This window comes from Microbacterium sp. IO18 (assembly GCF_049099505.1).
Lineage (GTDB): Bacteria > Actinomycetota > Actinomycetes > Actinomycetales > Microbacteriaceae > Microbacterium > Microbacterium aurugineum.
This window is the reverse complement of record NZ_JBMJAF010000002.1, coordinates 778,807-891,227: the sequence shown is the minus strand read 5'-3', so window position 1 is coordinate 891,227 and position 112,421 is coordinate 778,807. Positions and strand designations below refer to the sequence as shown.

Annotated in this window: 106 protein-coding genes, 1 pseudogene and 1 riboswitch (2 of these 108 only partly in view); of the genes and pseudogenes, 67 read left to right on the top strand and 40 right to left on the bottom strand. The window is 69.1% G+C overall.

Going from position 1 to position 112,421, the window contains the following annotated elements:
• The 6 genes from ACLF6J_RS16035 to ACLF6J_RS16010 all read left to right on the top strand — a co-directional run.
• Positions 1–138, top strand: the 3' portion of a protein-coding gene (locus ACLF6J_RS16035) for an NAD-dependent epimerase/dehydratase family protein (protein ID WP_134352381.1). Its footprint begins 933 nt before the window's first position; the window shows 138 of its 1,071 coding nt (coding positions 934–1,071); its start codon lies beyond the left edge, outside the window; it ends in the stop codon at positions 136–138.
• Complete coding sequence (locus tag ACLF6J_RS16030; protein WP_134352380.1) at positions 138–1,517, top strand: hypothetical protein; 1,380 nt, start codon at positions 138–140, stop codon at positions 1,515–1,517. The genes ACLF6J_RS16035 and ACLF6J_RS16030 overlap by 1 nt, the downstream gene beginning before the upstream one ends.
• Before the next feature lie 55 nt (positions 1,518–1,572).
• Positions 1,573–3,537 (top strand): M13 family metallopeptidase, encoded by a 1,965-nt coding sequence (locus tag ACLF6J_RS16025; protein WP_134352379.1) that lies wholly within the window; start codon positions 1,573–1,575, stop codon positions 3,535–3,537.
• A 111-nt stretch (positions 3,538–3,648) separates the two neighbouring features.
• Positions 3,649–4,611: a serine hydrolase gene (locus ACLF6J_RS16020; protein WP_134352378.1), complete on the top strand. Its 963-nt coding sequence runs from the start codon at positions 3,649–3,651 to the stop codon at positions 4,609–4,611.
• 29 nt (positions 4,612–4,640) lie between these two features.
• Positions 4,641–5,042, top strand: coding sequence for a hypothetical protein (locus tag ACLF6J_RS16015; RefSeq protein WP_134352377.1), 402 nt, complete (start codon positions 4,641–4,643; stop codon positions 5,040–5,042).
• 57 nt (positions 5,043–5,099) lie between these two features.
• Positions 5,100–5,693, top strand: a complete 594-nt coding sequence (locus ACLF6J_RS16010) for a dihydrofolate reductase family protein (protein ID WP_134352376.1) — start codon at positions 5,100–5,102, stop codon at positions 5,691–5,693.
• Positions 5,694–5,731: 38 nt separating this feature from the next.
• On the opposite strand, the gene ACLF6J_RS16005 is transcribed toward ACLF6J_RS16010, so the two are convergent.
• The gene (locus tag ACLF6J_RS16005) at positions 5,732–7,174 is read right to left on the bottom strand and encodes an MFS transporter (RefSeq protein ID WP_134352375.1); all 1,443 of its coding nucleotides are present in this window, start codon (positions 7,172–7,174) and stop codon (positions 5,732–5,734) included.
• Positions 7,175–7,235: 61 nt separating this feature from the next.
• Here ACLF6J_RS16005 and ACLF6J_RS16000 point away from each other — a divergent pair, with 61 nt between their 5' ends.
• Genes ACLF6J_RS16000 through ACLF6J_RS15990 form a run of 3 tightly spaced genes read left to right on the top strand, consistent with a single transcriptional unit; the run spans position 7,236 to position 9,954 of the window.
• Positions 7,236–8,561, top strand: a complete 1,326-nt coding sequence (locus ACLF6J_RS16000; RefSeq protein WP_134352374.1) for an alpha-hydroxy-acid oxidizing protein — start codon at positions 7,236–7,238, stop codon at positions 8,559–8,561.
• 32 nt (positions 8,562–8,593) lie between these two features.
• Positions 8,594–9,214 carry a hypothetical protein gene (locus ACLF6J_RS15995; protein ID WP_134352373.1) on the top strand — a complete coding sequence of 207 codons (621 nt, stop codon included), beginning with the start codon at positions 8,594–8,596 and terminating at the stop codon, positions 9,212–9,214.
• 50 nt (positions 9,215–9,264) lie between these two features.
• Complete coding sequence (locus ACLF6J_RS15990; RefSeq protein ID WP_134352372.1) at positions 9,265–9,954, top strand: GNAT family N-acetyltransferase; 690 nt, start codon at positions 9,265–9,267, stop codon at positions 9,952–9,954.
• Positions 9,955–9,975: 21 nt separating this feature from the next.
• Here the strand turns inward: ACLF6J_RS15990 and ACLF6J_RS15985 are convergent, their stop codons facing one another.
• A complete protein-coding gene (locus ACLF6J_RS15985) occupies positions 9,976–11,445 on the bottom strand; it encodes a peptide MFS transporter (protein ID WP_047521023.1) in 1,470 nt (489 codons plus the stop codon).
• A 113-nt stretch (positions 11,446–11,558) separates the two neighbouring features.
• Between ACLF6J_RS15985 and ACLF6J_RS15980 the strand changes: the two genes are divergently transcribed.
• Positions 11,559–12,944 carry a glycine--tRNA ligase gene (locus tag ACLF6J_RS15980; RefSeq protein WP_134352371.1) on the top strand — a complete coding sequence of 462 codons (1,386 nt, stop codon included), beginning with the start codon at positions 11,559–11,561 and terminating at the stop codon, positions 12,942–12,944.
• Between the two features lie 136 nt (positions 12,945–13,080).
• Here ACLF6J_RS15980 and ACLF6J_RS15975 read toward each other — a convergent pair whose 3' ends face one another.
• On the bottom strand, positions 13,081–14,037 hold the full coding sequence (locus tag ACLF6J_RS15975) for a helix-turn-helix transcriptional regulator (protein WP_134352370.1): 957 nt from the start codon (positions 14,035–14,037) through the stop codon (positions 13,081–13,083).
• Between the two features lie 68 nt (positions 14,038–14,105).
• On the opposite strand from ACLF6J_RS15975, the gene ACLF6J_RS15970 reads away from it, so the two are divergent.
• Positions 14,106–15,254 (top strand): epoxide hydrolase family protein, encoded by a 1,149-nt coding sequence (locus tag ACLF6J_RS15970; RefSeq protein ID WP_134352369.1) that lies wholly within the window; start codon positions 14,106–14,108, stop codon positions 15,252–15,254.
• A gap of 224 nt (positions 15,255–15,478) precedes the next feature.
• Here ACLF6J_RS15970 and ACLF6J_RS15965 read toward each other — a convergent pair whose 3' ends face one another.
• The 3 genes from ACLF6J_RS15965 to ACLF6J_RS15955 are packed head-to-tail and all read right to left on the bottom strand — an operon-like array spanning position 15,479 to position 17,807.
• Positions 15,479–15,904 (bottom strand): DUF1801 domain-containing protein, encoded by a 426-nt coding sequence (locus ACLF6J_RS15965; protein WP_134352368.1) that lies wholly within the window; start codon positions 15,902–15,904, stop codon positions 15,479–15,481.
• Entirely contained in the window at positions 15,901–16,473 is a 573-nt protein-coding gene (locus tag ACLF6J_RS15960; RefSeq protein ID WP_134352367.1) for an HhH-GPD-type base excision DNA repair protein, read from the bottom strand. Before ACLF6J_RS15960 ends, ACLF6J_RS15965 begins: the two co-directional genes overlap by 4 nt.
• A gap of 32 nt (positions 16,474–16,505) precedes the next feature.
• On the bottom strand, positions 16,506–17,807 hold the full coding sequence (locus tag ACLF6J_RS15955; RefSeq protein WP_134352366.1) for a glutamyl-tRNA reductase: 1,302 nt from the start codon (positions 17,805–17,807) through the stop codon (positions 16,506–16,508).
• Between the two features lie 86 nt (positions 17,808–17,893).
• Here ACLF6J_RS15955 and hemE point away from each other — a divergent pair, with 86 nt between their 5' ends.
• Entirely contained in the window at positions 17,894–18,916 is a 1,023-nt protein-coding gene (gene hemE / locus ACLF6J_RS15950) for a uroporphyrinogen decarboxylase (RefSeq protein WP_134352365.1), read from the top strand.
• A gap of 15 nt (positions 18,917–18,931) precedes the next feature.
• Here hemE and ACLF6J_RS15945 read toward each other — a convergent pair whose 3' ends face one another.
• A complete protein-coding gene (locus ACLF6J_RS15945; protein ID WP_421076918.1) occupies positions 18,932–19,843 on the bottom strand; it encodes an NAD(P)H-binding protein in 912 nt (303 codons plus the stop codon).
• A gap of 67 nt (positions 19,844–19,910) precedes the next feature.
• Here ACLF6J_RS15945 and ACLF6J_RS15940 point away from each other — a divergent pair, with 67 nt between their 5' ends.
• The 11 genes from ACLF6J_RS15940 to ACLF6J_RS15890 all read left to right on the top strand — a co-directional run bounded on the left by ACLF6J_RS15940 (position 19,911) and on the right by ACLF6J_RS15890 (position 28,568).
• The gene (locus ACLF6J_RS15940; RefSeq protein WP_131493328.1) at positions 19,911–20,243 is read left to right on the top strand and encodes a metalloregulator ArsR/SmtB family transcription factor; all 333 of its coding nucleotides are present in this window, start codon (positions 19,911–19,913) and stop codon (positions 20,241–20,243) included.
• 26 nt (positions 20,244–20,269) lie between these two features.
• A complete protein-coding gene (locus ACLF6J_RS15935) occupies positions 20,270–21,847 on the top strand; it encodes a protoporphyrinogen/coproporphyrinogen oxidase (protein WP_134352363.1) in 1,578 nt (525 codons plus the stop codon).
• A gap of 148 nt (positions 21,848–21,995) precedes the next feature.
• Entirely contained in the window at positions 21,996–22,427 is a 432-nt protein-coding gene (locus ACLF6J_RS15930) for a hypothetical protein (protein ID WP_047521004.1), read from the top strand.
• Between the two features lies 1 nt (position 22,428).
• Complete coding sequence (locus ACLF6J_RS15925) at positions 22,429–22,836, top strand: phage holin family protein (RefSeq protein ID WP_021198266.1); 408 nt, start codon at positions 22,429–22,431, stop codon at positions 22,834–22,836.
• Positions 22,823–23,095, top strand: coding sequence for a hypothetical protein (locus ACLF6J_RS15920; RefSeq protein ID WP_047521001.1), 273 nt, complete (start codon positions 22,823–22,825; stop codon positions 23,093–23,095). Before ACLF6J_RS15925 ends, ACLF6J_RS15920 begins: the two co-directional genes overlap by 14 nt.
• A gap of 77 nt (positions 23,096–23,172) precedes the next feature.
• Entirely contained in the window at positions 23,173–23,853 is a 681-nt protein-coding gene (hemQ, locus tag ACLF6J_RS15915) for a hydrogen peroxide-dependent heme synthase (protein ID WP_047520999.1), read from the top strand.
• A gap of 5 nt (positions 23,854–23,858) precedes the next feature.
• A complete protein-coding gene (hemC, locus tag ACLF6J_RS15910) occupies positions 23,859–24,854 on the top strand; it encodes a hydroxymethylbilane synthase (protein ID WP_134352362.1) in 996 nt (331 codons plus the stop codon).
• Positions 24,851–25,651: a uroporphyrinogen-III synthase gene (locus ACLF6J_RS15905; RefSeq protein WP_047520995.1), complete on the top strand. Its 801-nt coding sequence runs from the start codon at positions 24,851–24,853 to the stop codon at positions 25,649–25,651. The genes hemC and ACLF6J_RS15905 overlap by 4 nt, the downstream gene beginning before the upstream one ends.
• Positions 25,648–26,625, top strand: a complete 978-nt coding sequence (gene hemB / locus ACLF6J_RS15900) for a porphobilinogen synthase (protein ID WP_134352361.1) — start codon at positions 25,648–25,650, stop codon at positions 26,623–26,625. Before ACLF6J_RS15905 ends, hemB begins: the two co-directional genes overlap by 4 nt.
• Before the next feature lie 75 nt (positions 26,626–26,700).
• Complete coding sequence (hemL, locus tag ACLF6J_RS15895) at positions 26,701–28,023, top strand: glutamate-1-semialdehyde 2,1-aminomutase (RefSeq protein ID WP_134352360.1); 1,323 nt, start codon at positions 26,701–26,703, stop codon at positions 28,021–28,023.
• A gap of 95 nt (positions 28,024–28,118) precedes the next feature.
• Positions 28,119–28,568 carry a hypothetical protein gene (locus ACLF6J_RS15890; protein ID WP_131493338.1) on the top strand — a complete coding sequence of 150 codons (450 nt, stop codon included), beginning with the start codon at positions 28,119–28,121 and terminating at the stop codon, positions 28,566–28,568.
• 97 nt (positions 28,569–28,665) lie between these two features.
• Here ACLF6J_RS15890 and ACLF6J_RS15885 read toward each other — a convergent pair whose 3' ends face one another.
• Entirely contained in the window at positions 28,666–30,702 is a 2,037-nt protein-coding gene (locus ACLF6J_RS15885) for an ATP-binding cassette domain-containing protein (RefSeq protein WP_208526485.1), read from the bottom strand.
• A 112-nt stretch (positions 30,703–30,814) separates the two neighbouring features.
• On the opposite strand from ACLF6J_RS15885, the gene ACLF6J_RS15880 reads away from it, so the two are divergent.
• Entirely contained in the window at positions 30,815–31,876 is a 1,062-nt protein-coding gene (locus tag ACLF6J_RS15880; RefSeq protein WP_134352359.1) for an enoyl-CoA hydratase/isomerase family protein, read from the top strand.
• 171 nt (positions 31,877–32,047) lie between these two features.
• On the opposite strand, the gene ACLF6J_RS15875 is transcribed toward ACLF6J_RS15880, so the two are convergent.
• Both ACLF6J_RS15875 and ACLF6J_RS15870 read right to left on the bottom strand, forming a co-directional pair.
• A complete protein-coding gene (locus ACLF6J_RS15875) occupies positions 32,048–32,437 on the bottom strand; it encodes a GntR family transcriptional regulator (protein ID WP_047520986.1) in 390 nt (129 codons plus the stop codon).
• Positions 32,437–33,498, bottom strand: coding sequence for a hypothetical protein (locus tag ACLF6J_RS15870; RefSeq protein ID WP_134352358.1), 1,062 nt, complete (start codon positions 33,496–33,498; stop codon positions 32,437–32,439). The genes ACLF6J_RS15875 and ACLF6J_RS15870 overlap by 1 nt, the downstream gene beginning before the upstream one ends.
• A 232-nt stretch (positions 33,499–33,730) precedes the next feature.
• On the opposite strand from ACLF6J_RS15870, the gene ACLF6J_RS15865 reads away from it, so the two are divergent.
• Both ACLF6J_RS15865 and ACLF6J_RS15860 read left to right on the top strand, forming a co-directional pair.
• Positions 33,731–35,458, top strand: coding sequence for an ABC transporter ATP-binding protein (locus ACLF6J_RS15865; RefSeq protein WP_134352357.1), 1,728 nt, complete (start codon positions 33,731–33,733; stop codon positions 35,456–35,458).
• Positions 35,455–37,707, top strand: coding sequence for an ABC transporter ATP-binding protein (locus ACLF6J_RS15860; RefSeq protein WP_134352356.1), 2,253 nt, complete (start codon positions 35,455–35,457; stop codon positions 37,705–37,707). Before ACLF6J_RS15865 ends, ACLF6J_RS15860 begins: the two co-directional genes overlap by 4 nt.
• A gap of 72 nt (positions 37,708–37,779) precedes the next feature.
• Here the strand turns inward: ACLF6J_RS15860 and ACLF6J_RS15855 are convergent, their stop codons facing one another.
• Complete coding sequence (locus ACLF6J_RS15855) at positions 37,780–39,636, bottom strand: D-alanyl-D-alanine carboxypeptidase (RefSeq protein WP_134352355.1); 1,857 nt, start codon at positions 39,634–39,636, stop codon at positions 37,780–37,782.
• 82 nt (positions 39,637–39,718) lie between these two features.
• A riboswitch (TPP riboswitch) is annotated at positions 39,719–39,830 on the top strand.
• Between ACLF6J_RS15855 and ACLF6J_RS15850 the strand changes: the two genes are divergently transcribed.
• From ACLF6J_RS15850 to ACLF6J_RS15835, 4 genes are all read left to right on the top strand, one after another.
• The gene (locus ACLF6J_RS15850; RefSeq protein ID WP_208526484.1) at positions 39,821–40,474 is read left to right on the top strand and encodes an ECF transporter S component; all 654 of its coding nucleotides are present in this window, start codon (positions 39,821–39,823) and stop codon (positions 40,472–40,474) included. (Overlaps the previous riboswitch by 10 nt.)
• Complete coding sequence (locus ACLF6J_RS15845) at positions 40,471–41,928, top strand: ABC transporter ATP-binding protein (protein WP_208526572.1); 1,458 nt, start codon at positions 40,471–40,473, stop codon at positions 41,926–41,928. The genes ACLF6J_RS15850 and ACLF6J_RS15845 overlap by 4 nt, the downstream gene beginning before the upstream one ends.
• Positions 41,925–42,704, top strand: coding sequence for an energy-coupling factor transporter transmembrane component T family protein (locus ACLF6J_RS15840; protein WP_134352353.1), 780 nt, complete (start codon positions 41,925–41,927; stop codon positions 42,702–42,704). The genes ACLF6J_RS15845 and ACLF6J_RS15840 overlap by 4 nt, the downstream gene beginning before the upstream one ends.
• Positions 42,705–42,793: 89 nt before the next feature.
• Positions 42,794–44,167: a glutamate decarboxylase gene (locus ACLF6J_RS15835; RefSeq protein ID WP_134352352.1), complete on the top strand. Its 1,374-nt coding sequence runs from the start codon at positions 42,794–42,796 to the stop codon at positions 44,165–44,167.
• 6 nt (positions 44,168–44,173) lie between these two features.
• On the opposite strand, the gene ACLF6J_RS15830 is transcribed toward ACLF6J_RS15835, so the two are convergent.
• Positions 44,174–44,908, bottom strand: coding sequence for an aminoglycoside 3'-phosphotransferase (locus tag ACLF6J_RS15830; RefSeq protein WP_134352351.1), 735 nt, complete (start codon positions 44,906–44,908; stop codon positions 44,174–44,176).
• Between the two features lie 151 nt (positions 44,909–45,059).
• Here ACLF6J_RS15830 and ACLF6J_RS15825 point away from each other — a divergent pair, with 151 nt between their 5' ends.
• Together ACLF6J_RS15825 and ACLF6J_RS15820 are read left to right on the top strand one after the other, a co-directional pair.
• Positions 45,060–45,818: an SDR family NAD(P)-dependent oxidoreductase gene (locus ACLF6J_RS15825; RefSeq protein ID WP_047520971.1), complete on the top strand. Its 759-nt coding sequence runs from the start codon at positions 45,060–45,062 to the stop codon at positions 45,816–45,818.
• A gap of 40 nt (positions 45,819–45,858) precedes the next feature.
• Positions 45,859–46,689 carry an SDR family oxidoreductase gene (locus ACLF6J_RS15820; protein ID WP_047520969.1) on the top strand — a complete coding sequence of 277 codons (831 nt, stop codon included), beginning with the start codon at positions 45,859–45,861 and terminating at the stop codon, positions 46,687–46,689.
• Between the two features lie 62 nt (positions 46,690–46,751).
• On the opposite strand, the gene ACLF6J_RS15815 is transcribed toward ACLF6J_RS15820, so the two are convergent.
• The 4 genes from ACLF6J_RS15815 to ACLF6J_RS15800 all read right to left on the bottom strand — a co-directional run bounded on the left by ACLF6J_RS15815 (position 46,752) and on the right by ACLF6J_RS15800 (position 49,607).
• Positions 46,752–47,504 carry a sulfite exporter TauE/SafE family protein gene (locus ACLF6J_RS15815; protein ID WP_047521131.1) on the bottom strand — a complete coding sequence of 251 codons (753 nt, stop codon included), beginning with the start codon at positions 47,502–47,504 and terminating at the stop codon, positions 46,752–46,754.
• A gap of 13 nt (positions 47,505–47,517) precedes the next feature.
• On the bottom strand, positions 47,518–48,105 hold the full coding sequence (locus tag ACLF6J_RS15810; protein ID WP_134352350.1) for an ankyrin repeat domain-containing protein: 588 nt from the start codon (positions 48,103–48,105) through the stop codon (positions 47,518–47,520).
• Positions 48,106–48,119: 14 nt separating this feature from the next.
• A complete protein-coding gene (locus tag ACLF6J_RS15805) occupies positions 48,120–48,758 on the bottom strand; it encodes a bifunctional 4-hydroxy-2-oxoglutarate aldolase/2-dehydro-3-deoxy-phosphogluconate aldolase (protein ID WP_134352349.1) in 639 nt (212 codons plus the stop codon).
• An 87-nt stretch (positions 48,759–48,845) separates the two neighbouring features.
• Entirely contained in the window at positions 48,846–49,607 is a 762-nt protein-coding gene (locus ACLF6J_RS15800) for a GntR family transcriptional regulator (RefSeq protein WP_131493363.1), read from the bottom strand.
• Between the two features lie 170 nt (positions 49,608–49,777).
• Between ACLF6J_RS15800 and ACLF6J_RS15795 the strand changes: the two genes are divergently transcribed.
• The 14 genes from ACLF6J_RS15795 to rlmN all read left to right on the top strand — a co-directional run bounded on the left by ACLF6J_RS15795 (position 49,778) and on the right by rlmN (position 68,672).
• Positions 49,778–50,479, top strand: a complete 702-nt coding sequence (locus tag ACLF6J_RS15795; RefSeq protein WP_134352348.1) for an MgtC/SapB family protein — start codon at positions 49,778–49,780, stop codon at positions 50,477–50,479.
• Positions 50,480–50,550: 71 nt separating this feature from the next.
• Positions 50,551–51,459, top strand: a complete 909-nt coding sequence (locus tag ACLF6J_RS15790; protein WP_244093522.1) for a sugar phosphate isomerase/epimerase family protein — start codon at positions 50,551–50,553, stop codon at positions 51,457–51,459.
• The gene (locus ACLF6J_RS15785) at positions 51,456–52,619 is read left to right on the top strand and encodes a Gfo/Idh/MocA family protein (protein WP_166804663.1); all 1,164 of its coding nucleotides are present in this window, start codon (positions 51,456–51,458) and stop codon (positions 52,617–52,619) included. Before ACLF6J_RS15790 ends, ACLF6J_RS15785 begins: the two co-directional genes overlap by 4 nt.
• A gap of 61 nt (positions 52,620–52,680) precedes the next feature.
• Complete coding sequence (locus ACLF6J_RS15780) at positions 52,681–54,090, top strand: sugar ABC transporter substrate-binding protein (RefSeq protein WP_134352345.1); 1,410 nt, start codon at positions 52,681–52,683, stop codon at positions 54,088–54,090.
• A gap of 2 nt (positions 54,091–54,092) precedes the next feature.
• Entirely contained in the window at positions 54,093–55,037 is a 945-nt protein-coding gene (locus tag ACLF6J_RS15775) for a carbohydrate ABC transporter permease (RefSeq protein WP_134352344.1), read from the top strand.
• Positions 55,034–57,016: an ATP-binding cassette domain-containing protein gene (locus ACLF6J_RS15770; protein ID WP_421076917.1), complete on the top strand. Its 1,983-nt coding sequence runs from the start codon at positions 55,034–55,036 to the stop codon at positions 57,014–57,016. The genes ACLF6J_RS15775 and ACLF6J_RS15770 overlap by 4 nt, the downstream gene beginning before the upstream one ends.
• On the top strand, positions 57,016–58,272 hold the full coding sequence (locus tag ACLF6J_RS15765; protein ID WP_134352342.1) for a CehA/McbA family metallohydrolase: 1,257 nt from the start codon (positions 57,016–57,018) through the stop codon (positions 58,270–58,272). Before ACLF6J_RS15770 ends, ACLF6J_RS15765 begins: the two co-directional genes overlap by 1 nt.
• A gap of 43 nt (positions 58,273–58,315) precedes the next feature.
• Entirely contained in the window at positions 58,316–61,000 is a 2,685-nt protein-coding gene (locus ACLF6J_RS15760) for an alpha-mannosidase (RefSeq protein ID WP_166804662.1), read from the top strand.
• A 57-nt stretch (positions 61,001–61,057) separates the two neighbouring features.
• Positions 61,058–62,014 (top strand): 5-dehydro-2-deoxygluconokinase, encoded by a 957-nt coding sequence (gene iolC / locus ACLF6J_RS15755; RefSeq protein WP_134352340.1) that lies wholly within the window; start codon positions 61,058–61,060, stop codon positions 62,012–62,014.
• 1 nt (position 62,015) lies between these two features.
• Positions 62,016–62,915 carry a Cgl0159 family (beta/alpha)8-fold protein gene (locus ACLF6J_RS15750; RefSeq protein ID WP_134352339.1) on the top strand — a complete coding sequence of 300 codons (900 nt, stop codon included), beginning with the start codon at positions 62,016–62,018 and terminating at the stop codon, positions 62,913–62,915.
• A 42-nt stretch (positions 62,916–62,957) separates the two neighbouring features.
• Positions 62,958–64,481, top strand: coding sequence for a CoA-acylating methylmalonate-semialdehyde dehydrogenase (locus ACLF6J_RS15745; RefSeq protein ID WP_134352338.1), 1,524 nt, complete (start codon positions 62,958–62,960; stop codon positions 64,479–64,481).
• 24 nt (positions 64,482–64,505) lie between these two features.
• Positions 64,506–65,414 carry a 5-deoxy-glucuronate isomerase gene (gene iolB, locus ACLF6J_RS15740; protein ID WP_134352337.1) on the top strand — a complete coding sequence of 303 codons (909 nt, stop codon included), beginning with the start codon at positions 64,506–64,508 and terminating at the stop codon, positions 65,412–65,414.
• Positions 65,414–67,324 (top strand): 3D-(3,5/4)-trihydroxycyclohexane-1,2-dione acylhydrolase (decyclizing), encoded by a 1,911-nt coding sequence (iolD, locus tag ACLF6J_RS15735; protein ID WP_421076916.1) that lies wholly within the window; start codon positions 65,414–65,416, stop codon positions 67,322–67,324. Before iolB ends, iolD begins: the two co-directional genes overlap by 1 nt.
• Positions 67,325–67,382: 58 nt before the next feature.
• Positions 67,383–68,672: a 23S rRNA (adenine(2503)-C(2))-methyltransferase RlmN gene (gene rlmN, locus ACLF6J_RS15730; protein ID WP_208526481.1), complete on the top strand. Its 1,290-nt coding sequence runs from the start codon at positions 67,383–67,385 to the stop codon at positions 68,670–68,672.
• Here rlmN and ACLF6J_RS15725 read toward each other — a convergent pair.
• Complete coding sequence (locus ACLF6J_RS15725; RefSeq protein ID WP_134352336.1) at positions 68,621–69,247, bottom strand: NAD(P)H-dependent oxidoreductase; 627 nt, start codon at positions 69,245–69,247, stop codon at positions 68,621–68,623. The two genes, rlmN and ACLF6J_RS15725, sit on opposite strands and share 52 nt — an antisense overlap.
• Positions 69,248–69,312: 65 nt before the next feature.
• On the opposite strand from ACLF6J_RS15725, the gene ACLF6J_RS15720 reads away from it, so the two are divergent.
• Complete coding sequence (locus ACLF6J_RS15720) at positions 69,313–69,885, top strand: TetR/AcrR family transcriptional regulator (protein ID WP_134352335.1); 573 nt, start codon at positions 69,313–69,315, stop codon at positions 69,883–69,885.
• A gap of 193 nt (positions 69,886–70,078) precedes the next feature.
• Positions 70,079–71,704 (top strand): DUF4407 domain-containing protein, encoded by a 1,626-nt coding sequence (locus ACLF6J_RS15715; RefSeq protein ID WP_134352334.1) that lies wholly within the window; start codon positions 70,079–70,081, stop codon positions 71,702–71,704.
• 40 nt (positions 71,705–71,744) lie between these two features.
• Here the strand turns inward: ACLF6J_RS15715 and ACLF6J_RS15710 are convergent, their stop codons facing one another.
• Positions 71,745–72,053 (bottom strand): hypothetical protein, encoded by a 309-nt coding sequence (locus ACLF6J_RS15710; RefSeq protein WP_134352333.1) that lies wholly within the window; start codon positions 72,051–72,053, stop codon positions 71,745–71,747.
• Between the two features lie 52 nt (positions 72,054–72,105).
• Between ACLF6J_RS15710 and ACLF6J_RS15705 the strand changes: the two genes are divergently transcribed.
• The 4 genes from ACLF6J_RS15705 to ACLF6J_RS15690 are packed head-to-tail and all read left to right on the top strand — an operon-like array spanning position 72,106 to position 75,115.
• Complete coding sequence (locus tag ACLF6J_RS15705) at positions 72,106–73,242, top strand: PLP-dependent aminotransferase family protein (protein ID WP_421076915.1); 1,137 nt, start codon at positions 72,106–72,108, stop codon at positions 73,240–73,242.
• A 58-nt stretch (positions 73,243–73,300) separates the two neighbouring features.
• Entirely contained in the window at positions 73,301–73,576 is a 276-nt protein-coding gene (locus ACLF6J_RS15700) for a hypothetical protein (protein ID WP_421076914.1), read from the top strand.
• Between the two features lie 10 nt (positions 73,577–73,586).
• Positions 73,587–74,078 (top strand): hypothetical protein, encoded by a 492-nt coding sequence (locus ACLF6J_RS15695; RefSeq protein WP_134352332.1) that lies wholly within the window; start codon positions 73,587–73,589, stop codon positions 74,076–74,078.
• A gap of 23 nt (positions 74,079–74,101) precedes the next feature.
• Entirely contained in the window at positions 74,102–75,115 is a 1,014-nt protein-coding gene (locus ACLF6J_RS15690) for an aldo/keto reductase family protein (protein ID WP_134352331.1), read from the top strand.
• A 264-nt stretch (positions 75,116–75,379) separates the two neighbouring features.
• Here the strand turns inward: ACLF6J_RS15690 and ACLF6J_RS15685 are convergent, their stop codons facing one another.
• Genes ACLF6J_RS15685 through ACLF6J_RS15670 form a run of 4 tightly spaced genes read right to left on the bottom strand, consistent with a single transcriptional unit; the run spans position 75,380 to position 79,868 of the window.
• The gene (locus tag ACLF6J_RS15685) at positions 75,380–76,300 is read right to left on the bottom strand and encodes a carbohydrate ABC transporter permease (protein ID WP_205802365.1); all 921 of its coding nucleotides are present in this window, start codon (positions 76,298–76,300) and stop codon (positions 75,380–75,382) included.
• Positions 76,297–77,262 carry a carbohydrate ABC transporter permease gene (locus ACLF6J_RS15680; RefSeq protein ID WP_047522105.1) on the bottom strand — a complete coding sequence of 322 codons (966 nt, stop codon included), beginning with the start codon at positions 77,260–77,262 and terminating at the stop codon, positions 76,297–76,299. Before ACLF6J_RS15680 ends, ACLF6J_RS15685 begins: the two co-directional genes overlap by 4 nt.
• A gap of 3 nt (positions 77,263–77,265) precedes the next feature.
• Positions 77,266–78,576 carry an ABC transporter substrate-binding protein gene (locus ACLF6J_RS15675; RefSeq protein ID WP_047522103.1) on the bottom strand — a complete coding sequence of 437 codons (1,311 nt, stop codon included), beginning with the start codon at positions 78,574–78,576 and terminating at the stop codon, positions 77,266–77,268.
• 56 nt (positions 78,577–78,632) lie between these two features.
• Positions 78,633–79,868 (bottom strand): aminotransferase class V-fold PLP-dependent enzyme, encoded by a 1,236-nt coding sequence (locus ACLF6J_RS15670; protein WP_134352330.1) that lies wholly within the window; start codon positions 79,866–79,868, stop codon positions 78,633–78,635.
• 166 nt (positions 79,869–80,034) lie between these two features.
• Here ACLF6J_RS15670 and ACLF6J_RS15665 point away from each other — a divergent pair, with 166 nt between their 5' ends.
• Complete coding sequence (locus ACLF6J_RS15665; RefSeq protein WP_134352329.1) at positions 80,035–80,718, top strand: FadR/GntR family transcriptional regulator; 684 nt, start codon at positions 80,035–80,037, stop codon at positions 80,716–80,718.
• A gap of 109 nt (positions 80,719–80,827) precedes the next feature.
• On the opposite strand, the gene ACLF6J_RS15660 is transcribed toward ACLF6J_RS15665, so the two are convergent.
• Entirely contained in the window at positions 80,828–81,343 is a 516-nt protein-coding gene (locus ACLF6J_RS15660) for a glycine cleavage system protein R (RefSeq protein WP_134352328.1), read from the bottom strand.
• 109 nt (positions 81,344–81,452) lie between these two features.
• On the opposite strand from ACLF6J_RS15660, the gene ACLF6J_RS15655 reads away from it, so the two are divergent.
• Positions 81,453–81,977 (top strand): DUF1992 domain-containing protein, encoded by a 525-nt coding sequence (locus ACLF6J_RS15655; RefSeq protein WP_134352327.1) that lies wholly within the window; start codon positions 81,453–81,455, stop codon positions 81,975–81,977.
• Positions 81,978–81,981: 4 nt separating this feature from the next.
• Here the strand turns inward: ACLF6J_RS15655 and ACLF6J_RS15650 are convergent.
• The 4 genes and pseudogenes from ACLF6J_RS15650 to ACLF6J_RS15635 all read right to left on the bottom strand — a co-directional run bounded on the left by ACLF6J_RS15650 (position 81,982) and on the right by ACLF6J_RS15635 (position 85,279).
• Positions 81,982–83,040: pseudogene (locus ACLF6J_RS15650) on the bottom strand (PLP-dependent cysteine synthase family protein).
• A 22-nt stretch (positions 83,041–83,062) separates the two neighbouring features.
• Positions 83,063–83,875, bottom strand: coding sequence for a GntR family transcriptional regulator (locus ACLF6J_RS15645; protein ID WP_047522094.1), 813 nt, complete (start codon positions 83,873–83,875; stop codon positions 83,063–83,065).
• Positions 83,875–84,279, bottom strand: coding sequence for a D-ribose pyranase (rbsD, locus tag ACLF6J_RS15640; protein ID WP_047522092.1), 405 nt, complete (start codon positions 84,277–84,279; stop codon positions 83,875–83,877). The genes ACLF6J_RS15645 and rbsD overlap by 1 nt, the downstream gene beginning before the upstream one ends.
• A 37-nt stretch (positions 84,280–84,316) precedes the next feature.
• Positions 84,317–85,279 carry a ribokinase gene (locus tag ACLF6J_RS15635; protein ID WP_131493405.1) on the bottom strand — a complete coding sequence of 321 codons (963 nt, stop codon included), beginning with the start codon at positions 85,277–85,279 and terminating at the stop codon, positions 84,317–84,319.
• 118 nt (positions 85,280–85,397) lie between these two features.
• On the opposite strand from ACLF6J_RS15635, the gene ACLF6J_RS15630 reads away from it, so the two are divergent.
• Positions 85,398–86,060, top strand: a complete 663-nt coding sequence (locus ACLF6J_RS15630; protein WP_421076913.1) for a transaldolase family protein — start codon at positions 85,398–85,400, stop codon at positions 86,058–86,060.
• A 19-nt stretch (positions 86,061–86,079) separates the two neighbouring features.
• On the opposite strand, the gene ACLF6J_RS15625 is transcribed toward ACLF6J_RS15630, so the two are convergent.
• Positions 86,080–86,757 carry a FadR/GntR family transcriptional regulator gene (locus ACLF6J_RS15625; protein WP_134352324.1) on the bottom strand — a complete coding sequence of 226 codons (678 nt, stop codon included), beginning with the start codon at positions 86,755–86,757 and terminating at the stop codon, positions 86,080–86,082.
• A 47-nt stretch (positions 86,758–86,804) separates the two neighbouring features.
• Here ACLF6J_RS15625 and ACLF6J_RS15620 point away from each other — a divergent pair, with 47 nt between their 5' ends.
• The gene (locus ACLF6J_RS15620) at positions 86,805–87,668 is read left to right on the top strand and encodes an amidohydrolase family protein (RefSeq protein ID WP_421076912.1); all 864 of its coding nucleotides are present in this window, start codon (positions 86,805–86,807) and stop codon (positions 87,666–87,668) included.
• 304 nt (positions 87,669–87,972) lie between these two features.
• Here the strand turns inward: ACLF6J_RS15620 and ACLF6J_RS15615 are convergent, their stop codons facing one another.
• Both ACLF6J_RS15615 and ACLF6J_RS15610 read right to left on the bottom strand, forming a co-directional pair.
• A complete protein-coding gene (locus tag ACLF6J_RS15615) occupies positions 87,973–88,722 on the bottom strand; it encodes an SDR family NAD(P)-dependent oxidoreductase (RefSeq protein ID WP_131493931.1) in 750 nt (249 codons plus the stop codon).
• Positions 88,719–89,579, bottom strand: a complete 861-nt coding sequence (locus tag ACLF6J_RS15610) for a fumarylacetoacetate hydrolase family protein (RefSeq protein ID WP_134352322.1) — start codon at positions 89,577–89,579, stop codon at positions 88,719–88,721. Before ACLF6J_RS15610 ends, ACLF6J_RS15615 begins: the two co-directional genes overlap by 4 nt.
• A 124-nt stretch (positions 89,580–89,703) precedes the next feature.
• Between ACLF6J_RS15610 and ACLF6J_RS15605 the strand changes: the two genes are divergently transcribed.
• Positions 89,704–90,999, top strand: coding sequence for an L-fuconate dehydratase (locus ACLF6J_RS15605; protein WP_134352321.1), 1,296 nt, complete (start codon positions 89,704–89,706; stop codon positions 90,997–90,999).
• Positions 90,986–91,972, top strand: a complete 987-nt coding sequence (locus ACLF6J_RS15600; RefSeq protein WP_134352320.1) for an aldo/keto reductase — start codon at positions 90,986–90,988, stop codon at positions 91,970–91,972. Before ACLF6J_RS15605 ends, ACLF6J_RS15600 begins: the two co-directional genes overlap by 14 nt.
• A gap of 117 nt (positions 91,973–92,089) precedes the next feature.
• On the opposite strand, the gene ACLF6J_RS15595 is transcribed toward ACLF6J_RS15600, so the two are convergent.
• On the bottom strand, positions 92,090–93,091 hold the full coding sequence (locus ACLF6J_RS15595) for a LacI family DNA-binding transcriptional regulator (protein ID WP_134352319.1): 1,002 nt from the start codon (positions 93,089–93,091) through the stop codon (positions 92,090–92,092).
• 195 nt (positions 93,092–93,286) lie between these two features.
• Between ACLF6J_RS15595 and ACLF6J_RS15590 the strand changes: the two genes are divergently transcribed.
• From ACLF6J_RS15590 to ACLF6J_RS15575, 4 genes are all read left to right on the top strand, one after another.
• Positions 93,287–94,156: a sugar phosphate isomerase/epimerase family protein gene (locus tag ACLF6J_RS15590; RefSeq protein ID WP_131493941.1), complete on the top strand. Its 870-nt coding sequence runs from the start codon at positions 93,287–93,289 to the stop codon at positions 94,154–94,156.
• A gap of 189 nt (positions 94,157–94,345) precedes the next feature.
• On the top strand, positions 94,346–95,848 hold the full coding sequence (locus ACLF6J_RS15585; protein WP_134352318.1) for a sugar ABC transporter ATP-binding protein: 1,503 nt from the start codon (positions 94,346–94,348) through the stop codon (positions 95,846–95,848).
• Positions 95,848–96,882: an ABC transporter permease gene (locus ACLF6J_RS15580; protein WP_194239293.1), complete on the top strand. Its 1,035-nt coding sequence runs from the start codon at positions 95,848–95,850 to the stop codon at positions 96,880–96,882. Before ACLF6J_RS15585 ends, ACLF6J_RS15580 begins: the two co-directional genes overlap by 1 nt.
• A gap of 46 nt (positions 96,883–96,928) precedes the next feature.
• Positions 96,929–97,930, top strand: coding sequence for an ABC transporter substrate-binding protein (locus ACLF6J_RS15575; protein WP_134352317.1), 1,002 nt, complete (start codon positions 96,929–96,931; stop codon positions 97,928–97,930).
• 173 nt (positions 97,931–98,103) lie between these two features.
• On the opposite strand, the gene ACLF6J_RS15570 is transcribed toward ACLF6J_RS15575, so the two are convergent.
• Genes ACLF6J_RS15570 through ACLF6J_RS15550 form a run of 5 tightly spaced genes read right to left on the bottom strand, consistent with a single transcriptional unit; the run spans position 98,104 to position 103,083 of the window.
• A complete protein-coding gene (locus ACLF6J_RS15570; RefSeq protein WP_134352316.1) occupies positions 98,104–99,075 on the bottom strand; it encodes a phosphotriesterase family protein in 972 nt (323 codons plus the stop codon).
• Entirely contained in the window at positions 99,075–100,040 is a 966-nt protein-coding gene (locus tag ACLF6J_RS15565; protein WP_134352315.1) for a shikimate dehydrogenase family protein, read from the bottom strand. The genes ACLF6J_RS15570 and ACLF6J_RS15565 overlap by 1 nt, the downstream gene beginning before the upstream one ends.
• A complete protein-coding gene (locus tag ACLF6J_RS15560) occupies positions 100,037–101,032 on the bottom strand; it encodes a phosphoglycerate dehydrogenase (RefSeq protein ID WP_134352314.1) in 996 nt (331 codons plus the stop codon). Before ACLF6J_RS15560 ends, ACLF6J_RS15565 begins: the two co-directional genes overlap by 4 nt.
• The gene (gene xylB, locus ACLF6J_RS15555) at positions 101,008–102,498 is read right to left on the bottom strand and encodes a xylulokinase (RefSeq protein WP_134352313.1); all 1,491 of its coding nucleotides are present in this window, start codon (positions 102,496–102,498) and stop codon (positions 101,008–101,010) included. The genes ACLF6J_RS15560 and xylB overlap by 25 nt, the downstream gene beginning before the upstream one ends.
• A gap of 9 nt (positions 102,499–102,507) precedes the next feature.
• The gene (locus ACLF6J_RS15550) at positions 102,508–103,083 is read right to left on the bottom strand and encodes a glucose-6-phosphate isomerase family protein (protein WP_134352312.1); all 576 of its coding nucleotides are present in this window, start codon (positions 103,081–103,083) and stop codon (positions 102,508–102,510) included.
• Between the two features lie 186 nt (positions 103,084–103,269).
• On the opposite strand from ACLF6J_RS15550, the gene ACLF6J_RS15545 reads away from it, so the two are divergent.
• From ACLF6J_RS15545 to ACLF6J_RS15525, 5 genes are all read left to right on the top strand, one after another.
• Positions 103,270–104,235: an EamA family transporter gene (locus ACLF6J_RS15545; RefSeq protein ID WP_134352311.1), complete on the top strand. Its 966-nt coding sequence runs from the start codon at positions 103,270–103,272 to the stop codon at positions 104,233–104,235.
• Between the two features lie 60 nt (positions 104,236–104,295).
• On the top strand, positions 104,296–104,982 hold the full coding sequence (locus ACLF6J_RS15540) for a GntR family transcriptional regulator (RefSeq protein ID WP_047521621.1): 687 nt from the start codon (positions 104,296–104,298) through the stop codon (positions 104,980–104,982).
• On the top strand, positions 104,979–106,505 hold the full coding sequence (locus tag ACLF6J_RS15535) for an MmgE/PrpD family protein (protein ID WP_134352310.1): 1,527 nt from the start codon (positions 104,979–104,981) through the stop codon (positions 106,503–106,505). The genes ACLF6J_RS15540 and ACLF6J_RS15535 overlap by 4 nt, the downstream gene beginning before the upstream one ends.
• A gap of 115 nt (positions 106,506–106,620) precedes the next feature.
• Positions 106,621–107,523 (top strand): methylisocitrate lyase, encoded by a 903-nt coding sequence (prpB, locus tag ACLF6J_RS15530; RefSeq protein ID WP_134352309.1) that lies wholly within the window; start codon positions 106,621–106,623, stop codon positions 107,521–107,523.
• Between the two features lie 2 nt (positions 107,524–107,525).
• Positions 107,526–108,659 carry a bifunctional 2-methylcitrate synthase/citrate synthase gene (locus ACLF6J_RS15525; RefSeq protein WP_134352308.1) on the top strand — a complete coding sequence of 378 codons (1,134 nt, stop codon included), beginning with the start codon at positions 107,526–107,528 and terminating at the stop codon, positions 108,657–108,659.
• Positions 108,660–108,685: 26 nt separating this feature from the next.
• On the opposite strand, the gene ACLF6J_RS15520 is transcribed toward ACLF6J_RS15525, so the two are convergent.
• The 4 genes from ACLF6J_RS15520 to ACLF6J_RS15505 form a co-directional block, all read right to left on the bottom strand.
• Positions 108,686–109,726, bottom strand: coding sequence for a LacI family DNA-binding transcriptional regulator (locus ACLF6J_RS15520; protein WP_244093519.1), 1,041 nt, complete (start codon positions 109,724–109,726; stop codon positions 108,686–108,688).
• A 126-nt stretch (positions 109,727–109,852) separates the two neighbouring features.
• Positions 109,853–111,193, bottom strand: coding sequence for an ABC transporter substrate-binding protein (locus ACLF6J_RS15515; protein ID WP_244093518.1), 1,341 nt, complete (start codon positions 111,191–111,193; stop codon positions 109,853–109,855).
• Between the two features lie 44 nt (positions 111,194–111,237).
• Positions 111,238–112,119 (bottom strand): carbohydrate ABC transporter permease, encoded by an 882-nt coding sequence (locus tag ACLF6J_RS15510; RefSeq protein ID WP_134352306.1) that lies wholly within the window; start codon positions 112,117–112,119, stop codon positions 111,238–111,240.
• On the bottom strand, positions 112,116–112,421 hold the 3' end of the coding sequence (locus tag ACLF6J_RS15505; protein ID WP_134352305.1) for a carbohydrate ABC transporter permease. The gene runs 594 nt beyond the window's last position; 306 of the gene's 900 nt are visible here — the last part of the coding sequence; the start codon falls outside the window, past its right edge — the gene reads right to left on this strand; it ends in the stop codon at positions 112,116–112,118. Before ACLF6J_RS15505 ends, ACLF6J_RS15510 begins: the two co-directional genes overlap by 4 nt.

The following is a 112,421-nucleotide window of genomic DNA, read 5'->3' as shown; positions in this document are numbered from 1 at the left end:
CGGTCGGGCGACGTGCGCCACATCACGGCCTCGGCGGATCGCATCGCTCGAGAGCTGGGGTGGCGGCCGCAGGTCGGTTTCGACGAGGGGGTGCGTGAGTTCGCGCATGCCTCGCTTCGCACGGGGGCGGACGTCTGATGGCGGGTGCCGCGACGCGTCCGGGGCCGCGTCTCGCCGTCTGGGGGACGGTCGCGGCCGTCGTGCTCATCGCGGCCGCGGTCCTGATCCCGGCGCTCACGGGATGGAACGTGCGCGTCAAGTCGTTCCCGCCGCTGCACGCGGAGTGGATGCCGAGAGTCGGACCGGGGACACCCCTGGCGGTGCTCCTCGGTGTGGCCGGCGTGATCTGGGGTCCGCGGCTCGCCTCCTCGGTCCGGTGGGGGCGGCTGCTGCTGCTCGCGTTCGCGGCGTCCGCGTTGTGGCTGTTCGCGCTCGCCACGGTGGACGGGCTCGACGGCATCGGCACCATCCTCGACCACCGGTACGAGTACCTCGGGACCGCACGGGAGGTCGACGACTTCGGGGCCACGCTCCGCGAGTACATCGAGCGGATCCCGTACGCGCATGAGGACAACTGGCCCGTGCACATCGCCGGCCATCCCCCGGGAGCCCTGCTCTTCTTCGTCGTCCTGGTGCGGATGGGGCTCGGGAGCGCGCTCGCCGCCGGATTCGTGGTCCTGCTCCTGGGTGCCACGACCGTGGTGGCGGTGCTGATCACGCTGCGCGCCCTCGGGGCGGCCGACCTCGCCCGTCGCGCGGCTCCGTTCCTGGTGTTCACCCCGGCGGCGATCTGGGTGGCGGTCTCGGGCGACGGCATGTTCATGGCTGTCGCCGCGTGGGGCATCTGTCTGTTGGCGCTCGCGACGCGTGCGGGTGGTGTCGTGCGGATCGCGTGGTCGGTCGGGGCCGGCCTCCTGCTCGGATACTGCGTGATGCTCTCGTACGGCCTCCCCCTGCTGGGGGTGCTCGCGGTCGCCGTGCTGGTGGCGGGGAGGTCGTGGATCCCGCTGCCGATCGCCGCGGTCTCGGCGATCGCCGTCGTGGGGGCGTTCGCGGTCTTCGGCTTCGCCTGGTGGGAGGCGTTCCCGGTGTTGCAGCAGCGCTACTGGGATGGGGTGGCATCGCGCCGACCGCCCGGGTACTGGCTGTGGGGGAACATCGCCGCGTTCGCGGTCAGCGCGGGGCCGGCGATCGGTGCGGCCTTCGCGGCAGTCGGGGCGTGGGCGATCCGCGGACCGCGAGCGCGGCGTCAGGTTCCGGAACTCCGAACCGAGTCAGGGCGCGGATGGGAGCCGCGCACCATCGTGCTGCTGCTCTGCGCCGCCGGGGTGCTCATGGTGCTCCTGGCCGATCTGTCGAACATGAGCCGGGCGGAGGTGGAGCGCATCTGGTTGCCGTTCGTGCCCTGGATCACGATCGGTCTGGCGCTCTTCGACGAACGGGCGCGCCGCTGGTTGCTGGCGGTGCAGGTCGTCGCCGCGATCATCGTCCAGTCCCTGTTGCAGACCGGATGGTGACGGCGGACGGGCCCGCCTCGACGCAGTGGGGGAGGGGCGTCATAGGCTGGGGCGCATGACTGACGTTCTTCCCGTGGGCCTCGCCCTTGATGAGTTCAGCTCCGACATCCGCCCGCAGGACGACCTCTACCGCCACGTGAACGGCGCCTGGCTCGCCCGCACCGAGATCCCGGGGGACAAGGCGCGCTGGGGCTCCTTCCACCTCCTCGCCGAGCAGGCAGAGAAAGACGTGCGTGCGATCGTCGAGGAGTCGCAGGACGCAGCGGAGGGCACTCTCGCCCGCAAGATCGGCGACCTGTTCGCGAGCTTCATGGACACCGAGCGGATCGATGCCGCCGGTGTCGCCCCGCTCGCCGGGACGCTGGCCGAGATCGACGCGATCGACGGCATCCCGGCGTTCCTGCGCACCGTCGGCGCGTACGACCGCGATGGTCGTGCATCCGTGATCGGACTCTACGTCGACGGCGACCCCGGCAACCCCGAGCGCTACCTTCCGGTGCTCCTGCAGGCAGGTCTGTCGCTCCCCGACGAGAGCTACTTCCGCCTCGACACGTTCGCCGACACCCGCGCCGCGTACCGTGCCCATCTCGAGCGACTGCTGGAGCTCGCGGGCGTCCCGCAGGCGGCGGAGAACACCGACCGGGCGATCGCGCTCGAGACCGAGCTGGCGGGTCATCACTGGGATAACGTGCGCAGCCGCGATGCGGTCGCGACCTACAACCTCAAGACCTGGGACGAGCTCCAGGAGCTCGCCGGTGTCGACCTGACCCCGTGGCGGGAAGCGGTCTCGCCGTCGAACCCCGCCGCGTTCGACGAGGTCGTCGTGTCGCAGCCGAGTTTCTTCGAGGGCCTCGGCTCGCTGCTGACCCCGGAGCGTCTCGACGACTGGAAGGCGTGGTTGCGGGCGAAGGTCGTGCACGCGGCGGCACCGTACCTGACCGACGATCTCGTGCAGGAGAACTTCTCGTTCTACGGCACCGAGCTCACCGGTGTCCCCACGATGCGCGAGCGCTGGAAGCGCGGCGTCTCGCTCGCCGAGGGGGCCCTCGGCGAGGCGATCGGCAAGGTGTACGTCGAGCGGCACTACCCGCCGACGGCGAAGGCCGCGATGGACGAGCTGGTCGCGAACCTCATCGAGGCCTACCGCCGGAGCATCACCGACCTCGAGTGGATGACCGCGGAGACCCGTGAGCGCGCGCTCGCCAAGCTCGACTCGTTCACGCCGAAGATCGGGCATCCCGAGGTGTGGCGTGACTACTCGAGCCTCGAGATCGACCGGGACGACCTGTTCGGCAACGTGCGCCGCGCGGCGATCTTCGAGCACGATCGCAACGTCGACAAGGTCGGCACGCCCATCGACCGCACCGAGTGGCACATGCCGCCGCAGATGGTCAACGCGTACTACAACCCGTCCATGAACGAGATCGTGTTCCCCGCGGCGATCCTGCAGTACCCGTTCTTCGACGCCGGTCGTGATGCGGCCGCGAACTACGGCGGCATCGGCGCGGTCATCGGTCACGAGATCGGCCACGGCTTCGACGACCAGGGCAGCCGCTACGACGGCGACGGCCGACTGCAGGACTGGTGGACGGATGCGGATCGCTCGGCGTTCGAAGAGCGCACCAAGGCTCTCATCGCCCAGTACGACGAGCTCGTTCCAGAGGGCCTCGACGCCGAGCATCACGTCAACGGCGCCCTCACGATCGGGGAGAACATCGGCGACCTCGGCGGTCTCGGCATCGCGCTCCGGGCGTACGAGCTGTCGCTGGACGGTGCGGAGGCGCCGGTGATCGACGGGTACACCGGCGTGCAGCGACTTCTGCTCTCCTGGGCGCAGGTGTGGCAGCAGAAGAGCCGTGACGCCGAGACCCTGCGGCTGCTGACGATCGACCCGCACTCGCCGAACGAGTTCCGCTGCAACCAGATCGTGCGCAACATCGATGCCTTCTACGAGGCGTTCGGGGTGTCCGACACCGACGCCCTCTGGCTGCCCGCGGCATCGCGGGTGACCATCTGGTGACCAAACGTCACACTCTGTGAAGCATCCCCCGGCGGTGGGGTTACGATAGCCCTGCCGCTGGGGAGCGTCTTCCCTCGGTATCCCGCAAATCCACCCCCCTTAAGGATCAGCGTGGGCGCTCTCGAGCCTGGTGATGGGTTCCGCAACTCCTCGGTCCCCGAGTCTCTCCGGGGTGCCCCGGAGTCGTCCGGCGGTCGCCGCTCGCAGCGCACCAGCCGTCGACTCCCTCGGCGCGCAGCCGCCGGGCGACGGTCGTTCACCGCCACGCTCCGATCGCTGGAGGGGCTGGCGGACTCCGGCGCGCAGGTCTCGGTACACGTCGTCGACCTCGACAATCATGTGCACGTCCTGGCCGGTGACGACCATGTGACCATGCCCGTCGCGGGGCTCGGCGTGGTCCCGCTGCTCATCGAGGTGGCCGCGGGCTTCCAGGGCGGTGCGCTGGACCCGTTCGAGATCGTCGAGCGCGAGAACGTCGATGCCGTGGAGACCTCGGGGCTCTGGCGACACCTGCATGCCCCGGCGCTTCCGCTGGAGGACCTCGCCGTGCTGGCGGCGACCGCGGGCGACCCGATCGCGGTCAACGCACTGCTGCAGAAGGTCGGGCACGAACGGGTGCGCGACCGCATCGAGTCCCTCGGGCTCCGTCGCACGGCGCTGCTCGACCGTTTCCGCGACCGTCGTGGCCCCGACGACGCTCCGCAGGTCGCCGTCGGTTCGGCGCGCGAACTCGCCGGGCTGTTCTCGGCGCTGGTGAACTCGCAGGTCGTCGACGCCGCCGTCAGCGCGCAGGTGTCGGAGTGGCTGAGCCTGAACCAGGACCTGAGCCTGGTCGCGGCCTCCACGGGCCTCGATCCCTTCGCGCATGATCACGATGCGCACGGCCTGCTGTTCGTGAACAAGACCGGTCGCGACCGGGGGGTGCGTGCGGAGGCGGGTGTGCTCGCCGGCCCTCGCGCCGGGGTCGCCTATTCGCTCATCGTCTGCTTCGACGACCTCTCGATCACGCACCGGCTTCGCGCGCACGACGCCTTCCGCGTGCTCGGTGTCGAACTCATGGAATACACGCACTGACGCGCACGGCACGTCGCTAGCATCGAGGGATGCCGCGATCTGACTGGACCCCGCACCGCCGCGACGACGGCGAGCTGCTCGGATGGATCCACCCCGCCGGAGACGAGTGGGTGGCTGTCGACGTGCTCGGACGCCGTGTCGGTGCTCCCGCCGAATGGCTCGATGCCGAGGCTGCGTTGGAGGAGCACGGGATCGCGTGGCTCGCGGATCCGTGGATGCTGGACGGTGAGGACGACCGTCCGCTGCGCGTGCGCCTCCTCGAGGTGACTCCCGACGAAGAGGGTGTGCCGGGGCGGATCGTGGTGAAGATCGACGACTTCGGCGACATGACCCGTCCGGCGACCGCGCAGTTCGTGCTGGCCTGGCCGATCCCGGGTCGGCTGCGCTCTCCGCGACACGACGACCCGGACCCGCGCACGATCTCCCGTTGACGGACCGCCTCGGTTCGCGTAGACCGGAGGGCGTCCGCATCCGAGGAGGAGTCACGCATGGGCATCATCTTCAGCGACCTCGCCGTCTCGGCCGACGGCTACGCCACCGGTCTGAACCAGACGGAGGAGCGACCGTTCGGCGATGTCGACGACTCCTGGCTGCACAACTGGATGTTCGACGCCTACGAGGAGAACAAGGCCGAGGTCGACGCGATCGTCACCTCGGGGGCGACCATCATGGGCCGCAACATGTTCGGCCCGGTGCGGGGGGAATGGGATCGCGACTGGCGTGGCTGGTGGGGTCCGAACCCGCCGTACCACAACCCCGTCTTCGTGCTCACGCATCATCCGCACGAGCCGATCGAGATGGAGGGCGGCACGACCTTCCACTTCATCACCGACGGCATCGAAAGGGCACTGGAGCTCGCCCGGGATGCCGCGGGGGAGCAGGACATCTCGATCGCCGGCGGGCCGCGCACCGTGAACCAGTTCCTCACGGCGGGTCTCCTCGACGAGCTGCGCCTGCACATCACGCCGTGCATCATCGGGGCGGGGGAGCGCGTCTTCGAGGGGGTGCCTCCGCAGCGGCTCGAACGGGTGTCGGTGCGCGCAACCTCCTTGGTCACCCACGTCACCTATCGGAGGATCTGAGCCGGTTCACGTCGCGGAGGTGCGGCGTCGCGCCGCGCTCAGCCGGGCAGGGACGGATGCTGTTCGGAACTCCGCTGCTTCGGGATGAACAGCGAGAGCACCACGGCGATCACGCCGGCCGCGATCGCGAGCCAGAAGCACACCTCGAAGGCGGCTCGCGTGGGCACGGCGACCCCGTCGACATCGATGCTCATCGCCGCGAGCACACCGCCCATCACGGCGGAGGCGCTCGAGGTTCCGACCGAGCGGAACAGGGCGTTCAGCCCGTTCGACGCCCCGGTCTCGTTCGCCGGCACCGAGCGCATGATGATCATCGGCATCGCGGCGAAGGTGAACCCGATACCGATGCCGATGAAGATGTTGGCCACGAAGATGTGCCACACCTCGGAGGACCAGAGCAGGACGAAGACGTAGGCGAGCACGATCGCCGCGGCGCCGACCGTGAACAGCGGGCGGGGGCCGACGGTGCGTTCGAGCCAGCCCGAGAGCGGTGAGATGACCATCATCACGAGCCCCGCCGGCATGATCACGAGGGACGCCGCCAGCATGTCGAGCCCGAAGCCCGCGCCGCCGACGGTCGGCATCTCGAGGAGCTGAGGGAACGTCACGTTCGAGGCGAAGAGCGCGAACCCCATGCCGATCGCGGCGATGTTCGTGAACAGGACGGCCGGGCGTGCGGCGACCCGGAGATCGAGCAGGGGGTCCTTCGTGCGCAGCTGGTACCAGCCCCAGACCAGGAGGACGGCGACTCCCCCGAGGATGCAGGTGAGCGTGAGCGCGGAGGTCCATCCCCATTGCGCTCCTCGCGAGACGAAGAGCAGGATCCCGGTGAGGCCGATCGCGAGACCGACGGCACCGACCACGTCGAGTCGACCGGGGAAGCGGAGCACGTCCTCCGGGATCACCACCAGAACGAGAGCGAGGCCGGCGACGCCGAGCGCTGCCGCGAGCCAGAAGAGCATGTGCCAGTCGGCGTTCTGGGCGAGGAGGGCGGCGACGGGCATCCCGATGGCGCCACCGACTCCCATGGTCGCGCTCATGAGGGCCACGGCCGTGCCGAGCCGCTCGGGCGGCAGCACGTCGCGCATGATGGCGATGCCGAGGGGGACGACGCCCGTCACGGCCCCCTGCAGCGCGCGACCGATGATCACGCCGACGATCGAGCCGGAGACCGCGGCGATCACGGAGCCGAGGATGAGGAGCGCGAGCAGGGCGATCACGACCCGGCGCTTGCCGTACATGTCGCCCAGGCGGCCGGAGATGGGGGTGGCGACCGCGGCGACGAGCAGCGTGATCGTGACCACCCAGGTGGTGTCCTCGCGGGAGGCGTTCAGCAGCTGCGGCAGCTCGGCCTGCAACGGGACGACGAGCGTGAACATGAACGAGGAGCACAGACCGGCGAACGCGAGGACCGCGACGATCGCCCACTTCGGCGGGGTGCGGGAGAGACGCTTCCTGGCTCTGTCGTCGCTCGCACCCACCGGCTCAGGCTATCGGCGATCGGACGATGCGGGGCCGTCCGGCGCTGGTTAGCATGTGGGCATGGTCACGAGCAGCGTCGCTCCGGACGATCCCGCCGCCCACCGCGGCATCTCCCGGCGTACCCAGTCCGACATCTACCGCGCGGGCATCAGCGGGACGAAGCCCGCGGTGCCGATCGACCCCGTGGCCCTCAAGGCGGCGGCCCGCAAGGCGCTGAGCGCCGAAGCGTTCGCGTACATCGCCGGTGGTGCGGGTTCCGAGCGCACCATGACGGCCAACCGTCGGGCGTTCGACCGTTGGCAGGTCTGGCCGAGGCCGCTCCGTGACGTCTCGACCCGCGACCTCGGCGTGGAGTTCCTGGGGCGGATGCGCCCGACGCCCCTCCTGCTCGCCCCGCTCGGGGTGATGGAGATGGCCCACGCGGAGGCCGACCTCGCGGTCGGGCGTGCCGCGGCATCCCTCGGCGTCCCGTACACGCTCTCGAACCAGGCCTCCTTCCCGATGGAGGAGGTGGCGGATGCCGCACCGCACGGCTCCCGGCTGTTCCAGCTCTACTGGTCGGCGTCGGACGACCTCAACCGCTCGCTGCTCGCCCGCGCCGAGGAGTCCGGGTGCGAAGCGATCGTCATCACCCTCGACACGCACCTGCTCGGTTGGCGCACCCGCGACCTCGATCTCGCGTACCTGCCGTTCACCCGCGGGTTGGGGATCGCGCAGTACACGAGTGATCCGGTGTTCCAGCAGCTGGTGCGCGAGCGCGCCGCCGCGCCGAAGGGCGATGCGCCCGGCGTCCGCGTCACACCTCGGGCGGTGGCCGCGGCCCTGACGATCGCCCGCAAGGGCGCGCCGCTCACCGGCGGAGCTTCGCTGCGCGACAACCTCCGGTCGCCGTTGCCGCGGGCTGCGGTCGAGACGTTCCTCGACGTGTTCTCCACTCCTGCCCTCACGGGGGAAGACCTGGCGAAAGCACGCGAGTGGACGAGTCTGCCGATCATCCTGAAGGGGATCGTGCACCCCGACGATGCCCAGGCGGCGCTCGATGCGGGGATGGACGGGATCTGGATCTCGAACCACGGCGGCCGTCAGATCGATCGCTCGGTGCCGACGCTCGACGTGCTGCCCGAGATCGCGGAGCGTGTCGCGGGCCGGGTGCCGATCGTCTTCGACTCGGGGGTGCGGGGCGGCGCCGATGCCGTGATCGCCCTCGCCCTCGGCGCGACGGTCGTGGCTCTCGGCCGTCCCTACGCCTACGGCCTCGGCATCGCCGGGGAGGTGGGTGTGCGCGAGGTCGTGCGCAACGTGCTCGCCGAGATCGACATCACCCTCGGGCTGGCGGGGCTCACCTCCGCCTCTCAACTCGATCGGGACGCGCTGAGGAAGGTGTGAGCACGCTCCGCCGTTCGTGATTGCATGGGCGGATGAGCGATGACGCCGCCTTCGACCAGCACCCCGCCGACTCCGCATACCACCGCCGGCTCCCGATCGGCGAGGTGCTCGACGCCTCCGCGATCGCCGAGGGTCTGCCCTGGGCCTTCGAGTCGATCACGATGCGTCCGCTCGAACCGATGCTCGTGCCGGAGAAGCCGCGCGGAGGAGAGATCGACCCGGCCGAGTGCGGGCACTGTGGTCCGAGCGTGCACACGATCTGGCAGGACGAGCTGTGGCAAGTGCGTGCCGGATGGGACGTCGGCGGTCTGCCGTTCATCGGCGGGGTCGCGCCGCGCGAGCATTGGCTGCTCGAGAACGCCCCGCACGATGTGCTCGCCGCGCTGGGTCCGCTGATGCAGCGGGTCTCCCAGGCCGTCAAGAGCGTCCCCGGGGTCGCGCGCTGCCACTTCGGTCGCTGGAACGACGGCTCCGCGCACATGCACCTGTGGGCGATGGGACGCCCGGCGGGGATGATGCAGGGCCGCGGCGCCGTGCTCGCCTTCTGGGACGAGATCCTGCCGCCGCTGCCGCCGGAGATGGCCGAAGCACACCTCCGGATCGTCGCGGAAGCGCTCGCGGCGGGTGGCGGGGAGGCCTTCCCTTATCGCTGATCCGGGCCCGTCGATTCCTCGAACGGGCCGACGAGGGGCAGACTGGGTGCGTGCGAACCATCCGTGACCTCGACACCGTTGAACTCATCCTCGACGCGCAGGGCCTGCTCGACTCCATCCGGGGTCCGCAGCGCGTGGTGGATGCCGGCACCCTGCGCGCCCTGCAGCAGTCGGGCAACTACGTCGTCGGCTTCTTCGACGGCGAGGGCGACGAGGAGCGCATGGTCGGGGCATCGATCGCGTTCTTCGGCGAACCCGCCCGGCGGGCGATGCACTCGCACATCACGGCTCTGCTCCCCGAGTATCGGGGGCGCGGCTGGGGGCGTGAGCTCAAGGAGCACCAGCGTCAGTGGGCGTTCTCCCGCGACGTCGGTCGGATCACCTGGGTGTTCGATCCGCTGGTCGCGCGCAACGCGCACTTCTTCTTCACGGTGCTCGGCGCACGCGCGACGGGATACTCGGTGAACCGCTACGGGATCTTCGGCGGCGGGGACGCGGGTGACGAGAGCGACCGGCTCGATGTCGAGTGGGCCCTCGCCGACATCGCCAAGCCGCCGGCAGACGACGAGGTCGTCGAGACCCTGGAGATCCCGGCGGACATCGAGGCGCTGCGCATCTCGGACCCGGTGGCCGCACACGAGTGGCGGCTCCGTCTGCGGGCCCAGATGGAAGGTCTGCTCGGCAGCGGACTGAAGGTCGCCGGCTACGACAACGCGCGCGGCTACCTCTTCACGGCCTGACCGCCTTCCGCGACGGTGCGATCAGCGCACCCCGCGCATGAGCTTCAGGACGGGTTTCACGCTGAGCAGCAGGCCGATCCCGACGACGATGGCGATGCCACCGAGGATCGAGAAGTACGGCACCTCGTCATCCGGGTTGTAGAACTGCACCAGCCATCCGGAGATCGCCGTGCCGAGGGCGATCGACAGGAAGAACAGCGCGACCATCTGCGTGTGGAACGCGGCGGGCGCGAGCTTGGTGGCCACCGAGAGCCCGACCGGTGACAGCAGCAGTTCGGCGACCGTGAAGACGAACAGGATCCCGACGATCGCCAGCAGCGGCGTGGAGTTCTCGCCCCCTCCGGCGAACGGCAGGAACAGCAGGAACGCCGATCCCATGATGATCGCGGCCAGTCCGAACTTCACCGGTGTCGAGGGCTGGCGCTTTCCGAGTCGGGTCCAGATCGCGGCGAACACTCCCGACAGGATGATGATGAAGACGGGGTTGATCGACTGCACCCACGAGACGGGCATCTCCCAGCCGAACAGATTCCTGTCGAGGCGCTTGTCCGAGTAGACGGTCAGGACCGTGAACTGCTGCTGGTACAGCGACCAGAACGCGACACTGGTGACGAACAGCGGCAGGAACCCCCACACCCGCGAGCGCTCGGTGGTGTCGATGCGACGGCTGGACAGGATCACGGTGAAATAGGCGACGGCGGCGATCACGGTGCCGCCGATGACCAGGGTCGCGAGGTTGTCTGCGCGGATCAGCCCGGTCAGGACCAGGACGGCGATGAGGGCGACGGCGACGACGGCGATGATCCCGACGAGAGGGTAGCGGGACGTCGGGAGCGGGTTCGGCACCTCGCGGACCGAGGCGGGCAGGGCGCGACGCCCGAACGAGTACTGGACGAGACCGAAGGTCATCCCCAGGGCCGCGAGTCCGAAACCGAAGTGGAAACCGAGGGAGGACTGCAGGATGCCGGTCAGGATCGGGCCCAGGAACGCGCCGAGGTTGATGCCCAGGTAGAACAGCGAGAAGCCCGCGTCCCGGCGGGGATCCTCCGGCGTGTAGAGACTGCCGACGACCGAGGTCGCGTTCGCCTTCAGGCCGCCGGAGCCGAGAGCGACGAGCACCAGGCCGACGCCCACGCCGACGAAGCCCGGGAGCAGGGCGAGGGCGACGTGGCCGGCCACGATCACCATCGCGCTGACGAAGAGCACCCGTTCGGACCCGAACAGGCGGTCGGCGAGCCAGGCGCCCAGGATGGTCGACAGGTAGACCGCACCGCCGTACGCGCCGACGATCCCGCCGGCGACGGCTTCGGGGAGGCCGAGGCCACCCTGCGAGACCGAGTAGTACAGGTAGATGAGCAGGATGCCCTGCATGCCGTAGAAGCTGAAGCGCTCCCACATCTCCACGCCGAAGATGTGCACCAGAGCCCACGGTTGGCCGAAGAAGCGGGTGTCTTCGTTGCGGGCCCGCTGATCTCGCGCTGCAGTGCTCATGTCAGGACGGTACTCCCGTGCGGCCGTCGGGGCCAGGGTCGCCACGGGGCGACGGATAGAATGGGGTGCCCGTGTTCACGGGTCTCCTCCCGCATCCGACCATTGGAGCCACCATGGCCGAACAGTCCCGCCTCGACAAGGTCATCGCCCTCGCCCGCCACCGCGGGTTCGTGTTCCAAGCGGGTGAGATCTACGGCGGTTCCCGGTCGGCCTGGGACTACGGCCCCCTCGGGACGGAGCTCAAGGAGAACATCCGTCGTCAGTGGTGGCAGACGTTCGTGCGCGGCCGTGGCGACATGGTCGGCCTGGACTCCAGCATCATCCTCCCCAAGCGCGTGTGGGAGGCCTCGGGTCACGTCGCGACCTTCACCGACCCGCTGGTCGAGTGCCTGCAGTGCCACAAGCGCTTCCGTGCCGACAACCTCATCGAGGACTTCGAGGCGCGCAAGGGGCGCAAGGCCGAGAACGGCCTCGCCGACATCCCCTGCCCCAACTGCGGCACCAAGGGGCAGTACACGGAGCCCAAGGCGTTCTCCGGCCTGGTGAAGACCTACCTCGGCGTCGTGGACGATGAGTCGGGCCTGTACTTCCTGCGCCCCGAGACCGCGCAGGGCATCTTCGTGAACTTCTCGAACGTGCTCACCGCGAGCCGCAAGAAGCCGCCGTTCGGCATCGGCCAGGTGGGCAAGGCGTTCCGCAACGAGATCACGCCGGGTAACTTCATCTTCCGCACGCGCGAGTTCGAGCAGATGGAGATCGAGTTCTTCACGCCGCCCGCCGATGCACAGCAGTGGTTCGAGCACTGGGTCGAGGCCTGCTGGAACTGGTTCATCGATCTGGGCATCGACCCCGAGAACATGCGCCAGTTCGACGTGCCGGAAGACGACCGCGCGCACTACTCGGCCGGCACGATCGACGTCGAGTACAAGTTCGGCTTCGCGGGCAAGGAGTGGGGCGAACTCATGGGCGTCGCCAACCGCACCGACTACGACCTCTCCAGCCACAGCGAGGCGTCGGGGCAGAGCCTGACCTACTTCGACCAGGCCACGGGCGAGCGCTACACCCCGTACGTGATCGAGCCGTCGTTCGGCCTCACCCGCGCGATGATGGCGTTCCTCGTCGATGCCTACCGCGAGGAGCACGTGCCCAACGCCAAGGGCGGCACCGACGTGCGCACCGTGCTCAAGCTCGACCCGCGCCTCGCGCCCGTCAAGGCCGCGGTGCTGCCGCTCTCGCGCAACGAGAAGCTGTCTCCTCTCGCGCGTGAGGTCGCCGACACGCTCCGCAGCTCCTGGGCCGTCGACTTCGACGATGCGGGGGCGATCGGTCGCCGCTACCGTCGTCAGGACGAGATCGGCACCCCGTTCTGCGTCACGGTCGACTTCGACTCGCTCGAGGACCGCGCCGTCACCGTGCGCGACCGCGACACCATGGCCCAGGAGCGCGTCTCGATCGACCAGCTGCACGCGTACCTCGCGGAGCGTCTGCGCGGCGCCTGAGCCTCGCGTCACCTGCCCACCTGACTTCCGGGCCTGGTGGTCGAGACCCCCGCGCCCCGCCGAGACCCCCGCCTGCTGACGTCAGCAGGCGGGGGTCTCGACGATCAGGCGGGGGCTCGGCACGGAGGGGGAGGGATCAGCTGCCGGCCACCGCGCGCGCGTAGCGCTCGGACAGCAGCTGGAGGCGGGGGATCAGCTCGGGCGGACTCTCGACCGTGAAGTCCATCATGAGCATCCCGATGTAGGCGGCGACCGTGTCGAGGCTGTCCGCGCCGGTGACGAGGATGCAGTGCTCCTCGTCGATCGGTTCGACCACACCGACCGCGGCATGGATCCGGTCGAGCACGGCCTCCGCCGAGGCGTCGATCCGCAGTCGGGCGTGCACGATCCACCCGCTCACCGCGATGGTGCGCATCGCGAAGGCCGTGTAGTCGCCCCCGGGCAGCGGCTGCGGGTCGAAGCGCCGGTGGGTCGGCATCCGCCGGTCCATCCAGTCGACGCGGTAGGTGCCCCACTCCGCGGTGTGCGGATCGCGCGCAACCAGGTACCAGCGCCGATGCCAGGTGAGCAGCCGATAGGGCTCGACCAGCACGGGCGCCCCTTCGTACTCGAAGCGCAACCACTCCTCGTCGCGGATCGCGCGCGCGATGGCCTGCAGCGATGCGGCGTCCACCTCCGGATCCGGGGCGTCGGTGTCGTTGTTCTCCGGAGCGCGGTCGACGCTGGTGCGGAGGGCGTCCACCGTGGGACGCAGATGCGACGGCAGAACCTGCTCGAGCTTGGCGAGGGCCCGGGCGCCCGACTCCGCGACCCCTGCGATGCCGGCCGCGGCGCGAAGCCCGACCGTGACCGCCACCGCCTCTTCGTCGTCGAGGAGCAGCGGAGGAAGCTTCCCGCCGGCCCCCAGGCGGTATCCGCCGATGGATCCGCGCGTGGCGTCGACCGGATACCCGAGGTCACGCAGCCGCTCGATGTCGTGCCGGATGGTGCGCGCCGAGACGCCGAGGCGGGCGGCCAGGTCGGACCCGGAGCGCTCGGGGCCGGTCTGCAGCAGGGCCAGAAGGGCGAGCAGACGAGCGGTCGGATCGGCCATCGGAACTCCGTGAAAGTCGTTCATTTATTAGGAACGAATCCAACCTAATGCCCTTCTACCTTCGAGATATGGAAAACACGACGCTCACCTTCCGCCCCTTCACCGTCTCGGTCTCCGCTGCCGAGGTCGCCGATCTCCAGGATCGTCTCGCCCGCACTCGTCTTCCGCAGCCGTCGCCGACGGATGACTGGGATGCCGGTACCCCCAACTCCTACCTGCGCGAGGCCGTCGCCGCCTGGCGCGACTTCGACTGGACCGCCGCCCAGGAGCGGATCAACGCCGTCCCGCACTTCACCACCGTGATCGACGGACAGACGATCCACTTCCTCCACGTGCGCTCGGCCCACGAGGGAGCGACACCCCTGCTGCTCGCCCACACCTACCCGGGCTCGTCGATCGACTACCTCGACCTGATCGACCGGCTCGTCGACCCGGTGGCGCACGGCGGCCGGGCGGAGGACGCCTTCGACGTCGTGATCCCGGATGCGCCCGGCTACGGCTTCTCACAGCCGCTCGCTTCGGCGGGGTGGACGACCGCACGCGTCGCGGAGGCTTACGACCGCCTCATGCGGGGGCTCGGCTATGACAGCTACGGCATCCACGGCTCCGATAACGGGGCGATGCTCGCCCGCGAGCTGGGGCTGCTCGAGCCCGAGGGATTCCTCGGACTGCACGTGCTGCAGCTGTTCTCGTTCCCCTCGGGCGACCCGGCGGAGTTCGAGAAGCTGGAGCCCGCGGACTACGCCGGCCTCGAGCACATGCAGTGGTTCCAGTCGGTGGGCGGGTACAACGCCATGAACTCCTCGCGCCCGCAGACCGTATCGGTGGGGATCAGCGATTCTCCGGTCGGACTCCTCGCGTACAGCGAGCTGTTCAACTCGTTCGGCAACGGCACGTCGCTCGTGCCTCTGGACAAGATCCTGCTCGAGGTCAGCGTGAACTGGTTCGCGAACGCGGCGTCCGGCATGTCGCGCAGCTACCTCGAGAACGCCAGGGCAGACGCCGCCGAGGAAGGGGCCGAGCCGCGCGTCAGCACCGCCCGCACCGGAGTCGCCGTGTTCGCGGACGACTTCCAGACGATCCGGGTCTTCGCCGAGCGCGACAACGCGAACATCGTGCACTGGAGCCGCTTCGACGAGGGCGGGCACTTCGCCGCTCTGGAGCGCCCCGACCTGCTCGCCGCCGACCTCCGCGCGTTCTTCTCCCCGCACCCCTGATACCCCGCCCCGTCCCCCCCCGCCCCGTCCCACCCCCCCGTCCCACCCCCGCACACGCGCCGAGACCCCCGTTCCGCGCCGAGACCCCCTCCTGCAGACGGCTGCAGGAGGGGGTCTCGGCGACGAGAGGGGGCGTCGACGATCAAGGGAGCACCGCAGCACCGCAGCACCGCAGCACCGCAGCACCGCAGCGTCGCAGCACCGGGGCACCGGGGCGGGGGGTGTCAGCCCGTGACGGTGAGCTGCACCTCGGAGGTGCCGCCCGCCTCGACCCAGGCGAGCGAGCTTTCGAGGATGCCGCGCAGCACGTCGAGGTCGATCTGCTCCAGATCCTTGATGTACAGGCACCCGACGCCCGTGGTGTGCGGGCCGAGCTCGGCCAGGGCCTCGGCGTGCGCGGCCACTCCGTCGAACAGGTAGATCGTCGTCGCAGCCTTGCGCGGAGCGAAACCGAGCAGCCCGCTGTCACCCTCCGTGCCGGTGGGGTAGCGGTAGTGGCAGGAGCCGAACCCGATGATCGTGCCCCAGGTCTGCGGTTCGCGTCCGGTGATCTCCTGCAGGAGCTCGGTCAGGGTCTCGGCGTCCCGACGGCGGACCGCGGGGGAGGAGCGGGCGATGAGCCCCGCGACGTCATCCCCGGTCGGCTTCACTTCGGTGCCTTGGCCGCGGCCTTCATGGCCTTCTTGTGCTCACGCACCTTCGTGAGCGAGTCCGGCGAGACGATGTCGGCGACGCTGCGGTAGGAGCCGTCCTCGCCGTAGGGAGCGGACGCCTCGCGCCAGCCCTCGCCCGTGAAGCCGTACTGCTTGCCCAGGAGCGCGAGGAAGATCTTGGCCTTCTGCTCGCCGAAGCCGGGGAGCGCCTTCAGGCGCTTCAGCACCTCGGGTCCCGACGGGTCTCCCGCGGTCCACAGCGCGGCGGCGTCTCCGTCCCAGTCGTCGACGAGGGTCTGGCACAGCGTCTGCACGCGGGTCGCCATCGATCCAGGGAACCGGTGCACCGCGGGGGTCTGCCTGAAGGCCTCGAGGAACTCGTCCGGCGCCATGTGGGCGATCGTCGCGGCGTCGGCAGCTCCGGTGCGCTGCTCGATCTTGAGCGGACCGGCGAATGCGGTCTCCATCGGAACCTGCTGGTCGAGCAGCATCCCCACCAGCAGGGCGAGCGGGTTGTTCGTGAGCAGGTCGTCGGCGGCGGTGTCTCCGGTGATGTGAAGGGCCATGCCTCCAGTGTCCCACCCCGCGGCGGAGCGTGTCAGGCGGTCGCGGCGTCGTCCGCGGCGGAGGTGTCGGCCTCGGGCGCGATGCCGTACAGCGCGGACAGCGCGGCGGTGAACTCGTCGGCGCGACCGGCGGCGGCGAGCTCGTGCGCGCGCACGGTCGGGGTGTGCAGCAGCACGCCGGAGAGGTGGCGCAGAGCCTGCTCGACCTTGCCGTCCTCGTCGCCGCGTGCGCGAGCACGATCGATCTCTCGCTCGAGCAACTCGAAGATGTGCGAGCGGAAAGCCACGACCGAAGGGGTCACGCTCTGTCGTGCGCCCACCACGTGGAAGGTCTCGGCGGCTTCGCGGACGACCGTGCGCGCGGCATCCGTCGCCTGGAGCTCTTCGAGCGGTGCGTGGAGGCGGATGGTCTCGAGGTCGAGCAGGGCCACGCCCTCGAGCGAGGCGACGGCGGGGTCGACGTTGCGCGGCATGCCGAGGTCGACCACGAGCCGGCTGTGGGCGCCGACGGGGCAGCCGACAGCGGCGGGTCCGGTCGGAAGCTGCAGGTGCTCGGGGCCGAGCACGGGCTCCGTGGCGGTGGTGCACGTGATGAGCAGGCTCGAGCGTGCGGCGGTGCGGGCGTACTCGTCGGCGGCGATGGGACGGATGCCGTGCTTCGCGGCGAAGACCTCGGCGCGGCCCGAGGGCGAGTACACCGAGATGTTCACGGCACCTCGCTCACGAAGCGTGGCCAGGGTGACCGCGGCATAGGCTCCGGTGCCGACCAGCAGCACGCGCTCGGCGGCCCAGTCGGCGATGCGGCTGTCGGCGAGTTCCAAGGCGAGGCGCACGAGCGAGCGGCCCGCGCGGCCGAGGGCGGTGACGTTCTTGACCTTGCGCTGCGCCTGGCTCGCACGCTGGAAGAGGCGTTCGAGTTCGGGGGAGGTGGTGCCGTCCTTGCGCGCGGACGTGAGGGCGCGGCGGACCTGCCCGGCGATCTCGCCCTCGCCGGAGACGACGGATTCGAGACCGGAGGCGACCGAGAAGAGGTGTTCGGCGACGCGGCGTCCCGAGTGCACGGCGTAGGCACCGTCGAGCTCGGCGGCAGGGATGCCCGTCGCGGATTCGACCGCTTCGATGACGGCCTCGACGCCGATCGCACCGGCTGCGGTCACCGGTTCGTCCATTTCGACGTACGCCTCGAACCGGTTGCACGTCGCCAGGACCACGGCACCCTGCACGCACGGCGTCATGCCCACGAGAGTGGGAGCGACGTCGTCGGGGGTGCGGCTCAGGCGTTCGAGCAGTTCGAAGGAGGCGGTCTTGTGACTCGCCGTCACACACAGCAGCACGTTTCAATTGTACCGGAGCGCGGAGAGCGGGGAGTCGCACGGCCCGACTCGGCGGCTCCATAAGGGCGGAATGCGAGGATGGGACCATGGCCCTCTCCGACGCCCCGCTTCTGCGCGCCCTCGCCGGCGACCGTCCCGCCCGCACCCCGGTCTGGTTCATGCGGCAGGCCGGCAGGTCGCTGCCCGAGTACCGTGACCTGCGCGTCGGGACCCGGATGCTCGACGCCTGCCTGACCCCGGATCTCGCTGCCGAGATCACGCTGCAGCCGGTGCGCCGGCACGGGGTGGACGCGGCGGTGTTCTTCAGCGACATCGTCATCCCGCTGCGTCTGGCCGGGGTCGACGTCGAGATCGAGCCCGGGCGTGGTCCGGTGTTCGCGGACCCGGTGCGCACGGCATCCGACGTCGATCGTGTCACCGCCATCGATCCGGACGACCTGGACGGCACGGCCATCGCGGAGGCGGTCGGCATCGCCACGGCGGAGCTGGGCGACACCCCGCTGATCGGATTCGCCGGTGCGCCGTTCACGCTCGCGGCCTACCTCGTCGAGGGCGGCCCCTCCAAGGAGCATCTGCGTGCGCGGGCCATGATGCACTCCGACCCGGAATCGTGGAACCGGCTGGCCGGATGGCTGGCGCGTGTCTCCCGTCGCTTCCTGGAGACCCAGCGGGACGCGGGGGCCTCCGTCGTGCAGCTGTTCGACAGCTGGGCCGGATCGCTCAGCACCGCCGACTACCGCGCGTTCGTGGCTCCGCACTCCCACGCCGCGCTCGCAGACATCAGCCTTCCGACCATCCACTTCGGCGTCGGCACGGGGCCGTTCCTCGCCGACATGCGCCTCGACGGCGTGGCCGACGGGGTGGGCGTCGACTGGCGGCAGCCCCTCGATGAGGCGGCCGCGATCCTCGGACCGGACGTCACGGTGCAGGGCAACATCGATCCTGCGCTCCTCGCCGCCCCGTGGCCGGTGCTGGAGGCTCATGTGCGCGACGTGATCGATCGCGGTCGAGCGGCGCGAGCCCACATCCTCAACCTCGGACACGGCGTCCCGCCCGAGACGGACCCCGACCAGCTCACCCGCATCGTGGAGCTGGCGCACTCCCTCTGACGATCAGATCGGCTTTCACGCGATTCGAGGGCGAGCAGTCCGCCGCAGACGACGCATGATCCGCAGGTCGTCGAGAGTGAAGCCCCCGGCCGGGAGCGCCGCGCGGATGCGCTCGTCGTCGAACGCCCGGGCCGGGCGGATGCCGATCGGCGCCTCGGGAGCGAACGGTGCGGCCTCGCTCACGCCCTCCGCGAGCATCCGTGCCTGAGCCTTCGCCACGAGCGGGACGACCATCGTCCACTCGGTCACCTGGGCCAGCGCCCGCACGATCCAGGTCGGCACCGGGAGGAACGCGGGACGGCGTCCGGCGACACGGGCGATGCGACGGATCGCCTCGCCGAGTGTGACCTCATCCGCACCCATGACCGCGATCGGCGGCTCCTCGATGCGGCCTTCGAGAGCGGCGACGAGGACGTCGACCGCGTCCTCCACGGGCACCGGTCGTGCCGTGCGTTCGCGGTAGCCGACGGTCCAGAAGAAGGGCACTGTCCGCACCGCCTTGGTCACGTGGTCGACCATGTGATCGCCGGGGCCGTAGATCATCCCGGACTTGAGGATGGTGTGCGGGATGCCGGAGGCGCGGACGATCTCCTCCGCCTCCCACTTCGACTCGTGGTATCCGGAGCCGCAGTCGGGCCGTGCTCGGAGGAAGCTGACGAGGACGATGCGCTGCACGCCGGCGCGGCGGGCTGCCTCCACCACGGCCCTCGTCCCGTCGACGTGCACGCGGCGGAACGTCTGTCCATCGATCTCGCGGTTGATCCCGGCGCAGTGCGCCACGGCGTCGCACCCCTCGAAGGCTTTACTCAGGGCCTCCACGTCGGTGATCTCGATGCCGTTCCGGCGGGAGATCACGACCGCGTCGTCGAGGCGGTCGGCGAGGTTCCTGCCGACGAATCCGGTGCCGCCCGTGATCGCTACCCGCATGGTGCTTCTCCTTTGCTAATTAGCTACGCGGCTACAGAGTATCTAGCAAAGGTGCTATATTGCAACCATGACCGACAGCGCGAGCGACATCTTCGCGGCGCTGGCGCACCCCACCCGGCGCCAGATCCTGCAGGATCTGAAAGAGGGGGAACTCGCGGCCGGCGAGATCGCCTCGCGTTTCTCCGCGAGCGGGCCGACCATCTCCCGTCACCTGAGCGTGCTCCGCCAGGCCGGACTCGTCACCGAGCGCCGCGACGCCAACCGCATCCTCTACTCGCTCGTCGGTGAACGGCTCGCGCTCTCCGTCGGCGACTTCCTCTCGACGGTGTGCCCCGAGCAGATCGTGCTGCGCGAGGTCCGCAAGCGTGGACGCGGCAGTTCTGAGCCCGTCGAGGCCTGATCCGCACCGGTGGGAGAATTGAGGGCATGACGCCCGACCCCTCCTCTGCAGAGCCGTCCGATCTCGCCGCCCGCGCGGCGCAGAAGCACGTGGTCGTGATCGGTGGCGGCATCGGCGGCCTCGTCGCGGCGCGGGAATGCGCCAAGGTCGGCATGCGCGTCACCCTGCTCGAGTCCGCGGACGAACCGGGGGGCGCGATCCGTCGCATCGAGCTGGATGGCGTCGTCGTCGATGCCGGGGCCGAGAGCTATGCCACCAGGGGCGGACACGTGCGCGCCTTCGTCGAGGAGCTCGGCCTCGCAGATCGCATCGTGGCTCCGCAGGCGGGCGCCGCCTGGTTGGCCGGCATCCCCGGCGTGGGCGCGGCACCGCTCCCGGTCGGAGGGATCCTGGGGATCCCCGCGAATCCGTTCCAGGACGACGTGCGTCGGATCATCGGATGGTCGGGCGTCTGGCGCGCCTACCTCGATCGTGTCCGGCCGCCCCTCACGATCGGCCACCAGCTCAGTCTCGGCAAGCTGGTCGCCTCGCGTATGGGACCCAAGGTGCGCGACCGTCTCGTCGCGCCCGTCACGACCGGCGTCTACTCCGCGTCTCCCGACGACGTCGACATCGACGTGGCTGCTCCGGGTCTCAATGCCGCGCTCACCCGCGTCGGCTCCCTCTCCGGTGCGGTGCAGTCGCTCCGTGACGAGGCGGCCACGGCGAGGGCGGCGACGGCGAGCGCGGCGGACAAGACGCCCGGAGCGGCGGTCGAAGGACTCTCCGGAGGCATGAGCGCCCTCGTCGACGCGCTCGCCGCCGATCTGGGACGCCTCGACGCCGACGTGCGGACGGGAGTGAGGGTGCGCAGCGTGCGCCGGGCCGGGGCGGCCTGGACGGTGGAGGTGGAGACCGCGCCCGTCGTCGACCTCCCCGCCGTCACCGACGACGAGGCCGCGGTCGTCACGGAGTTGCGTGCCGCCGCGGTGGAATCCGCTGCTCCGGTGGTCGAAGAGCTCGCCGCCGACGCCGTCATCATCGCGACGCCCGAGTCCACGGCGCGGGAACTCCTCTCCTCGGTGGTGCCCGATCTCCGGAAGACGGAGGCGGCGGCCTCGCCCGAGATCGAGATCGTCACCCTGATCCTCGACGCGCCCGCGTTGGATGCCACCCCGCGTGGCACCGGCGTACTCACAGTGCCGGGCAGCCACACGGCCAAGGCTCTGACACACTCGACCGCGAAGTGGGGGTGGGTGCGTGAAGCGGCAGGAGGTCGCCATGTCGTCCGCGTGTCGTTCGGCGCGCAGGGGGAACCGGCCGCCACTGCAGAGCTGAGCGATGCCGACGCCGCGCACCTCGCCCGCAGCGAAGCCGCTGCTCTGCTCGGCATCCCCCTCGCCCCTGCGGCCGTCCTCGCCTCCCATCGCGGCCGTTTCGTGCAGTCGCAGCCGGCGTCGATCATCGGATCCGGGGCCCGGCGTCGGGCCGCGCGGGATGCGGTTCAGGCGGTTCCCGGCCTCGCTGCGGTCGGTGCGTGGCTCGCCGGGACAGGGCTCGCGCAGGTGATCCCGGGTGCGCGGGACGAGGCGGACCGCTTGCGGCGCACCCTGTTGTGGGACTGAGACACCTCTCCGTGTCAACCCTCCGGCGCATAGATGCCGAAATCGGCATACGGGGTTACGCTGGGAACCTGCCGCCGGGCGCGAAGCCTGCGGTCGATCCAAGCCGGGCGAAGCTGGCCGGACAACCGGAACAAGGTGAGGAGACCCCATGAAGGGGAAGATCGGACTCGTCGTCGGACTCGGCGTGGGCTACGTCCTCGGCACCCGTGCCGGACGTGAGCGCTACGAACAGATCAAGACGCAGTGGCTGAAGGTGTGGAACCTCGATCCGGTGCAGGAGCAGGTCACCAAGGTCAAGGGCTTCGTCGGCGACAAGGCTGCTGCCGTGCCGGGAGCGCTCTGGACCGGCGTGGTGAAGGTCGCCAAGTCCGTCAGCGGCAACGGCACCCCGGGCCAGCGGCTCGACTCCGCCATCGCCACCGGCCGCGAGGCGGCGGAAGACCTCGCTGAAGCCACCGAGGAAGCGGTCGAGGCCGCGAAGGCGACGGCGAGCACGCCCGCCAAGAAACCGGCCGCCAAGAAGCCTGCGGCCAAGAAGCCCGCGGCGACCAAGTCCGCTCCCAAGAAGTCCGGCGCCTGACATGCCCCGCGGTTACCGTGATCGTGCCGACGACAGTCTGCTGACCCTGCTCGGGGATCTGCCGGAGCTCGTCACGAATCTGGTCAAGGCCGAGATCGACGCCGCCAAGGCGTGGATCTCGCGGACCTCGAAGGACGCCGGCATCGGCTCCGTGTGGTTCCTCGTCGCGCTGTTCTTCCTGTTCTGGGCCGTGCCCGTGATCCTGGTCTTCGCGATCGCCGGACTCTCGTCGTGGTGGCCCGTGTGGCTCTCGGCGATCGCCGTGTTCGGCATCCTGATCCTGGCCGTGCTGCTGTTCGCGCTGCTCGGCATCCTGAAGTTCCGCAAGGTCCTCGCGCGCCAGAACCCGGCGCAGGCCGTCGCGGAAGACATCCGACTCGTGAAGGAGGCCGGCGATGACGAATTCTGAGTCGATGCCGCGCACCGCCGTCCCCGCCGGGATCGTCGACCCCGTCGCCTCCGCGCGCGCGGAACTGAAGGCTGCCCTCGCCGCCATCGAGGTCAAGGGCAACCTGCCGCGCCGTCTCGAGAAGGCCTCCACGCGCGCCGCCGCCAAGGCCCGGGTGTTCGCCGATCGCAACCCGATCGGTGCGATCGCCGCGGCCGTCGGCGTCGCTGCGGCCGTGGGTGGTGCGGTCTGGGCGATCGCGCGCGTGATCTCCCGCTGACGCGCGGAGTTCCGAGAGGTCGGGACCGCTTCTGGGGTGATTAGCGGCTCCTGCACAAACGAGGCAGACTGGGGAGCATGATGTCCGAAGAGAGCGCTGAGAACCCGTCCGGCTTCACACTCTGGGCCGTCTGGCGACGGAATCCCGATGTTCCCGTGACGGAGAGCGAGTCGACGGAGCTCGAGACGATCGTCGCGTACATCGAGGACTCCGGGGTGACCGTTCGCGGCTTCTACGACGTCTCCGGACTCAAGGCCGACGCCGATCTCATGGTGTGGCTGCACGGCGACACCGCGGAAGAACTGCAGAAGGCCCTTCGACGCCTGCGCCGCACCGAGCTCCTGCGTCCGCTCCTCCCGGTGTGGAACGTCATGGGCGTCCATCGCGATGCCGAGTTCAACCGCGCACACGTCCCCGGATTCCTGCGCGGTATCGAGCCCAAGGACTGGCTGTGCCTGTACCCCTTCGTGCGCACGCCCGAGTGGTACCTCGCTCCGGAGGAGGAGCGGCGCACGATGCTGGCCGACCACGGACGCCGGGGTGCGGCGTTCACCGGCGTCCTCGCCAACACGGTCGCGTCCTTCGCGCTCGGCGACTACGAGTGGCTGCTGCCGCTCGAGGCCGATGAGCTCACCGACCTGGTCGACCTCATGCGGGACCTGCGCTACACGGACGCCCGGATGTATGTGAAGGAGGAGGTGCCCTTCTACACGGGGCGCAGGCTCCGGTTCGACGAGATCGCGGACGTCCTCCAGTAAGCGCCATGAGCACCCCCATCCGTCTGGGAACCCGTCGCAGCGCGCTCGCGCAGGCGCAGTCGGGCCATGTCGCGACCGCGCTCGAGAAGCTCTCCGGTCGCCCTGTCGAACTCGTCCCGATCACCAGCGAGGGCGACACGAACCGTGCCTCCCTGTCCGAGATCGGTGGCCAGGGCATCTTCGCCACGCGATTGCGCGAGGCGCTGCTCGCGGGGGAGTGCGACTTCCTCGTCCACTCGCTCAAGGACCTGCCGACCGCAGTCCCCGAGGGGCTCGTGATCGCCGCGACACCGAAACGGGAGGATCCGCGAGACGTGGTCCTCACCCGCGACGGCGTCCCGCTCCACGAGCTGCGTTCCGGCAGCACGGTCGGCACCGGTTCTCCGCGGCGCATCGCCCAGGTCCACCGGCGCGCGCCGGGTGCGGAGGTCGTCGACATCCGGGGGAACGTGGATTCACGTCTCGCGCGGGTCGTCTCGGGCGAGCTGGATGCCGTGATCCTCGCTGCGGCAGGGCTGTCGCGGCTCGATGCGAGGACTCCCCTCCAGCGCGAGGAGCTCGGGCTCGCCGAGTGGCCGACCGCTCCGGGGCAGGGTTCGCTCGCGGTGGAGACCCGTGCGGACGCGCCCCGGGAGCTGCTCGACGCCCTCGCCGGTCTCGATGACAGGGACACCCGGCTGGCCATCACGGTGGAGCGCGCGATCCTGCAAGGACTCGATGCGGGATGCCAGGCGCCGATGGCCGCGCATGCCGTCGTCGACGGCTCGTCGATCCGTGTCAGAACGGTGGTCTACGCGACGGACGGTGGGCGCCGGATCGGCCTCGACGTCACCGAAGACCTGAACGGGGAGTATATTCGTCGGAACGGCAGTGGCAATGGAGCGGATGCTGCCGATGGTGCAGACCCGATGCACGCAGCGCGCGAGCTCGGGTTCACTGTTGCCCGTCGGCTGCTCGATCAAGGGGCGGCCGGCCTCGTATCCCGAGAGCAATCCTCATGACCACTTCCGAAGAAATCAAGCAGGACCGACCGCTGGACGGCTGGCGCATTCTGGTGCCCCGTGGCGGGCCGTGGGGCGACAGCGTCGCCGCGAGCCTTCGGGCGCTGGGCGCCGTCCCCGTCGTGGCGCCGCTGATCAACTTCGCCCCGACCACCGACCAGGCGACGCTCGACACCGCGCTCGCGCAGCTCGCCGCCGGAGAGTTCGACTGGCTCACGATCACCAGTGCGACGACCGTGGACGTCCTCTTCGCCCATCGGGCGATCGTGCCGCGATCGACCAAGATCGCCGCGGTCGGTGAGACGACGGCCGCTGCTCTGCAGGCCGTCGGCTACGAGGTCGCGCTCGTCCCCGAGCAGGACAACTCCGCCGAAGGGATGGCGCGGCAGCTCATCGGACTCGAGAAGGAACCGCGCCGCATCCTCGCCCTGCGCAGCGAGATCGCCAAGCCGGTGCTCAGCCGTCTGCTCTCCGAGGCGGGGCACGATGTCCACGGTGTCGTCGCCTACCGGACGGTCGGCGTCCCGGTGACGGAGCGCATCCGCCGCGATGTCGAGAACGGCCGCATCAACGCGATCCTCGTCACCAGCGGCTCGGTCGCCCAGCAGGTGCGCGAGCAGTTCCCGGAGATTCCGGATGAGACGCTGCTCGCCGCGATCGGCCCACGGACAGCGAGGGATGCCCAGCTCGCAGGACTGCCCGTGTCGGTGGTCGCCGACCGGCAGACGATCGACGCACTGATCGACGCCGTCTCGCACTTCACCCTTCCGCACGCGGCCGACGAGTTCGCACCGTGAGCTACCCCGATGTTCGCCTGAGGCGGTTGCGCCGGTCTCGGGCCGTGCGCGACCTCGTGCGCGAGACCTCGCTGGAGCCGCGGCAGCTCGTGCTCCCGCTGTTCGTCCGCGAAGGACTCACCGAACCGGTGCAGATCGGCTCGATGCCCGGTGTCGCGCAGCACTCGATCGATTCCTTGCGCGCGGCGGCGGTGGAGGCGGCGGAAGCGGGTGTCGGCGGTGTGATGCTCTTCGGCGTCCCGGAGGTCCGCGACGCCCGCGGCTCCGGCGCCGACGACCCGCACGGCATCCTCAACCTCGCCACGGCGGCGCTCGCGGCCGAGGTCGGCGACGCACTCGTGGTCCAGACGGACCTCTGCCTCGACGAGTTCACCGACCACGGTCACTGCGGCGTGCTCGCGGCCGACGGCTCGGTCGACAACGACGCGACGCTGGAGCGGTACACCTCGATGGCGCTCGCACAGGCGCGGGCGGGGTCGCAGCTCCTCGGGCTCTCCGGCATGATGGACGGCCAGGTCGCGGTGATCCGCGCTGCCCTGGATGCCGAGGGCTTCACCGACACGCTTCTCCTCGCCTACGCCGCGAAGTACGCGAGCGCCTTCTACGGACCGTTCCGTGAAGCCGTCGACTCGCAGCTGCAGGGTGACCGGCGCACGTACCAGCTCGACCCCGGCAACCGCCGCGAGGGCGTGCGTGAGGCCGTCGTCGATGAGGCCGAGGGCGCCGACATCGTGATGGTGAAGCCGGCGATGGCGTTCCTCGACGTGCTGCGGGAGGTGCGCGACACCGTGAGCGTTCCGGTGTGGGCGTACCAGGTCTCCGGCGAGTACGCGATGATCGAGGCCGCCGGCGCGAACGGCTGGATCGACCGGCGGGCCGCCGTGCTCGAATCCCTGCTCTCGATCCGACGGGCGGGCGCGGATGCGGTGCTGACCTATTGGGCGACCGAGGCTGCGGGCTGGTTGCGCGGCTGACGTCTTCGGAGGCCGTGCACGACGGTTAGCCTGGAAGGGATGCCGGGACGGCTCCGCGCATCGCAAGGAGCTTTCATGACCGACCGCAATGACGACCTGTTCTCCGCTGCCAGGGCGGTGATCCCCGGCGGCGTGAACTCGCCGGTGCGCGCCTACGGTTCGGTCGGGGGGACACCGCGCTTCCTGGCGTCAGCCACGGGCGCCACGGTGACGGATGCGGCGGGGCGCGAGTACGTCGACCTGGTGGCCTCGTGGGGGCCCGCGCTCCTCGGACACGCGCACCCGGAAGTCGTCGCCGCGGTGCAGGAGGCCGCGACCCGCGGATTGTCGTTCGGTGCTCCGACCGAGGGCGAGGTGGAACTCGCGGCGTTGATCGCCGACCGGGTCCGCTTCGGTGAGATCCGCCCGATCGAGCGCGTTCGACTGGTGTCCACCGGGACCGAGGCCACGATGACGGCGATCCGTCTCGCGCGCGGAGCCACCGGCCGCGACTTGCTCGTGAAGTTCGCCGGGCACTATCACGGCCACTCGGACGGTCTTCTCGCAGAAGCGGGCTCCGGTGTCGCGACCCTGGCGCTCCCCGGATCGGCAGGAGTACCGGCTCCCATCGCCGCGCAGACGCTCGTGATCGGGTACAACGATCCCGAGGCGCTGGCCGCGGTGTTCGCCGAGCACGGACAGCGGATCGCGGCCGTGATCGTCGAGGCGTCGGCCGCGAACATGGGCGTCGTCCCGCCGGTGCCGGGATTCAACCGCCTGATCGCCGAGACCGCGCACGCGCACGGTGCGCTGATGATCCTCGACGAGGTGCTCACCGGGTTCCGCGTGCACCCCGCAGGCTTCTGGGGACTGCAGGCCTCGGAGGGCGAGGACTACCTGCCCGACATCGTCACCTTCGGCAAGGTCGTCGGCGGGGGGATGCCGCTGGCCGCGCTCGGTGGGCGGGCCGAGGTCATGGACCTGCTGGCTCCCTTGGGGCCGGTGTATCAGGCGGGGACGCTCTCGGGGAATCCGCTGTCGGTCGCGGCGGGCCTCGCGACGTTGCGACTCGCGACGCCCGAGGTCTATGCGACCATCGATGCCGCCTCCGCTCGGCTCTCTGCGGCCCTGGATGCCGCGCTCACGTCTGCCGGGGTCACTCACGCGGTCGCGCGGGCGGGCAACCTGTTCAGCGCCTCGTTCCGCGCCTCCGTGCCGCGGAACTACGCCGAGGCCCAGGCGCAGGAGTCGTTCCGCTATGCGCCGTTCTTCCACACGCTGCGGGAGCAGGGTGTGGCCCTGCCGCCGAGTGTCTTCGAGGCCTGGTTCCTGACCGCCGCGCACGGTGACGAGGAGCTCGGGCTCATCGAAGCGGCGCTGCCGGCTGCCGCGGAGGCCGCGGCGGCGGCTCGCCCGTAGCGCGCCGGGGAATGGTGTGACCCCACAAGGGATCGTTGCGTTCCTGTGAGCAACTTCCAGACAACTGGCAGGACGGCGCTGGCAGACTAAGTGTCATGGTGACGTTGCTGCTGGACCAGACGCAACTCGAAGTCGTGCTCTCGCCGCTGGAACGAGCCGCGACCTTCCACCGTGAGAACCTCCGGATCGTGCGCGACACCATCACCAAGGTCCAACTGACCGACGACGCGTGGACCTGGCTGCGAGGGGTGCCGAATCCCGGCACGCACATCCCCGGCGTCCTGGCCGCGGGAAGCTGGAAGGCCGCGGGCAGCCTCGACTTCGTGCTCATCCGCCGCCGTCGCCCGAGCGTCGTCATCGACCTCGAGGGCGACGATCAGTACCGCCGCCTGATCCTCACGACCCGGCACGGCCTCGCGCTCACGCAAGCGCTCCGACTCGACGTGTCCTCGGAGCCCGCGAACGTCGAGGAGATCGTCGCCACGGCGCCGACCCCCGTGACGAAGGGGAGCCGCCGGCCGGTCATCCGCCCCCGGCCCGCCTGAGCACAGGGCGACCGACGCGCGAATCCGCGCCCCACGACAGGGAACGCCCTCCGCAGCCGTCAGGCCGGGAGGGCGTTCTGCTGCATGAGCGGGCGGGTCACCCGTGGTGGTTCTCGCCGTCGTGATCCTGGCCGTCCGTCGCCTCGGCGTCGCCGGATTCCTCGAGGCTCGTTTCCTCGGACTCGGACTCGGACTCGGCCAGCGGAACGGTGTCGATCACGCCGGTGGAGGCGACGCTCCAGTGGGCACCGTCCTGGACGGGGGCATCGTCGGTGGCCTCGGCGTCCTGCCCCAGCGGGTAGTCCTTCGGCTCGTCCTCGTAGTACGCGCGTGCGGCCGCGGCGAGCATCGAGCTGACGGCTGCCGACCGCGGATCGGCGTCCTCCTCGGTCTCGGCAGTGTCCTCGGCGCCGTCGGCATCCTCCGCGGCGGTGTCGAGGTCGGCGAAGATCTCGACACCGGCGGGGGCATCGTCCTCCGCTGCGTCGTCGTTGTGGGCGTCGGCGCCTTCCGTGCTGACGATCCGCTCGTCCGCGACGGTGTCGTCTCCGGCGGTGGCGTCTCCGGCGGTGTCGTCTGCGGCGGTGTCGTCTGAGGCGGTGTCGTCGTGCTCAGAGGTCTGTGCGGGAGTGTCCGCCTCGGGGTCGTCACTCGTCGTGAAGACCTCGGCGACGTCGTGCCGCGGCGATTCCCGGTCACCCGTGGCCGCGGGGGAGGCGACGGGGGCTGCCGCGCCGAACAGGATCTCGTCGAATGACCGCGCCGGGGGCTCCTCTGCCTGGTCGGTCTCGTCGTCCCGGCTCGTGTCGCCGTGGTCCTCGTCGCCGTGACGATCTTCGTGGTCTTCGTGGGGGAGCGGTTCGTCCGCCTCGTATCCGGGTGCAGCGACGGGAGCGGCATCCTCCGGAGTTTCGTCGTCCGCCTCGGGGGTGAACAGCGAGGAGACGCCGTCGTTCGAATCGTCGTCGGCGGTCGCCGACGCGGAAGCCGCTGCGGCCAGGTCATCGCCAACGGCTTCACCGGCGGGTGCGGCGGCGGCCTCGGCGGCCCAGGCCGCGGCGGCGGCTACCGGGATGGCGACCGTGGACTCGGCGTCAGCGGCGTCGCTAGCAGCGGAGTCGGGCTCCGCGGTCTCGGAATCGGCGTCGGGCTCCGCGCGCTCGGAATCGGCGTCGTCAGGCGTGGCGGCAAGTACCGGCGCGTCGAGCGGCGGCGTGTTCGTGTCTGCGCGGGGCGCGAGTCGGCCGCCGCGCATGAGGTCGATGAAGACGTCTTCCAGGGTCGGGCCGCGCTGCACGAGCGTGCTCAGGGCGATTCCGGCCTCCGCGGCGACAGCTCCGACGGTCCCGGCGTCGCCGCCTCGCACGGTCAGGCCTGAGCGCAGGACCTCGATGTCGAATCCTGCCGCGTCGAGCGCGACCCGAAGCGCACCACGATCCGCGGCATCCACGATGACGGAGCCGCCCTGCGGGTCGGCGAGCGTCTCGATACCGCTCGCCAGCACCAACCGGCCCTTCGAGAGGACCAGGACGTTGTCGGCGACCTGCTCCACCTCGCTGAGGACGTGCGAGGACACGAGTACCGTGCGTCCTTCGTCGGCGAGGCGGCGCATCAGCAGGCGCATCCAGCGGATGCCCTCGGGGTCGAGCCCGTTGGCCGGCTCGTCGAAGACGAGCGCACCCGGGTCGCCGAGAAGGGCGTGCGCGACGCTCAGCCTCTGACGCATGCCGAGCGAGAAGCCGCCGATCCGGGAGTCGCCTTCGGAGTCCAAGCCGACGAGGGACAGAACCTCTCCGACGCGGGCCAGCGGGATGCCGTTCGCCTTGGCAGCGATCGTCAGCTGACGTTCGGCGGTGCGCCGAGGACGATAGACGGTCTCTTCCAGGACGGCACCGATGGTGCGCAGCGGCTGGCGGAGCTCCGCGTAGGCCGTCCCGCCGATCGTGGCCGTTCCGGAGGTGGCGCGCACCTGACCGAGGAGGATTCGCAGGGTGGTGGTCTTGCCGGCTCCGTTCGGGCCGAGGAAGGCGGTGACGGCGCCGGGCTCGACGCGCGCGGAGAAGTCCGAGACGGCGGTCACCTCATTGAAGCGCTTCGTCACGTGCGTGAACTCCAGCACCTGTCCTTCAGGCATCCGTGACCTCTCGTCGCAGTGAACAGTTCCTCCCTATCCTGCCGGAAAAGCCTGTCGGATCCCGCATTTCGCGCGGATTCTCCGCCCTCGGCGAAGCGGTAACCTGGCACGCGTGACCGAATCCCAGGCTGCATCCCGTGTCCTCATCCGCACCGAAGGAGCACTCGGGCGGCTCACCCTCAATCGTCCGGAGGCGATCAACGCGCTCGACGAGGGGATGATCGAGACGCTCACCGAGGCGCTCGACGCCTGGCGCGACGACACCGACGTGCAGATCGTGCTGATCGACGGGGCGGGGGAACGCGGCATGTGCGCCGGCGGAGACGTGCGTGCGCTGCACGCGCAGATCGTCGCCGGGGAGTCCGAGCGCACCGCCGAGTTCTTCCGCGCGGAGTATGCGTTGAACGCGATGATCGCGGAGTATCCGAAGCCGGTCGTGGCGTTCGCCGACGGCATCACGATGGGCGGGGGGATCGGCCTGGCTGGTCATGCGGCGATCCGCATCGTCACGGAGCGGTCGAAGCTGGCGATGCCCGAGACCCGGATCGGGTTCACGCCCGATGTCGGCGGCACCTGGCTGCTCGGACGAGCGCCCGGCCGATTCGGGGAGTATTTCGGACTGACCGGCGCGACGATGAGCGGAGCGGATGCCGTCTACCTGGGGTTCGCCGACCACTTCGTGCCGTCCGATCGTCTGGACGCGCTGCGGGAGGCCCTGGCGTTCCGTGCGGATCCGACCGGCCCGAGCGAGATCGTCCTGCTCTTCGACGAGACGCCTGAGCCCACGCAGCTGCCCGCATCGAAGGCGTGGATCGACGAAGCGTTCTCGGCCGCGACCGTGAGCGAGATCATCGACCGCCTGCAGGCGCAGGGCACCGCGGAGGCCGCCGCCACGGCTGAGCTCTTGGCGGGCCTCGCCCCCACCGGCCTCACGGTCACGCTCGATGCCGTGCGCGAAGCGCGCGAGCTCCCGGGGTTGCGGGCTGCCCTCGAGGGCGAGTACCGGCGGGTGCTGTGGTTCGTCAACGAGCACCCGGACCTCGTCGAGGGCATCCGCGCGCAGCTCGTCGACAAGGACCGCAACCCGAAGTGGGACCCGCCGACGCTGGCCGAGCTCGCCCCGGATGCGGGTGCCCCGGCGCGGGCGTACGTGCCCCGGCCGCCGCTGTTCTGACGCTGCGCGGTGTGCGGGGCCGCCGGGAGTGTGCCCGCGTGCGGTGCACACCCGTCGGGAGCGTGCCCGCTTGTCGGACGGTTTCGGCCGTTTCCAGTCGGTTCGGCCCGGAACTCCCGACAGGTGGGCAGGGAGTCCCCGACACGTGGGCCGGGCCGGAGCGGGATCGGGCTACTCCCCGGCGTCCTCTGGCGTCGTCCGCGACTGCCAGATCGTCCGCAGCACATCGACGATGTCGTCGAGCTCGGCGCCGAGGGGGTCGGCCTCGTCGACCAGGTCACGGAGGCGGCGGATCACCGAGGCCGGGAGGACCCCGGCCGACTCGGAGACACGCGTGCCGGCGGCGGTGCGCGAAATCACCAGTCCGTCCGCCTCGAGCATCTTGTAGGCGCGTGCGGCGGTGCCGGGAGCGACGCCCAGATCGCTCGCCGTCTGGCGGACGGTCGGCAGTCGTTCGCCGGCACCGAGCTGGCCCGAGACGATGAGGCCGCGCAACTGCCGGTAGATGTCGAGCGCAGGATTGGTCTCATCTGCCGCCGAGAGCTTCGGATTCGGGCTCATCACACGGCCTCGCTGTCGGCGGGGCTCTCGGCCTCGGTGCCCGTACGCGCGCCGTGATCGCGCGGGTACAGCTGCCCGATCACCAGGAAGAGGAGCACGAAGGCGGCGATCTCCAGCAACGGTGCCAGACCGCCTCCGACACCTGCGATCTCGCCGTATCGCCAGAATGCCGTGTAGGAGTCCGAGCCGCCGTCGCGCTGGACGGTCAGACCGACGACCGATCCGGCATCGGCGATGAACCGCCACGCCCCCGCAAGGGTGAGGAGGAGCGCCGACGTCGCCGTCCGGGTGATCGCCGTCGCGACATCGCGGCGTTCCCGCTGCTCTGCGGCCACCGTCTCCGGGCGCAGGAACGGGCGGACGGCGCTCGCGTGGAGCGCGGCCACCATGACTGCCAGGAGGACCGCGGTGCAGATCAGCACGGGGATGCCGTACGCCCAGCCGTAGAACCAGGGTCGGAGCGGGTCGATCGGCTCGTTGTTGATCTCGATCTCGAGGAAGACATAGGGACCCCCGTTGATGTTCGACGAAGCGAGACCGGCCAGGACCGTGGTCGCCGTGAGAGCAAGCACTGCGAGGGCGGCTCCCGCCGTTCCTGCGCGCGGACTGAAGGTCAGCCACGTGCGGCGGGGAACGGCGACCGGTCGTTCCGGGGGTGTGCTCCCGAGGGTCGCGACGATCGCGAGCAGGAGTCCGATGCCGACGGACGCCGTGAACACCGGCATCGCGTACCGCCACCAGGAGATGACGCCGTTGAGATCGAGCACGTATCCGGAGATCAGATTGTCGGCGAGGAAGACGACGACCACTCCGATCGCCGTCAGACCGATCGTGCGGTGCTCTCGCGAGTAGCGGGCGACGACGCCGCCGGCTGTGGCCGCCCCGAGCCGTATCCGGCTCTCCCTCTGCGCGCGCCTTCCGGGGAACACGCAGATGCCGCACGCGATGACCGCCGCGACGACCAGAGAGACCCACGGCATCGTGAAGAGCGCGCCGAGCATCTGCCAGCCATCCAGGCGCCACAGAGCGGAGGCGAGCGGGGAGGCGAAAAGGTCAGGCATGCGGAGTCCGTTCTCTTTGTACTGCATGTCTATCACAAGTTGTATCAGTGCGTAAATACAAGCTCGGACCGAACCGCTGTTCGCACGGGAAACCGGTTCGCTGTCAGCGAAGGTCCGTCCACAGGGGGATACGAATGTCCGCGGATCGTGGCACTCTGTCTTGTGGCCGGTTGTCGGTCGGCATCCGTCTGCCGAGAAACCCGCCGCTTCATCCTTCCTAGAAAGTCCGCCTGTGCTGGGAAAAATCCTCTTTCGCTATCTCTCTCGATACCGGTGGCTGTTGCTCGCGGTGCTGGTCTTCCAGCTCGCCAGCGTGGCAGCGACCCTCTACCTCCCGCGCCTGAACGCCGACATCATCGACAAGGGCGTCGCCCGCGGTGACACCGCCTACATCTGGGGCACCGGCCTGTTCATGCTCACGGTCTCGTTGGGTCAGATCATCGCCTCGGTCACCGCGACCTACTTCGCCGCGCGCGCCGCGATGGGTGCCGGACGCGACATCCGTTCCGACGTGTTCGGCAAGGTCAGCGGCTTCTCCGAGCGCGAGGTCTCCCAGTTCGGTGCCGGCTCACTCATCACCCGCAACACGAACGACGTGCAGCAGGTGCAGATGCTCGCCATGATGGGCGCGACCATGCTCGTCACGGCGCCGCTGCTCGCGATCGGCGGCATCATCTTCGCCGTGCAGACCAACGTCGGCCTCAGCTGGCTCATCGCGGTCTCCGTGCCGCTGCTGCTGATCCTCGCCGCTCTCGTGATCGGGCGCATGGTCCCACTGTTCCGCAGTTACCAGGGCAAGCTCGACAACGTGAACCGCATCATGCGGGAGCAGCTCACCGGTGTCCGCGTCGTCCGTGCGTTCGTGCGCGAGGGCATCGAAGAAGAGCGCTTCCGCGGGGCGAACACCGACATCATGGTCGTCGGTCGCAAGGTCGGCTCGTTGTTCGTGCTGCTCTTCCCCCTGTTCATGCTCATCCTCAACGTCACCGTCGTCTCGGTCATCTGGTTCGGCGGCATCGAGGTGAACAACGGCACGGTGCAGGTCGGCACGCTGTTCGCCTTCATGCAGTACATCGGCCAGATCATGGGCGGCGTGATCATGGCGAGCTTCATGGCGATGATGATCCCGCGCGCTGCGGTCTCGGCCGAGCGCATCGGCGAGGTGCTCGACTCCGAATCCACGCTGATCCGTCCCGAGAACGGCGTCACCGAGTTCCCGGTACCGGGATCCCTGGCGCTCGACGACGTCGAGTTCACCTACCCCGGAGCCGATTCCCCGGTCCTCACCGGCATCAGCTTCGCGGCTCAGCCGGGCGAGACCGTCGCGATCGTCGGTTCGACCGGATCGGGCAAGACGACGCTCGTGTCGCTCATCCCGCGTCTCTTCGACGTCTCGGGCGGCGCGGTGCACGTCGGCGGCACGGACGTGCGCGAGGCCGACGTCGAAGCGCTGTGGGACAGCATCGGACTGGTGCCGCAGCGTCCTTTCCTCTTCACCGGAACCGTCGCATCGAACTTGCGCTACGGGCGTGAAGATGCGACCGACGAAGAACTCTGGCATGCGCTCGACATCGCGCAGGGTCGCGACTTCGTCGAGGAGATGCCGGACGGACTCGATTCGCGGATTGCGCAGGGTGGTACGAACGTCTCGGGCGGTCAGCGCCAGCGTCTCGCGATCGCGCGTGCGATCGTGCACCAGCCGCAGATCCTCGTCTTCGACGACTCGTTCTCGGCGCTCGATCTGACCACCGATGCCCGGCTCCGCCAGGCGTTGTGGAGGGAGCTCCCGCATGTGACGAAGATCGTGGTCGCCCAGCGCATCTCCACCATCACGGACGCCGACCGCATCGTCGTCCTCGACGGCGGCACGATGGTGGGCGTCGGCACGCACGAGGAACTGCTCGAGACGAGCGAGACCTACCGCGAGATCGTCGAGTCGCAGCTGGGGGTGGACGCATGAGCGAGCAGAACAAAGAACAGGGCAAGCCCACGCGTAGCCGCCGTCAGGCCACGGCTCCCGTGGCCGAGGTCGAACTGACGGCGGAGGAGAAGTACGAGGCCGAGCTCGCGGAGCAGGCCCGACAGAACTCCGGCGACTGGGACAGCGTCGCGCCGGGCAAGGCCGACAACTTCGGGCCGAGCTTCGCGCGCATGATCGGGTTGCTGAAGCCCTCGGCACTCTGGTTCGTCTTCGTGTCGATCCTGGGTGCGCTGGGCGTCGTGCTGACGGTCGCCGCGCCCAAGGTGCTCGCCGAGGCGACGAACCTCGTCTACAAGGGGTTCATCTCCATCCAACTCGGGCAGCCGAACGGCGACTCCCCGGGGTTCCCGGCAGGAACATCGCAGGACGTCGTGGTCGAGGCGCTGCGAGGCGCGGGTCAGGACGACTTCGCGAATCAGGTCGGCGCGCTGGGTGACTTCACGGTCGGTCAGGGTGTCGACTTCGGCGCGCTGCGCCTGGTCATCGCCGCCGTCCTCGCCATCTATGTCGCCGCGGCGTTCCTCACCTGGATCCAGGGGTACGTCATCAACGTGATCATGGTGCGCACCATGTGGCGGCTGCGCGAGGCGGTCGAGGCGAAGATCAACCGTCTGCCCCTGTCGTACTTCGACAAGGTGCAGCGCGGTGAGCTGATCTCGCGCGTCACGAACGACATCGACAACATCACCCAGACGATGCAGCAATCGCTGTCCGGTGCGCTCACCTCCGTGCTCACCGTGATCGGCGTGCTCGTGATGATGTTCTCGATCTCCTGGCAGCTCGCCCTCGTCGCCCTCATCACGCTGCCGCTGATGGGTGTGATCTTCGGCATCATCGGTCCGCGCTCGCAGAAGGCCTTCGGCACGCAGTGGCGCAAGGTCGGACGGCTCAACGCCCGCGTCGAGGAGGCGTTCTCCGGTCACGCGCTGGTGAAGGTCTTCGGACGCGAGAAAGACGCGCTCGACAAGTTCCAGGCCGAGAACGAAGAGCTGTTCCAGGCCAGCTTCAAGGCGCAGTTCCTGTCCGGCATCATCATGCCGGCGATGATGTTCGTCGGAAACCTCAGCTACGTGGGCATCGCGGTGCTCGGTGGTCTGATGGTCGCGAACGGACAGCTCCGTCTCGGCGATGTGCAGGCGTTCATCCAGTACTCGCAGCAGTTCACGCAGCCGCTCTCCGAGCTCGGCGGCATGGCTGCGGTGGTCCAGTCGGGTACGGCGTCGGCGGAGCGCGTGTTCCAGCTCCTCGACGCGGACGAGCAGGAGGCCGACGATGCCGATGCTCCGGAGCTCGTCGAGGGCAAGGGCGTCATCGAGTTCGAGAACGTCGCATTCTCGTACACGCCGGATCGTCCGCTGATCAAAGACCTGTCGTTCCGGGTGGAGCCGGGGCAGACCGTCGCGATCGTGGGGCCGACCGGTGCGGGGAAGACGACCCTGGTCAACCTGATCATGCGCTTCTACGAGCTCAGCGGCGGACGCATCATGCTCGACGGTCAGGACATCGCCGAGGTGACCCGGGATGAGCTGCGGTCGCGCACCGGCATGGTGCTGCAGGATCCGTGGCTGTTCGCGGGGAGCATCCGCGAGAACATCCGCTACGGCCGCTCCACCGCGACCGACGACGAGGTCCTCGCCGCGGCGAAGGCGACCTACGTCGACCGCTTCGTCCACGCCCTCCCCGAGGGCTACGACACGGTGCTCGACGAGGATGCCGCGAACGTCTCCGCGGGCGAGCGTCAGCTCATCACCATCGCGCGCGCGTTCGTCGCACAGCCGTCGATCCTCATCCTCGATGAGGCCACGTCGGCCGTCGACACCCGCACCGAGCTGTTGCTGCAGCACGCGATGGCCGCCCTTCGCAAGGGACGCACGTCCTTCGTGATCGCGCACCGTCTGTCCACCATCCGCGATGCCGACCTCATCCTCGTGATGGAGCACGGTGACATCGTGGAGAAGGGCACGCACGACGAGCTGATCGCCGCGCAGGGAGCCTACTGGCGCCTGTACCAGTCGCAGTTCGAGCAGGCGGCCACAGACATCGACGCCGAAGAGGCCCTCACCGGCTCGACGCCCGTCGTGGTCACCGGTGACGCGGACGAGGAGAGCGTGCACGCGGCTGCGGCCGTCGCCGGCGCGTCGGTGGGGGCGCAGGTTCCTGCCGCCGAGACGGCTGCTGCCCAGGCGCTTCTCGAGGAGGGGGCCGACGGCTCCGCCTCTCGCGACTGAGCGGCATCACGCAGACGCCCCATCCTGCTCACGCGGGATGGGGCGTCGTGCTGTACCCGGTCGGGCGAAGTGTCAGGACCCGTCGTCCGTGATCCCGAGCAGTTCCAGGGGATGGGTCAGGCGCCACCACGGGCTCGGCCCCTCGACGTCATCGGCCAGGACCAGGGGAACCGTCACGGTGTTGAGCGGTCCGGCCGCGGTCAAGGTGCCCACGGTGGCGTCCTCGTCCCGCTTGTCGCCGAGATCGAAGGCCGTGGTCGCGGTGGCGACAGCACCGTTCCAGAGCACGACATCGGCATCGGATTCGGTGACCACGTCGACCTTCTCGCCCCAGTCGGTCGTGACCTGTCCGACGACCGTGCCCTTCGCGACCGCTGCCTCCTGTGCGTCCAGGGCGGCCTCCGTCTCGGCGAACAGCGAACGGGTGAGAGCAAGGCGCTCGTCGTCGCCCGCCTGATTCAGCGCCGCCGCGAACAGGTGCACCGTGGTGTCCCCGATCGTCAGGTCTTTCGCCGTCAGCAGGTTCCAGCCGACCAGCGTGCCGGTCTTGATGCCGACGACGCCCGGATCGGCGAGCATCCCGTTGGTGTTGACGACCGTGCCCGCACCCGGGAGGTCCACTGACCGGGTGCCGACGATCTCCGCGAACACGGGGTTCTGCATGGCCAGCTCACCGAGCTTGATCAGGGCCGCAGGGGTAGCCACATTGCGCTCGTCGAAACCGGAGGGGGTGACCACCGTGATGTCGGTGAGCGCACGATCGCGCAGCCACACCTCGGCGGCGGCCGCGAACTCCTGGTCCGAGCCCCAGATCTCGGAGGCCAGCCGGTCGATGTAGTTGTTCGCCGACCCGAGGAGTGTGCCCTGGAGCATCTGGTACTCGGTGAGGACGCCGTCGACGGGGACATCCAGTGCAGACTGATCGCTGCGCCGGTAGTTCCAGTAGTCCACGCTGTCGCCGTAGGTGAAGCCGAATTCCGGCCCCTGCTCGCCGAGGGCGAGGGGCATGCGGTCGAGCACCATCAAGCTGCTCACGACCTTGGTGATGCTCGCGATGCTCACCGGATCGGTGATCGCCGCCGCGGTGGTGAGCCCGGCGATGCCGACGGACGCGCTGCCCTCACTCGGCCAGGTGATCGTCGCGGCGGGAGCGGGAACCGTGTCGAACTCGACGGACTGCGCCGTCGGCGGAACCTCGTGCAGCGGCCAGAGCAACGTCGTGCCCGCATAGCCGGCGACCAGCGCGGTGAGCGCGACGAGCGGCACCAGGATTCCCGGGCGAGCGATGGCCGGCCGCAGGCGAGCCCCACGGAGGAGTCCGCCGTTCTGTTCGGTTTCCGGGGTCTGCTCGAACGTCGCCGTGGCCGTGTGCGCACCGATGGCGGCGGCATCGACCCAGGTCAGTGCGGTCGCGCCCGTCTTGTCGTCGGCCCACTGCACGGCCGCGCCGTCGACGAGCGCTTCGGCCTCATCGGGCTCCTGCGCCTCCTCACCCTCGCCGCGTCGGCGGGGGTCGAAGGGCGGCTTCGTGAGTGGCGGAGTCGCGGGACCATCCGCCGGCTCCGGGTCGTGCACGGGCTCCGGATCGTGCACGGGCTCCGGGTCGAGCACGGGCTCCGGATCGGACGCCGGCGCGGGGTCGTCTGACGAAGCCGTGCCGCGACGTCGTGCGGGCGTCCGGTCGACCGTGAACAGCGCGCCGATCGCGGCGGCGTCGACCGGGACAGCGGAGACGACGGAGGGATCCGACGGGGGCGTGTCGCCGGCGAAGAGTCGATCGGCGGCGAAGGGTGCGGCGCTCTCCGATGCGGGGGCGGCGGGGTCCGACGCGATCGCCAGTTCGTCCACAGGCCCGGAGGGGGCGGCCGTCCGCGAGCCGTCGTCGCTGACGACGCCCGTCGCCTCGTCGGCGGGATCTGAAGCGGTCACTCGTTTACGGTACCCAATCCCCGGCGTGTTCCGCGGCGCGAAGCCCTGTCGCCACGCCGGTGTCGCCACCGGGTAAGATCATCAGCACAACCACGGGAGTCCGGCGAGCCGGGCTGAGAGGGAGCGAATCGCGCTTCGACCGTCGAACCTGATCTGGGTCATGCCAGCGCAGGGAGGAGTTCAGATGAGTACGTCCACGTCCGCATCCGCGAAGCAGACATCCGCCGCGAACGGTCTGCGACCCACGTCGATCTGGCGCTGGCGCGTCGTCGACATCGTCGTCGCCGCTGTCCTCGGCGTCGCGATCGGCCTCGTCTTCTGGGGCTGGAACACCATCGGGTACGCCTGGTTCGGCGCCGCCGACGCCCTGACGCCGGGTCTCGGCGGCATCGCCGTCGGCATCTGGCTGCTCGGCGGCGTCGTCGGCGGCCTCGTGATCCGCAAGCCGGGCGCCGCGCTGGTGGTCGAGCTGGTCGCGGCGATCGTGTCGATGCTGATAGGCAACGTGTGGGGCGTCTCGACCGTGCTGTCCGGCATCGTGCAGGGCCTCGGTGCGGAGATCATCTTCGCGCTGTTCTTCTATCGTCGTTTCGGAATCGTGGTCGCCGCGCTCGCGGGTGTCGGCGCAGCGGTCGCCGCCTGGGTGTTCGAGCTGTTCTACGGCAGCTCGCCGAACATCCTGAAGTCGCTCGAGTTCAACACCATCTATCTGGTCAGCGTCGTCGTCTCCGGCGCGATCCTCGCCGGCGTGGTCGGGTGGCTGCTCGTGCGGGCCCTCGCCGTCACCGGCGCACTCAACCGCTTCGCCGTCGGGCGAGAGCACGTGCGCGAGGTCTGAGCGTGAGCTTCGCCGCCCCGGCCCGCGTGCAGGCTGCGGGCTGGGGCTGGCGGTACGCCGGTCGAAAGCGCCCCGCCGTCGCCGACGTCTCGTTCACGATCGAACCGGGCGAGCGGGTGCTGCTCCTCGGCGCTTCGGGCGCGGGCAAGTCGACTCTGCTCGCCGGTCTCGCCGGCGTCCTGGGCGGCGATGACGAGGGGGAGCGGACCGGTGCCCTGCGCATCGACGGCGCGTCCCCGGAATCGCGGCACGGTCGCGTGGGGCTCGTCCTCCAGGACCCCGATGCCGGAATCGTGCTGTCGAAAGTCGGCGATGATGTGGCGTTCGGCTGCGAGAATCTCGGTGTCGCGGCGTCCGAGATCCCGGGCCGAGTCGCGGAGGCTCTCGACGCCGTGGGCCTCGACGTCTCGCCGCAGCGTCCTACGAAGGCGCTCTCGGGCGGCCAGAAGCAGCGACTGGTGCTGGCCGGCGTGCTCGCGATGCGCCCGGGCCTGCTGCTGCTCGACGAGCCGACCGCGAACCTCGACCCCGAGGGCGTGCGCGAGGTGCGGGCGAGCGTCGAGCGGGCCGTGGTCTCCTCGGGTGCGACATTGATCGTCGTCGAGCATCGCACGCCGGTCTGGGTCGATCTGATGACGCGTGTGATCGTGCTGGCCGCCGACGGCGGGCTGCTCGCGGATGGGACGCCCGAGCACGTGTTCGCGGTCCACGGCGATGTGCTCGCCGATGCGGGGGTGTGGGTGCCCGAGCGGGGCATCGACCTGCCCGTGCTGGAGCGGGTGACGGCAGCCGATGCGCTCTCCGCCTCCGGGCTCGCGATTGCGAGGGAAGCGGGCGTCGTCGTGCAGGCGGGACTCGACCTGCACGTACCGCGGGCGAACGCGACCGTGATCACCGGGCCCAACGGGGCGGGCAAATCGACCCTTGCGCTCACGCTCGCCGGACTCATCCCCGAAGAGGCAGGAGAGGTGCGGTCGGCACCCGAGTTGGCGGGGCGCAAAGGCACCCGCCCGATCCGGTGGACGTCGCGCGAGTTGCTCACGCGCATTGGCATGGTCTTCCAGGAGCCGGAGCACCAGTTCCTCACCCAGACGCTGCGTGACGAGCTCGCTGTCGGGCCACGCGCGCTCGGCTGGGACCGTGCGAGGACGGACGCCGTGGTCGACGATCTCCTCGAGCGCCTCGGCCTCGCGCCACTCGCGCTGGCCAACCCGTTCACGCTCTCCGGCGGGCAGAAGCGGCGGCTGTCCGTCGCGACGGCGTTGGCGGGTGCACCGGAAGTGATCGTGCTCGACGAGCCGACGTTCGGTCAGGACCGGCGTGGATGGATCTCCCTCGTCGCGCTCCTGCAGGAGGAGATCACGCGTGGACGGTCGATCATCGCGGTGACGCACGACGATGCCGTGGTCCGACATCTGGGTGGTCATCGCATCGAGTTGGGGGCGGCAGCGTGACGGCGATCGAGACCGCACGGCCGGTATGGCTCGACGGGGTGAACCCGGTGACGAAGCTGGTGCTCGCCGTGCTGCTGTCGGTGCCGTTGTTCGCGTCCATCGACATCACGAGCGCGCTGGCCGCGATCGTCCTGCAGCTGCTGTGCCTGCCGCTGACCGGACTGCGTCTCCCGACGGTGCTGCGGAGGCTGCTCCCGATCATGATCTTCGCGCCGATCGCCGGCGTGAGCATGCTGCTCTACGCCGAACCGGCCGGACGGATCTATTGGACCTTCGGGTTCGCGACGATCAGCGAGGACTCCATCACCCTCGCGATCGCGGTGAGCCTGCGCGTGGTCGCGCTCGGGCTGCCCACGATCCTGCTCTTCGGCGGCACCGACCCGACCGAACTCGCGGATGCGCTGGCCCAGGTCGCCAAGCTCCCGAGTCGCTTCGTGCTGGGCATCCTCGCCGGTACGCGGATGCTGGGCCTGTTCCTCGATGACTGGCGCACCATGAGCCTGGCTCGTCGTGCGCGCGGTGTGGGGGACCGGGGCGTGCTCCGACGGTTCTTCTCCATGGCCTTCGTGCTGCTCGTGTTCGCCGTGAGGCGCGGCTCCAAACTGGCACTCGCGATGGAAGCGCGCGGCTTCGGCTCCGACATCCCCCGCACCTGGTCGCGTCCGTCGCGGCTGCACCCGAGAGACGCGGTGGCGCTGATCGGCGGCATCGCGATCATGGCGCTCGCGCTCGCCGCTGCTGTCGTCGTGGGCACGTTCCGCTTCGTGTGGAGCTAGGGTCTGTCGCCACCCGCTCGATACGTCGGCGCGATCTCGCTACGGTGGGCGGCAAGGCCGCAAGGACGCCTCGACCGAAAGGTTCTCGCATGAGCAGCACGCCCTCCTCCGACTACGAGCCGATGTTCACGCGCCCGGGGGAGGCGTCGGTCGCCCCGCGCCATCTGATCCCGCCCCAGGGTTCGCTCCCTGCCACGGCGAGGCAGATCGTCGAGGACGAGACGATCCTCGACGGCAACGCGCGTCTCAACCTGGCGACGTTCGTCAGCACGTGGATGGATGACGACGCCAAGCAGGTGTACACCTCGTCTTTCGACAAGAACATGATCGACAAGGACGAGTACCCGCAGACGGCGGCGATCGAGGACAACTGCTGGCACATGCTGGCGAACCTCTGGAACGCGCCGGACGCCTCGGGTGCCATCGGTACTTCGACGGTCGGTTCGTCCGAGGCGTGCATGCTGGGCGGCCTCGCGTTCAAGCGTCGCTGGCAACAGGCGCGACGTGCCGCGGGAAAGGACACGTCGACGCCGAACCTGGTGATGTCGTCCGCCGTGCAGGTGTGCTGGGAGAAGTTCTGCAACTACTTCGACGTCGAGCCGCGCTACGTCCCCATCTCCGAGGAGCACAAGACGCTCGACGGTCACGACCTGGCGAAGTACGTCGATGAGAACACGATCGGCGTCGTCGCGATCATGGGCGTCACCTATACCGGGATGTACGAACCGGTGGCGGCGATCGCTGCGGCGCTCGACGAGATCCAGAAGGACACCGGGCTTGACATCCCCATCCACGTCGACGGTGCCTCCGGGGCGATGATCGCGCCGTTCCTGCAACCCGATCTCGTGTGGGATTTCCGTCTCGAGCGCGTGCACTCGATCAGTACGTCCGGCCACAAGTACGGTCTCGTGTACCCGGGTCTCGGATGGGTGGTCTGGCGCGAGGAGAAGTGGCTGCCGGAGGATCTCGTGTTCAAGGTCAATTACCTCGGTGGCGAGATGCCCACGTTCGCGCTGAACTTCTCGCGTCCGGGGGCGCAGGTGCTGTTGCAGTACTACCTGTTCCTCCGGCTGGGGTTCGAGGGCTACCGTGCCGTGCAGCAGGAGTCGCAGGACGTCGCGAAGTACCTGTCGGCCGGGATCGCGGGGCTCGACGCCTTCGAGCTCTGGAACGACGGCAGCGACATCCCGGTGTTCGCCTGGCGCCTCAAGGACGGCCATACGAAGAACTGGACGCTGTACCACCTGCAGGACCGGCTCCGGATGCGCGGATGGCTCGTGCCGGCGTACCCGATGCCCGCGGATCTCGAGCAGATCACGGTGCAGCGGATCGTCGTGCGCAACGGGCTGAGCATGGACCTAGCCGCCGACCTGCTGGACGCGATCACGGCGGAAGTCGCGCACCTCGACGCCCTCACCTCGCCGATGCCGTCCGATCACCCCGACTCGGCGTTCCACCACTAGGGGTGCTCAGGTCGCATTCCAGAGGTCGCGGTAGAAGGCGAGACGCTCGCGGTCGGGTTCGACTCCGTAAGCCTCGATCAGAGCGTCCTCCCACCCGGGGCCGAAGTTCCACTCGGTGCTCATGGAGGCGACGGCGATGTCGGCCCAGCGGTCGGCCACGCCCAGCAGAGCCAGGTCGACGTGCGCGAGCCAGCGGCCGTCGTCTCCCACCAGGGTGTTGGGGCAGCAGGCATCGCCGTGACTGACGACGAGGCGGTCGACAGCGGGCGCGGTCCGGAGGCTTTTCGGCACGACGATCCCGCGTCGTTCCGCGTTCGCGATGCGCGAGGGCACGCTCCACTCCCAGGGGCACTCCTGCACGGGGAGGGCTTCATGCATCGCGCGGAGCCCTTCGCCGACGGCCCGCACTGCGGTCGCGGGCTCTGCGACCCATCGCGGGTCCACGGCGCTGAGGCCGTCGAGGGCGGCAGTGATCATCCACTCGTGCGTGTCGTCCGCCCCGCTGTCGAGCACGGTCGGCACAGTGATCCAGCCCGACGCCCACCTCATCCGTTCGGCCTCGTCGCTCAACGTGAATTCGAGGTTCCGAGGCCCCCACTTGATGTAGAACGGCTCTGCGGTGCCGGTGGCGCGGAAGGTGAGTCCGCCGTAGTCGTTGCGCCAGACACATTCGAGGTCGGCTCCCCGGGCGAGCAGGCGGACGTGTTCGGGGACGACGACGTCTTCGGCGGGGATCGACATCCATCCATCCTGCCCGACGGCACGTCAGGAGTGATGTCGTAGGCTCGCTTTCGACGCCGTACCTCCGTTCGTGATGACACCAAGAACCACGTAGGCTGGGACCGCGTTCCATCACAGCAGTCGCACGACGACGTTCGAAGGAGAACATCAGATGCAGATCAGCGGACAGGGTGCACTCATCACCGGCGGCGCCTCGGGGCTCGGCCTGGCGACCGCACGTCGCCTCGTCGCCGCGGGCGCCCACGTCACGATCATCGACCTCGCTTCGTCGAAGGGCGCGGAGGTGGCCGACGAGATCGGCGGGCTGTTCGTCGCCGCCGACGTCACGAGCGCCGAGGAGGTACAGGCGGCCGTCGCGGCCGCGCAGTCCGCCGCGCCGCTGCGTGTGGTGGTGAACTGTGCGGGCATCGCGCCGCCGGCCAAGGTGCTCGACCGCGAAGGCAACCCGGCCGTGCTCGCCGACTTCGAACGGGTGATCCGCATCAACCTCGTCGGCACGTTCAACGTCGTCTCGCAGGCATCCGCCGTGATCGCCAAGAACGAGCTCCACGACGACGAACGCGGCGTCATCGTCAACACCGCGAGCGTGGCCGCCTTCGACGGACAGATCGGCCAGCCCGCGTACTCGGCGTCGAAGGGCGGCGTGCACGCGATGACCCTTCCGATCGCGCGCGAGCTCGCGCGCCACGGCATCCGGGTCTGCACGATCGCGCCCGGCATCATGGAGACGCCGATGCTGATGGGGCTGCCGCAGGAGGCACAGGACTCCCTCGGCCAGCAGGTGCCGTTCCCCGCCCGCCTCGGCCGACCCGACGAATACGCCGCTCTCGTGGAGCAGATCGTCGAGAACGGCTACCTCAACGGCGAGACCATCCGCCTCGACGGCGCGATCCGCATGGCCCCGCGCTGACCCCGCCCTCAGAACCGCGATCGAGAACCCAGGAGAATCCATGACACTGGCAGGCAAGACCATCCTGATGTCGGGCGGCAGCCGTGGCATCGGCCTCGCGATCGCGCTGCGGGCCGCGGCTGACGGCGCGAACATCGCGATGCTCGCGAAGACCGACACCCCGCATCCCAAGCTCGAGGGCACGATCCACACCGCCGCGGAGCAGATCCGTGCGGCGGGGGGCAATGCCCTGCCGATCGTGGGCGATGTCCGCGATGACGACGACATCACCGAGGCGGTCCTGAAGACGCAGGGCGAGTTCGGTGGCATCGACATCGTCATCAACAACGCCAGCGTCATCGATCTCTCGCGCTCGCTCGACCTCGGGGCGAAGAAGTACGACCTGATGCAAGACGTCAACGTGCGCGGCACGTTCATGCTGTCCCGCGCGGCGGTGCCGATCCTGAAGGATGCCGAGAACCCGCACATCCTCTCGCTGTCGCCGCCCCTGAACCCCACGCCGAAGTGGCTCGGCGCGCACACCGGCTACACGCTCGCGAAGTTCGGCATGACGCTGGCCACGCTCGGCCTCGCGGCGGAGTTCGCGCGCGACGGCATCGCCGCCAACACGCTGTGGCCCCGCACCACGATCGCCACGGCCGCCGTGCAGAACCTCCTCGGCGGCGACAAGGTGATGGCCGCGAGCCGTACGCCCGCCATCTACGCGGACGCCGCCTACGCCGTGCTGCTCAAGCCCGCGGGCTCCTACACCGGGCAGTCGCTCATCGTCGAGGATGTGCTCGAAGGTGAGGGCGTGACCGATTTCTCCGGGTACGCCGCGATCCCCGGCACTCCCGACAGCGCGCTCTTCCCCGACATCTTCCTCGACTGAGCCCCCGCCTCCCCACCTCATTCGGGCAGGGCGCTTTGGCCTCGCCGACAGGGAGACCCGGGTCAGATCAGGAGGTAGGCCGCCCCGAGGATCGTGAGGATGATCACGAGGCGGTCGAACACGCGCTGGTTCAGGCGTCGCGCGACGCGCAGGCCGAGGAGCGCGCCGATCACCACGAGCGGTGCGAGGACGGCATCCATCAGCAGCACCGGAGTGGGGAACAAGCCGAGACCGGCGAGGAACGGCACCTTGAGCACGTTGATGATCGCGAAGAACCAGGCGGAGGTGCCGAGGAAGACCTGCACCGGAGTCCGGGTGGCGAGGAAGTACATCGACATCACGGGGCCGCCGGCGTTGGCGACCATCGTGGTGAAGCCACCGAGCGTGCCGTAGGCGCCGGCGAGCACGATGCCGCCGGAGGAGGGCGGGACCGCTGCGTGCGCACGGTCCTGCCGCCATCGCCGCCAGAGGGTCACGCCGATCATCAGCAGCAGGATCACGCCGATCGCCCGGCGGACGATGCCGTCGCCGGCGAGCGCGAGGAACGCGAATCCGGCAAGGAGCCCGAGGACGACGGCCGGTGCAAGGCGCAGCAGCGTCGGCCAATGGGCGTGGCGGCGGTAGGCGATCAACGCGAACACGTCGCCGACCATCAGCAGGAGCAGCATCGCGGCCGTGGACGTGCGTGCGGGCAGGACGGCCGCGAACAGCGCGATCGCCAGGATGCTGCCGCCCGGGAGAGCCGTCTTGGAGATGCCGATCGTCACCGCGGCCACGGCGAGTGCGGCCCATGCCCAGGGGTCGAGCGCGATCACCGTTGCCGCCCGATCACCGTTCGAGCTCGGCGACGATCGCGTCGTAGCCGCGGCTCCGTGCCAGTTCGACCGGCAGCACACCGTCGCCGTCGGGGATGTGCGCACCGGCACCGCCGTCGAGGAGCGCCCGCACCACCTCCACGTAGGCGGAGGAACCGTCGCCGAGCACGATCGCCTCGTGCAGGGCCGTCCAGTTCAGGTTGTTGACGTGGTCGGGATCCACGCCCGCCTCGAGGAGGATCTCGACGGTCGCGAGCAGCCCGCGTTCGGACGCCGGGATCAGTGCGGTACCACCGAAGCGATTCGTGCTCGACAGGTCGGCGCCGTTCTCGAGGGTCAGCAGCAGGATCTCATCGTGACCGCGGGCGCCCGCATACAGGTACGCGGAATCCTGGATGTCGTCCTTCGCGTTCACGTCGGCGCCGGCGTCGATGAGCGCCCGCGCCGCCTCGACTCTGTTGCCCTTGGTGGCCGCGATCAGGGCAGTCATCCCGCCGGCTCCTCGCGCCTCGATGTCCGCACCGGCGGCGAGTGCCGCCCGCACGGCATCCGCATCGCCGGCCGCGGCGGAGGCGAGCAGATCAGTGGTGGCGTCGGTCATCGTGTGTGGTGCGATCAGCCCCGCGCGGCGGAGAGCGCGGTGGTGAAGCGTGCGGCGCGCTGCTCGATGTCGGACCAGTCGGCTGCGGCGATCGATGCGCCGTTCGCGAGGTCTCCGCCCGCACCGACGGCGACAGCGCCGGCCGCGAACCACGCAGCGAGGTTGTCCGGATTCACGCCGCCGGTCGGCATCAGGGGTGCGGTGGGGAACGGGCCCCGCAACGCGCCGAGGTACGACGGGCCGCCCAGCGACGCCGGGAAGATCTTGACGACGTCGACGCCCAGCTCCAGCGCGCCCATGACCTCGGTGGGGGTCATCGCTCCGGTCATCACGACGCGGCCGGTGTCGAGCATCGACCGGGTGAGATGGGGCAGGGTGCCGGGGCTGACGAGGAACTCCGCGCCCGCATCAGCGGCCTGAGTGGCCTGGGCCGCGGTGGTCACCGTGCCGGCACCGATGTACGCGGCGTCGCCGTGACGCGCGACCAGTTCGCGGATCACCGCCGGCGCATCGGGTGTCGAGAAGGTGACTTCGATGCCGGTCACGCCACCGCGGATGATCGCTTCGGACGCCTCCAGGGCCAGCTCAGGGGAGGGGGCGCGGAGGACGGCGAGGATGCCGGTGCTGCGGGCGCGGTCGAGGCGGTCGGACATGAGGCTCCTTGCGGTGGGGGATCCTTCCATTCTCCCGGGCGTCCCCTGTAATGACAACTCGGCCGGAAGACGGACGTATGCGCCGGACTACTTCGCGACGAGCGTGGTCTCGAAGCGATACAGGTCGGGGCGGTAGCAGTGGTGGCCGAGCTCGATCGCGGCGCCTGACTGGTCGAACGAGATGCGCTCCATGGTCAGCAGCGGACCGCCCGCCTCGATCTCCAGCAGTTCTGGTTCATCGGCCTCTGCGCGGCGTGCGCCGATCTTCTGCTTGGCGACCCGGATGGCGATGCCTCGGGCGCGGAGGGCCTGATAGAGACCTCGGGACTCGAGTTGTTCGGCGGAGATGTCCGCGAACTCGCGAGGGAGGTAGTTCTCGAGAACGGCGACGGGAACGCCGTCGGTGCTCCGTCGGCGTCGCAGGTGGAGGACCTCCGCGCCGGGGGGCAGGGCGAGTGCCGTCGCCACTTCCTCCGAAGCCGGGATCACCTCGTGCGTCAGCACCTGCGTGCCCGGTTCGTGGTGGGCGCTCTGCAGGTCTTCGAAGAGACTGGTGAGTTCGACCTGGCGGGTGACGGAACCCTGCACGACCTGGGTGCCGATGCCCCGTCGGCGCACGAGGAGTCCCTTGTCGACGAGTTCCTGGATCGCTCGTCGGATGGTGGGTCGGGAGAGGCCCAGCTGCTCGGCGATCGATACCTCGTTCTCGAGGCGGGCGCCGGCGGGGATCGCTCCGGATTGGATCGCGCTCTGCAGGCGCGTGGAGACCTGGAAGTAGAGCGGGACCGGACCCGTGCGGTCGATGTCCGCGAAGAGATCGTTCGGCCACGGGGTGACGAGATCGGCCATGGTCCTCCGCTTTCTGTGGGGAGTCATATTGTAGCGACAATCATACGATCCACCCCAGCCCCGATTTTCCGGGCACTTCGAGCGGCGATGCGTGGCGAGGGGGCGGCGCCGAACAGCGAAAAGTCCTGAGGATGCTTAAAGTGCTATTGTGCTGACATGAAGGAGTCGGCGTGAGCTACGTGTGGGATCCGCACCTGTTCGTGGAGCTCGGTCTCCTCGCCTTGGCCTTCGTGCTCTCGGTGGCGGTCGGTGTCGAGCGCTCCCGGAAGCTCAAGAGCGCGGGGCTGCGCACCCACGTCCTCGTCGGGATCGGTTCCGCCATCTTCACTCTGATCTCGGCGTACGGATTCGAGGGGGTCCTCGGGCCTGACGTGGCCGTCGACCCCTCCCGCATCGCGGCGCAGGTCGTGTCCGGGATCGGGTTCCTCGGGGCCGGCGTGATCTTCGTGCGCAACAATGCCGTGTCGGGGCTGACGTCGGCGGCGACCATCTGGGTCGTGGCGGCGATCGGCATGGCCTGCGGTGCCAACATGCCTCTCCTGGCGATCGCCGGCACCGGGCTGCATCTGCTCACCGTCGGTCCGCTCTCCCGTGTGCGCGATCGTCTGCGCCCGGAACCCGAGAGGCTACGGGTCACCGTCCAGTACGAGGCCGATCGGGGTGCTCTCCGTGAGGCGCTCGCGGCCGCCGAGCGACGCGGTCTGCCGGGCACCCTTCTCGGAGCGGCCCGGATCCACGGCGATTCCGACATGCGCGCGACCCTCGAGTTCGTCGAGGCCTCTCCCGACAAACGCTCGGATCTGATCGACGCGATCGCGCGGCTCGATGGCGTGCGTTCGGTCGCCGTCCAGGGGACCTCCGATGATGATTGATGCATATGTAATTACCTGCTAACATTTTCACTGGGCTTCGGTCCGACCGTTCAATGGAGAAAGGAAATCGAGTGATCCGTATCGCGAATGCGCCGGTGAGCTACGGGGTCTTCGAGCTCGCACGCCCGGACCTCGTCGCACTTCCCGAAGGCGAGGAACTTGCGCGCTGGATCAGCGAGGCCGGCTACCAGGGCATCGATCTCGGACCGGTCGGACTTCTCGGACGAGGCGCGGAGCTGACGGATCGCCTGCGGCGCCACGGCCTCGAACTCGCGGGCGGATGGGTGGACCTTCCGTTCGCCGGTGCCGACGACGACTTCGCCCGCGCGATGGCGGACCTCGATGACATCCTCGACGTGTTCGTCGCTGCGGCGGAGACCGGGCCGATCCTTGCTCCTCTGCCCACGCTCGCCGACTCGGGCAGCGCGGCACGCAAGGCGCGTCCTGGTGGCGCTCCCGAACTCACGCTCCGTGGGGACGACTGGGCGCGGTTCGCCGATCGCGTCAGCATCGCGACGGCGCGTGTCCGCGATCGCGGGCTCGAGCCGACCTTCCACCACCACGCGTGCACGTATGTCGAGACGCCCGAAGAGGTCGACGCGCTGCTGGCATCGACCGACGTCGGTCTCACCTTCGACTCCGGTCACCTCCTCATCGGGGGCGGCGACCCGCTGCCCGACTTCCGCCGGTGGCGTGACCGCATCAATCACCTGCACCTCAAGGACGCGCGCACGCGGATCCTGCACGAGGCGTTGCAGGCCGATGACCCGATGCGCTCGGTCTGGGAGAAGCGCGTCTTCGTCCCGCTGGGACAGGGGGATCTCGCCGTCACCGAGCTCGTGGAAGAGATCATCGACAGCGGATACAGCGGCTGGCTCATCGTCGAGCAGGACGTCGTGCCGCGCTCGACCGCTGAGGTCGAGCGGGCCAAGGCCGAACAGGTCGCCAACCGCGACGCCTTGCGGGCGTGGTTCGCGTGAGTGTCACCCGCCTCGCCGTCATCGGGTTGGGGGCGATCAGCCAGAGCGTGCACCTGCCGATGCTGCGCAGGAACGCGGAGGGCTTCGAGATCGCCGCGCTCGTCGATCTCTCCGCCGAGCGCACCGCCGACATGGGAGTCCGCTACGGCGTCGCCGCGGACCGTCGGTTCTCGTCGGTCGATGCCCTCGTCGCCGCGAAGGACGACGGTGTGCTCGCGATCGACGCCGCCATCCTCGCCACCACCGGCTCCCACGCCGGCGACACGCTGCGGCTCGTGAAGGCCGGCATCCGTGTGCTCGCCGAGAAGCCCCTCGCCTACTCGATCGCCGAGCTCGACGCCCTTGCCGCCTACGCCGTGGACGCCGGGATCGACCTGCGTGACTGGGTGCGCGTCGGCTACATGAAGGAGTACGACCTCGCGTCGCAGCACGCGAAGCGCCTCCTCGCCGACGTCGACCTGCGTGCGATCAGCGTGCAGGTGATGCACCCGCTGGACGGCTCGCAACTGGAGTACGCCCGCCTCGCGGCGCGCACCCACGACGTCTCCGCGGAAGTCCTCGCCCCGCTGATCGCAGCGACGGGGACGATCGTGGACTCGGCCGTCGGCGCCGACCTCCCGACCGACCTGCGCACGCTCTACACGAACGTCGTGCTGGGTTCCATCGTCCACGACGTCGGACTGCTCCGTATGCTCGTCGGCGGTCTGGGCGATGTCGACTTCGCCCAGCACTGGGGTCCGAAGATGCCGGGATCGGTGCACCTGCGGGGCACGCTCGCTCGTGACGAGACCCCGTGGACCCTCGATTGGCACTACATCGACGGTTACCCCGACTACCAGGAGACCGTCACCTTCCATCACGAGACCGGAACCGTCGAACTGCTCTTCGGTGTTCCGTACGTGACCAATCTCCCCACCGTCCTCCGCGTGACGGAGAGTCACCCGGAGCTCGGCATCCGCGTGAGCGAGTCGCGGTGGATGCAGCAAGAGGCTTTCGAGAACGAACTGTTCGCGCTGGCGGCACTGGTCCGCGGCGAGCGTCCCGACGGGGCGAGCGTCGAGGAATCGATGGCCGACGTGCGGGTCGGGCAGCGGATGATCCGCGCGCTCGCGCTCTCGAAGGGCGTCACGCTCGACCCGGGCGTCGAAGCCGCGCAGTAGTTCACCCACATCCGCGACCGAGCGCATCCGCTCGGCGTTCAGCGATACAGAAAGGTCAGAAATGGTCACGTACGGAAAGCGCCGCCTGCTTGCGGCGTTCGCCCTCACCACTGTCGGTGCGGTCGTCCTGGCTGGCTGCTCCGGAGGATCGGAGCCGGAGACCGAGGACGAATCCGGGCCGGTCACCCTCACCCTCACCACCAACTCCATCACCGGCGGCAAGAACAGTGCCGAAGCGGACTGGATCGCGGACTGGGTCATCCCCGAGTTCGAGAAGGCCATGGACGCGGAAGGCAAGGACGTCACCGTCGAGTTCCAGCCGCAGGGCGTCGACGATGAGGACTACAAGACCAAGATCGCCCTCGATCTGCAGTCCGGCAAGGGCGCCGACATCATCGGGATGGACGGCATCTGGGTCGGCGAGTTCGCCGAGGCCGGATACATCAAGCCGCTCTCCGACGTCGGCGGCAAGGCGGTCGACGACTGGGACGGCTGGGCGCAGATCCCCGACGCCGTGCAGAACGCCCTCTCGTTCGACGGCGACCGCTATGGCGTCCCGCAGGGCGCCGACGGTCGCGTGCTGTACTACAACAAGGACCTCTTCGCCCAGGCGGGGCTCGATGAGGACTGGGCTCCGGAGAGCTGGGACGACATCCTCGACGCGGCTCGCGACCTCAAGGACCTCGACGGCGTCACCCCGATCCAGCTGAACGCCGGTACGGCGATGGGCGAGGCGACGACGATGCAGGGTCTGCTTCCGATGCTGGTCGGCACCGGAGAGCAGGTGTACGAGGACGGCAAGTGGATCGGTGCCACCGACGGCATGGAGAAGACGCTCGACCTGTACGAGACGATCTACGTTGACGAGGGGCTCGGTGACCCGGTCCTCCAGCAGGAGGCGTCGGGACGCGACACCTCGTTCCAGCTCTTCGCCGAGGGCAAGATCGGCATCCTGCTCGAAGGCGACTACTTCTGGCGTTCCGTGATCAACCCCGCGGAGGGTGTGGGCACGGCGCCGATGGCCGATCGCGACACCACCGTCGGGTACGCCAAGATCCCGGCGATCGAGCCGGGCGACGGCATCAACGATCAGGACTACGTCTCGATGTCCGGGGGTACCGGGCGTGTGCTCAACCCCAACTCGAAGCACGCCGCGCTCGCCTGGGAGCTGCTCGCCTTCATGAACTCGCCGGAAGCCTACGAGGCGCGTGCCGCCGGCACGCTCTCGATCTCCCCGCGCAACGACGTGAACGAGAAGCTCCTGTCGTCCGACCCCATGTTGACGTTCGTCAGCGAAGAGGTCCTGCCGATCACCGCCTACCGTCCGGGCCTGGCCGCCTACCCGCAGGTGTCCGTGCTGCTCCAGCAGGCCACGCTCGACGTCGCCACCGGGACGTCGGTCGATGACGCCCTGAAGACCTACGTCCGTGGTCTCGAAGGCGTCGTGGGCCCGGACGCGATCTCCGAGTGACCATGACGCAAGCAACGATGCCGGCGGGGAGCGTCACCGCTCCCCGCCGGCGCCGCGCGGAGGATGTCGCCGGTCTCGGCCGGGCGAGGGCGACCCTGTTCGCGGCGCCCGGTCTGCTCCTGATCGGCCTGTTCCTCCTCTTCCCGGCGCTCTGGACCGTCTACCTCGGGATGACCAACTACCGGCTCACCGGCTTCGCCGCCGCCAACCCGGAGTTCGTCGGACTCGAGAACTTCTCCACGGCGCTCAACGACCCGCGGTTCTGGAACTCGCTGTGGCTGACGCTGGTGTTCGTGCTGGTGTCGGGGATCATCGGGCAGACCGTCCTCGGCTTCGCGCTCGCCTGGATGCTGCGCAACGTGCGGGCCGGCGTCAAGACCTTCGTCGAGACGCTCGTCCTCGCGGCCTGGGTGATCCCCGCATCGGTCGCCTCTTTCCTCTGGCTCGCGCTCCTCGACCGGCGCACGGGCACTCTGAACTCCCTTCTCGGGACCGAGGGGGCGGCCTGGCTCATCGAGCATCCGATGGAGTGCATCATCATCTTCAACATCTGGGTCGGGACGGCGTTCTCGATGCAGTTGTTCTCGTCGGCGATCAGCGCCGTCCCGCCGTCGCAGCTCGAGAGCGCCCGCATGGTCGGGGCCAACACGTGGCAGCAGCTGCGTGATGTGATCCTCCCCAACATCAAGGGGCACCTGCTGACCAACACGTTGCTGATCACGCTGTGGACCTTCAACACCTTCACCCCCTACCTGCTCACCGCGGGCGGGCCGAACGGTCAGACCGACATCCTGTCGGTTTACATCTACCAGACCGCCATCCCCGGCGGGCAGCTGGGACTCGGAGCGGCGATCTCGTTGATCATGCTCCTCATCAACCTCGTGATCGCGCTGATGTACACGCGCGTCTCGCGAGGGAAGGGCTCGAAGAAGAAGGTGCGCTCATGATGACCGCCATCAAGACCGTCGTGCGCGACCGGTCGGTGACCCATTTCGTGTCGCGGATCCTCTTCACGATCGTGATCGTGCTCGTGTCCCTGTTCTTCGCGCTGCCGATGGTGTGGCTGGTCCTGGCTCCGTTCGACGCGACGCCGTCGCTGACGGTGTCGTGGCCGGACTGGACGCTCGACAACTTCGCCCGCCTGGCGGAGAACCCGTACGCCCTGAAGTCGATCCTCAACTCCTTGATCCTCGGCATCGGGACCATGGCGCTCGTGATCGTGCTCGGAGCCCTGGCCTCGTACGCGATGAGCCGGATCAGCATCCCGGGGCGCGACGGCATCCTCTACGGGCTACTGCTCCTGTCGTCCATCGTGACGGGGACGGCCGCGATGGTCCCGACCTTCCAGCTCATCAATCAGCTGCAGCTGATCAACACCCACGTCGGCGTCATCCTCGTGCTGGCCGGCGGGATCCTCCCGACGGTCATCTTCATCCTCAAGGACTTCATGGATTCCATCCCGAAGTCGTACGAGGAGTCGGCACGGCTCTACGGTGCGGGTCCCTTCCGCATCCTCAAGGACGTCGTGGTGCCGATCGCCCGTCCGGGCCTCGCGTTCATCGCGATCTGGACGATCGTGCAGGTGTGGGGCAACTTCCTCGTGCCGTTCCTGCTTCTGCGCACGCCCGACATGCAGCCGGCCGCCGTGCTCATGTACACCTTCTACACCGAGAGCGGCCAGGCCGATCTCCGACTGATCTCGGCGTTCTCGCTGGTGTTCTCGGTGCCCGTCCTTCTCATCTGCTTCTTTGTGAACCGTCTTCTCGCTGGTGTTCTCGGTGTCCGTCCTTCTCATCTACTTCTTTGTGAACCGTCGCTACGGTTTCCGCTTCCACGGAGGGATCAAGTCCTGATGGCCGCCATCATTGCAACCGAACTCGTCAAGGAGTACCCCGGCGGGGTGCGCGGCGTCGACAGCGTCGACGTCGAGATCGCGGACGGCGAGTTCTTCGCGCTGCTCGGTCCTTCCGGGTGTGGGAAGACCACGCTGCTGAGGTCGATCGCGGGCCTGGAGAGCATCACCTCCGGAAAGCTCACGATCGGCGAGAAGGACGTCACCAACGCCGAGCCGGGTGAGCGCGGCGTGGCGATGGTGTTCCAGGACTACGCGCTGTTCCCGCACATGGACGTCGGCGACAACATCGCCTACCCGCTCCGGATCCGCCGAGTGGGCAAGGGAGAGCGTCGCACCACCGCGGAATCCGTCGCGAACGGTCTGTCGCTCAACGGCCTGATCGAGCGCCGACCTGGTCAGCTCTCCGGTGGCCAGCAGCAGCGCGTGGCCCTCGCTCGCGCCGTCGCGACCAGGCCGGATGTACTGCTGTTGGACGAGCCGCTGTCGAACCTCGATGCGCGGCTGCGGCTCGAGGCGCGGACCTTCCTGAAGGAGTTGCAGCGCGACCTCGGTGTCACCACCGTGTTCGTGACGCACGACCAGGCGGAGGCTCTCGCTCTCGCGGATCGGATCGCCGTCATGAAGGCGGGGAAGCTCCAGCAGATCGGCTCTCCGCGGGAGATCTTCCACCGTCCGAACAATACCTTCGTCGCCGGGTTCATCGGCTCGGTGCCGATGAACCTCCTCGAGACGACGGTCGCGGCTGGTCATGTCCGCATCGGCGACGCGGATGTCCCGGTCCCGCCGGAAGCCGCCGCGGCGGTGCGGGATGGGCAGACCGTGAGCTGGGGCATCCGTCCCGAGTACCTGCGCTGGTCGGCCGAACCCGTCGCGGACGGAATCGCGGCGGAGGTCGTCGTGACCGAGACCCTCGGTGCGACGAGCCTCGTGCTCGTGAGCGCGGGGGAGCACAAGCTCCAGGTCGTCGTTCCCGAGGAACACGAGCCCGCCGCGGGCGACCGCGGTTGGATCGTCCCGCAGCTCAACCGCGCGCTGCTGTTCGACGCCGAGAGCACCGAGCGGATCGGCTGATGGGCACCGTCCGCACCACCCTCCACCTCACGCACGACATCCAGAACGCCGATCGCTACGTGCGGGTGCCGTTCGACGTGCCCTCGGGCACGGATTCGCTCGAGGTGCGCATCTCCTACGACACCGAGGCGGCCGTGATCGACCTCGGCTGCGAGGGGGCGGCAGGGTGGCGCGGATGGTCCGGCGGCGCGCGGACCACGTACGTGATCCGCACGGACGACGCCACCCCGGGGTACCTTCCCGGGCGCCCGGAAGAGGGCGAGTGGAACGTGATCCTCGGGGTGCACCGACTGAGCGCCGGTGGCGCCGACGTCATCGTCGAGATCCTCCTGCCCGCGGAATCGACGATCGACCACGGCCCGGTCGTCGCCCCCGTGGCGGGGGTGCCCCGCGGAAGCTCGAGGAACCTCCCCGCCTCCGCAGGTCTGCGGTGGTTCGCCGGCGACTTCCACGCGCACACCCTCCATTCGGACGGCCGCGAGAGCATCTCCGGCCTGGCGGCACTCGGGGTGAGCGCCGGACTCGACTTCCTGGCCGTCACCGACCACAACACCACGAGCCACCACGCGCATCTCCCCGGGATCGGGGAGCAGCATGCGATCACGCTGCTGCCCGGCCAGGAGGTGACCACGCACCGTGGTCATGCGAACGCCTTCGGGGACATCGGCTGGATCGACTTCCGCCGTCCCGCGCAGGAATGGGTCGACGAGGTCGAGCGCCGTGGTGGCGTCCTGAGCGTGAACCACCCGATCTCGGGGGACTGCTCGTGGCTGCACCCGCTCTCGCGCCTGCCGCGTGCCATCGAGCTCTGGCATTCGACGTGGTACCGCGAGCTCATCGCCACGTCGCCGCTCGCGTTCCACGAGCGCTGGGGCAAGGACGCCGTCCTCCTCGGCGGTGCCGACTTCCACATGCAGAGCCAGGGCATCGGGCCCGGTACGCCGACCACCTGGGTTGCCGCGGAAGACGCCTCGCCCGAGGCGATCCTCGCCGGCGTCGCTGCGGGGAGGACCGCGATCATGGGCGGGGTCACCGTGCGGGACGGGCTCAGCGCACCCGACCTCTTCACCGCCCCGGTCCTCCTGCGCGTCGATGACGAACTGCTCGCCGTCGACGCCGACGGTCTGATCCTCGTCGACGGTGCCGGTGAGCGTCGCTCGGTGCACGGAGACCTCGCCTCTTTCGCCGCCGATCGGGCCGCCGGCCCCTACTACCTGCTGCATCCCGACCGCAGCATCGCCGCCCTGTGCGCCTGACCGGCCGCACGCATCTTCCGCAGAGAATCAGGAGTCCCCGCCCGTGACCAGTGAGATCGTCGTCGTCCCCCACACCCACTGGGACCGCGAATGGTATGAGCCGCACGATGTCTTCCGCCTGCGCCTGGTGCACATGCTCGACCGGCTGATCGGGATCCTGGAGGCCGAGCCGGAGTACCGGTTCACGCTCGACGGACAGGCCGCGGCGATCGAGGACTACCTCGAGATGCGTCCGGAGATGCGGGACCGGGTCATGGCTCTGGTGCAGCGGGAGCAGCTGAGTGTGGGCCCGTTCCTCATCCTGCTCGACGAGTTCGGCTGCGACGGCGAGACCATCATCCGCAACCTCGAGCTCGGTCGCGCCGCGAGCGCGCGTCTGGGCCGCACCATGCCGGTCGGCTACCTCCCGGACATGTTCGGCCATGCGGCGCAGATGCCGCAGATCCTGGCCGGGTTCGGCATCCGTCACAGCGCGCTCTGGCGGGGTGTCCCCGCTGACGTCGCTGAGCACGCGTTCGCATGGGTCGCCCCGAACGGCGATGCCGTGCGCTGCGAGTACCTCTTCGACGGCTACGGCAACGGGCTCGACATGTTCGCTCTGCCGGGTCAGCTCCCCGCGCTCGCCCCCGACTACGCCGGCCGCACCGCGTCCTGGTACGGCGACGACCCGGTGCTCGCGATGCTGGGCACCGATCACTCCGCACCTCCCGAAGACCTCGCCGAGGTCATCCGGGACTACGACGCGACGGGCCGCGAACCGCACCTGTCGATCGCGACCCTCGACGGGCACCTCTCGCGCTATGCGACGGATGCCGCGGCGCTGGCCGTTCTTCCGCAGGTGCACGGCGAGATGCGCTCGCACGCCCGCGGCAACCTGCTGCCCGGGGTGTTCTCGATCCGCACGAACCTCAAGCGCGAGATGGCCCGTTCGGAGCAGGCGCTCACGGCCGCCGAACGACTCGACCTGATGTTCGGATCCCGCGACCACCGCTCCTTCTTCGACACCGCCTGGTACCGCCTCGTGGAGAGCACGGCGCACGACTCCGTGACCGGCTGTGGCATCGACGCGACGGCTGAGCAGGTCGGGACCCGCATCCACACCGCGGGGCACATCGCCCGTGGGGTCATCGACACCGTCCTCCGTGACGTGTCGGCGGCAGTGTCGCCTGCGCAGCACCTCGTGTTCAACCCCTCGGGCTTCGCTCGGCGTGCGCAGGTGGAGGTCACTCTGCACGGGGTGGATGCGGCGGCGCTCCCGGCGGGCGTGCAACTGCTGGACCCGCTGCCCACCGTGCTCGGCGACGAGCGGATGCGCAGCGCCGATCTGCCCAAGATCCTCCGCCGCATCCACGGGCGTGAGCTCTTCGGGCAGCAGATCAACGGGTACGAGTGGGGCGAGCAGTCGCTCCGCTTCCAGGTGGCGGAGAGCCCTGAGGGTGTCTGGGACCTGGCGGCCTTCACCGTGGAACTGGAGGAGCGCGTGGCGGCGGATGCCGGCGGCGACGAGCTCTGGCATGTCGAGACCATCGCCGATGCGCGCCACCGTGCGCTGCTGGCGGTGGACGTCGACGGTCTCGCGCTCGCCGCGGTGGCCGAGGCGACGGCGGCGGTTTCCGATGACCCGGTCACGGTGACCACCCGATCGCTCTCGAACGCCGCGCTCACCGTGACCGTGAACGCCGATGGCACCGTGCGCATCGACGGGGCGGACGGCTCCTCGATCGACGGCGCCCTCGCCCTCGTCGATGACGGCGACTGCGGCGACTCCTACAACTACGGCCCGGTCGATCCGGCCTCCGCGGTGAGGAGTGCGTCCTCCGTCGACGTCGCCGTGATCGAGGAGGGGCCGCTGCGCGGACGCCTCCGCATCCGTCGGGTCTACGACCTGCCGGTGGGGCTGACCGAAGACCGGACACGTTCGAGTGAGACCGTGCCGCTGGTGACCGAGACCACGATCGAACTGCGCGAGGGGGAGGGCTTCCTGCGTGTCGGCATCGACTACGTGAACACGGCCTCCGACCACCGGCTCCGGGTGCTCGTCCCCGTCGGGGGTGCGGAGCTCGACGCCTCCCGGAGTGCCGGGCAGTACGCGACGACCGTCCGTGGTCGCGAGGCCGAGGGTGGCTGGGGCGAGTTCCCGTTGCCGACCTACCCGGCGTATCGCTTCGCCGCGGCGGGTTCGACCGCGGTTCTCGTGCAGAAGCTGTCGGAGTACGAGCTCGTGTCGACGCCGGGCGCATCCGACGCCCTCGCGGTCACCCTGTCCCGCTCCGTCGGCATGATGAGCGTCAACGTGCATCCGCTGCGTGACGAGCCCGCCGGTTCCGAGATCCCCGTTCCCGGTGCGCAGTACCTCGGAGTGGCCGTGCACACGGACCTGGCGATCCTGGTCGGCGCGGATGATGCGACGGCCGTGCGCGCCGCCGACCTCTTCCGGCACGACCCGCTCGTGGTCCGCGGTTCGGGCGAGACCGACGGTCCGGTGCCCGAGGCAGCCTTCCCGGTCGAGCTCTCGGGCGACGTCGTGCTGGAATCGGCGCGACGGGTCGGTGATGCCGCTGAGCTCCGATTCGTGAACTACCTGTCCGACGCACGCGACGTGGCGTTCTCGGCGCCGGGGTCCTGGACGCGGGTCGACCTGGCCGGTGAGGTTCAGGAGGCCGCGTTCGACGCGTCCTCCGCGCGCACGGACGCGGGCGCGATGCTCAGCATCCGACGATCGCTCTGAGCAGATCACCGCATTAGTGCTAATGTTAAGACAAATGCGCGAAGGAGTGGAGGGGTGATGTCGGAAGAACGATCGGTCCTGGAGATCCTGACCATCGGGCGCCTGGGCGTCGACCTGTACCCGCTGCAGGACGGCGTCGGTCTCGGTGACGTCACCAGTTTCGGAAAGTACCTCGGTGGAAGTGCGGCCAACGTGGCCGTCGCCGCTGCTCGCTACGGGCACGACACCGCTCTGCTCTCCCGGGTGGGAGACGACCCCTTCGGGCGGTACCTTCGCGAGGAACTGGAGCGCCTCGGGGTGCGGAGCGACTTCGTCGCGACCGATCCGAGCTACAAGACGCCGATCACGTTCTGCGAGATCTTCCCGCCGGACGACTTCCCCCTGTACTTCTATCGCGAGCCCACTGCTCCCGACCTGCAGATCCGCCCCGGCGACGTCGATGCGCAGACCGTGCGGGAAGCGGCGCTCCTCTGGTTCACGGCGACAGGCCTGAGCGAGGAGCCGAGTAGACAGACCCACCTCGACCTCCTCGCGTCGCGGGGACGCCGTGCGCACACCGTGTTCGACCTGGACTACCGACCGATGTTCTGGGAGGCGCCGGAGGCCGCGCGCACGCAGATCCAGCGTGCGCTCGAGTTCGCCACCGTCGCCGTCGGCAACCGCGAGGAGTGTGAGGTCGCGGTCGGCGAGACCGAACCGCAGCGTGCCGCGGACGCGCTCCTGGAGCGCGGCGTGGAACTGGCGATCGTCAAGCAGGGGCCGCGCGGTGTGCTCGCCAAGACGCGGTCGACGCAGGTGGAGATTCCGGCCACCCCGGTCGAGGTCGTCAACGGGCTCGGTGCCGGCGATGCGTTCGGTGGCGCGCTCTGCCACGGCCTGCTGGCGGGATGGGAACTGGAGAAGACGTTGATCTATGCGAACGCGGCGGGCGGCATCGTGGCCGGCCGCCGGGAATGTTCGACGGCGATGCCGACGGAGCGCGAGGTCGCCGAGGTCGTGAACGGAGATGCATGAGATGACAGCACTGACCGAGGACGACTTCCACCGGCTCCGGACGGTGCGTGCGGAGTCGCCGCGAGCGATCCGCGAGACGCTGGCCGGGCGACGTCGTCGCGAGATCATCCGCGGCGACGGGCGGCTGTTCATCATCGCGGCCGACCATCCTGCGCGCGGTGCGCTCGCCGTCGGCGACTCGCCGTTCGCGATGGCCGACCGCTACGAGCTGCTCGACCGCCTCGCGATCGCCCTGCGGCATCCGGGCGTCGACGGCGTGCTGGGAACCCCCGACATCATCGACGATCTCGCCGTGCTCGGTCTGCTCGACGACAAGATCGTGGTCGGCTCGATGAACCGCGGTGGCCTGCGGGGGGCGAGCTTCGAGATGGACGACCGCTACACGGGGTACGACGTGCCCGCGATGGTGGACTCGGGAATCGACTTCGCCAAAGCGCTCCTGCGGGTGAACCTCGACGACGACGGGACGGCACCCACGCTGGCCTCGACGGCGGAAGCGGTCACGGCGGCCGCACGCGCGGATCTGCCGATCATGCTGGAGCCGTTCCTGAGTCGACGCGTGGACGGCCGGGTCGTCAACGATCTGAGTCCGGATGCCGTGATGCTGTCGATCGCCATCGCCAGCGGTCTGGGCGCGAGCAGCGCCAGCTCCTGGCTGAAGCTGCCGGTGGTCGAAGACATGGAGCGGGTGCTGGCGGCGACGACGTTGCCGGTGCTGCTCCTCGGCGGAGACGCGGGCGCCGACCCCGACGACACGTTCTCGTCCTGGGAGGATGCTCTCTCGCTGCCAGGAGTGCGCGGACTGACGGTCGGACGCACGCTCCTGTACTCCTCCGACATCGACGTCGCGTCCGCCATCGACGTCGCCGCCTCTCTGGTTCACCCCGGGCTCACCGCCTGAACGCCTCTTCCCGCCTGAACGCCACTTCGCCGAAGGATACGTATGACCCCCGCCTCCATCATCCCCACCATCGGACACTGGATCGACGGTGCCGCCCGTGCGTCGACCAGCGGCCGGACGGCTCCGGTGCACAACCCCGCGACCGGGGCCGTGACCGGACACGTGGCTCTGGCCGACGACGCCGAGATCGCGGAAGCGATCGCGTCCGCGCGGCGCGGGTTCGAGGTGTGGAGCGGCTACTCGATCGCGCGGCGTCAGGCGGTGATGTTCGCGTTCCGTGAGCTGCTGCACTCGCGCAAGGGTGAGCTGGCGGAGATCATCACGGCCGAGCACGGCAAGGTGCGTTCGGACGCGATGGGGGAGATCCTGCGCGGACAGGAGGTGGTGGAACTGGCCACCGGGTTCCCGCACCTGATCAAGGGCGCATACTCGGAGAACGTCTCGACCGGCATCGATGTGTACTCGCTGAAGCAGCCGCTCGGGGTCGTCGGCATCATCTCGCCGTTCAACTTCCCGGCGATGGTGCCGATGTGGTTCTTCCCGATCGCGATCGCCGCGGGCAACGCGGTCGTCCTCAAGCCCAGTGAGAAGGATCCGTCGGCGGCCCTGTGGCTCGCTGCGCTCTGGGCCGAGGCGGGGCTTCCCGAAGGCGTGTTCACGGTGTTGCAGGGCGACAAGCAGGCCGTCGACGGACTGCTGGAGAGCCCGGATGTCGCGTCCATCTCGTTCGTGGGCTCGACGCCGATCGCCCAGTACATCTACGAGACCGCATCGCGCAACGGCAAGCGGGTCCAGGCGCTCGGCGGGGCGAAGAACCACATGCTGGTGCTGCCGGACGCCGATCTCGACCTCGTCGCCGACCAGGCGGTGAACGCCGGGTTCGGAGCGGCCGGCGAGCGGTGCATGGCGGTCTCCGTCGTGCTCGCGGTCGATCCGGTGGCGGATGAGCTGATCGAGCGGATCCGGGAGCGCATCGCCGCTCTCCGCATCGGCGACGGAGCGGGTGGGGTCGACGGCGAGCCCGACATGGGGCCGCTGATCACTGCCGAGCACCGGGCGAAGGTGTCCGGGTATGTCGACATCGCCGAGGCCGACGGAGCGCGGATCGTGGTCGACGGCCGGGGTCTGACGGTCGACGGGCGCGAGGACGGCTTCTGGTTCGGACCGACGCTCATCGACGAGATCCCGACCTCCTCGCGCGCCTACCAGGAGGAGATCTTCGGGCCGGTGCTGTCCGTGGTGCGGGTGCAGACCTTCCAGAAGGGAATGGACCTGATCAATTCAGGTCGCTTCGGGAACGGGACGGCGATCTTCACGAACGACGGCGGCGCCGCACGTCGGTTCCAGCACGAGGTGCAGGTCGGGATGATCGGCATCAACGTGCCCATCCCCGTCCCCGTGGCCTACCACTCCTTCGGCGGGTGGAAGGCGTCGCTCTTCGGCGATGCGAAGGCGTACGGTGTCCATGGCTTCGACTTCTTCACCCGGGAGAAGGCGATCACCAGCCGCTGGCTCGACCCCGCCCTGCACGGCGGCATCGACCTCGGCTTCCCCCAGAACAACTGAGCTTCGGATCGGGCAGGAGGCGTCATGACCGAGCAGGGGCAATGGTTCCACCGCCGAGGGACGATCGGCCGCGACGGGTGGGAGAGCGTCGTCGACGCTGCGATCCCGGGATGGACGCACACCGGCATCCGCATCGGAGCGCTCGCCGCGGGGGAGACCCTCGCGCTCGCCGAGGACGGGGTCGAGCGGATCATCGTGCCGCTCGCGGGTTCCTTCACGGTGCAGCACACCGAGCAGGGCGCGACCTCGGAGACGACGCTCGCCGGCCGCCGGTCGGTCTTCGACGGGCCCAGCGACGTGCTCTACCTGTCGTCCGCAGCCTCCGCGGTCATCACGGGAGTCGGTCGGGTGGCGGTGGCCTCCGCGCCCGCATCGGCCGTGCATCCGACCCGGCACATCCGCGCCGCCGAGATCCCGATCGAACTCCGCGGAGCCGGCACCTCCAGCCGGCAGGTGCACAACTTCGGCACGCCGGAAGCGCTCGACGCCGAGCGCCTCATCGTCTGCGAGGTCATCACGCCCGCGGGGAACTGGTCGTCGTATCCGCCGCACAAGCACGATGAGCACGTGTCGGGACGGGAATCCCGGCTCGAGGAGATCTACTACTTCGAGGCGGCCCCCACGCGTGTCGGCGGCGATGCCGGTGCCGCCGAGGCCGCGTTCGGGATGTTCGCGACCTATTCCTCGGACGCGGGCGCCATTGACATCTCCGAGCGGGTGGGCACCGGTGACATCGCGCTGGTCCCGTTCGGATTCCACGGACCCGCTGTCGCCGCACCGGGCTACGACCTCTACTACCTGAACGTCATGGCCGGCCCCGATCAGGAGCGGGTGTGGCTGATCACCGACGACCCGGCGCACGCGTGGGTGCGCGACAACTGGAGCGGGCAGGACATCGATTCCCGGCTTCCCTACGGACATGGAGATCACTGATGCAGACGAAGCGGATGACGGTCGGCCAGGCCCTGGTCGAGTTCCTCTCGCGGCAATGGACTGTCGACGGCACCATCCGCGAGCGCACCGTGCCCGGTATGTTCGGGATCTTCGGCCACGGGAATGTCGCGGGTCTCGGTCAGGCGCTGCAGCAGTACAACCTCGAGCAGCCCGATCTGATGCCCTACCGCCAGGCCCGCAACGAACAGGCGATGGTGCACCAGGCGGTGGGCTTCGCGCGGATGCACCGGCGCAGGGCCACGTTCGCGAGTGCGGCCTCCGTGGGGCCGGGCGCGACGAACATGCTCACCGGTGCGGCCCTCGCGACGACCAACCGGCTCCCGGCGCTGCTGTTGCCGAGTGACACCTTCGCCACCCGGGTCGCCGATCCCGTCCTGCAGCAGCTGGAGCGCCCGCACGACATCGGGCTCACGGTGAACGATGCGTTCCGCCCGCTCTCGGTGTTCTTCGACCGGGTGCAGCGCCCCGAGCAGCTCTTCTCGATCGCGCTCGCGGCGATGCGCGTGCTCACCGATCCGGCGGAGACGGGGGCGGTGACGATCGCCCTCCCCGAGGACGTGCAGGCCGAGGCTGTGGACGTCCCGCTCGAATTCCTCCAGGAGCGTGAGTGGCACATCCGCCGGCCGCTGCCCGAACGCGGACCGCTCGAGCGTGCCGTGGCCGCGATCCGCGGCGCGAAGCAGCCGCTCATCGTCGCCGGTGGGGGGGTGATCTATTCGGAAGCGGAGCAGGCACTCCGTGCGTTCGCCGAGGCCACCGGCATCCCGGTCGGCACCACGCAGGCGGGCGGTGGCGCATTGCCCTGGGACCACCCGCAGAATCTCGGCGGGATCGGTGCGACGGGAACCACCGCCGCGAACCGGATCGCCGCCGACGCCGATGTGATCATCGGTATCGGCACGCGCTACAGCGACTTCACCACCGCGTCGCGCACCGCCTTCCAGAACCCGGATGCGGTGTTCGTGAACGTCAACGTCGCCGCCTTCGACGCCTACAAGCACGGCTCGCAGCTCCCGCTCATCGCCGATGCCAGGGAAGCGCTGGTCGCGCTCACGGGCATGCTCGGGAACTTCCGGATCGCGACCGATCTGAGCGCGCGGATCGCCGACGAGAAGCGGCGATGGGATGCGGTGGTCGACCACGCTCTCGCGCCCACGGGTGGCGACTTGCCGGGGCAGCCCGAGATCATCGGTGCCGTGCGCGGGTCGGTGGCCGATGCGGACGTCATCGTGCAGGCGGCCGGCTCGCTCCCCGGAGATCTGCACAAGCTGTGGCGGGTGAGCGACCCGCTCGGCTACCACGTCGAGTACGCCTACTCCTGCATGGGGTATGAGATCGCGGGAGGCCTCGGCGTCAAACGGGGACTCCTCGCATCCGGTGACGAGCGGGACGTGATCGTCATGGTCGGCGACGGCTCGTACCTGATGTTGAGCTCCGAACTCGCGACGGCCGTGGCCGAGGGCATCAAGATCATCGTCGTGCTCGTCCAGAACCAGGGATACGCCTCGATCGGGCATCTCTCGGAGACGGTGGGCACGGCGCGCTTCGGCACGAAGTACCGGAGCTACGACGAGGAGACGCGGAGTTTCCAGCACGGTGACGTGCTCCCGGTCGACCTCGCGATGAACGCTCGCAGCTACGGCGTCGACGTCATCGAGATCGCACGGGGGTCTGCGGCGATCGATGACCTGCGTGCTGCGGTCGCCACGGCGAAGGCCTCGGAGCGGTCGACGCTCATCCACATCGACAGTGACCCGACGGTCTACGGTCCGGACGGGGAGGGCTGGTGGGACGTGCCGGTGGCGGCGGTCTCGACCACGGACACCGCACAGCGGGCCCTCGACGAGTACGTGCAGCAGCGTGCTGCACAGCGTCCCCTGCTGGGCTGACGTCACGGAAGCACCGCACCCCAGGGCCTTCCCATCCGTCACCGCGTACCCTGGAGGTATGACGGAGAATCCCCGCACGCGCGAGACGCGCCCCCAGGCAGCGCCCGCGTCGTCCCGTTCGGGGGCGGTCCGCGAGACGCGCACGGCACAGGTGCGCCCCCGGACCGAGGGGTGGACGCAGCAGAAGGATGACGAGGGGCGCCCGCTGCTGCAGTTCGCGAGCCCCAAGCGCGGCAAGCCGCCGGTGCATCTGGCCGACCTCACGCCGGCCGAGCGCACCGAGAAGGTCAAGGAGCTCGGGCTCCCCGGCTTCCGCGCGAAGCAGCTGTCGACGCACTACTTCCGCCACTACACGTCCGACCCCGAGCAGATGACGGACCTCCCGGCCGATACCCGGGAGCAGCTCGTCGCCGGGATGCTGCCGTCGCTGCTCACCGAGGTGCGACGCCTCGAGACCGACCGCGGCGACACGATCAAGTTCCTGTGGCGTCTGCACGACGGCGCGCTGGTCGAGTCGGTGCTCATGCGCTACCCCGGCCGCATCACGCTGTGCGTGTCGAGCCAGGCCGGCTGCGGCATGAACTGCCCGTTCTGTGCGACCGGCCAGGCGGGGTTGACCCGCAACATGTCGACCGCCGAGATCATCGAGCAGATCGTTCGTGCCAACCGACTGATCGCCGACGGCGGCCTCGGCGGCAAGAAGGCCGACGACCACAGCATGGAGCGCGTGTCGAACATCGTGTTCATGGGCATGGGCGAGCCGCTCGCGAACTACAAGCGCGTGATGGATGCGGTCCGCTCGATGGTGGCTCCGCAGCCCGACGGTCTGGGCATGAGCGCGCGCGGCATCACCGTGTCCACCGTGGGTCTCGTGCCGGCGATCAAGAAGCTCGCCGACGAGAACATCCCCGTGACCTTCGCGCTGTCGCTGCACGCCCCGGACGATCACCTCCGCGACGAGCTCATCCCGGTGAACTCCCGCTGGAAGGTCGATGAGGCCCTCGACGCCGCGTACGAGTACTACGCCAAGACCGGTCGTCGCGTCTCGATCGAGTACGCGCTCATCAAGGACATGAACGACCACGCGTGGCGTGCCGACCTGCTCGCGGAGAAGCTCAACCAGCGCGGACGCGGCTGGGTCCACGTGAACCCGATCCCGCTCAACCCGACGCCCGGCTCGGTCTGGACCTCGTCGGAGATCCCGGTGCAGAACGAGTTCGTCCGGCGACTCAATGACGCCGGTATCCCGACGACCCTCCGCGACACCCGCGGCAAGGAGATCGACGGCGCCTGCGGTCAGCTGGTCGCCACGACCGAGGACGAGGCCGCCTCCGCAGCGATGAGCTGAGGCGTCACGCCCGCTCGGCGACCGTCGAGTGTGCCGAGGCGTTCGGCGCGGTCGAGCCACCGTGCGATCGTCGCGGTGTCGGCGTCCTTGACGCCGAGCATGCGGTGGACGCGTACGGACCTCACGCCGCACAGGCGCAGGGTGTTGCGGGCCACCTGGGTCTGCGCGGGCAGCCCGGTGAACGGCACCGCGAACCACGGGGTGTCCGCGAGCAGGAGCAGTCGGCCGCGGCGTGCGGGCAGCAGCCCCTCGGGGAGGCCGAGCTTCGTGTAGCGGTACTCCTGCTGCGGCAGCAGGGCGCGGTCGAAGAAGCCCTTGAGCACCGCGGGGACCGAACCCCACCAGAGCGGCGTGGCGACGACGATCGTGTCGGCGTCGTGCAGTGCCCGTTTCGCGTCGACGAGGTCGGGCTCAAGGGTCATGCGCTCCCGGTAGCCGAAGCGCAGGTGGGGATCGAAGTCCAGGTCACGCAGTGCGAGCACCCTGGCGTCTCCGTGTCCGTCGGCGTACCGCCGGACCAGGGAAGCGGTCAGGGAGCGGGCGTTGGGGTGGCCGTCGATCACGAGAGCAGGCATGTCAGGTTCCTATCTGGACAGTGTCAAGGTGGTGGACACTGTCAAGATAGGAGATGATGTTGCTCATGTCAAGTTCGAAGGACGGCTACCACCACGGCGATCTCGCCCGGGCGCTGGAGGATGCCGCCATGCAGCTGCTGGAGCGGATGCCTGCGGCGGAGATCAGCCTCCGCGAGGTCGCCCGCGCCGCGAACGTCAGTCACAACGCGCCGTATCACCACTTCTCGGACCGGCTCGGGCTGCTCAAGGTGCTCGCCGAGCGGAGCATGGCCGACCTCCTGACGCAGGTCCGCACCGACGCGGAGAGGGCGTCGACCCCGCGCGCGGCGCTCGCGGACGCCGGTTCCGCCTATATCCGCTTCGCGGTGGAGCATCCGCACGCGTTCGATGCGGTGTACGACCCGACGGTCTGCGTCCCCGGATCCCCGACCGCGACCATGGCGCCGCTGATCGACGGGCTTGAGGCGGTGCTCGCGGAGGGCGTCGCCGCGGCAGGCCTGGACCGGCCGACCGATGCCGTCGTGGTGTGGGGGCTGATCCACGGTCTCGGCACGCTCGCCGCTGCGGGGCACTTCACCCTCGACGACGCCCTCGCGGCCTACGCGGCGGCCCTCGATCGGCTGCTCCCGTCCCCCTGACCCTGCTCCCGTCCCCCTGACCCTGCTCCGGTCTCCCGTCCCCTGCTCCGGTCGCCCGGACCCTGCTCCGGTCGCGATATGGCAGGCAATCGCGGCTCGGAAGCTGACATATCGCGACGGGAACGTGGGATTCCGGGTGGTCGCCGAGGAATCTTCCACGCTATCCACAGGCGAGGTTTCGTAGATTATCGGGATGCCCTATTCCGCCCATCGACCGGGTCGCTACGACTCGCAGGGTCGGATCATCCTCGACAGCGAACCCGACGCCGTCACGGATGACCTCGACTTCCTGCGCGAGTTCGAGCCCACCGGCACCGAAGACGCCGCAGGCGACGCGTCGGTCGCAGCTTCCGCCGAGCAGACCCCGATCGCCGATGCGGTCGCTGCGGACGAACCCGCCCCGGTGAAGACTCCGCGTGCGCCCCGTGTCCCGAAGGAACGGAAGAAGCGCGTGCCGCGGGCTCCCGGTTCGCGCGCGCGGACCCTGGCGATCCTCGGCGGCGCGGAGGGCGAGATCCTCGACCGCGTCCCGGGCGAGACCCCCCGCTTCGTCCAGATGTTCTTCGTGCTCGCCGGCACCGCGCTCGTCTCGGCGATCTCGATGCTCTTCGCCCTCACCACCGGTGTGCAGGCGGCGCTGTGGCTGGCCGTGCCCCTCGCCCTCGTGTGGGCGCTCATCATCTTCAACCTCGATCGGTTCCTGACCTCGACCATGAGCTCGACGAGGAGCGTCTGGCGGCTCATCGGCCTGGCGATCCCGCGAGTGATCATGGCGGCGATCATCGGTTTCGTGGTGGCGGAGCCGCTCGTGCTCCAGATCTTCCACAACGACATCGCCCGTGAGGTCGCGTCGACCAACATCACGCAGTCGCAGTCCGATCAGGAGGCGCTCGAGTCGGGGCCGGAGAAGATCGCGCTGGACGCGGCCTCCGCCAAGGTCGCCGAGCTCGAGAACCAGGCGGCGACCGGGATCGTGGCGGGAACGGACTCGTCGTCTGCGACGGAGTCGGCCGCACAGGCCACCGTCGACGACGTCACCGCGAAGATGACCGCGCAGCAGGAGGTCATCGACCAGGCGCGCGTGCTGTACCAGTGCGAGCTGACCGGCGAAGGCGCAGGCACGGTCCCCGGGTGCACCGGGGTCAACGGCGAGGGTGCGAGCTCGGATGCCGCGAAGGCACAGCTCGCCGAGGCCCAGCAGACGTACGACGCGCTCGCCGCCCAGCTGCGCACCGCCAACGAGGAGCTCGCCGCGGCCGGCACCGCCGCCAAGGAGAACACCTCCACGTCCGAGGCACAGAACCGGGAGCAGGCCAAGTCGCAGCTGCCGACCGCGCGCGACACCTACGACCAGGCGCTCGCCGCGTACAACGCCCGGGCGGATGCCGTGGCGCAGGGCAATGCCGGAGCCGTCGGGCTGCTCAGCCAGATCAGCGGTCTGAACCGGTTGAGCGAGAAGGAGCCCACGATCCTGTGGGCGCACATCCTGATCGCGGCCCTGTTCTTCATGATCGAGCTGCTGCCGGTGCTGGTCAAGGTGCTCACGAGCTACGGTGACCCGAGCCTGTACGAGAAGGCGGCCGCGATCCGCAAACAGGTCGCGCTGGACAGGGTGACCGCCGAGGGCTTCCGCGACCGTGCCGAGATCGTGACGGCTCAATCCCAGGAGGTGCAGGCGGAGGTCGGCTCCGGTGAGTCGCAGACGCGTGCGGAACGCCGCGAGGCGGCCGAGGCGCAGGAGCGGGAGAGGGCGGAGAAGCGCGCGCAGGCGCAGACGCTCGAGGAGCAGGAGCAGCTGGTTCGACCGACGATCGGCTGAGAGGTGCATCGCGATTCGGCGAGACGGCACGAACCTCCGGTCAGGCGAGTTGCGGAATCCGCTCCGGAACCCCTGGCTCCTGCTGCGGGGAGAGTTCGCCGATCCGGAGGCTTCCCCGTGTCGGGTCGTCGTGGACAGCGGCGGCGATCGAGCGGATCAACGCAACCGTGGACGGAGTGCGCGCCCAGCGCGCCCCGGTCATCAGTGCCTCGATGCGGGCGAGCGGATGCTGCAGTGCCACATCGTGCTGACGGGCATCGTCGCTGAGCCACTCCAGGAGCTGTGTGATGGTCCAATCGGGGTTGATTGGACCAGTAAGTGAAGGACTGGTGGCGAGATTCCTGTTCATTGGTCCAGAATCGGATCTCATGAGCGCGAGTGACAGTGCCAATGGTCGGCCAATGGATCAGGCTTCGGCCCTTGCCGCAGAGCGAGCGGCATCTCTCGTGCATGCAGGTGACGTGTCGTCGGACGCACTCTCGGCACGGCTCGGCCGTTGGACACAGGGAGACGGCACTCTCGCCGCCCGGCTCGCACGGGGCATCGAGGGCCTGATCGCGAGCGGTGAGCTGCGCCCCGGGGACCGGCTGCCCGCGGAGCGCGCGCTGGCAGCCGCAGGGTCCGTCTCGCGGGGCACGGTCGTCGCGGCATACACGGACCTCGCGGAACAGGGCCTGGTCGACCGGCGGCAGGGGAGTGGCACCCGTATCGCCGGGACAGCCGCAACCGCCGTGCCCGCCCAGCGGCCGGGGCGCGGGGAGGCGCTCTTCTCCGCGCTGCCGAACGCCATCGACCTGCTGCGGACCGTGCCGCAGATCTCCGATCTCGGAGTGCAGCTCATCCGCGACCACCAGCCGCGGCTCGACCTCGCCCTCCTGCCCGAGACCGACCCTGCGGGCCTGCCCGCCCTGCGCGACCTCATCGCCGAGATGTACGCCGCGGAGGGCACGCCGACCACGCCGGAGCAGATCCTCGTCACGCACGGGGCGCAGCAGGCCATCAGCCTCGTCGTGAACGCGCTCGTGGGTCCCGGCGACATCGTGCTCGCAGAGGAGATCACCTGGCCGGGCGTCACGGATTCGGTCGGCCTCCGCGGCGGCACCGTGCACGGCATCGCGATGGGCGAGGACGGACTTGACGTCGAGGCGCTCGAACAGGCGCTCGCCCGCCTGCGGCCCGTGCTCGTCGCGGTGAACCCGCACCATCAGAACCCCACCGGATCGCGTCTGCCGCCCGCCGCTCGGCATCGCGTCGCCGAGCTCGCCGCCCAGTACGGCGTACCCGTCATCGAAGACCGCGTGCTCGCCGGCATCTCCTTCGACGGGGTCGTGCCGCCGACGCTCGCGGCCGAACGCACCGATGCCCCCATCATCGTGGTCGAGTCGGTGTCGAAGTGGGTATGGGCCGGGCTGCGGATCGGCTGGCTGCGCGCGGACCCGGTGCTCGTCCGTCGGCTCCGCGGCGCGCGCCAGCTCGCCGACCAGTCCACCAGCGTGCCGGGACAGCTGCTCGCACTCGATCTGATCGCGCGCCGATGATCTCCGTCGAGCCAACAGCCGCATCCACCAGGAGCGTCTGCGTCTGCTGCAGGCGCTGATGGCCGAGCACCTGCCGGAGTGGACACCCGAGCCGCCGCGCGGGGGGCTGTCGCTGTGGGTGCGCCTGCCCACAGGCTCAGCGGCGGCGCTCGTCCGCACCGCCGCCACCCACGGCGTCTCGATCGCCGGGAGCGCGGCCTTCGCGGTCGCGGCCTCGCCCGACGACCACATCCGCATCCCGTTCACTGCGCCCGACGACGTGCTCGCCGAGGGCGTCCGGCGTCTCGGAGCCGCCTGGCGCGAGTATCGGCAGACTCTCGGGATGTCCTCTTAGGCTGACCCGCATGACTCGGATTCAGCGCCGAACCCTGTGGATCTCGATCGTCGGCGTGCTCGCCGTCCTGGCCTACGCGGTGCTCGCTGCACTGCAGATCCTCATGTTGAATCCGCTCGCCGCGGCTCCGGGGCTCACGATGGAGGAGATCCGTTTCGCGATGGCGGAGGCGGGGGAGAACCTCGGCCAGGGTGCCGTGTTCTCCGTTCTCGGCATCGGGGTGGCGCTGGCCGTCGCGGTGGCCGTCGTCTCTGTCGTCCGGCGTGCGGATCCCGTGGTTCCTGCGATGACTTTCCTGGCGCTGCTCATGCTCGGCGCGGTCGGGTACTTCGTCGCGTCGTTCGGCGCGGGCATGGCCCTGGCCGACACGTTCGGGATCAGCGGAGCGGACTACTCGCCCTGGGCCCGACCGCTGTACGTCGTGAGCGCCCTCGCCGCCGTCGCGATCGTGGTCGGCGGCGCGATGGCGGTCATGAGATCCCGGCATCCGGCCCAGCCATAGTGGGCAGCCAGTAGCGTTGATCCATGGTCAACTATCGCTATCTCGGCAACAGTGGTCTCAAGGTCTCGGAGATCACCTACGGCAACTGGGTCACCCACGCCTCACAGGTGGGCGACGATGCCGCCGTCAAGACCGTGCATGCCGCCCTGGACGCGGGAATCACGACTTTCGACACCGCCGACACCTACGCCAACACGGCTGCGGAGGTCGTTCTCGGCAAGGCACTCGAGGGGCAGCGCCGCGAGGGGCTCGAGATCTTCACGAAGGTCTACTTCCCGACCGGTCCGAAGGGCCCGAACGACACCGGGTTGAGCCGCAAGCACATCTTCGAGTCGATCAACGGCTCGCTGCAGCGCCTCGGCACCGACTACGTCGACCTGTACCAGGCGCACCGCTTCGACCACGAGACCCCGCTGGAGGAGACGTTCCAGGCGTTCGCCGACGTCGTCCGTCAGGGCAAGGCGCTCTACATCGGCGTCTCGGAGTGGACGGCCGAGCAGTTGCGTGAAGGGCACGCACTCGCAAAGCAGCTGGGGATCCAGCTCATCTCCAACCAGCCGCAGTACTCGATGCTGTGGCGCGTCATCGAGGGCAAGGTCGTTCCGGCGTCCGAAGATCTCGGGATCTCGCAGATCGTGTGGTCGCCCATGGCACAGGGCGTGCTCAGCGGCAAGTACCTGCCGGGGCAGCCGGTACCCGAGGGCTCGCGCGCGACCGACCCGCACAGCGGCGCCGACTTCATCAAGAGCTTCCTGCAGGACGACATCCTCACCGCGGTGCAGCGTCTGAAGCCGATCGCCGAGGAAGCCGGCCTGTCGATGCCGCAGCTCGCGATCGCGTGGGTGCTGCAGAACCCGAACGTCGCGGCTGCGCTGGTCGGAGCTTCCCGTCCGGAGCAGCTGGCGGAGACCGTCAAGGCCTCGGGTGTGAAGCTCGATGCCGACACGCTCGCCGCGATCGACACCGCGCTGGGCGACACGGTCAACCGCGACGCCGAGCACACCTACTCCGTGTCTCCGAAGTCCCGCCTGGTCTGACCGCCCGGTCGCCCGGTCGCTCGTCGCGTCCGGTCGTCGTGTCCGGGTACGCTCTCCGGTCGTCCGGTCGTCCGGTCGTCGCATCCGCTCGTCCGGTCGTCCGGTCGTCGCGAAGGTCGACACCCCCTCTGCCCGCCGAGGCCCCCTCTGAATCCTGCGAATCAGAGGGGGCCTCGGCGGTGGAAGGGGGTCTCAGCGAACGCGACGGGGCGCGGCGAAGGCGACGGGGCGCGGCGAACGCGACGGACGAGACGGGGTGGGGGGTTACTCCTTCACGGCGCCGGCGGTCAGGCCCTGCACGATCCAGCGGCTCGCGAGCGCGAACATCGCCATGGTCGGCAGGATCGTCAGCACGGCTGCGGCACTCATCGACCCCCAGTCGATGTTGAACGTCGAGATGAAGCCGTTCAACGCGGAGGGCACGGTGCGGTTCTCATCGGTGTTCATGAGCACGACCGACAGGAACAGCTCGTTCCAGCAGTTCACGAAGTTGAAGATGAACGCCGCGATGATGCCGGGCGTCATCACCGGGACGAGCACCCGGAACAGGGCTCCGAGGCGGGAGCATCCGTCGATCATGGCGGCCTCTTCGAGGGCATCGGGCACGTTCTCGAAGAAGCCCCTCAGCATGACCGTCGAGAACGGGATGCAGATCGCGATGTAGACGAGGATGAGTCCGGGCTTGGTGTCGACCAGCCCGAGGTCCGTCATCATCGAGTACAGCGGTCCCAGCGCGATGAAGGCCGGGATCATCTGCGTCAGCAGGAACGCGATCAGGATCGCGCCCTTGCCCCGGAACTCGAAGCGAGCGAGAACATAGGCGCTGAGCAGGGCGATGAGTGTCGCCACCGCACCGCCGACGACCGCGACCAGGGCCGAGTTGCCGAGGAACACCCCGAACGAGCTCTTCTCGAACAGACTCGTGAAGTTGTCGAGCGAAGGCTCGCTCGGCCAATACTCGATCGGGAACCTGTTGATCGTCCCGGGCGACTTGAACGCGGTCAGCGCGATCCAGTACAGCGGGAACAGCGTGATCACGAGCCAGAGCCCGAGACCCACGACGCGGATGACGCCGCCGACCGTGACGCGCGGCTTCGGACGCGGGGCGGATGCCGGGTCGGGCACGGTGATGCGGCGGGTCTCGGTGACCGAGGAGCCCGTGCGGGAGGTGTCTGTCATGGTCATCGCTGCACTCTCCGCATCGCCATCAGGTAGAACGCGCAGAACACGAACAGCACGGCCATCACGATGAGGCCGATCGCGCTCGCGAAGCCGTAATTGCCCTGCTGGGTGTAGTTGATCATCCACGTCGTGATGATGTGCGTCTGGTTGGCGGGTCCGCCGTTGGTCATCGCGTAGATGATGTCGGGGAAGTTGAAGATCCAGATCACTCGCAGCAGGATCGTCAGCAGCAGCGTCATCGAGATGTACGGGATGATGATCGAGAAGAGCTGACGGACCTTGCCGGCGCCGTCGAGGCTCGCAGCCTCCAGCATCTCGTCGGGCACCGACTGCAGAGCGGCGAGGATCATGATCGCGAAGAACGTGACCCCGTACCAGACGTTGGCGACGATCACCGCGAACATCGCGAGCTTCGGATCCGCCAGCCAGGGGAGGGGGGCGTCGATCAGTCCTGCCTTCATGAGCAGGTCGTTGACCACACCGAACTCCGCGTTGAACATCCACCGGAACAGCATGCCGATCAGGAAGCCGGACACCGCCCAGGGGAAGAACACCAGCGCCTGGTAGACGCCGCGGAACCGGAACCGCTTGCGCAGGGCGAGCGCGATCAGGAACCCGATCACGAGCTGCGGCACGAGCGAGCCGACGACCCAGAGCACGGAGTTCCCTGCCACCGTCGGGAACGCGGGGTCACGGAACACCGCGAGGAAGTTGTCGAAGCCGACGAACGGCGTCGACGTGAGGTCCCACAGGTTCCAGTCGTGGAAGGCCATGCGCGCGCCCTGCAGCATCGGCCAGTAGGTGAACCAGCACACGAAGACGACCGCGGGGGCGAGGAACGCCAGCAGCGTCCATGCCTGGCGCCCTCGGAACGGACGACGTCGACGCGATGCCGGGGAGGCCCCGACGGCTGCCTGCTGCGAGGCAGTGCCGACGGAGCCTCCCTTCTGAGCGGTGCGGGCCACAGGTCAGCCCTTTTCCGCGGCGTACTTCTCGGTCCAGAACGCGTCCCACGAGGCCAGCAGGTCGCTGGTCGACATGTTGCCCAGCAGCACGTTCTGCACATCCTGGTCGGACTTCTGGATCCACTCGGTCCACCAGCTGACCCCGCGCGGCTGGCGCACGTTGACGTACGTCTCCGGGTCTTCCGTCATGGTGACGTAGCTGGTCCAGGGGCCCGACGAGTAGAAGTCGTCATCCGCTGCAGCCGTGATGATCGGCACCAGGCTGTTGGCCTGGGCGAACTCGGTGGCGGGCTCGGCCGACGAGAGGAACTCGACCAGCTTGACGGCCGCCTCCTTGTTCTCGCTGTTCTCGGCAACACCCCACCCGGCCACGGCGAGCGGCTGCGCGGCCTTGCCCGAGGGGCCGACGAGCAGCGGAGCGGTGTCCCACTGGTCCTCGGTGAGGGAGGAGTCCTGCACGGTCGCGATGACCTCGGGGTCCTGCAGCAGGAACGCGGTGGTGCCGTTCGTGAAGCCGGCGACCATCTCGGGGTAGCCCCACGAGACGGCGGAAGGCGGGGAGGCCTCCGTGAACAGGTCGAAGTAGTCGTCGACGGCATCCTGCGCCTCGGGTGCGGCGAAGATCGTCGAGCCGTCCTCCATCAGGAAGGCGTCCTCGGTGTCGAGCCCGTCGATCGTGTAGGCCTCGATGGCCGCGACGACGTTGCTGTTCGCGTTCTGGCCGCCGCGGAACGCGTAGCCGTAGATGTTGTTCGAGGGGTCCTGGATCGCGGACGCCTGCTCGAGCAGGTCCTTCCAGCTGTGCGGGGGTCCGTCGAAGCCCGCGTCCTTCACGAGGTCGGTGCGGTAGAACAGCGACAGCCCGTAGAAGCCGTACGGAACGAAGTAGCTCTTGCCGTCGGCGGCCACGGACGCGGACTGCGCGTTGTCGGTCAGCGCGTCCCAGCCGTCCCACTTCTCGAGGTCGGGGCCGAGGTCGTACAGCCAGCCGTTGTTCGCGAACGGTCCGACGGTGATGTCGCGCACCTCCAGCACGTCCACGCCCTTGCCGGACTGCAGCATCTGCTGGATCTTCGCGTCGGCCTGCTCGGTGGGAGGGGAGACCAGGTTGACCGTGATCTTCGGGTTGTCCTTCTCGAACTCGTCGAGGAGTCCGCGGATGAGCTCGGTGCGGGCCGGGTTGGTCAGGCTCTCGACCATCTGCAGGGTGACCGTGCCGTCGGCCGACGGGCCGGAGCTCGCGGAACAGCCGGTGAGAGCGAGGACGGCGACGGTGCCGAATCCCGCTGCTGTCGTCAAGATCTTGTTCTTCACGAAGTGCCTCTCGGTTGGGGTGGGTGGGTGTTGCGGTCGGGTGAACGGTGGGCGGATCAGGGCAGGACGAGGGAGTCGGCGCGGCGGATGCCCGCACGGCTCAGGATCTGCGGGACGCACCGCTCCACGAAGGCCTCGTAGTCGGAGGCCTCGTTGTAGAGGTGCGCGGAGAGTCGGAAGTAGCCGATACCGCGGAAGCTGGTGAAGGCCGTCTCGACGCCGACCTCATCGAGGAGGTCCATGCGCAGGGCGTCGGCCTCTTCCCGTGTCGCCCCCAGCCCGAGCGGCAGACGCACGAGTCGCATCGACGGCACAGGGGAGGGGAGCGGGGTGAGCGGGTCCTCGTCCCCGTAGGGGCGCAGGGCTTCCGCGATCAGCTCGGCGCCGGCATCCGCGATCTCCGTCATCGCTGTGCGTGCGGCAGCCCAGCCGAACTCGTTCTCGATGAAGTCGATGGCGGTCGGGGTGGCCAGGTAGGTCGTGGCGTCGATCGTGCCCTGGGTGTCGAAGCGGGAGGGGTACGGTTCGCGCGCCGCCCACGAGTCGATGAGTGGCCACAGTTCGTCGCGGTCGGGGGCGGAGGTGACCAGCAGTGCGGAGCCCCGGGGCGCGCAGGGCCACTTGTGGAGGTTTCCGAACCACCAGTCGCCGCCCGCGACGGCAGCGGCGTCCGGGACGAGGCCGGGGGCGTGAGCGCCGTCGACGAGCGTGCGCACCCCGCGCTCGGCCGCCGCCTCGGCGATGCGCCGTGTGGGCAGCATCCGTGCGGTCGGCGACGTGATCTGGTCGACCACGATCAGACGGGTGCGGGGGGAGAAGTGATCGGCGAAGAGCTGCACGATCTCGTCGTCGGAGGAGAGCAGCGGGAGGGCGACCGTGCGGACGCGGGCGCCGAACCGGCGGGCGAGGCGCTCGGCCCCCATGGTGATGGCACCGTAGCCCTGGTCGGTGACGAGGATCTCGTCCCCGGCTTCCAACTGCAGCGCGTTGTAGACCACGGTGGCGGCGGCGGAGGCGTTGGGGACGAAGACGCTGTCCTCCGTCCGGGCACCCACGAAGGGCGCGGTGCGTTCGCGGGCATCCTGCACACGCTCCGCGATGCGGGGGAACCACTCGACCGGACTGAGATCCGCGCGGCGGCGAAGAGCGTCCTGATGCGCGACGACGGCGGAGGGGACAGCGCCGAAGGATCCGTGGTTGAGGTGGATCACCGCCGGGTCGAGGGGCCAGGCGTCACGGGCGCGCACACCGGAGTTCAGTGTGAGCGGTGCGGGGAACAACGGTGCGGGCATCAGTCCTCATCGATGAGTGGGGCGAGTTGTTGCACAACTTTGCCACACGAGCGCGAAAACTGCCACGAAAACCGGAAGGATGAAACATAGTTGTCATACGAGTTCCCTGCGGAGGGGAGTTCCGCCAGACTTCACGAGGGGTGGGGGAGTGTCAGAGAGGATCACGATGAGCGCACTCGACACGGCGCTGCACGGGTTGCGGGCGCTGATCGCCGACGGTGCGCTGCGGCCGGGTGACCGGCTGCCGAGTGAAGGGGAACTGTGTGAACGGCTCGGTGTCTCCCGCGGGTCTCTCCGCGAGGCGATCCGGATGCTGGCCGCACTCGGTGTGCTCGACACCCGGCACGGATCGGGGAGCTATGTCAGCGAACTGCGCGCGGCCGACCTGATCGGCAGCCTGTCACTGACGGTCGGACTGCTGCCGATGGCGGGGGTGCTCGAACTGACCGAGCTGCGCCGGGTGCTCGAACCGCATGCCGCTGCGCTCGCCGCCGCCCGCATCGACGACGAGACCGTGGAGTCCCTGGACCGCGTGCTCGACGAGATCGAGGCGACCACCGACTTCGAGGTGCAGTCACGCCTCGACCATGAGTTCCACATGGCGATCTCCGGGGTGGCGGGGAACGAGGCGCTGACCAGTCTGATCGACGTGTTGCGTTCGCGTTCGCGGGCGTATCGCATCTCCGATCCCGAGGATGCGGCCGAGCTCAAGATCCACTCGGATGCGGGGCACCGCGCGATCCTGCGCGGTCTGGCGGCGGCGGATCCTGTCGCCGCGAGCGCCGCGGCCTCGGCGCACGTCGCGTACACGGAGTACTGGGTGCGGCGCTACTCCGGCCTCGAGGACTGAGTCTGCGCGCCGGCACCCCGTCTGCGCGCCGACACCCCCTCTGCGCGTCGAGACCCCCGCGGAGTGACGTGTGCTGGCGGGGGCGTCGGCGAGGTGCGGGGGTCTCGGGTCAGGTGATGGTGATGTCGACCTGGATCTCGGTGGCCAGGCGCTCGAGGTCGGCGCGCAGGGCGTCGAGGTCGACGGTGGCGGGGACCTTCGCGACCACCGAGGCTTCGAACAGACGGCCGCCCGCCATCGCGGCATCCCGGGTCTCGGTGGCCAGCTCCTCGATGCTCAGTGCGTGCGTGCTCAACACGGTCGAGATCTCCCGCACGATGCCGGGGTGGTCGTTGCCGAGCACCTGGATCTCGAGCAGCCGATCGTCTGCGGCGACGGTCTCCGGGGTGCCGGTGAGCACGGCCAGGGTCAGCAGCCCCTGACCCTGCAGGCCGCGCAGGGCGGAGGTCAACTCGGCCTCCTTCTCGTCGGCGACCGAGAGCTCGATGACACCGGCGAACGTGCCGGCGAGTTCGGCCAGTGAGCTGTTCTCCCAGTTTCCGCCGTACGCATCCACGACATCGGCGACGGCGGCGACGAGGCCCGGACGGTCTGCACCCGCGACGGTGAGGATCAGAGTAGTCATGCGGCCAGCGTACGGGGGAGTCCGGGGATGGTCGGCGAACTTACCGAGTGCCCCCGTGATTCGGGTAGCCTCCACAGTGAATCGAGCACGCCATCGAAGGGGGCTGCTGATGCATGACGCCGAGGAAGACGAGGGTGACACCGCCGGTGCCGGGGGCCCGCCACGATGGTCGACGACCGAGGAACGCTGGGCCGCGGTCGAGCTGAACATCCAGATGGCGATCCGTCGCGGCGAGTTCGACGATCTGCCCGGTGCGGGAAAGCCCATCGAGAATCTCGGCCGCACTCACGACCCCGACTGGTGGATCCGGCAGAAGATCGAGCGGGAGAACCTCACGGGTCTGGCGCCGCCGGTGTTCCAGCTGCGCACGGAGGATGCGAACCTTCGAGCCGTCCTCGACACCTACTCTCAGGAAGAAGACGTGCGTCGGCACGTGGAGGACTTCAACTCCCGCATCCGTGCGGCGCGGATGCAGTTGACGGGCGGGCCCCCGGTCGTCACGCCGCTCCGAGACGTGGATGCGGAGGTCGACGAGTGGCGCCGTCGGCGGCGGAAGCCCGATCGTCCGACCGCACCGACGCCGTCGACTCCAGCGGCCCCTCGGCGGCGGTGGTGGCGCCGCTCGTCGACCTGAACCGTCACTCCGCCCAGTCGCCGGTCTCCAGGAAGCCTTCCAGCCGTGCGCGGTGCGGGGTGAGGTCCCACCCCTGCTGCGCCACCCACTCGTCCGAATAGTAGGTGCCGGCGTAGCGGATGCCGCTGTCGCAGATCAGGGTCACGACGCTGCCGGTCTCACCCGCGGCGCGCATCCGGGCGATCAGCTGGAACGCGCCGTAGAGGTTCGTGCCGGTGGACCCGCCGGCCCAGTGCAGGGTGCGCTCGCGCAACAGGCGGATCGCGGCGATCGAGCCGGCATCAGGGACACGGATCATCTCGTCGATCACGGTGGGCACGAACGAGGGCTCGACCCGCGGGCGACCGATTCCCTCGATGCGGCTCGGACGGCCGGCGGGCGGATCCACGGTGCCGGCCCATCCGTCGTAGAAGGCCGAACCCTCGGGGTCCACGACCGCGACCTTGGTGTCATGCCGACGGTACTTCACGTAGCGTCCGAAGGTCGCGCTCGTGCCGCCGGTGCCTGCACCCGTGACGATCCACGTGGGGATCGGATGCCGCTCCTGGGCGAGTTGGCTGAACACGCTCTCGGCGATGTTGTTGTTGCCGCGCTAGTCGGTCGCGCGCTCGGCGAACGTGAACTGGTCGAGGTAGTGGCCGGTGCAGTCGGACGCGAGGCGCTGCGCCTCGGAAGACATGTCCTCGGCGCGGTCGACGAAGTGGCAGGTGCCGCCGTAGAACTCGATGAGGTCGATCTTCTCCTGCACCGTCGAGCGCGGCACGACCGTGATGAACTTCAGCCCGAGCATCCGAGCGAAGTAGGCCTCGGAGACGGCGGTCGATCCGCTCGAGGACTCCACGAGCGTGGTGTCTTCGTGGATGCGTCCGTTGACCAGGCCGTAGAGGATGAGCGAGCGCGCGAGGCGGTGCTTGAGGGAGCCGGTGGGGTGCACGGACTCATCCTTGAGATACAGGTCGATGCCCCATTCGGGCGGCAGCGGGAAGAGGTGCAGATGCGTGTCGGCGCTGCGGTTGGCATCGGCTTCCAGCAGGGCGATCGCGGTGCTGGTCCAGTCGCTCATGCCCTCGACACTACCGGGCGACTCAGCCCACCGTCCCGGCGCGGGAGGCCCCGCCATCGCCGTCGACGTGCAGCAGGGAGGCCTGCGACTGCTCTTGCTGGAGCTGGAACTCGAAGCGCGACCGGTCACCGCGGTGATAGGCGACGAAGTACTCGATCGGTGCACCGTCGGCGCTGCGGCTGATGCTGCGCAGACGCAGCAGGGCCGAGCCGGCGCTGACGCCCAGGAACTGCGCCTGTTCGTGCGTCGCCACCGTCGCCTCCGCCGAGCGCACGCCGTGCGTCGCGACGATGTCGTGTTCGGCGAGGAGCCGGTACAGCGACCCCTCGGTCAGGTCGGCGCCGAGCGTCACGGAGCCCGTGGCCTCCGGCATCCACGTCGTCGACAGCGACCACGGCTCGCCGTCGACGTGCCGCAGGCGCTCCAAGACGACGACGGGGGAGTCGACGGGGAGCTCGAGCGCGAGCGCGACCTCCTCGTCGGCTGTCGTCCGTTCGTGTCGCAGGACGTCGCTGTGCACGTGTCCGCCGCGGCGCTCGACGTCGTCGTACAGGCCCACCAGCGTGTGCACGAGACTCTCGCTCGTGCGAGGGCGGGAGACGAACGTACCCTTGCCCTTCACGCGCTCCACGAGCCCTTCGTGCTCCAGCTGGGCGAGCGCTTGGCGGACGACGGTGCGTGAGATGCCGTACCGCTCGCAGAGGCGGTGCTCTCCCGGCAGCGGGTCGCCGGGCTGCAGGCCGTCTCGGGCGATGCCGTCGATGATCAGCTGGCGCAGCTGGTCATACATGGGGGCGGCGGAGTGGCGGTCGATCGCGTCGTCGACGGTGACCATCAGTACGCCACCCCCGCGTGCAGGATCACGTTGGCGTAGGGGGTGAACTCCCCGGAGCGCACGAACGCGCGAGCGCCCTGGCTGAGCTTCTTGAACTCGACGTGGGGGATGAGCTCGATCTCGAACCCCATGCCGGCGAACCGCTCCCGCAGTGCGGCCAGCACCTCCGGGCTCTTCTCGGCGACCTCGGCCGAGACCGTCGCCCCCTCGACCACCATCTCGGCGAGCACGGTGTCGAGCACATCGAGGAACTCCGGAGCGCCCGGGCGGTACGCCAGGTCGATGCGCTCGGAGCCGGGAGGGATGGGCAGCCCGGCGTCGGTGACCACGACGAGGTCCGTGTGCCCGGTCTCGCTGATCACGCGGGAGAGTGCGGGGTTGATGGTGGTGGCCGTCTTGCGCATGTGTGTTCTCGGTTCTCCGCAGGTCCGGTACAGGAAGTCAGTTCGCGACGGGCGCGGCCAGGCGTGCGGTCAGGAACGCGTCGACCTCGGCACGGTGCGGAAGGCTGGGCGACGCGCCCTGCTTCGTGACCGTCAGCGCGCCGGCGGCCGTGGCCAGGCGCACGGCGTCCGCCAGGGTGCTGCCGTTGGCGAGCGCGGCACCGAGGTACCCCGCGTACGCATCTCCCGCCGCGGTCGTGTCGACGGCCTCCACCGGGAACGGCGGGATCACGGACGCGCCTTCCGCGGTGATGACGCACGATCCCTGGCCCGCGAGGGTGATCACCGCCGCGCCGACTCCCTGCGCGAGGAACCAGCGTCCGGCGCGTTCGGCCGACGCGGCATCCGTCACCTCGATGCCGCTGATCAGCGTCGCCTCGGTCTCGTTGGGGGTGACGATGTCGATGCTCCGCCAGATCTCGGCGTCCAGCTCGGCGGCCGGGGCCGGATCGAGGATCACGGTCATGCCGAGTTCGCGTCCTCGCGCGGTGATGTGCGCGGTGAGCGCGGAGGGGGTCTCGAGCTGGGTGAGCAGCACCGAGGTCGTGGGGGCGAGAGCTGTGAGCGCCTCGTCGATCTGCGGGGCGCTGAGGGCGGCGTTGGCGAGCGGCACCATCACGATGTCGTTCTGCGCGGAGGAGTCGACACGGATGTGCGCGATGCCGGTGGGGCCGGGAACCGTGCGCAGATGCGTGAGGTCGACCCCGGCCGCGGTGAGCCCGTCGACCACGAGGTCGTGGAACAGGTCGTCTCCGACACAGCCGACGAAGCTCGTGCGCGCACCCGAGCGTCCGGCCGCGACGGCCTGGTTCGCTCCCTTGCCACCCAGCATGAGGGTGAACTCGTCTCCCAGGATCGTCTCGCCCCGTGCGGGCAGGCGCCCGGAGAACGTGGTGACGTCGGCCGTGACGCTGCCGACGATGACGACACCGGAGCGGTCTTCGGAGTGTGCGGGGGTCATCTTGCTCCTGATCTTCCTCGACGGCAGGTGTAGCCGACGCTTTGACAGATCGCGGTGGCTGTCATTACATTAGCCGAATCCCTACCTGTAACGACAGGTTGTCCGCGAGGAGACCCCGATGACCCCGATCGCGCCACGCCTGTACGTCGACAGCGCCGATGTCGACCGCGTCTCCCGGCTGCTCGCCACGGTCCTGGTGCACGGCGTGACCACGAACCCGACCATCCTGGAACGGGGAGGCCGCACCGCCGCCGAGATCCCCGAGCTCTACGCCCGCTGGGAGTCGGAGGGGGCGAAGGAGATCTTCTTCCAGACCTGGGGCGGCGACACCGCGTCCTTCCTCCGCAACGCCGAGGGCATCCGCGCGCTGGGTGACCGGGTCGCCGTGAAGGTGCCCGCGACGTCTGCGGGGTTCGCCGCGGCATCGGCGCTCGTGCGCGACGGTGCGACCGTTCTGGTGACCGCCGTGTATTCGGTCGCGCAGGCGCTCGCGTGCGCGTCGATCGGGGTGCAGTACATCGCTCCGTACCTCGGACGGATGCGCGATGCCGGGCTCGACGGCGATGCGACGATCGCGCGGATGCAGGAGGTGTGCGCGGGCAGCGACTCGAACGTGCTCGCCGCGTCGCTGCGCTCGCCGGATGACATCACGGGCTTGCGCCTGGCCGGCGTCCCGTACTTCACGGCGGCCCCCGACGTGCTCGACCGCGTGCTCTTCCATGAGGTGAGCGACAGCTCCGCGGCGGAGTTCGACGCCGCGATGGTGCGCCTGGGGGCATGAGCGGCGCCCGCCGCCGCTGTCAGCTCGCCGCGGCCTGACGCAGCCAGCGCTCGACGCCTGCGATGTGCGCGGTGGCCAGCGAGGTCGCGAGAGCCGAGTCGTGCTGGGCGATCGCATCGGCGATGGCCCGGTGCTCCGACAGGGTTCGCTCGACGGCGCCCCCCTCGGTGAGGCCTCGCCACACACGCGCGCGCACGGTCTGGCTGCTCAGGTGCTCGATGAGGCTCGCGAGGTAGGCATTGCCGGACATCGCGACGATCTCCCGATGGAACCGGATGTCGTGATCGACGAGCGCCTCGATCGTGACCGCCGCATCGACCGAATCGACCTCGGTCTGCAGCTCGGAGATCCTCTCGTCGGTGCCCAGGGTCGCCGCGAGTCCGGTCGCCTGCGACTCCAGCATCCGGCGCACCGCGAAGATCTCGAGCATCGAGTCGTCATCGTGCATGTCGACGACGAACGAGATGGCCTCCAGCAACAGGTGGGGTTCGAGGCTCGTGACGTAGGTGCCGTCACCCCGACGCACATCGAGGACGCGGATGACCTCGAGCGCCTTGACCGCTTCGCGCATGGAGTTGCGGGAGAGTCCCAGCCGCTCGGAGAGCTCTTTCTCGGGGGGAAGCCGGTCGCCGGGGGCGAGTTCGCCCGCCACGATCATCGCCTTGATCTTCTCGATCGCCTCGTCGGTGACTGCCATGAGCGTCATCCTAGCGATTGATCGGATGTCTCCGGCAGGATGGAGGCATGCGCGTTCTCGATTCACATCTGCACCTGTGGGATCCCGAGGTTCTGACCTATACCTGGCTCGAAGGTCCTCTCACCGGAAGGTTCGGCGGCGGCGGCGAGCTCGAGCGAGCGCGGATCGAGGATGCCTCCGAGGAGACGGCCGTGTTCGTGCAGGCCGGGGCGCGGGAGGACGAGTCCCTCGACGAGGTGCGCTGGGTCGCGGGCCAGGCGGGGGAGCTCGGGGTGGTCGGGATCGTGGCGGGCGTGCGGCTGGACGGCGGCACCGACACGACCGTGCACCTGGAGGAACTCTCGTCCGAGCCGCTCGTGGTCGGCGTGCGACACCTCCTGCAGGATGAGCCCGACGGCACGGCCCTGTCCACCGCGTTCGTGACGGGCGCGCGCGAGGTCGCCGCCAAGGGCTGGACCTTCGATGCGTGCGTGCGGCAATCGCAGCTCCCGGATGTGGCACGCCTGGCCGGAGCGATCCCGGAACTGCGGATCGTGCTCGACCACCTCGGCAAGCCCGCGGTCGGGACGGCATCGGCTCCGCTCGCACCGCCGTCGGAGTGGGAGCGGGATCTGGCCGAACTCGCCCGGCATCCCCTCACCTTCTGCAAGATCTCCGGTCTGCCCGCCGAGGCCCGCGGGGAGTGGAGCGCTGAGCAGCTGATCCCGTTCCTGGACGTGGCGGCCGACCTGTTCGGGCCGGAGCGGATGATGTGGGGAAGCGACTGGCCGGTCTCCGCCGTCAGCGGCGCGGGCTACGGATCATCGTCGCGTGCCCGGTGGTTCGACACGGTCGCCGCGTGGGCGCACTCGCGCGGCCTCGACCAGACCGCCCTCTTCCACGACACCGCCGCCGCCTTCTACTCCCTCTGACCCCGCCCCGTCCCCGCCCCCGTCCCGCCCCGCCCCCGTCCCGCCCCCGTCCCGCGCGTTGCGGGTGCAATATGTCACCTGCCACACGCGTACGCGGTCCCTTTTCGATCCCGCACCGGCGATGCCGCCGCGCGCGGGACGGGGGCACGACGCGCGCGGGGCGGGTGCACGACGCGCGGGGCGGGTGCGGGATCGAAAACGCTCCTCCGTGGGCGTGTTCAGGTGCGTTTTTGATCCCGCGTCCGGGGCCCAGGTGCGTATTTGATCCGGCAAGGGGAGAGGGAACGACGGGGGAACGAGGGGGCTACTCCGCGCGGAGGCGCAGCTGGGCCATGCCGCCGTCGACCTCGATGAAGGTGCCGGTGGTCGAACCCGCGGCAGGGCTCACGAGGTATGCGACGGCGGCGGCGACCTCTTCGGGGCTCACCAGACGTCCGTGGGGTTGGCGGGCTTCCAGTGCCGCGCGCTCGGCCGCGGGGTCGACCGCCGAGTCGAGCAGGCGTCCGACCCACGGGGTGTCGGCGGTGCCCGGGTTGACCGCGTTCACACGGATGCCCTCGCGCAGGTGGTCGGCGGCCATCGCGCGGGTGAGGGCGGAGACGGCACCCTTCGAGGCGCTGTACAGGGCGCGCTGCGGCAGTCCGGTGGTCGAGGCGATGGATGCCGTGTTGCACACCGAGGCCGACGGGGACTTCCGCAGCCAGGGGAGTGCCGCCGCGGTGACGCGGGCGATGCCGGTGACGTTGACCGAGAGCACGCGGGCCCACTCGTCGTCGTCGTTCGCGGCGATGTCGCCCTGCGCGCCGATCCCGGCGTTGTTGACGACGATGTCGATGCGTCCGAACTCTTCGGCGACGGCGGCCACCGCTGCGTCGACACTCGCTCGATCCGAGACATCGGCCGTGAAGGCGGCGAAGGCGGGGTCAGCCGCCGCGGTGTCCCGGTCGAGGACCGCGATGGTCGCGCCGTCGGCGTGCAGTCGCTGCGCGATCGCCGCGCCGATGCCGGATGCTCCGCCGGTGACGATCGCCACCAGTCCGTTCAATGCACTCATTTCCGGGCCTCCCATGCCACGAACTCCTGCCGTTGGCGGCCGAGGCCGTCGATCTCGATCTCGACCACGTCGCCCGCGGCGAGGTAGGGGTACTTCCCCGAGAGGGCCACGCCCTGCGGGGTGCCGGTGAGGATGAGGTCGCCGGGTTCGAGCGTCACGTACTGCGACAGGTGGTGCACGATGTGCTCGACCGTGAAGATCATGTCGCTCGTGTTCGAGTCCTGCCGCGGCTCGCCGTTCACGAAGCTGCGCAGGCCGAGCGCCTGATGGTCGACCTCGTCGGGGGTGACCAGCCAGGGGCCGGTGGGGTTGAAGCCCGCCGCGATCTTGCCCTTGGACCACTGTCCTCCGGAGACGGTCATCTGGAAGTCGCGCTCGGACACGTCGTTCGCTGCGACGAAGCCGGCGACGTGCGTCATGGACTCCTCGGGGCTGTCGAGGTAGGCGGCGCGGGTGCCGATCACGATGCCGAGCTCGACCTCCCAGTCGGTCTTGACGCTGCCGCGGGGGATCGTCACTGTGTCGTTCGGGCCGACGACGGTGTTCGGGGTCTTGAGGAAGAGGATGGGGATGGTGGGCGGCTCCGACCCCGACTCCGCCGCGTGGGCGGCGTAGTTCATGCCGATGCAGATCACGGCGCTCGGACGGGCGATCGGGGCGCCGATGCGCATCGACGCGGCATCCGCGAGTTCGGGGAGCTCACCGGCATCGCGAGCGGCCGCGATGCGGGAGGTGAAGTCGCTCTCGAGGAACGCTCCATCCACATCGGATGTTACGGGGCGGAGGTCGAGGTATCGGTCACCCTCCACCAGGACGGGGATCTCAGTGCCAGGGGTGCCGAGCCGCGCGAACTTCATGTTTCTCCTGATCGGTCGGGAAGCCGCGACAACGCGGCTGGTCTCGTTGACAGTATAGACATCGGATGTTTACACTCCAAGAGATCCGCGCGGAAGAAATCAGCCGTGCATGGAGAGGAATCCCGTGAGCCGTATCGTCGCCCTCGACACCACCGACATCCGCTTCCCCACGTCCCTGAGCCTGGACGGGTCGGATGCGATGAACCCCGACCCGGACTACTCGGCGGCGTACGTCATCGTGCGCACCGATGCCGATGATGACATCGACGGGCATGCCTTCGTCTTCACGATCGGCCGTGGCAACGACGTGCAGGTCGCGGCGATCGATGCGCTCGCCGGGCACCTCGTCGGGCGCGAGATCGAGCCGCTGCTCGATGACATGGGCGGCACCTTCCGCGAGATCATCGGCGACTCGCAGCTGCGCTGGCTCGGGCCCGAGAAGGGCGTCATGCACATGGCGATCGGCGCGGTCATCAACGCGCTGTGGGACATCAAGGCCAAGCGCGCCGGACTTCCGCTCTGGCAGCTGCTCGCCCGCATGACGCCGGAGGAGCTCGTCGACCTCGTCGACTTCCGCTACCTCACCAACGCGCTCACCCGCGAGGACGCCCTCGAGATCCTGCGCGCCGCCGAACCCGGTCGCGCCGAGAGGGAGCAGCAGCTCCTCGCCAGCGGGTACCCGGGCTACACCACGAGCCCCGGATGGCTCGGATACTCCGACGAGAAGCTCGAACGCCTCGCCCGCGAAGCCATGGCCGACGGCTTCACCCAGATCAAGCTCAAGGTCGGCGCCGACCTCGACGACGACATCCGCCGTTTCCGCAAGGCGCGCGAGGTGTGCGGGCCCGACTTCCCCATCGCGATCGACGCCAACCAGCGCTGGGAGGTGTCGGAAGCCATCGAATGGGTGAACGCGCTCGCCGAGTTCCACCCCGCCTGGATCGAGGAGCCCACCAGCCCCGACGACGTGCTCGGTCACGCCGAGATCGCCCGGGGCATCGCACCCATCCGGGTCGCCACCGGCGAGCACGCCCAGAACCGCGTGATCTTCAAGCAGCTCCTGCAAGCCGAGGCCATCTCGGTCATGCAGATCGACGCCGTGCGCGTGGCAGGCGTGAACGAGAACATCGCGAACCTCCTGCTCGCCGCGAAGTTCGGCGTGCCGGTCTGTCCCCACGCCGGCGGAGTCGGCCTGTGCGAAGCCGTGCAGCACCTGTCGATGTTCGACTTCGTCGCGGTCACCGGAACCCGCGAGGGCCGCATGATCGAGTTCGTCGACCACCTGCACGAGCACTTCGTCGTGCCCACCGACATCCGCGGCGGCTCGTACATGGCGCCGACCGCGCCGGGAACGGGCATGGAGATGAAGGTCGACAGCATCGCGACCTACGCTTGGACGGGTGCGCATGTCGGTGCCTGATCCTCTGGCGGGGCCTGACCGTCTTCCCGTTCCCGCCCTCGGCTACGGGGCCGCGAACGTGGGCAACCTGTTCCGACCGCTCAGCGACGACGAGGCCTGGGCCGTGCTCGATGCGGCGTGGGAGAGCGGCATCCGCTTCTACGACACCGCGCCGCATTACGGTCTGGGGCTCTCCGAGCGCCGGCTCGGAGCCTTCCTGCAGACCAAGCCGCGGGACGAGTTCGTGCTCTCGACGAAGGCGGGGCGTCTGCTGCGACCGAGCCCCGACCACGCCGGCGGCCTCGACACCGCGAACGACTTCCACGTGCCCGACGACCTGCAGCGGGTGTGGGACTTCTCGGAGGCGGGCATCCGTGCGAGCGTCGACGAGTCCCGGGAGCGTCTCGGCATCGAGCGCATCGACCTGCTGTACCTGCACGACCCCGAGCGGCACGACCTCGACCTCGCGCTCGCGGAAGCCCTCCCCGCGATGGAGCAGCTGCGGGCCGACGGCGAGGTTTCCGCGATCGGCATCGGCTCGATGGTGTCGGATGCTCTCGCCGCAGCCGTCCGTGCCGCCGACCTCGACCTGATCATGGTGGCCGGCCGGTACACGCTGCTCGAACAGCCCGCCGCGGTCGACGTGCTGCCCGCGTGCCGGGAGACCTCGACCGGGATCGTCGCGGCCTCCGTGTTCAACTCCGGGCTGCTCGCGTCGAACGAGCCGCGCCGCGACGGGCGTTACGAGTACGGGCAGCTTCCGGACGAGCTGTGGGATCGGTTGGTCCGCATCGCCGCAGTGTGCGCCGACCACGGGGTGCCGCTGCCCGCCGCGGCGATCCAGTTCCCGCTGCAGTCCGACGTCGTGCGCTCGGTCGTGGTGGGCGGCAGTCGCCCGGCGCAGCTGCGACAGAACGCGGAGTACGCCGCACTCGACATCCCGACGGCGCTGTGGGCGAGCCTCGCGGAGGAGGGGCTCATCCCCACGGTCTGACCCGGCGCCTGTGTCGCGTTCATAACTCAGGATCGTCGGCGCGGAAGCAGCCGAGTATCGAGGATGAGACGGGAAAGCTCGTCGTCTTCCTGAGTTGTGAACGACGCAGGGCCGTGCTCACCGTCCGACCGTGGACTCCCGCACGATGAGTTCAGCGGGGAAGGGTGTGGTCGCGGGCGGCGGTGCCGTGGGGTCGGCGAGCTGCTGCAGGAGAGCAGCTCCGGCGGCGCGGCCGATCTCGTAGCCGGGCTGCCGCACGCTCGTGAGTGGCACGACCCCTTGGTGTGCCTGGGCGACGTCGTCGAAGCCGATGAGAGCGATCTCCTCCGGGACCCGGATGCCATGACGCAGCAGCTGCGTGAGCACCCCGAGTGCCACCATGTCGTTCGCAGCGAACACCGCGTCCGGGCGCTCGGTGACCGGCATCGCGATGATCTGCTCACCCGCACGCAGTCCGTCCTCGATCGCCAGGTGCGAGACGTCGATGATCGACAAGCTCGTGTCGGATCCCGAGATGGCCTCACGCAGCCCGGCGAGGCGGTCGTTCGACTGACTCACCGCCGGATTGCCGAGGAAGAGGAGGCGTCGTCGGCCGAGGTCCAGGAGGTGTTGGCCCGCGAGTCGCCCACCGCCGCGGTCGTCGAACAGCACGGATGCGACCTTCGATGATTGCCGGATCGGACCCACCACGACCGAGCGGATACCGCGGTCGGCCAGTCCCTCCAGGCGCGGCACCACGTCGCCGAGCGGATAGATGACGATGCCCTGCACCCGGTGCGCCTCGAACATGTCGAGGTTGCGCCGTTCCTGCGCATCGTCGCGGTCGCTGTTGCTGAAGAACAGCGACCATCCCCCCTCGCGCGCCACGTCTTCGACCCCGCGCGAGAGGTCGTGGAAGTAGGGCAGCCAGGCGTCGAGCAGGATCAGCGCGAGGGCCTTGCTCGACCCGGCGCGCAGCTGTCGTGCGGACTCGTTGGGCACGTAGCCGAGCTGTTCGATCGCCGCCCGCACCCGTTCCCGACTCGCGGATCCGAGCACATGAGGGTGGTTGAGGTAGTTCGAGACGGTGGAGGAGGAGACTCCGGCGAGGGCGGCGACGTCCTTGACGCTCGCGGGCATGGAACTCCTTCGTCGGACCGCGTCGATCGGGAACGGCGACCGCGTCGGTCGCCTCAGGATAGCGGAGGACTTGCAACGTGCCAAGAAAGTTCTTGACAGTGTCTGGCGTGCGACGTAGCGTGGCACGCACACCGGAATTGGCACGTGCCAATTCCGGGACGGCGACGGTGCCGCACACCCGCTGTGAGAGGTCTCATGAACATCGGATGCCACGGGCTCGTCTGGACGGGGAACTTCGATGCCGAGGGCATCCGTCTGGCGGTGCGCAAGACCAAGGGCGCGGGTTTCGACCTCATCGAGTTCCCGTTGATGGATCCGTTCTCGTTCGACGTCGCCGTCGCGAAGGATGCGCTGGAGGAGTACGACCTCGCCGTCAGCGCCTCCCTCGGACTCTCCGAGGCCACCGATGTCACCAGCTCCGACCCTGCGATCGTCGCGGCCGGCGAAGCCTTGCTGATCAAGGCCGTGGATGTGCTCGCGGACCTCGGGGGCCAGCACTTCTGCGGGGTGATCTACAGTGCCATGAAGAAGTACATGGAGCCGGTGACCGCTGCGGGGCTCGCGAGCAGCCGCGCCGCGATCGCCCGCGTCGCCGACCACGCCGCCGAGCGCGGCGTCTCGGTCTCGCTCGAGGTCGTGAACCGCTACGAGACCAACGTGCTGAACACGGCGCGACAGGCTCTGGGGTACGTCGCCGAGGTCGATCGGCCGAACCTCGGAATCCACCTCGACACGTACCACATGAACATCGAGGAGTCGGATATGTTCGCGCCGGTCCTCGACGCGGCTCCCGCCCTGCGCTACGTGCACATCGGAGAGAGTCACCGCGGGTACCTCGGCACCGGCACGGTCGACTTCGACACGTTCTTCAAGGCGCTCGGCCGCATCGGCTACGACGGTCCGATCGTCTTCGAGTCGTTCTCCTCGGCGGTCGTCGCTCCCGACCTCAGCCGCATGCTCGGCATCTGGCGGAACCTCTGGAGCGACAACGACGAACTCGGCACCCACGCCAACGCGTACATCCGCGACAAGCTCGTGGCGGTCGACTCGATCCGCCTTCACTGAGCCGGAATCCACCGGCGAGACGATCGGAAGATCAAGATGTCATTACAGGTCTTCCGCATCTGCCCGTCATTAGATACATTTAGGTACAACTTGCGCTGCCCGTAGCGTAGGACGCAGAATTGATCCGATGTTTGCGACGGAATGATCCGTCGACGTCGAAGCAGAACCTTCAAGGAAGCAGGTGAGCGCATGAGTGGACCCATCCTCCGGGTCGAGGGGATCAGCAAAGGATTCCCCGGCGTGCAGGCGCTGAAAGACGTGCACCTCGAGGTGCACGCCGGAGAGGTGCTCGTGCTCGTGGGTGAGAACGGTGCCGGCAAGTCGACCCTGATGAAGATCCTCTCCGGGATCTACACCAAGGACGAGGGCACGATCACGTTCGAGGGCCGGGAGGTCGAGCTCACGAGCCCCCTCCAGGCGCAGGAGCTCGGCATCACGATCATCCATCAGGAGCTCAACCTGATGCCCGATCTGACCGTGGCGCAGAACATCTACGTGGGGCGGGAACCCACCACGGGTCCGTTCCTGTCGGAGCGCAAGCTGAACGCGCAGACCGCCGAGCTGCTGCAGCGCCTGGACATCCAACTGAACCCGCGTCAGCTCGTCGGCGAGCTCACGGTGGCCGAGCAGCAGATGGTCGAGATCGCCAAGGCGCTGTCCTTCAACGCCAAGGTGCTCATCATGGACGAGCCGACCTCGGCCCTCACCGACACCGAGGTCGAGACGCTCTTCGTGCTGATCGAGCAGCTCAAGGCGCGCGGCACCGGGATCGTCTACATCTCGCACCGCATGGACGAACTGCGCCGCCTGGCTGATCGGGTGACCGTCCTGCGTGACGGCACATACATCGGATCACTCGACAAGTCCGAGATCACCATCCCGACGATCATCGAGATGATGGTCGGCCGCGTGATCGACGAGGGAACCCGTCCCCAGGCCCGTGAGCACGCGAACGACCCCGTGGTCCTCGAGGTGCAGGGGCTGTCGACCAAGAGCCTTCTGAAAGACGTCTCGTTCCGGTTGCACCGGGGCGAGATCCTCGGCTTCGCCGGCCTCATGGGGGCGGGGCGCACCGAGACCGCCCGAGCCGTGATCGGCGCCGACCACCGCGACAGCGGCACGATCACCATCGATGGTCGCCCGGCGCGGATCTCCCAGCCCGCGGACGCGGTGCATCACGGCCTCGGGTACCTGTCCGAGGATCGGAAGCTCCTCGGCCTCATGCTCGAGCAGGATGTGACGTTCAACACCGTGCTCGCCTCGCTCGGCTCCTATGCCAACGCGATCGGCTGGATGGGCGACAGCAAGGCGAAGAACCGCACCAAGGAATACGTGCAGCAGCTGCGCGTGAAGACGCCCTCGGTCAACCAGGTCGTCAAGCTCCTCTCCGGAGGGAACCAGCAGAAGGTCGTCATCGCCCGCTGGCTGATGCGCGACTGCGACATCCTCATCTTCGACGAGCCGACCCGAGGGATCGACGTCGGCGCGAAAGAGGAGATCTACCGCCTCATGCAGCAGCTCGCTGACGCAGGCAAGTCCATCATCGTCATCTCATCCGAGCTCCCGGAGATCCTCCGTGTGGCGAACCGCATCGCGGTCTTCGCCAACGGTCGCATCACCGGGACGCTCCGCAACGAGGAAGCAAGCCAGGAGAAGATCATGCAACTCGCAGCCCACGGGGAGGAAGACTGATGAGCGCTCCGCAGCAGCCCGGATCGTCGACGACGACGATCATCCAGACCGCCGTGAACGAGGACACCGACAAGAGGGATGTCGTCGGGTTCATCAAGCGGCAGTTCCAGCAGTCGCTGGCCTTCGGCACCCTGATCGTGCTGGTCATCTTCTTCTCGATCGCCAGCCCCAACTTCTTCACCTTCAGCAACATCGCCACGGTGTTGCTGTCGACCGCGGTGATCGGCATCCTCGCCCTCGGGACGACCTTCGTCATCATCACCGGCGGCATCGACCTGTCGATCGGCACCGGCATGGCGCTGTGCGCCGTGATGACCGGCGTCATCGTCACGAACATGGGCCTTCCCGTCTGGGTCGGCGTGATCGGCGGCGTCGCGACAGGTGTGCTGATGGGACTCGTCAACGGCGTGAACATCACGTTCCTGCGACTGCCCCCGTTCATCGCCACGCTCGCGATGATGATGATCGCGGGTGGTCTCGCCCTCGTGATCTCGAACGTCGCACCGATCTACTTCTCGACCTCGGCACCGGACTTCAAGAAGATCGCTCTCGGCGTGATCATCCCCGGCATCCCGAACGCGGTGCTCATCACCGCCGCGCTGGCGATCGTCGCCTGGCTCGTGCTGTCGAAGACCCTGCTCGGCCGCTACACCTTCGCGATCGGCTCGAACGAGGAGGCCACCCGGCTGTCGGGCGTCAACACGCGTCGCTGGACCATCCTCATCTACATGTTCGCGGGGGCGTTCACCGGCGTCGCCGGCATCGTCATCGCCTCGCGCCTCGACTCCGCCCAGCCGCAGATCGGCATGGGGTACGAGCTGCAGGCGATCGCCGCGGTCATCATCGGCGGCACCTCGCTGCTGGGCGGACGCGGATCCATCCTCGGCACCGTGATCGGCGCCCTGATCATGAGCGTGCTCGTGAACGGACTGCGCATCATGTCGATCCAGACCGAGTGGCAGAACATCGTCGTCGGTGTGGTCGTGCTGCTCGCGGTCTTCCTCGACTCGCTCCGCAACCGGCAGCGCACCTGACCTCAATCCCTGCACCATCCACCCACCCACGAACAATGGAGTTTTCATGAAATTCGGGAAGAAGACCGCATTCGCAGCGCTGGTCGCCGCATCCGCCCTGGTGTTCGCCGGCTGTGCCGGCGGCGGCGACGTGATCGAGGAGGGCTCCGGCGGAGACGGCGGCAGCGGCGACGGCGAGATGTACATCGCCATGGTCTCGAAGGGCTTCCAGCACCAGTTCTGGCAGGCCGTCAAGAAGGGCGCCGAGGAGAAGGCCGACGAGCTCGGCGTGAAGATCACGTTCGAGGGCCCCGCGGCCGAGACCGAGATCGCGCAGCAGCTGGAGATGCTGACCGCCGCGATCGACAAGAACCCGGACGCCATCGCCTACGCCGCCCTCGACCCCGAGGCGTGCGTCGCCCCGCTCGAGCAGGCCAAGTCGAAGGACATCCCGGTCGTCTACTTCGACGCCCCCTGCAACGGCGACGTGGGCCTGAGCCTGTCCGCCACAGACAGCAAGGTCGCCGGTGCGCTCGCAGCCGAGCACATGGCCGAGCTGATCGGCGGCGAAGGACAGGTCGCGATCGTCGGCCACTCGCAGATCAACTCGACCGGTGTCGAGCGTCGCGACGGCTTCGTCGACAAGATCGAGGCGGACTACCCCGACATCGAGATCGTCGACATCCAGTACGGTGACGGCGACCACCTCAAGTCGGCCGACATCGCCAAGACCCTGATCGCGGCTCACCCCGACCTCAAGGGCATCTACGGCACCAACGAGGGCTCCGCCATCGGTGTGGTGAACGCCGTGAACGAGCTCGGCCTCGAGAAGGGCAAGATCACCATCGTCGGCTTCGACTCCGGTGCGGCCCAGATCAACGCCATCAAGGACGGCACCATGGCCGGCGCGATCACGCAGGACCCGATCGGCATCGGCGCGCAGGTCGTGCAGGCCGCGTACGACGCCGCCAACGGTGAGTCGGTCGAGAAGTTCTACGACACGGGTTCGTACTGGTATGACAGCACGAACATCGAAGACCCGAAGATCGCGGCCGTCCTCTACGAGTGACACCGCATCCACGAAGAAGCCCCTCGCCTTCGGGCGGGGGGCTTCTTCGTGTCGGGACGGCGTGTCCGCGGAGATGTGTCGGGACGGATGTCGGGAGGTTGCGCGGGTGCAGGAGCGGATGCCGGCGATTCTTCCGACATGCGTGCAGTCTCCCGACAGGTGAGCAGGGGGAGTCAGACGGAGAAGGCCAGGAGCTGCGCCGGTGTGGTCACGAGCATCCGGTGCACGGCGTCCTCGCCCACAGCCTCGCGGAGGCGGGGGAGGTAACGGTCGCCGAGGTAGGCGAGTCCGGGCATGCCGCCATACGCGATGTACCGAGTGCGCCGGGCGACATCGCCGCCGAGCACGATCCGGTCGCCGGCGCCGCGCTCGACCACGGCGACGGTCAGGGCGAGCAGCTCGGCATCGGAGCGGGTGCGCGGACGCGCGAAGCCGTCGTAGCCGAGGTGGGCTCCGCGTTGGGCGAGGGACACGTGCAGCCCGGGGTCGGGGTCGCGGTCGGCGTGCGCGAGCACGACCCGGTGGGCAGGCACCCCTTCGGCGGAGAGCAGGTCGAGCACCTCATGGGCCGCCGTGCCGAACTCCAGATGCACCATGACGGGAGCCCCTGTCGCGCGGTGCGCTGCGGCCACGGCGATCAGCGTCGTGCGCTCGAACGGACTGATGCGCCAGTAGTCGGCGCCCCCCTTGAGCAGCCCTGCGCGCACGGGAGCGCCGCCCGGTGTGCGTGCGACGGAGATGTCGGGCGTCTCGAAGATCTCACTGTCGTCCACGGGCATGCCGCGTGTGAGGTCGGCGAGGAAGAGAGCGGCCAGGCGGTCGGCGGTCCACACCTGCATCGGATGGTCCGCGCCGTAGTGGGCTTCACGGTGACGGCCGGTCGTCGCGACAATGTGCAGTCCGGTCGTCGCGCTGATCCGTGCCAAAGCCTCCGCGTCCCGGGCGAGTCCGAACGGTGTGGCATCCACCATCGTGTCGAACCCGCTCGCCCGCAGCAGTGCCGCTTCTTTGCCCGACGCGGTCTCATCGTCGAGCTCATCGCCCGGCAGCAGCGGCGACACCTGGAACAGGTGCTCGTGGTAGTTCACTCGTCCGAGCGCCGTCGGCGCGATGTCACCGAGCACCGTGCGGACGACGACGGACATCAGCGCACCGACTCCGCGGCCTCGGCGAGTCGCTCGACGACCTCGGGGGTCAGGTCGAGCTCGAACACGTCGGCCACCACCTGCGACCAGCCGTGGATGAAGTAGCGCCAGCCGTCGATGACGTGGAGCCCGTGCGCGGCCGCCTGCGCCTGCGCCTGATGCAGGAACTCGAGCGAGCCGCGGTAGTTGAACTCCCACGCGTACGCGCCTTCGGGGAACACCGCCGTCTCGCTCAGGGGCGACCCCGGGCGGTCCTTGCCGAGCCCGGTGGCGTTGGCGATGACGGATCCCGGGGGTGCGGCGGTCACCAGGGCATCGGCCTCTGCAGGGGAAGCGGTCACCACGTACTCGATCAGTCCCTCCCGCGTGCCGTGCTGGCGGTGCACCTCGCGCAGGTGGTCGAGCTTGTCCTGTGTGCGGGCCGTCACCGTGATCTTCGAGGGGGCGTCCTCACGCTCGGCCAGCGCCCAGCTCAGTGCGGTGCCCGAACCGCCGGCGCCCAGGATCACGACCGCCGCCCCCGTACGTGTGAAGTGATCGGCCGGGAGGAAGTCGTTCAGCGCGAGGTCGACCGTGATCGGATCCTTGGCCCGTCCGGACAGGACCCGGCCGCGCTTCGAGATGCTGGAGATCTCGGAGCAGGACACCGCGAAGGGATCCAGCTCGTCGAACAGGTCGGAGGCCGCGGCGTACACGTTCATCTTGTGCGTGGTCACGAGGGCTCCACGGTGGTGCGGGTCATCGCGGATCTGCTCGACCATCGCGCGGTACTGTGCCGGCTCGGCGTCCATCGGCAGATCGTGGCCGAGCAGGGTGCGCGTCGGGAGACCCAGGATGTCTGCCCACAGCGGGAACACCTTCATGATCGACGACGACGCCGTGGTCACCCCGACGAAACCCATGTAGTCGGCGGATGCGGCAGTGGAGGCCCCGTCGGCGTGGACGGTGTCGGCGGTGGTGGTCATCGGTTCTCCTCGGCGAGCGGGACGGGAACGGGATGGGCGGGATCGCCCCCGGCGAGGATCGCGATCACGTCGGCCAGCGAGAGAGCGCCCATGTTGTCGACGGCCTGGGTGGTCTGCGCGCCGAGGTGCGGGGTGACGATCACGCGGTCGGCGAGGTCCGGGGCGAGCAGTGGGCTGTGGTGCGCGGCCGTGTCACCGTCGAGGGTGTCGGCCGCGTAGCCGGCGAGGGTGCTGTCGCGGAGCGCCTGCGCGACGGCTGCCTCGTCGATCAGGTCACCGCGGGCGGTGTTGATCAGCACGGTTCCCGGCCGCATGCCGGTGAGGCGGTCGGCGTCGACGAGCTGTTGCCCGCCCGGAGCATGCAGCGTGATGACGTCGGCGGTGCGGAACAGGTCGTCGAGCGAGACGGGTTCTGCACCCCGGGCCCGCACGACCTCGTCGGGAAGGAATGGATCGGCGGCCAGCACGCGCGGCCCGAAGCCGCTCAGCCGCGCTGCCACACCCTGGCCGATGCGCCCGAAGCCGACGATGCCGACCGTGGCGGCGCCGAGCTCACGTCCGCGCCGCACGCCCCAATCGCCCGTGCGCACGCGGCGATCGCCATCCGGGATGAACCGCAGCGCGGCGAGCATGAGCCCGATCGCGTGGTCGGCGACCGCGTCGGCGTTGGCGCCGGGGGTGTTGGTCACCGGGATGCCGCGATCGCGCGCCGCGCCCAGATCGACCGACTCGGTGCCGACGCCGTACCGGGCGACCACCTTGAGCTTCGGAGCCGCGGCGAAATGTGCGTCCGTGATCGCCCCGGTGCCCGCGATCCAGGCATCAGCGCCGTGCAGGAGTGATCGCAAGTCCTCGAGGTCATGATGCGCCGGACCACGGAGGATGCGATGCCCCGCCTGGGCGGCGCGTTCCACCAGGTCGAGGTCGCCGTCCGAGAAGGAGCGGCTGGTGACGAGGATCACACCCATCAGCGCGGCCGTCCGGCGAACCACGGCGCCAGGGCCGTGTAGGCGTCGGCGAAGCGGGCGTGCCGCTCGGCGTAGACGGCATGGCGCCCGGCATCCGGGGTGAACTCGGCGGTGACCTCGCTCAGGGCGCGGGCGGCCGAGAAGTCCGTGAGCCCGAGCCCGACTGCGGCGGTGACCGCTGCTCCGAGACTGTTCGCCTCCTCCACGATCGTCCGGCGGCGCACCGGCACGCCCCACACATCCGCCAGCACCGAGAGGTACACGTCGCTCTGGGCTCCGCCGCCGACCGCGTCGATGCGGTCGATCACGGCCCCGGACTCACGGAAGGCCTGGATGCAGCTGAGCAGGTTGAACGCCGTACCCTCCAGCACCGCCCGCACGAGGTGGGCTCTGCCGTGGTGGCGGGCGAGGCCGACGAAGGCGCCGCGGGCGTCCGGGTCCCACATCGGGGAGCGCTCGCCGAGGAGGTAGGGGAGGAAGTAGAGGTCGTCGGTGTCGATGTCGGCGGACGCTTCGGCCGTCAGCCGTCCGGTTTCGGGATGCGCGGGGTCGGGGGAGAGAGCCTCCGAGATCCATTGCACCGAGGCCCCGCCGGCTTGCATGGTGGCGGTCGGGACGAACGAGCCGGGGACCACGTTGTCGAACGTGAAAGTGCGCATCGCGGGATCGTGCAGCGGGGCATCGGCCGCGAACGAGATCCACGACGAGGTGCCCAGGCACACGTACGCGCCGTCCTCGGGCGCGACGACGCCGGAGCCGACGGCGGCCATCGGTCCATCGCCGCCCCCCATCACCACACGGACGCTCGCGGGGAGCCCGAGGGCGTCCGCGGCTGCGTCCGTCAGCGTGCCGGCGATCCGGGTCGAGTCGAGGATCTCGGGGAACAGAGCCGGGTCGAGTCGTGCGGCGCGCACGACCTCGTCCGACCAGGTTCCGGCGGCCTGGTCGTAGGCGTTGGTGCCGGAGGCGTCGGAGCGGTCGGTGGCCAGGTGCCCGGTCAGGCGCAGGACGATGAAGTCCTTCGCGACGCACACCCGGCGCACGCGCGCCCACACGTCGGGCTCGTTGTCGCGCACCCACATGATCTTCTCGACCGAATAAGTGGGGTTGAGGCGATGGCCCAGGATGCCATAGGCGTGTTCGGCGCCGATCGCGGCCTCGAGCTCGCGCTGCTGGGCGCGCGACCTGGTGTCGGCCCAGATGATCGCCGGGCGTGCGGGCTCGCCGTCGGCGTCGAGCAGCACAGCCCCCATCATCTGGCCGCTCACCACGAGTCCGGCGATGTCGGTCGCGGCCGTTCCGGTGCGGGCGATCAGGTTGCGCGTCGCCTCGACGACCGCGTTCCACCAGTCGGAGGGGTTCTGCTCGGCGACGCCGCCCGCGGCGAAGTGCGCGGGGTAGGGGACGGTGACCGAGGCCAGGAGACGGCCGTCGTCGTGGTGCAGGGACGCCTTGTTGCCGGTGGTGCCCAGATCGTGCGCGATGATCATGGCCGGAGCCTATTCCGCGTATGGGCGCAGGTCGACGCCGGAGGTTGCGCGATAGGCGCGTGCGCCCATGCCGTGCTCCAGCACCCAGCCGTAGTCGTGCCCCGCTCCTCCCGGGTAGACCGCGAGGAAGGCGTAGGGCTCGTCGCCGGTGTTGACCGAGCGATGTGCCCAGCCCGGCGGGATGTAGCCGATCGTTCCGGGGAGCATGTCCAGCCACTCGGTGCGCTCGCCGTCGAACATGAGCAGTCCGCCGCGGCCCTTCAATGCCAGGTAGATCTCGCCCTGGTGGTTCGGGTGCTGGTGGCCCTTGGTCATCCAGAGCTCACCGGACGTGTCGCCGGGCATGATCGTCGTGATCGACTGCGGCAGCTCGCGGTCGACCTCGGGAACGGGGGAGCTCACCACCGTGTAGACCACGGGGTTGTCGCCGGCGGATGCGTCGGCCCAGGCCTCGGCGTCGAGGAAAAGCCCCTCGAGGTCGGACATCCGCCGGGTGAGGGTCGGCCCTTCGGGCGAGAGAGTCAGCTTCTCGGCGTCGAACGCGATCGCCATCGGAGAGATCGGCGGGGTGTGGAACTCGGGCATCGGTGCTCCTCGTACGGGCGCTGCGTCGTTGCGCAACCTGTAATGACAGGTTCACTGTACCTGTTATGACAGGTCGCGTCCAGGGTCCCTCCTCTTTCGAATCGCGTGAATGGTCGGATTCGGGGTGGAGAAGCGACCAATCGTGCGATTCGAAACCCGGGGCTGTCACGAGTAGCGTCAACGAACATGGGCAAAGTGAGGACGGACGCGGCGGTCGCACCCGCGCGCGACGTGCGCCTCGGGCTGCCACTCGCGATCGCCGCGGCCTTCGCGTTCGGTATGTCGGGAGCCTGGGCGCGCGGGCTCATCGATGCGGGGTGGACGCCCGGGGCCGCGGTCACCGCTCGCATCTGGGTGGCCGCCCTCGTGCTGCTCCTCCCCGCGATCCTCTCCCTGCGTGGGCGGTGGGGGCTGCTGCGGCGCAATGCGGGGATGATCCTCGCCTACGGTCTGCTCGCGGTCGCGGCGACGCAACTCTTCTATTTCCAGGCCGTCGCGGTCATGGATGTCGGGATCGCCCTGCTCATCGAGTACACCGCTCCGGTCGCGGTGCTGCTGTGGCTCTGGCTGCGCAGGGGGGAGCGTCCGACGCGTCGGAGCATCATCGGCGCGGCCATCGCCTTCGTCGGGCTCGTGCTGATGCTCGACATCCTCACCGGTGCCGACGTGAACGTGGCCGGGATTCTCTGGGCGCTCGGGGCGATGGTGGGGGCGGCGACGTACTTCGTGCTGTCCGCCAAGGCGGACACGGGGCTGCCGCCGATCGCGCTCGCCGGCAGCGGTCTGCTGCTCGGTGCGCTCGGGCTCACCGCCGCCGGGGCCATCGGCGTGCTGCCGATCCGGTGGACCACCGACGACATCGCGTACCGGTTCGGCAGTGTGCCGTGGTTCGTCCCGGTGCTGGCGATGGGTGTCGTCGCGACCGCCCTCGCGTACCTGCTCGGGATCGCGTCGACGCGGATGCTGGGGCCGCGGCTCGCGTCCTTCGTCGCGCTCGCCGAGGTCGTGGCGGCTCTTCTGTTGGGCTGGCTGCTCCTCGGGCAGCTCCCCGATCTGCTGCAGGCGCTGGGTGGGGTGCTCGTGCTCGCCGGCGTCGTCGTGGTCAAGTTGGGGGAGCCGGTCGCGCGGGAGTTCGTCGAACCGGTGCCGTAGTCCTCGCAGGGAATGTATACCTGAAACGAGTCCAGCGAGATCATCGGCCCGCCTGAGGGCATGACCCTTCCCGTGGAGCGCACCTCGGCCGGTGACCGTGCGTATGCGGCGCTGCTCGATGACATCCAGTCCGGCGCGCTCGCGGCAGGTTTCGTGCTCGGCGAGGTCGAGCAGGCGGAACGCCTGGGCGTGAGTCGCACGCCCATGCGCGAAGCGCTGCGCAGGCTCGCCGCCGACGGCCTCGTCGTCCAGCAGTCACCGCGGGTCACGGTCGTCGCCGATCTCGACGCCGACGACATCCGCTCGCTCTTCGAGATCCGCCGCGCGCTCGAGGAGAGCTCGGCACGCCTCGCCGCCACCCGGGGCGATGCCTCCCTGTTTGCCGCGCTCGCCGACGAGTTCGCCCACGTCGACCTCGACGCCGTCGCCGGCCGCGACGCCTACTATGCGCTGATAGCCCGCTTCGACGCCGCCCTCGACGCCGCTGTGGCGAACGACTACATCGCGTCGGCGCTGCGCACGGTGCGCACCCACCTCGTGCGGGTTCGTCGGATGGCGCGGGACAACCCCGCCCGGCTCGCCGCCTCCGCGGGGGAGCACCGCACCATCGCCGCGGCGCTCGCCGCCCGCGACGGCGACCTCGCGGCCCACGCGACGCACGTGCACCTGCACAACGCGCTCACCGGCATCCTCGACTCCCTCCCCGAAGACGTCTCGTCCCCTCCCACGACCGAAGGACTCTCATGACCGTCACCCACCACGTCCGTGTGCACCGCAGCGACGAGAACCTCGCCCGTGAGGATCAGCTCGCCTGGAGGATCGCCGAGGTCGCCGCCGACCCGGTCGAGGTCGAGCAGGATGTCGTCGACATGATCATCAACCGCATCATCGACAACGCCTCCGTCGCCGCGGCCTCCCTGACCCGCGCGCCGATCAACGCGGCCAGGGCGCAGGCGTTCAGCCATCCCGTCTCGACGGGCGGCGTCGGTGCGAACCTCTTCGGTGCCGCCCTCGACCACCGCACCAGCCCCGAGTGGGCCGCCTGGGCGAACGGCGTGGCCGTGCGCGAGCTGGACTACCACGACACGTTCCTCGCGGCGGAGTACTCGCACCCCGGCGACAACATCCCGCCGATCCTCGCGGTCGCCCAGCACACCGGCAAGGACGGCCGCGCCCTCGTGCGCGGCATCGCCACCGGGTATGAGATCCAGATGGATCTGGTGCGAGCGATCTGCCTGCACAAGCACAAGATCGACCACGTCGCCCACCTCGGCCCGTCCGCCGCCGCCGGCATCGGAACCCTGCTCGGCCTCGACGTCGAGACCCTCTATCAGGCCGTCGGGCAGGGACTGCACACCACTACCGCCACCCGCCAGAGCCGCAAGGGCGAGATCTCGACCTGGAAGGCGCACGCCCCGGCCTTCGCGGGCAAGATGGCCGTCGAAGCGGTCGACCGGGCGATGCGGGGGCAGACCAGCCCCGCCCCGATCTACGAAGGTGAAGACGGCGTGATCGCCTGGATGCTCGACGGCAAGGATGCCGCGTACGACGTGCCGCTGCCCGCCGCGGGTGAGCCCAAGCGCGCGATCCTCGACTCGTACACGAAGGAGCACTCGGCCGAGTACCAGGCGCAAGCGCTCATCGACCTCGCCCGCAAGCTCGGGATCGAGAACCCGGCGCTGCGTGACCCCGCCAACATCGATCAGATCGTCATCCACACGAGCCATCACACCCACAACGTGATCGGCTCCGGCGCCAACGACCCGCAGAAGTACGACCCGACCGCCTCGCGCGAGACGCTCGACCACTCGGTGCCCTACATCTTCGCAGTGGCGCTGCAGGACGGTGGCTGGCACCACGTCGACTCCTACGCCCCCGAGCGCGCGGGCCGTGCCGACACGGTCGCGCTGTGGCACAAGATCACCACCGCCGAGGACGCCGAGTGGACGCGCCGCTATCACTCCGAGGACCCCGATGAGAAGGCGTTCGGCGGTCGCGTCGAGATCCGCCTCACCGACGGGTCGACCGTGGTGGACGAGATCGCCGTGGCGGATGCCCACCCCCTCGGAGCGCGTCCGTTCGCCCGGGAGAACTACATCGCCAAGTTCCGTCTGCTGGCGGAACCCGTGCTCGAGCCGGCCGAGATCGAACGGTTCCTGGACCTCGTCCAGCGTCTGCCCGAGCTGACTGCAGCGGAGGTCGGCGAGCTGTCGATCGTCGCGAAGCCGGGAGTGCTCGAGAACGCCGGCGCCCCGAAGGGGCTGTTCTGATGTCCACGCCGTTCACAACTCAGGAGAATGGGGGGCGAATGGCATGCACGCCCGCCCGCTCGGCCCGTTCACGCACATCCTTCCTGAGTTGCGAACACCTCACCGAGGAGAGCTGATGCTGTACTCGACCGTCACCCCGTCGGAGAAGCGGCGCCTGTTCCGCGAGCGGCTCGCGAGCGGGGAGCTGCTCCGCTTCCCCGGTGCGTTCAACCCGCTGAGCGCACGCCTGATCGAGCAGAAGGGCTTCGACGGCGTCTACATCTCCGGCGCCGTGCTCTCGGCCGATCTGGGCCTCCCAGACATCGGCCTCACCACACTCACCGAGGTCGCCGGGCGGGCGAAGCAGATCGCCCGCATGACCGATCTCCCCGCGATCGTCGATGCCGACACCGGCTTCGGCGAACCGATGAACGTCGCCCGCACGATCCAGGAGCTCGAGGATGCGGGCCTCGCGGGCACGCACATCGAGGACCAGATCAACCCGAAGCGCTGCGGTCACCTCGACGGCAAATCCGTGGTCGACGAGGACACGGCGATCAAGCGCATCCGTGCCGCTGCCGACGCCCGTCGCGACGAGAACTTCCTCCTCATGGCGCGCACCGACATCCGGGCGGTGGAAGGGCTGGACGCGGCGATCGACCGCGCCAAGGCGCTGGTGGATGCGGGCGCCGACGCGGTGTTCCCCGAGGCGATGCGCACGCTCGCGGAGTTCGAGGCGATGGCCGAGGCACTCGACGTGCCGATCCTCGCGAACATGACCGAGTTCGGCAAGAGCGAGCTGTTCTCCGTGGATCAGCTGCGCGACGCCGGGGTCAACCTCGTCATCTGGCCGGTGTCGCTGCTGCGCATCTCGATGGGGGCCGCGGGCCGTGCGCTCGATACGCTGAACGAAGAGGGGCACCTGACCTCGAAGCTCGGCGAGATGCAGCACCGCGCCGACCTCTACGACCTGATCGACTACGAGTCGTACAACCATTTCGACTCCGGTGTCTTCAACTTCACCATCACGAAGGAGTGACCATGACCGAGCCGGACATCAAGAAGGGCCTCGCGGGGGTCGTCGTCGACACGACCGCGATCTCGAAGGTCAATCCCGAGACGAACAGTCTGCTGTACCGCGGCTATCCGGTGCAGGAGCTCGCGGACACGCAGCCGTTCGAAGCGGTCGCCTACCTGCTCTGGAACGGCGAACTGCCGACGCCCGAGGAGCTGGCGGCGTTCCGCGTGGAGGAGCGCAGACACCGCGCGCTCGCCGACAACGTCAGGGCCGCGATCGACCTGGTCCCGCTCGACGCGCACCCGATGGACGAGGTGCGCACCGCGGTGAGCCTGATCGGTGCGTCCGACCCGGGCGCCGGCGGCTCGGTGCTCGACGCCGGGGGCAGCCCCGAGCAGAACCTCGAGCGCAGCATCCGCCTTTTCGCCGCGCTCCCGGCGATCGTCGCCTACGGGCAGCGTCGTCGTCGTGGCCAGGAGCTCATCGCCCCCCGCGATGACCTCGACTACTCCGCGAACTTCCTCTGGATGACGTTCGGCGAGGAAGCGGACGACGTCGTCGTGGATGCGTTCAACCGCTCGATGATCCTGTACGCGGAGCACTCCTTCAACGCCTCGACGTTCACCGCACGCGTGATCACCTCGACCCTGAGCGACATCTACTCCGCGGTCGTCGGGGCCATCGGCGCGCTCAAGGGCCCGCTGCACGGTGGCGCCAACGAAGCGGTCCTGCACATCTTCGACGACATCGGCACCGCAGACAATGTCGTGCCGTGGCTCGACAAGGCGCTCGCCGAGAAGCGCAAGATCATGGGCTTCGGGCATCGGGTCTACAAGAAGGGTGATTCCCGGGTGCCGACCATGAAGGCGGCGCTCGACACCCTCGTGGAGCACTACGATCGCGCCGACGTGGCCGAGCTGTACGACACCCTCGAGTCGGAGTTCGTGGCGCGCAAGGGCATCTATCCGAACCTCGACTATCCGTCGGGCCCTGCCTACAACCTGATCGGTTTCGACACGCTCACCTTCACGCCGCTGTTCGTCGCGGCGCGAGTGACGGGCTGGACCGCGCACGTGATCGAGCAGGCGGGATCGAACGCGCTGATCCGTCCGCTGTCCCACTACGACGGCCCGGACGAGCGCCACGTCGAGGGCTGACCCACCTCCCCGCCCGCGATTCGAACTCAGAGGGGGGCGGGATCGGGGTGAGCGGTGCGCCCGGGGAAGCCCGTCGACTCGCGTCTGACGATGCGGAACCCCGGCTTCACCGTGCGCGGGGAGCGACGACCCCCCTTCTCCTCGATGCGCTCGATGAGCAGGTCCACGGCTGCCACCGCGATCTGTGTGCGCCCGGCGTCGACACTGGACATGGAGGGGATCGAGAACTTGGCCTCGTCGATGTCGTCGAACCCGATCACCGCGACGTCCTCGGGGACGCGCAACCCCGCCTCGCCCAGCGCGCGGAGGGCCCCCAGGCCGAGGGCGTCGTTGAGGGCGAAGACCCCGTCGAACGCCACCCCTTCGCTGATCAGCTCGCGGATCGCCAGGAGACCTCCGCTGCGACTCCAGTGCGCGCTCGTGCGGATGAGCCGTGGGTCGACCTCGAAGCCGGCGTCACGGAACGCCTCCCGATAGCCGGCGAGTCGCAGCTTCGCCGAGCTGGTGCCAGGCGTCTCTTCCTCCTCTGCGCCGACGAGGGCGATGCGCCGGCGCCCGATGTCGAGGAGATGCTCCACCGCAGCTCGGGCCGCGGAGGTGTTGTGCATGGCGACGTGGTCTGTCGGGCCGTCGAAGATGCGCTCACCGAGGAGGACGAGGGGGAAGCCCGTGTCCAGAGCATCGGCATCGGGCTGCCCCAGTGCCACGGGGCTGAACAGCAGTCCGTCGGTGAGACGCAGACGCCCGCCGGTGATCACCTGCAGTTCGCGGGCCCTGTCGCCGCTGGTCTGCTCGACGACGACACCGAGCCCTCGGTCGTCGGCGGCACGGATGACCGCATCCGCCAGCTCGGCGAAGTAGTTCTCGCTCAGAGCGGGAACGGCGAGGCCGATGACACCCGTGCGGCCGGAGCGGAGGCCGCGTGCCGACAGGTTCGGCCGGTAGCCGAGTTCATCGATGGCCGTCTGCACACGTTCGCGGGTCTGCGCGCTCACGTGGGGGTAGTCGTTGATGACGTTCGAGACGGTCTTGATGGAGACTCCGGCGAGGCGCGCGACGTCGTGCATCGTCGGATCCATCGGGCCTCACCAATCGCCGTGTGTCACGCCAGCGCGCTCCCCTCACTCTAACGTCGTGCGCAGAGTGCGGGCGGGAGAGGAATGCTCTCCCGCCCGCACCCGAATCGTCGGCTGCTACTGACCGAGCTCGTTCTGAAGGTCGGTCTGCGCCTGATCGAGAGCCTCGTCCGCGGGCGTGCCGTTCTCGTAGATCTCGTTGAGCGTGACCGTGCGGAACTGGTTGTCGACCGTGGGAAGGGACGCGTTGGAGAACGACTCGAAGTGACCGATCCCGTCCTTCACCGAGTTCAGCACGTCGAACAGGTTCGTCTGGAAGTACTGGTTGAACTTGTTGTCCGGGTTCTTCGTGACCTTCTCGTCTTCCCAGACCGACATGTTCACGGGATCGAAGCCCAGCTCCTCCCACACCTTCACGTTCGCTTCGAGCGACAGCTTGCTGTAGGCCGCGAACTCGCTGGCGATCTCCTTCTTCCCGCTGCCGGCCATCACGGCGGTGCCGGTGCCACCGCCACCGATGGTCAGCACCTCGGAGCCCTCGATCTGCGGAGCGGGAGCGATCGCGATCTTCCCCGCGAGATCCGGCATGTAGTCGACGAAACGCGAGGTGTACCACGCGGGATAGACGACGGCGGCGTAGTCGCCGTCGTTGATGGCGCCGAAGGCCTCCTCGCTGTCCGGGCTGCCACCGGGGATCGTCGAGATCGCTCCCGACTCCTTCATGTCCTGGAACATCTCCATCGTGTCGACGACCTCGGGGCTGTTCACGTCGACGTCCCCCCGCCCGTCCTCGGTAAAGAGCTGCCCGCCGTTCTGTGCGATCGCGAGCGGCTCGGTGAAGAAGATGCTCGTGCTGGCGACGCCGAACGCCTTCCCGGTCGCCGCGGAGTACTCGGTGCCGGCGGCGGCGAAGTCGTCCCAGGTCTCGATCGTCGTGTAGTCGATCCCGGCGCTCTCGAGGAGTTCGGTGTTGTAGAAGCTCACGAAGGCGCCGACGTGGGTCGGGAAGCCGTAGATCTTGCCGTTCCTGCTGTAGAGGTCGAGCCGGGCCTGCACGATGTCGTCGGTGTAGGGCGCGGCGACCTCCGTCAGATCCGCCAACGGCGGGTTGTCGCCCTTGACGAAGTTCGCGAATTTGCCCACCTCGATGTCGGCCAGGTCGGGGAGGCCCTCCCCGGAGTTCACGGCGAGCAGGAGCTTGTCGTGCATGTCCTGGTAGGGGTAGACGGTGATGTTCAGGTCGATGGCCTTGTCGGGGTTCTCCTTGTTCCAGCTCTCGGCCATCTGCTCGTAGACCTGGCCGTGGAGCTCGGCGAAGACCCACATGTCCAGTGTGGTGGTGCCGTCGGCGTTCGCGCCGTCGTCCTGCGGGGTGCCGCTCGCGCAGGCGGACAGAGCGCCGACCGTCACTGCTGCCACGGTCGCCGCGGTCAGAATCCTTCGGAATCGCATGGTCATACTCCTGACTGTGTGGGGGATACGGGGGAGAGGAAGGTTCGGTGTCAGCCCTTGACCGCGCCGGCGGTCATGCCCTGCACGAAGAACCGTTGGAACGCGAGGAAGAGGATGAGGAGGGGGATCAGGGAGAAGAACGAGCCGATGATCAGCAGTTCGTAGTTGTTGCCGTACGGCGTGAGCAGCGTGTTCAGGCCGATGGGCAGGATGAACTTGTCCGGCGAGCGCAGAACCAGCAGCGGCCAGAGGAAGTTGTTCCAGATGATCATGCTGTTGAGGATCGCCATCGCCGCGAACGCCGGTTTGGCGATCGGTGCCACCAGACGGAAGAAGATGCCGAACTCCGACACTCCATCCATGCGACCGGCCTCGAGGATCTCCTTCGGGATGCCGAGGAAGTACTGCCGGAAGAAGAAGATCGTGACCGCCTGGGCGAGGAACGGGAGGACGACGATCCAGTACTGGTCCGTGGCGCGCATGTCGTTCACCTGGACGTACAGCGGCAGCATGAGCATCTCGAACGGGATCGTCATGAGGATGATCACGAGGATGAAGCCGAGGCTCTTGCCGCGGAACTCGTACATCGCGAACCCGTAGGCGACGAACGAGCTCACGAGGAGAGTGCCCACCAATTGCACGACCGTGAGCACGAGACTGTTCCAGAACCATTGGAAGTACAGGCCGGAGTCGGTGAAGAGCATCACGTAGTTGTCGAAGCTCAGTGTCGACCAGTCGGTCGAGAACGAGATCCCGTTGCGGATGACGTCGTTGCCGTCCTGAAAGGTTCCGAAGACGATCGCGAGCACCGGGACGAGCGAGACGAGAGCGATGAGGATCAGGAATCCGCTCCGTATCATCCCCGCCGTACGACGCGACATCCGTGGTCGTGTGCGGGTGGGAGGCGGCGTCGCGGAGGTCTGGTACATCATCGAGCCGACTCCTTCTTCAACGTGCCCGTGGCGATGAGCTGAGTGAGATTGATCGCGAGGACCAGCACGAGGAGCACGACGCCCACGGCGGAGGCGAAGCCGAGGTCATTGTCCTGGATGCCCTTGCGATAGAGGTAGCCGACGATCGTCAGGCCCTGGTTGTTCGGTGAGTTGTTGCCGGCGTAGAGCATGAAGCTCTCGAGGAACATGGCCAGACCGCCGTACACGCTGATCGTGGTGACGTAGACGATGGTGGGCTTCAGCCCCGGCAGGGTGACGTTGAAGAACTGCTGGACCTTGGT

Coding starts and splice junctions, on each gene's coding strand:
- ACLF6J_RS15700 (WP_421076914.1), top strand. CDS start 73,301: ATGGCCGAGCACCTGCCGGAGTGGACACCCGAGCCGCCGCGCGGGGGG.
- ACLF6J_RS15525 (WP_134352308.1), top strand. CDS start 107,526: ATGACCGAGCCGGACATCAAGAAGGGCCTCGCGGGGGTCGTCGTCGAC.
- ACLF6J_RS15940 (WP_131493328.1), top strand. CDS start 19,911: ATGACCGACAGCGCGAGCGACATCTTCGCGGCGCTGGCGCACCCCACC.
- ACLF6J_RS16010 (WP_134352376.1), top strand. CDS start 5,100: ATGGGCATCATCTTCAGCGACCTCGCCGTCTCGGCCGACGGCTACGCC.
- rbsD (WP_047522092.1), bottom strand. CDS start 84,279: ATGCGCAAGACGGCCACCACCATCAACCCCGCACTCTCCCGCGTGATC.
- ACLF6J_RS15995 (WP_134352373.1), top strand. CDS start 8,594: ATGAGCGATGACGCCGCCTTCGACCAGCACCCCGCCGACTCCGCATAC.
- ACLF6J_RS15515 (WP_244093518.1), bottom strand. CDS start 111,193: ATGACCATGCGATTCCGAAGGATTCTGACCGCGGCGACCGTGGCAGCA.
- ACLF6J_RS15975 (WP_134352370.1), bottom strand. CDS start 14,037: ATGGCCGATCCGACCGCTCGTCTGCTCGCCCTTCTGGCCCTGCTGCAG.
- ACLF6J_RS16030 (WP_134352380.1), top strand. CDS start 138: ATGGCGGGTGCCGCGACGCGTCCGGGGCCGCGTCTCGCCGTCTGGGGG.
- ACLF6J_RS15665 (WP_134352329.1), top strand. CDS start 80,035: ATGAGCGCACTCGACACGGCGCTGCACGGGTTGCGGGCGCTGATCGCC.
- ACLF6J_RS15925 (WP_021198266.1), top strand. CDS start 22,429: ATGCCCCGCGGTTACCGTGATCGTGCCGACGACAGTCTGCTGACCCTG.
- ACLF6J_RS15985 (WP_047521023.1), bottom strand. CDS start 11,445: ATGAGCACTGCAGCGCGAGATCAGCGGGCCCGCAACGAAGACACCCGC.
- hemC (WP_134352362.1), top strand. CDS start 23,859: ATGAGCACCCCCATCCGTCTGGGAACCCGTCGCAGCGCGCTCGCGCAG.
- ACLF6J_RS15810 (WP_134352350.1), bottom strand. CDS start 48,105: ATGACCGACGCCACCACTGATCTGCTCGCCTCCGCCGCGGCCGGCGAT.
- ACLF6J_RS15725 (WP_134352336.1), bottom strand. CDS start 69,247: ATGCCTGCTCTCGTGATCGACGGCCACCCCAACGCCCGCTCCCTGACC.
- ACLF6J_RS15625 (WP_134352324.1), bottom strand. CDS start 86,757: ATGGCAGTCACCGACGAGGCGATCGAGAAGATCAAGGCGATGATCGTG.
- ACLF6J_RS16015 (WP_134352377.1), top strand. CDS start 4,641: ATGCCGCGATCTGACTGGACCCCGCACCGCCGCGACGACGGCGAGCTG.
- ACLF6J_RS15905 (WP_047520995.1), top strand. CDS start 24,851: ATGACCACTTCCGAAGAAATCAAGCAGGACCGACCGCTGGACGGCTGG.
- ACLF6J_RS15885 (WP_208526485.1), bottom strand. CDS start 30,702: ATGCCTGAAGGACAGGTGCTGGAGTTCACGCACGTGACGAAGCGCTTC.
- ACLF6J_RS15535 (WP_134352310.1), top strand. CDS start 104,979: ATGACCGTCACCCACCACGTCCGTGTGCACCGCAGCGACGAGAACCTC.
- xylB (WP_134352313.1), bottom strand. CDS start 102,498: ATGATCATCGCGCACGATCTGGGCACCACCGGCAACAAGGCGTCCCTG.
- iolC (WP_134352340.1), top strand. CDS start 61,058: ATGTCGGAAGAACGATCGGTCCTGGAGATCCTGACCATCGGGCGCCTG.
- ACLF6J_RS15765 (WP_134352342.1), top strand. CDS start 57,016: ATGGGCACCGTCCGCACCACCCTCCACCTCACGCACGACATCCAGAAC.
- ACLF6J_RS15600 (WP_134352320.1), top strand. CDS start 90,986: ATGTCGGTGCCTGATCCTCTGGCGGGGCCTGACCGTCTTCCCGTTCCC.
- ACLF6J_RS15825 (WP_047520971.1), top strand. CDS start 45,060: ATGCAGATCAGCGGACAGGGTGCACTCATCACCGGCGGCGCCTCGGGG.
- ACLF6J_RS15720 (WP_134352335.1), top strand. CDS start 69,313: ATGTCAAGTTCGAAGGACGGCTACCACCACGGCGATCTCGCCCGGGCG.
- iolB (WP_134352337.1), top strand. CDS start 64,506: ATGACCGAGCAGGGGCAATGGTTCCACCGCCGAGGGACGATCGGCCGC.
- ACLF6J_RS16000 (WP_134352374.1), top strand. CDS start 7,236: ATGGTCACGAGCAGCGTCGCTCCGGACGATCCCGCCGCCCACCGCGGC.
- ACLF6J_RS15960 (WP_134352367.1), bottom strand. CDS start 16,473: ATGGCCCTTCACATCACCGGAGACACCGCCGCCGACGACCTGCTCACG.
- ACLF6J_RS15550 (WP_134352312.1), bottom strand. CDS start 103,083: ATGCCCGAGTTCCACACCCCGCCGATCTCTCCGATGGCGATCGCGTTC.
- ACLF6J_RS15615 (WP_131493931.1), bottom strand. CDS start 88,722: ATGAGTGCATTGAACGGACTGGTGGCGATCGTCACCGGCGGAGCATCC.
- ACLF6J_RS15705 (WP_421076915.1), top strand. CDS start 72,106: ATGGATCAGGCTTCGGCCCTTGCCGCAGAGCGAGCGGCATCTCTCGTG.
- ACLF6J_RS15860 (WP_134352356.1), top strand. CDS start 35,455: ATGAGCGAGCAGAACAAAGAACAGGGCAAGCCCACGCGTAGCCGCCGT.
- ACLF6J_RS15695 (WP_134352332.1), top strand. CDS start 73,587: ATGACTCGGATTCAGCGCCGAACCCTGTGGATCTCGATCGTCGGCGTG.
- ACLF6J_RS15850 (WP_208526484.1), top strand. CDS start 39,821: ATGAGTACGTCCACGTCCGCATCCGCGAAGCAGACATCCGCCGCGAAC.
- ACLF6J_RS15565 (WP_134352315.1), bottom strand. CDS start 100,040: ATGACCACCACCGCCGACACCGTCCACGCCGACGGGGCCTCCACTGCC.
- ACLF6J_RS16025 (WP_134352379.1), top strand. CDS start 1,573: ATGACTGACGTTCTTCCCGTGGGCCTCGCCCTTGATGAGTTCAGCTCC.
- ACLF6J_RS15645 (WP_047522094.1), bottom strand. CDS start 83,875: ATGGTCACCGTCGACGACGCGATCGACCGCCACTCCGCCGCCCCCATG.
- ACLF6J_RS15520 (WP_244093519.1), bottom strand. CDS start 109,726: ATGCACGACGTCGCGCGCCTCGCCGGAGTCTCCATCAAGACCGTCTCG.
- rlmN (WP_208526481.1), top strand. CDS start 67,383: ATGACGGAGAATCCCCGCACGCGCGAGACGCGCCCCCAGGCAGCGCCC.
- ACLF6J_RS15870 (WP_134352358.1), bottom strand. CDS start 33,498: ATGCCTGACCTTTTCGCCTCCCCGCTCGCCTCCGCTCTGTGGCGCCTG.
- hemE (WP_134352365.1), top strand. CDS start 17,894: ATGGCCCTCTCCGACGCCCCGCTTCTGCGCGCCCTCGCCGGCGACCGT.
- ACLF6J_RS15660 (WP_134352328.1), bottom strand. CDS start 81,343: ATGACTACTCTGATCCTCACCGTCGCGGGTGCAGACCGTCCGGGCCTC.
- ACLF6J_RS15770 (WP_421076917.1), top strand. CDS start 55,034: ATGATGACCGCCATCAAGACCGTCGTGCGCGACCGGTCGGTGACCCAT.
- ACLF6J_RS15510 (WP_134352306.1), bottom strand. CDS start 112,119: ATGATGTACCAGACCTCCGCGACGCCGCCTCCCACCCGCACACGACCA.
- ACLF6J_RS15610 (WP_134352322.1), bottom strand. CDS start 89,579: ATGAAGTTCGCGCGGCTCGGCACCCCTGGCACTGAGATCCCCGTCCTG.
- ACLF6J_RS15875 (WP_047520986.1), bottom strand. CDS start 32,437: ATGAGCCCGAATCCGAAGCTCTCGGCGGCAGATGAGACCAATCCTGCG.
- ACLF6J_RS15580 (WP_194239293.1), top strand. CDS start 95,848: ATGAGCGCTCCGCAGCAGCCCGGATCGTCGACGACGACGATCATCCAG.
- ACLF6J_RS15715 (WP_134352334.1), top strand. CDS start 70,079: ATGCCCTATTCCGCCCATCGACCGGGTCGCTACGACTCGCAGGGTCGG.
- ACLF6J_RS15685 (WP_205802365.1), bottom strand. CDS start 76,300: ATGACCATGACAGACACCTCCCGCACGGGCTCCTCGGTCACCGAGACC.
- ACLF6J_RS15930 (WP_047521004.1), top strand. CDS start 21,996: ATGAAGGGGAAGATCGGACTCGTCGTCGGACTCGGCGTGGGCTACGTC.
- ACLF6J_RS15835 (WP_134352352.1), top strand. CDS start 42,794: ATGAGCAGCACGCCCTCCTCCGACTACGAGCCGATGTTCACGCGCCCG.
- ACLF6J_RS15890 (WP_131493338.1), top strand. CDS start 28,119: ATGGTGACGTTGCTGCTGGACCAGACGCAACTCGAAGTCGTGCTCTCG.
- ACLF6J_RS15570 (WP_134352316.1), bottom strand. CDS start 99,075: ATGTCCGTCGTCGTCCGCACGGTGCTCGGTGACATCGCGCCGACGGCG.
- iolD (WP_421076916.1), top strand. CDS start 65,414: ATGCAGACGAAGCGGATGACGGTCGGCCAGGCCCTGGTCGAGTTCCTC.
- ACLF6J_RS15945 (WP_421076918.1), bottom strand. CDS start 19,843: ATGCGGGTAGCGATCACGGGCGGCACCGGATTCGTCGGCAGGAACCTC.
- ACLF6J_RS15780 (WP_134352345.1), top strand. CDS start 52,681: ATGGTCACGTACGGAAAGCGCCGCCTGCTTGCGGCGTTCGCCCTCACC.
- ACLF6J_RS15920 (WP_047521001.1), top strand. CDS start 22,823: ATGACGAATTCTGAGTCGATGCCGCGCACCGCCGTCCCCGCCGGGATC.
- ACLF6J_RS15800 (WP_131493363.1), bottom strand. CDS start 49,607: ATGGCCGATCTCGTCACCCCGTGGCCGAACGATCTCTTCGCGGACATC.
- ACLF6J_RS15970 (WP_134352369.1), top strand. CDS start 14,106: ATGGAAAACACGACGCTCACCTTCCGCCCCTTCACCGTCTCGGTCTCC.
- ACLF6J_RS15710 (WP_134352333.1), bottom strand. CDS start 72,053: ATGAACAGGAATCTCGCCACCAGTCCTTCACTTACTGGTCCAATCAAC.
- ACLF6J_RS15595 (WP_134352319.1), bottom strand. CDS start 93,091: ATGCCCGCGAGCGTCAAGGACGTCGCCGCCCTCGCCGGAGTCTCCTCC.
- ACLF6J_RS15980 (WP_134352371.1), top strand. CDS start 11,559: ATGGCCGAACAGTCCCGCCTCGACAAGGTCATCGCCCTCGCCCGCCAC.
- prpB (WP_134352309.1), top strand. CDS start 106,621: ATGCTGTACTCGACCGTCACCCCGTCGGAGAAGCGGCGCCTGTTCCGC.
- ACLF6J_RS15575 (WP_134352317.1), top strand. CDS start 96,929: ATGAAATTCGGGAAGAAGACCGCATTCGCAGCGCTGGTCGCCGCATCC.
- ACLF6J_RS15670 (WP_134352330.1), bottom strand. CDS start 79,868: ATGCCCGCACCGTTGTTCCCCGCACCGCTCACACTGAACTCCGGTGTG.
- ACLF6J_RS15830 (WP_134352351.1), bottom strand. CDS start 44,908: ATGTCGATCCCCGCCGAAGACGTCGTCGTCCCCGAACACGTCCGCCTG.
- ACLF6J_RS15545 (WP_134352311.1), top strand. CDS start 103,270: ATGGGCAAAGTGAGGACGGACGCGGCGGTCGCACCCGCGCGCGACGTG.
- ACLF6J_RS15750 (WP_134352339.1), top strand. CDS start 62,016: ATGACAGCACTGACCGAGGACGACTTCCACCGGCTCCGGACGGTGCGT.
- ACLF6J_RS15635 (WP_131493405.1), bottom strand. CDS start 85,279: ATGACCCCCGCACACTCCGAAGACCGCTCCGGTGTCGTCATCGTCGGC.
- ACLF6J_RS15655 (WP_134352327.1), top strand. CDS start 81,453: ATGCATGACGCCGAGGAAGACGAGGGTGACACCGCCGGTGCCGGGGGC.
- ACLF6J_RS15590 (WP_131493941.1), top strand. CDS start 93,287: ATGAACATCGGATGCCACGGGCTCGTCTGGACGGGGAACTTCGATGCC.
- hemL (WP_134352360.1), top strand. CDS start 26,701: ATGACCGACCGCAATGACGACCTGTTCTCCGCTGCCAGGGCGGTGATC.
- ACLF6J_RS15745 (WP_134352338.1), top strand. CDS start 62,958: ATGACCCCCGCCTCCATCATCCCCACCATCGGACACTGGATCGACGGT.
- ACLF6J_RS15620 (WP_421076912.1), top strand. CDS start 86,805: ATGCGCGTTCTCGATTCACATCTGCACCTGTGGGATCCCGAGGTTCTG.
- ACLF6J_RS15820 (WP_047520969.1), top strand. CDS start 45,859: ATGACACTGGCAGGCAAGACCATCCTGATGTCGGGCGGCAGCCGTGGC.
- ACLF6J_RS15585 (WP_134352318.1), top strand. CDS start 94,346: ATGAGTGGACCCATCCTCCGGGTCGAGGGGATCAGCAAAGGATTCCCC.
- hemQ (WP_047520999.1), top strand. CDS start 23,173: ATGATGTCCGAAGAGAGCGCTGAGAACCCGTCCGGCTTCACACTCTGG.
- ACLF6J_RS15540 (WP_047521621.1), top strand. CDS start 104,296: ATGACCCTTCCCGTGGAGCGCACCTCGGCCGGTGACCGTGCGTATGCG.
- ACLF6J_RS15805 (WP_134352349.1), bottom strand. CDS start 48,758: ATGTCCGACCGCCTCGACCGCGCCCGCAGCACCGGCATCCTCGCCGTC.
- ACLF6J_RS15630 (WP_421076913.1), top strand. CDS start 85,398: ATGACCCCGATCGCGCCACGCCTGTACGTCGACAGCGCCGATGTCGAC.
- ACLF6J_RS15690 (WP_134352331.1), top strand. CDS start 74,102: ATGGTCAACTATCGCTATCTCGGCAACAGTGGTCTCAAGGTCTCGGAG.
- ACLF6J_RS15935 (WP_134352363.1), top strand. CDS start 20,270: ATGACGCCCGACCCCTCCTCTGCAGAGCCGTCCGATCTCGCCGCCCGC.
- ACLF6J_RS15775 (WP_134352344.1), top strand. CDS start 54,093: ATGACGCAAGCAACGATGCCGGCGGGGAGCGTCACCGCTCCCCGCCGG.